This window comes from Saccharopolyspora shandongensis (genome assembly GCF_900106995.1).
In the GTDB taxonomy this organism is placed as follows: Bacteria; Actinomycetota; Actinomycetes; order Mycobacteriales; family Pseudonocardiaceae; genus Saccharopolyspora; species Saccharopolyspora shandongensis.
Window position 1 is genome coordinate 1 of record NZ_FNOK01000034.1, and the last position, 102,319, is coordinate 102,319.

Consider the following 102,319-nt stretch of genomic DNA (forward strand, 5'->3'; position numbering starts at 1 on the left):
TTGGTGCACTCCGACCAGGGATTTCAGTATCAGCATCGTTCCTGGCGGCACCTGCTGGCCGGAGTGGGCGCGACTCAGTCGATGTCCCGCACAGGCAACTGCCACGACAACGCCGTCATCGAGAGCTTCTTCGGCCACCTCAAGGAAGAAGTGTTCCACCACACCCGCTATCTCAGCGTTGAGGCGTTCACGACCGCGCTGGATGACTACATCACGTGGTTCAACACCGACCGGGGCCACACACACTGCGAGGGCCTGAGCCCGGTGCAATACCGGGCCCAGACCCTCGCTGCCTAGACTCTTACTTAACGAGTCCAACTCCCGGGGACCAGTTCAATCGGAGGTGCCCTTCGTCGTCTGGTGAAATCGAGGTCAGCGGAGCTCGGTGCCCTTGGTTTCGGGGAGCGTGCGGATCACGAAGAACGCGATCGCCGAGGCGATTGCGATGTACCAGAAGAACATCGTCGACAGTTCGTAGCGCGCCAGCGCCTGGATCACCAGCGGGGCAGTGCCGCCGAAGATCGCGACGGTGAGGTTGTACCAGGCGCCGATGCCCAGGCCGCGCAGCTCGGTCGGGAACAGCTCCGACATGATCGCCGGAGCGATCGAGGTCATCGCGGTGTACAGCGCGATTCCCACGCAGAACACCACGAGCAGGCCACCCAGCCCGGGTCGGACCAATGTGGACAGCGGCACGATGAGTACTGCGGTCGCCGCCGACCAGACCAGCATCTGCGGCTTGCGTCCGATGCGGTCAGACAGCGCGCCCATCGGGTACTGCAGCGCGATGAACAGCGCGGTCGCGATCGACAGCGCGAGGAACACGTCGGTCGCGTCGGCGTGCCGGGTCTTCACCGCGAACGGCGTCAGCGCGCTGAAGAACGTGTAGTAGCAGAGCGTCGACAGCATGCTGAAGCCCACCAGCTGGCCGACCGCCTTGGGGTGGTGCTTGAGCGTCATCCACAGCGGATTCTTCAGCGCCTTGGCCTTAGCGCGGTTGTCCTCGAACTGCTCGGTCTCCTCGAGCGTGCGGCGCAACCAGATGCCGAGCAGCCCGAGCACGCCACCGATCAGGAACGGGATCCGCCAGCCGAAGTCGGTGAGCTGCTCCTCGGTGAGCAGTGCCGTCAGCGCGTAGCCGAGCAGCGAGGCGACGAGCAGCGCGGAGCCGGTCGAGATGTAGAAGAAAGCCGAGTAGCGGCCGCGCTTGGCGGACGGAGCGATCTCCGCCAGGTAGGCCGATGCGTTGGACACCTCGCCGCCGAGCGAGAGGCCCTGCCCGATGCGCGCCAGGATCAGCAGGATCGCGGCGGCCCAGCCGATCGACTCGAACGTCGGCAGCAGGCCGATGATCAGCGAGCCGCCGGCCATCAGCGAGATGGTCACCAGCATCGCCGTCTTGCGGCCCCGGAGGTCGGCGAACCGCCCGAGCAGCCAGCCGCCGAGCGGGCGGAAGAAGAACGCCAGCGCGAACGTGGCCAGCGTGTTGATCAGCGCGAGTTCACCGGGGAAGAACGCCGTGGCGAAGTAGACGCTGAAGGCGGTGTAGATGGTCCAGTCGTACCACTCGACCGCGTTGCCGATGCTGGCGGCGACCAGGGTTCGGATGGGTAGTCGGGAATCCTCGGTCGTCGTCGCTTCGTGCGCCATCGCATCCTCCGGTGTCGTGGCAGGACGCCCGTGCGCCGGAGATGTGCTGTTGTTCTCCGGGCTTCGTACGGGTGACGACACAGTACGGTCTGGGTCGCCCGTACGGAAGATCCCAATTCACCCAGTGGGAGGAGCTGGACTACAGGGGGCGATCGGTGTACCCGTCAGCTCGTGCGCGAACCGGTTGCACTCCGGGCACGTCGTCCACAGCCAGGCGACGTCGGAGTTGTCCGCGGTGATCTGCTTACCGCACAGTGTCTCGATCTGCGCGTCCACCGGAAAACCGCCGCGGGGACGAGGTTTCCGCGTGGCGTGGCGCTGTCCGTCGCCGGGTTGCCAGCGAAACGGGTGAGGCATGCAAGATCACCGCCTGTTCCAACTCGACTGAGGCGTCCGCCGCTTGTCGCGTCCGGCAGCCGGTTCCGGGAGTACGACGCCGCCGGGAACGCGGTACTGGACACCGAGGACGCGCCGGGTGGCTGCGAGACTAGGCTGGTGCCCTCCTGGTCGGACGTCGTCGCACGTACCATTCTGGTGGTACTGAAACGGATGGCCAATTACCTGAACAGGTAGTAGTTACCAGACCCGAATTCTGTTTCGCTAGGTTTCATGACCCGTACCACTGGCGGCACGCCGAAGGCCCGTGCGCTCGGGGCTGAACTGCGCGAAGCCCGGGAACTGGTCGGCAAGAGCCTCCGCGTGCTGGCACAGGAGCTCGACACCAATCACGTCAAGCTGATGCGGTACGAGACGGGCAAGTCCGTGCCGCCGCCGGAAGTGGTGGCCGCGTTCGTGACGGCGCTGGGAGTTTCGGCTACCGAACGTGATCGACTCGTCGAGATGGCGCGCGACGCCGACGTGCCGAACTGGCTCACCGCGGATCGCGCAGGCGTGCGGCAGGAGCTGACCGCGCTGATCGAGTTCGAGCGCACCGCCACCCGCATCACCAATGTGGCCACCGGGCTGGTTCCCGGGCTGCTGCAGACCTCCGACTACGCGCGCGCCGTGATGCGCGGCAGGCCGGTAGGCGAGGTGGAGAAGCTGGTGCTGATGCGCGTCGGCCGCCGGGAGATCCTCTCCGCGCGCAACGGCCCGCACCTGACTGCGATCATCAGCGAGCACGCGCTGCGGGAACCGATCGGTGGGCACGCCGTGATGGCCGATCAGCTCCGCAAGGTCGCCGAACTGGCGGAATGGTCCAACATCGACGTCCGCGTCGTGGCGAGCGGTTCGACGTCCTGGCATCCCGGTCATGTCGGCCCGTTCGTGTTGTTCGAATTCCCGAAGGCGCAGCCGATCGTCCACTTGGAGCACTACCGGTCCGCCGCCTTTCTGTACAACCCCGGACTAGCGCAGGAATACCTGGACGCGATCACTACCCTGCTCTCGTTCGCGATGGATCACGACGAATCGATCGGGTTCATCGCAAGGTGTGCGAACGAGATGGAGGTCATTGCGTGAGTACGGCACAACCGGTGGGTTGGCGGAAGTCGAGCCGGTCGGCGCAGGTGACGGACTGCGTCGAGGTCGGCCGCTTCGGTGACGGCGCGGCCGTCCGGGATTCGAAGAACAGGGCTGCGGGGTACTTCGCGGTTTCGGGCGATCAATGGAGATCGTTCGTCGCCGGGGTGCGCGCCGGCCGATTCGATTCCTGACGTCGACTCCTGCGGTGCCCTCGGCGTCGGTTCGAGGGCACCGGGCCCGTTTTCCGCATTTCGTTCGCCTTCGCCCCTTTTCGCGACCCGCTTCGGGTGAATTGCGCCTTTGGCCGAATTCATTCTAATGTGTTGCCATGCCGGGCAGACTGGTCCGGTGAACACCGCGCGCGAGCTCGCCGACGAGCTGATCGAGGTCCTGGCGGACGAGGATCCGCTGAACGAACTCCTACAGGGGATACCGGGAATCGACCACCGGCTGGGCGATCTCGACGAGTCCGCGGAGTCCGCGATCCGGGAGCGCGCGCTGCGCATCGCCGCCGCGGCCCGCTCGCTCGATCCGCCGCCCGAGGACCGGATCACCCGCGGCGTCGTGGTGCAACAGGCCGAGGCGGTCGCGACGCGGCTCGGCGCGCGGTTGGTCGAACACACCATGCACGACCTGCTGATCTCGCCGATCGCCAAGCTGCTCGAAATCCTGCCCGCCGTCCGGCCGTCCGGGCCGCAGCAGGAACAGGACTTCCTGACCAGGCTTGCCGCGATCCCCGATTTCCTTGCCAAGGCGGCGGATCGGCACCGCCATGGCGCGGCGACGGGGCGGACGCCGGTCGCGCGCCGGGTCCGGGATGCGGTCGCGCACCTCGACGCCTACCTGTCGGCTCCGGAAAGCGATCCGTTGCGGCAGGCGCCGTTGCGCAGCGCCGACGAGCGGGATCGGCTGCTCGCGGACGTGGTCCGGCCGGCGTTCGCCGCGTACCGCGACGTCCTGCACGCCGAGATCCAGCCGCACGGCCGGCCCGACGACCGGCCGGGGCTGTGCTGGCTGCCAGGCGGGGCGGAGACTTACGCGGCACTGGCCCGGATGCACACCACGGTCGACTGGACTCCGGAGGACCTGCACCGCACCGGACTCGCGGCGATCGAAGGACTTGCCGAGGAATACGCGGAAATCGGGTCGCGGGAATTCGGCCTGCGAACCGCCGCCGAGGTGCAGCAGCGGATGCGCACCGATCCGGCGTTGCGCTGGCAGAACGCCGCGGAGCTGCTCGGGGCGGCCCAGGCGGCGATCAGCCGCGCCGAAGAAGCGGCGCCGGAGTGGTTCGGGCGGCAGCCGGCGCAGCGGTGCCGGGTGGAAGCCGTCCCGGCGGACCGCGAGGCGAATGCGACCGCGGCCTCGTACCTCCCAGCGCCGCTGGACGGCTCCAGGCCGGGGATCTACTACGCCAACACCTACCGCGCCGAGGAGCGCCCCCGCTTCCTGGCCGAGGCCACGGCGTTCCACGAAGCCGTTCCGGGACACCACTTCCAGATCACCCTCGCGCAGGAGCTGACCGGGGTGCCGCTGATCCGGCGGTCTGCGTGGATCAACGCGTTCATGGAGGGCTGGGGCCTGTACGCGGAGCGGTTCGCCGACGAGGCCGGCCTGTACTCGGACGACGTCGCCCGGCTCGGCATGCTCGCGATGGATTCGATGCGCGCGGCGCGGTTGGTGGTGGACACCGGGCTGCACGCCTTCGGCTGGAGTCGCGAGCAAGTGGTGGACTTCCTGCGCGCGAACACGGTGATGCCGGAGGTCGAGATCCAGTCCGAAACCGACCGGTACATCGAGAATCCGGGGCAGGCGCTGTCCTATCTGGTCGGTCGGCTGGAGATCCAGCGGCTGCGCGCCAGGGCCGAAGCGCAGCTGGGCCCGGCATTCGACCTCAGGGCCTTCCACGACGTGGTCATCGGCAACGGCCCGCTGCCGATGCCGGTCCTCGACGAGGTCATCGCGGAGTGGAGTTCGGCCAGGTGAACGCTCGTGAGCACTTCGGATCGCCCCGAAGTGCTCACGAGCCCCGGCTCACGAGGTGGTGGCGAGGGTGAAGGGCAGGACCGCCGGGGCGCCCGCCCGGCGGAGCAGCCGGCTGACGACGGTGACGGTCCAGCCGGTGTCGGCGTAGTCGTCCATCAGCAGCACCGGTCCGTCCAGTGTGGACAGCTTGGCGGCGAGATCCTCGGGCACCTTGAACTGCTGCCACAGCGAAGCCACCCGCTGCGCGCTGTTCGTGGCGCGCCGGGGCGTCGTGTTCGGGTTCGTCAGTACCTCGCCGAGCAGCGGCAGCCGGCCGATCGTGGCGATCCGCTCCGCCAGGCTGCGCACCAGCTGCGGGCGCGTCCGCGAACCGAGCGCGACCACGCCCACCGGACGCTCCGCCCAATCCCACGCGGCCAGCACCTTGATCCCGGCCTGGAACAGGTCGTCCGGCAGTTCCTGGTCGGGCGCGCCGGCGGCGAGCAGTTCGCGCAGCCGGTTGCCCCAGCCGATGTCGGTGAGCCGCCCGATCGCCCGCCCCGTGGTGGCCTGCTCCCCGGCGGGCAGCTTGCCGGATGCCGGGACGCCCAGCGAATCCATGCCGCTCGGCCACATCTTGCGCGGCGAAACCTCCACGCCGGGCCGCCGCAGGCGCTCCCCGGCCTGCTGCACGGCCTGGTCGTCGACGTCCCCGGAATAGCCGGAGCCGGTGCAGTTGTCGCAGCGGCCGCAGGGTTCGGCCGCCGCATCGTCGAGCTGCCGCCGGAGGAACTCCATGCGGCACGAAGACGTGCCGAGGTAGTCGAGCATCGCCTGCTGCTCGGACTTCCGCTCCGCGGCGATGCGGGCGTAGCGCTCGGCGTCGTAGTGCCACGGCTCGCCGGTGGCCTCCCAGCCGCCCTTCACCCGGCGGACGGCCCCGTCGACGTCCAGCACCTTCAGCACCATCTCCAGCCGGGTGCGCCCCAGCTCGACGTGCGGCTCCAGCGCGGCCGTCGACATGCGCTCCTGCTGCGCCAGCGCGTCGAGCACCGCGCGCACCGTCGGCTCCGGCGGGAACGCCAGCGACGCGAAGTAGCTCCAGATGTCGCGGTCCTCCGGCCCGGGCAGCAGCAGCACCTCGGCCCGCTGCACGCCACGCCCGGCGCGGCCGATCTGCTGGTAGTAGGCGATCGGCGAGGACGGCGCGCCCAGGTGGACCACGAAACCGAGGTCGGGTTTGTCGAAACCCATGCCCAGCGCCGAGGTCGCGACCAGCGCCTTGACCCGGTTCGCCAGCAGGTCCGCCTCCGCCTGCTGCCGCTCGGCGGGATCGGTGCGGCCCGAGTAGGACGCCACCTCGTAGCCCTGATCGCGCAGGTAGGCGGCGATCTCATCGGTCGCCGCCACGGTCAGCGTGTAGATGATGCCGGAGCCGGGCAGCTCCTTCAGGTGGCTCGCCAGCCACCCCAGCCGCGCCTCCGCCGAGGGCAACCGGACGACGCCCAGCCGCAGGCTCTCCCGGTCCAGGGTGCCGCGCAGCACCAGCGTTTCCTGCGGGTCGGTGTACTCGCCGCCGACGCCGAGCTGGTCGGCAACGTCTTGCACGACGCGGTCGTTCGCGGTGGCGGTGGTCGCCAGCACCGGGACGCCCTCCGGCAGCTCCGTGAGCAGCGTCCGCAGCCGCCGGTAGTCCGGGCGGAAGTCGTGGCCCCAGTCGGAGATGCAGTGCGCCTCGTCCACCACCAGCAGACCCGCGGTCTGCGTCAGTTCGGGCAAGATCGTGTCGCGGAAGTCGGGGTTGTTCAGCCGCTCCGGGCTGACCAGCAGCACGTCCACCTCACCGGCGGCGACCTGCTCCTCGATGTCGGCCCACTCGTCGGGGTTCGCGGAGTTGATCGTGGCGGCGTGCACCCCGGCCGCCGCGGCCGCGTCGACCTGGTTGCGCATCAGCGCGAGCAGCGGCGAAACGATCACCGTCGGGCCCTCGCCGAGCTCGCGCAGCAGCGCGGTGGCGATGAAGTAGACGGCGGACTTGCCCCACCCGGTGCGCTGCACCACCAGCGCGCGGCGGCGCTCCAGCACCAGGGCGCGGATGGCGCTCCACTGGTCCTCGCGCAGCGCGGCATCGGGGCCGGCCAGCGCGCGGAGTCGGTCGTCGGCGAGTTCGCGCAGCGCGTTTTCGTCCACGCCCCGATTCCTACCCGATGCCCACGACGCAGCACGTCCGGGGTGAAATCCGGTGCCGGGACGATGCCCGAACGGACTAGTCTGGGCGCGTGACCACCACCGAGTCCACGATCACAGGCAAGGTGTCCGGCGACGAGCTGCGGGAGCAGGTCCGCGACGCGGCGCAGCGCGCCAAGCGGGCGGCGGCCGAGCTGGCGCAGGCCACCCGGGGCGACAAGGACGCGCTGCTGCACGCGATGGCCGACGCGCTGGTGCGGCGGACGCCGGAGATCCTCGCCGCCAACGACCGGGACGTCGCCGCGGGCCGCGAGTCCGGGATGCCGGAGAGCCTGATCGACAGGCTGAGCCTGAGCACCGAGCGCGTCGAGGCGATGGCCGACGGGCTGCGCACGGTCGCGGGCCTGCCGGACCCGGTGGGCGAGGTGGTGCGCGGCAGCGTGCTGCCCAACGGGTTGCAGCTGCAGCAGGTCCGGGTGCCGCTCGGCGTGGTCGGGATCGTCTACGAGGGGCGTCCCAATGTCACCGTGGACGCCGCGGGCCTGACGCTGAAGGCGGGCAACGCGGTGCTGCTGAGGGGCTCGTCCTCGGCGGAGCACTCCAACACCGCGCTGGTGTCGATCCTCGCCGACGTGGTCCGCGAGCACGGCCTGCCGGCCGACGCCGTGCAGCTCCTGCCGTGCCACGATCGGGCGTCCGTGCAGCACTTGATCACCGCGCGCGGACTGGTGGACGTGGTGATCCCGCGCGGCGGTGCCGGGCTGATCGCCGCGGTCGTGGAGAACGCCACGGTGCCCGCGATCGAGACCGGTGTCGGCAACTGCCACGTGTACGTCGACGCGACCGCGGACATCGACACCGCGCTGCGGATCCTGCTCAACTCCAAGGCTCGGCGTCCGAGCGTGTGCAACGCGGCGGAAACCGTGCTGGTGCACAAGGACATCGCCGAGGAGTTCCTGCCCCGAGCGCTCGCCGAGCTGCAGGGCGCGGGCGTGACGGTGCACGGCGACGAGCGCGTCGTCGCCGTCGGCGGCTCCAACGTGGTCGCGGCGACCGACGAGGACTGGGACACCGAGTTCCTGTCGCTGGACATCGCGGCGGCGGTGGTGGACTCGCTGCCCGACGCCGTCGACCACATCCGCGCCCACGGCTCCGGGCACACCGAGGCCATCGTGACCAGCGACGTCCGCGCGGCCCGGCAGTTCACCGTCCAGGTGGACGCCGCGGCGGTGATGGTCAACGCCTCCACCGCGTTCACCGACGGCGCCGAGTTCGGGATGGGCGCCGAGATCGGCATCTCCACCCAGAAGCTGCACGCCCGCGGCCCGATGGGCCTGCCGGAGCTGACGTCCACGAAGTGGCTGGCGTTCGGCGACGGGCACGTGCGGCCGGGCTCCGCCCCGTCGAGCACCAGTTCCTGCCCGGGGAGCTGACCTTGACCCAGGCGCCGCGCCGCAAACGTGACTCGGCCGCCACCAAGGACGCGTTGTTGCAGGCCGCGTCGGCGTTGTTCGCCGAGCGCGGCTTCAACGCGACCACGGTGCGCGACGTGGCGGCGCGGGCGGGGGTGAACCAGGCCCTGCTGTTCCGCTACTTCGGTTCGAAGCAGGAGCTTTTCGCGGCGGTGCTCAGCCACAACAGCGCCCGGCTGCTCGAAGCGCAGCCGCCGGAGGAACTGCCGCTGCGGATCCTCGACAACCTCTTGTCCGCGGACCAGCTCAGCGGTCCTGAGCATCCGATCGCGGCGATGCTGCGCTCCTACAGCGACGAGCGCGCCGCGCACGTGCTGCGCGAGGAGCTGGGAGCGCGCTACGCGGCCCGGCTGGCGGAGCTCACGGACGCACCGGACGCTGAGCTGCGCGCGGATCTGGTGCTGGCGTGGTTGTTCGGGATCGGCATGGTCCGTTCGGTGCTGGGCAAATCCCCGTTGGCGGACGCCGATCCCGATGCGGTCGCGCGGCACGTGGCGCGCGGGATTTCCGTTCTGCTGGAACGAACGGATCTTCCGGACGAAAAGTGATCAAGGCGTGCACCTGCACCGCTGCCCGCGTACGGTGGTTATGTAAGCGACTGCTTACATAACGGCCAACGGGAGCTGTGCATGACCACCACGGAGCCGAGGACCTATCCCTTCAGCGCGGCCGACAAGCTGAACCTGGATCCCATCTACGCCCACCTGCGCGAGCAGGAACCGCTGACCCGGATCCAGCTGCCCTACGGCGAGACGGCTTGGCTCGCGACCCGATACGAAGACGCCAAGATCGTGCTGGGCGATCCGCGCTTCAGCCGCGCCGCCGCGCTCGACCACGACGAGCCGAGGCTGCGGCCGAACAACCCGCAAGGCGGGCTGCTCAGCATGGATCCGCCGGACCACACCCGCCTCCGCAAGCTGGTGGCGAAGGCCTTCACCGCGCGCCGCGTGGAACAGTTGCGGCCGCGGACCCAGGAGATCGCCGACGGCCTGGTGGACCGGATGATCGAACAGGGCGGACCCGTCGATCTCGTCGAGGAATTCGCGCTGCCGCTGCCGATCACCGTCATCTGTGAACTGCTCGGCGTGCCCTACGTCGATCGCGGGGACTTCCGGGTGTGGTCGGACGCGTTCCTGTCCACCACGAAGCTCACCCCAGAGCAGGTGACCGACTACATCGACAAGATGTTCGGCTACATCGCCGGGCTGATCGCTCAACGCCGCGAGGAACCGGCCGACGACCTGCTCAGCGCGTTGATCGCGGCCCGCGACGAGCACGACAAGCTGTCCGAGGACGAACTCGTCCGGCTGGCGGCGGGAATCCTGGTGGCCGGTCACGAAACCACCGCGACCCAGATCCCGAACTTCGTCTACGTGCTGCTGACGCACCCGGAGCAACTCGCCGAGCTGCGCGCGGACCTCGACGTGGTGCCGCAGGCCGTCGAGGAGCTGATGCGCTACGTGCCGCTCGGCGTCGGCGCTGGCTTCCCGCGATACGCCACCGAGGACGTGGAGCTGGGCGGCGTGCTCGTGCGGGCCGGCGAGCCGGTCATGGTCAGCTCGTCGGCCGCGAACCGCGACGAGGCGGTGTTCAACGATCCCGAACAGCTCGACCTGACCCGCCGGGAGGCGACGCACCTCGGTTTCGGGCACGGCCCGCACCACTGCCTCGGCGCCCAGCTCGCGCGGCTGGAGCTGCAGGTCGCGCTGCGCACGCTGCTGACCCGGCTGCCGGGGCTGCGGTTCGCGACGTCCGCGGAAGACGTCGAGTGGAAGAGCGGAATGCTCGTCCGCGGCCCCCAGCGGATGGTGCTGACGTGGCAAGGTGTCGAGTGATCTCCCTCATGACTGGAAGAGGTGGGCAATGAGCTGGACGATCGAGGTCGATGCGGACACCTGCATCGGTTCCGGCATGTGCGCCGGTGTCGCGCCTGATCACTTCGAGCTGGTGGACGGGTACGGCTGCGCCAGGAAGGCGGCGGTGGAGCCGGCGGACCAGGTGATCGACGCGGCCGAGTCCTGCCCCGTGGAGGCGATCCTGGTCAAGGACGCCGACACCGGCGACGTAGTAGCCCCGGAAGAGTGACGTAGGACACATTCGTGTCCGCGTCATGGGTGCCCGGGTGCGCCCGTCACACCGGTGCGCGCCTGAGAAACGGCAGCGCCGACGACCCGCGGTGGGCCCCCAGCCGCCGAGGGTCGTGCAGGGCCGTGGGGCCCGGCTCAGGGGGGAGCGTGGGCCGGGCTCCGCGGTCGGCGTGGCGTGAGGCCCGGTTCGCAGGGGAGTGCGAGCCGGGCCCCACAGCCGGCGTGATGCACGACGCACGCCCCGCTGACCAACCCGGGCCGTCGACTTCCTAGGCTTGGCAGCTATGTCTCGTCGCAGGATCGGGGTCATGGGTGGCACCTTCGATCCCATTCATCACGGACACCTGGTCGCGGCCAGCGAGGTGCAGGCCCAGTTCGGTCTGGAACTGGTCGTCTTCGTGCCCACCGGCCAGCCGTGGCAGAAGAGCCACGAGGTGGTCAGTCCCGCCGAGGACCGCTACCTGATGACGGTGATCGCCACCGCGTCCAACCCGCGATTCCTGGTCAGCCGCGTCGACATCGACCGCAGCGGCCCGACCTACACCGCGGACACCCTCATGGATCTGCACGAGCAGTTCCCGGACGCGGAGCTGTACTTCATCACCGGTGCGGACGCGCTGGAGCAGATCCTGTCCTGGCACCGGGTCGAAGAGCTCTTCGACCTGGCGCACTTCATCGGCGTGACCCGGCCCGGCTACTCGCTCAACGGCGCCCACCTGCCCGCGGGGGCGGTGTCGCTGGTGGAGATCCCGGCGATGGCGATCTCGTCGACCGGCTGCCGGGATCGGGTCCGGGCGGGCCTGCCGGTCTGGTACCTGGTCCCGGACGGAATCGTGCAGTACATCACCAAGCGAGGCCTGTACCGGGACGATTCCGGAACGGAGTGGGGGCCCGCGTCGCCGTCCTGACCGGGGGTGCCTGAACCCGCTTGACCAGGTGGGACTTCCGGTGTTCCGGCAGCGACGCGCTTCAGGTGTGGACGTTGCGGCCGATGGCCGTGGAGGCGGGTTCGGCCTGGTGCGGTGCGGGCTGGCTATCCTCTACCCGGCGTGGGTCGCACACCAGACCCACCCGAAAGGAGTGACGTGGCAGCCACCGAGAACGCCCGACGGCTGGCTCTGATCGCGGCGCAGGCCGCGGCGGACAAGAAGGCCACCGACGTGGTCCTGCTCGATGTCTCCGAGCAGCTGGTCATCACCGACTGCTTCCTGATCGCATCCGCGCCCAACGAGCGGCACGTCGAAGCGATCGTCGACGCGGTCGAGGAGAAGCTGCGCGCCGCCGGGTCCAAGCCGGTGCGCCGCGAAGGCGCGCGCGAGGGCCGGTGGGTCCTGCTGGACTTCGTCGACGTCGTGGTGCACGTCCAGCACTCCGACGAGCGCGCCTTCTACCAGCTGGAACGGCTGTGGAAAGACTGCCCGCGGATCGAGTTCGAGGACCAGAACGCGCCCGCCGAGACGGACTCGCCGGACGTCGAATCGTGAGCCTCGACCAGTTGGTGCTCTGGCGGCACGGCGAGACCGACTACAACGCGACGGGCCGCATGCAGGGGCATCTCGACAGCTCGCTGACCGAGACCGGCCAGGAGCAGGCCCGGCGCGCGGCGCCGGCGATCGCCCGGTTCGCCCCGGACGTCGCGCTCAGCTCCGACCTGAACCGGGCCCGCACGACGGCGGCCGCGTTCGCCGAGGTCAGCGGGGCTTCGGTGCGGCTGGACAAGCGGCTGCGCGAGACGCACCTCGGGGAGTGGCAGGGGCTCAGCGTCGCGGAGGTCGAGAAGGACTGGCCCGGTGCCTTGAGCACGTGGCGGGCGGACCCGACGTGGGCGCCGCCGGGCGGCGAGTCCCGCGTCGAGGTGGCCGAGCGCGCGCTGGAGGTCGTCGAGGAACTCGACGGCCCGCCGCGCGGTTCCGCGTTGCTGTGCGCGCACGGCGGGCTGATCACCGCGCTGACCGCCAAGCTGGTCGGCCTGCCGCTGGACCTGTGGCCGGGGCTGGGCGGTATCGGCAACTGCCACTGGGTCGTGCTGAAGCGGCGCAGCGGCGACGACGGACGCTGGCGGCTGGTCGCCTTCAACGCCGGGGTCGAGGGCTGATCGCACCCGGCCCGTGACGTCGTAGGGTTGCGGCGTGCCCATTGCAGTCGTCACCGATTCGACGGCGTACCTACCGGCGGGATACGCCGCGCAGTACGCGGTGCGGACCGTTCCGTTGCACGTCAGCGTTGATGGGGCCGCCGCGGTCGACGAGCCGGATTTCGGTCCCGGCGATCTCGCTCGAGCCTTCGACCGCAAGCACCGGGTCACCACTGCGGGCGCGACGCCGCAGGAACTGGCGCAGGCATATCAGGACGCGTTGGACGGCGGTGCCGACGGCGTGATCGCGGTGCACCTGTCACGGCAGTTGTCGGGCACCTGGGATGCGGCGCGGCTGGCCGCGCGCGAGGTCGATCCCGAGCGGGTCCGGATCGTCGATTCCCGGTCCACCGCCATGGGGCTGGGTTTTTCGGTGCTCGCGGCCGCCGATGCGGCGAAGTCGGGTGCGGCGCTGACCGAGGTGGAGCAGGTCGCGGCTTCGACCGCCGAGCGCACGACGACGTTGTTCTCCGTGCAGACCTTGGAATACCTGCGGCGTGGCGGGCGGATCGGGACCGCCGCAGCGGTGTTGGGCACCGCGTTGGCCATAAAGCCGCTGTTGCACGTGCACGACGGTCGCATCGATGCGTTGGAGAAGGTGCGCACGACCACCCGGGCGATGGCTCGGTTGCTGGAGATCTCGTTGCGCGCGGCGGATTCTCGGGCCGCGATCGCGGTGCACCACCTGGCCGCGCCGGAGCGTGCCGAGCGGCTCGCCGGTCAGATCCGCGCCGAGCTCGGTGATTCGGTGGATTGCGTCGTTTCGGAGGTGGGCGCGGTGATCGGCGCGCACATCGGGCCGGGCGCGGTGGGCGTCGTGGTGCTCCCGAACGGGTGGCGTTCGGACGCCTGAAAACCTTTCGGCGGGCGGATTCCACACCTTCGAGCTGAATCCGCGGTCAATCTGATCCACAGTGGTCTGATCTGCGAAAAATAAAGCTGCGGAACGACTTTCGACTGCTCTACCGTCGACAGCATGTTTGGCATCCGGGATTTTCGTTCCAATGCAGATGAATTCGAAGAACTAGATCCGCGAAGCAGGCTGCAGACCCTGCAGCGGCATGCGTCCCGCGACGATCCGGCGGAGCGCGCCGGGCCGAACTACTCGGCGCCGCCACCGGATACCGGATCCGGCTCGCCTTGGCGGCGGCTGGCCGAGAGATGGCTGCCCGAACCCCTGCTGAGGTCCAGAGCGGACCCCGGCCGGATCGGTGTGCTCGCGCTCGCCCTGGTGGCCTTGGTGGCGCTGGTCTGCATCGTGGCCGGGACGTGGGCGGGTCAGCCCACGGCGGAACCCGCGCCGCCACCGATCGCGCCGCCACCGGCCCCGGTCACGGCGGCGGCGCCGCCGGAGCTCGTCGTCAGCGTCGTCGGCCGGGTTGTCCGCCCGGGCCTGGTCACCGTGCCGCCGGGCGCCCGGGTGGCCGACGCCGTCGCGTCCGCCGGCGGTCCGCTGCCGGACACGGATCTGACGGGTCTCAACCTGGCCCGTCGGCTTGCCGACGGTGAGCAGCTCTACGTCGCCGTGCCGGGAGCGCCGCAGCCCGGACAACCCGGCGGCGACGGAAAGGTCGATCTGAACATCGCGACGGAGGACGAACTCGATGAACTACCAGGCATCGGCGAGGTCACCGCCAAGCGGATCGTGCAGTGGCGGGCCGAACACGGCCGGTTCGACTCGGTGGAGCAGCTGAAGGAGGTCGGCGGCATCGGCGAAACCCGGTTCGACCGGCTGCGGGAGGTGGTGCGGGTGTGATCGCGAGACTCGACCTGCGCCTGGTGCCGGCCGCGCTCGCGGTCTGGGCCGTGACGTTGACCGGATTGCTGGCGGGGTGGGTTCCGGCCGCGGTCGTGGCGCTGCTCGCCCTGCTGGCCGCGCCGCTGGTGTGGAAGGCAGTGAGCGCCCGGCCGGTTGCCAGGGGCGCCCTCGTGGTCCTGCTGCTGGCGGGCGTTGCCGCCACTGGGATCGCGGTTCGCGTCCACGCGGTCGAGCACCATCCGGTGCGGCTGGCCGCCGGACACGGCGAGCGGGCGACGCTGCGAGTCACGTTGACGAGCGCACCAACGCCGTTGCGCGGTGCGTCCTTCGGAGCCCGTCGAGCGGCGGACAGGTCGCTGGTGCGCGCGGAGTTGCAGGCCGGTGAGTTGGCCGGGCAGTTGGCCGGACATCGGGTGCTGGCAGGCGGTGCGGTGGTGCTGTTGGTCCCGACCGCGCAGTGGCGGGACCTCATTGCCGGACAACAGGTGACGGCGACCGGCAAGGTCTCCCCGCCGCGCGCCGGCGAGCTCACGGTCGCAGCCTTCCAGGTGTTCGGCCCACCGGCCGACGTCGCGGCCGCGCCGGGCTGGCAGCGCGTCGCGGAGGACTTGCGGGACGGACTGCGACAGGTCTCGGCCGACGTGCTCGGCCCGGCTGCCGCAGGGCTGCTGCCGGGGCTGGTGGTCGGCGACACGGGGCGGCTACCGCCGGAGGTGGAGCAGAACTTCGAAACCGCCGGGCTGTCCCACCTGACGGCGGTTTCGGGCGCCAACCTCGCGATCGTGTGCGGCGCGGTGCTGGTGCTGCTGCACCTGGTCGGTGCGGGGCCGGTCGTGTCGGCCGTGGGTGCGGGCGCGGCGCTCGTCGGGTTCGTCGTCCTGGCCGGACCGGAACCGAGCGTGTTGCGCGCGGCGGTGATGGGCGCGATCACGTTGCTCGCATTGGTGTTGGGGAGGCAGCGGTCGGCGTTGCCCGCGCTGTCGGCGAGCGTGATCGGTCTGCTGCTGCTCCTGCCCGACATGGCGACCAGCGCGGGATTCGCGCTGTCGGTCGCGGCCACCGCCGGGCTGGTGCTGCTGGCGCCGGTGTGGTCGTCGGCGCTGCGGGCGAGAGGGGTGCCGATCGGGTTGGCGGAAGCGATCGCCGTACCGCTGGCGGCGCACGTCGTCACGGCTCCGCTGATCGCGGCGCTCTCCGGCGAGGTCAGCCTGGTGGCGGTGCCGGCGAACATGCTGGCCGGGCCCGTCGTCGCACCGGCAACGGTGTTCGGCGTGCTGGCCACGGTGGTGGCGCCGGTATCGACCTGGGTGGCCGGCGTGTTCGGCCGGCTGGCGGCGCCGGAGCTGGAGTGGATCATCCTGGTCGCCGAGCGGGCCGCGGCGGTTCCCGGCGCGGCGTTCGACTGGCCGTCGGGCACCGTCGGTGGGCTCGCGCTCGCGGTGATCGCGGCGGTCGGGCTGATCGCCTTGCGTGGCAAGCGGATTCGCCTGGTGCTCGCGGTGGGGCTGCTGCTCGTGGTGCTCGTCGTGGTGCCAGTGCGCACCGTGCTGTCGAGCTGGCCGGTGCCGGGCTGGAGCGTGGTCGCCTGCGACGTCGGCCAGGGCGATGGGCTGGTGCTGGCCACCGGTCGCCCGGACGAGGCCGTGGTGGTCGACACCGGGCCGGATCCGCAACGGGCCGCGGAATGCCTGCGGCGGCTCGGGATTCGCCGGATCTCGCTCGCGGTGCTCACGCACCTGCACGCCGATCACGTGAGCGGGCTCGCCGCGCTGATGGGGAAGATCCCGGTCGACGCGGTCGCGATCGGCCCGCTGCGGGAGCCGGCGTGGGCGATGGACGACGTCGCGAGGGATGCCCGCGCGCACCGGGTTCCGGTCGTGCCGCTGTTGTCCGGACAGCGCGCGGCCTGGCCGGGGCTGGTCCTGGACGTGCTCGGTCCGGATCCGGCGCTGGCCCGCACGCAGTCGGCCGACGACGCCAACGACGCGTCGATCGTGCTGCTGGCGACCACCCCGGCCGGTCGGGTCCTGCTCACCGGCGACGTCGAGCTGCCCGGGCAGGGGCGGCTGGTGTCCTCCGGTGCGGATCTCCGGGCCGATGTGCTCAAGGTCCCGCACCACGGATCCCGTTACACCGCACCGCGCTTCCTGCAAGCAGTACGCCCGAGGCTGGCCGTGATCAGCGTCGGCGCCGGCAACACCTACGGGCACCCCAGCCCGTTCATCGTCGACAACCTCACCCGCGCGGGCACGAAAGTGCTGCGCACCGACCAGGAAGGAGATATCGCGATCCTGCCCGGCCCGCAGGGCCCCCGCTACGTGGCCCGAGGCGACCCGTTGCGCGCAGGCGAGTCGTAGGACGCGGCGACCCGAGCGACCGTGTTCGTCCCTTGTGGACGAAAGCGCGGCGCCACCGCCGTGCGGTGACGCCGCGTCCTCGATTCAGGTAGCCGGGTCGGCTCAGAGGCCGAGCGCCTGGTTGACGGCTTCGGTGGTCGGCGCCACGGTGGCCTTCGGGCCGATCTGGTCCTGCACCGCGTCCAGGGTCTTCAGGCCGTCACCGGTGATCAGCAGCACGGTCTCGGCATCCGGGTCGATCTTGCCCACCTCGATGAGCTTCTTCGCCGTGGCCACAGTGACCCCGCCGGCCGTCTCGGCGAAGATGCCCTCGGTGCGCGCCAGCAGCCGGATGCCGTCGCGGACCTCGTCGTCGCTGACGTCCTCGATGGCGCCGCCGGTCTTGCGCACGATGTCGAGTACGTACGGGCCGTCGGCGGGCGCGCCGATGGCCAGCGACCGGGCGATGGTGTCCGGCCGCACCGGCTGGACCACGTCGTGGCCGTTCTTGTACGCCGTCGACACCGGGGAGCAGCCGGTGGCCTGCGCGCCGAAGATTCGCACCGGGCTCGGCTCCACCAGACCGACCTGGCCGAGTTCGTTGAATCCCTTGTAGACCTTGGTCAGCTGCGAGCCGGAGGCGATCGGCACCACGATCTGCTCGGGGATGCGCCAGCCGAGCTGCTCGGCGACCTCGAAGGCCAGCGTCTTCGAGCCTTCGGAGTAGTAGGGCCGCACGTTGACGTTGACGAACGCCCAGTCCTCGTGCTCGGCGGCGAGTTCGGTGGCCAGCCGGTTCACGTCGTCGTAGTTGCCGTCGACGGCCAGCAGCGAACCGTCGTAGACCGCGCTCATCAGGATCTTGGCGCGCTCCAGGGTCTTGGGCACCAGCACCACCGAGTCCCAGCCGGCGCGGGCCGCGGCGGCGGCCACCGCGTTGGCGAGGTTGCCGGTGGAGGGGCAGGCCAGCACCTTGAAGCCGAATTCGCGGGCGGCGGCCAGTGCCACCGCGACGACGCGGTCCTTGAAGGAGTGGGTGGGGTTGCCGGTGTCGTCCTTGATCCAGATCCGCTTGACGCCCAACGCCTTCGCGAGGTTGTCGGCCCGGATCAGCCGGGTACAGCCCGGGTCGGTGTTCGGGTGCTCCTCGACGTTCGAAGGAACCGGGAGCAGCTGCTTGTAGCGCCAGATGGAACGCGGGCCGGCCTCGATGTCCTCGCGGCGGATCCGGCCGAAGTCGTAGGCGACCTCGAGCGGGGAGAAGTCTTCGAGCGAGACGAATTCCGGGGCCAGCGGCTGCCGGTGACCCTCTTCCTTGGACACCAGTTCGACGGCATTGCCCAGGTCGTAGGTCTTCTTCTGGGTATGGGCAGCAGCGGTCATCGCGAGGTCCTCTCCTCATCTGTCCCGCGGACGGGTCGGAATTGGCACCGCTTTCGTCAGAGACCTCGCGGGTGAAATCACGATTCGCTGACGAACGGTTGCCGGGGCTTCATCGGGCCGTTCCCTCTGCCCCTCTGGATGAGCTATTCGGTTGTGCTGGCAACGCTAGTGGACCGCGCCGGGTTCTGGCCAGCACGATCCAGATGGCGGGACCGTCGCGGGTGCGTGCGACGATGCGTGCATGAGCGCACCGGCCGTGGTCCCCGATCAGCTGCATCTGGTCATCGGCGACGAAGAACTGCTGGTGGAACGCGCGCTTTGGGCGGCCGTCGGAGCGGCCCGTGCCGCGGATCCGGAGGCCGAGCTGCGCCGGGTGAAGGTGAGCGAACTCACCCCTCCGGAGTTGACGGAGCTGCTCAGCCCGTCGTTGTTCGCCGAGGGCCGGGTGCTGGCCGTGGAGTCCGCGCAGGACGCGGGCAAGGAGATCGCCGAAGCGCTGCTGGCGTACGCCCGGCAGCCGGCGGACGGCGTCACGCTCGTCGTCGTGCACACCGGCGGCGGCCGCTCGAAGCACGCCAAGGAACTGCCCAATGCGCTGCGCAAACTCGGCGCGCGCGTCACCGAGTGCAACAAGATCACCAAGCCCGCGGAGCGGGAGGCGTTCGTCCGAGACGAGGTGCGCCGGGCCGGCGGGAAGACCGATGCGGCGGGCGTGGCCGCGCTGATCGAAGCGGTCGGTTCGGACCTGCGCGAGCTGTCGGCCGCGGCGACGCAGCTGGTCGCCGACACCGGCGGCAAGGTCGACGAGACGGCGGTGCGCCGCTACCACCGCGGGCGCGCGGAGGTGACCGGGTTCGCGGTCGCGGAGAAGGCGGTCACCGGTGATCGGGCGGCGGCGCTGGAGGCCTTGCGGTGGGCGGTGCAGCTCGGCGTTCCGCACGTGCTGATCGCCGACGCGCTCGCCGATTCGGTGCGCACCATCGGCCGGGTCGCCGCCGCAGGCGGCCGGAACGATCCGTTCCGGCTGGCTGGTGAGCTCGGCATGCCCGCGTGGAAGGTGAAGAAGGCGCTGGCGCAGTCCCGCGGCTGGAACGCTTCGAGCCTCGCGCAGGCGCTGCAGGCGGTCGCGGAGGTCAACGCCGGGGTCAAGGGCATGGCCGCCGACGCCACCTACGCACTGGAGCGGACCGTCCTCCGTCTCGTGGAGCTCCGCAACCAGCGTTCGTGACCCGCGCCTTCCCGAGAATGCGAACGGCCCCTCCCCGTGGCGGGAAGGGGCCGGAAGCTCGGCCTCAGCTCAGAGCTGGTTGGCGCGCTGCGCCAGCGCGGACTTCTTGTTCGCGGCCTGGTTCTTGTGGATGACGCCCTTGCTGGCGGCCTTGTCCAGCGCGCGGCTGGCAGCCTGCTGCAGCTCGATGGCCTTGTCCTTCTCGCCGGCGTCAGCGGCCTCGCGGAACTTGCGGATGGCGGTCTTGACCGCGGACTTCACGGCCTTGTTCCGCTGCCGAGCCAGCTCGTTGGTCTTGATCCGCTTCATCTGGGACTTGATGTTGGCCACTGTGGCGCCTCTTCTCGTCTGTTGAATCGATCGTGCCGCGCTGTTGTCGGCGCTGCCCCCAGGGCAGATTTCCTCCACGGCGGAATGCCGCACGGCACGGTCGTCCATGCTAACAGCGGCCACCTGCGCCGATGGTGGCGGGCGGGGCCGGGCGACGGCGGTCACATCGGCTCGGATCCGGCGCCTGCGCACCATAGGGTCAACATCCGTGCTCGATGCGTTGAACTGGCCCGGATTCGCCGAACTTTCCCTAGCCGGGCTGTTGTTCCTCTGCTGCGCCGCGTTCCTGGCCGGGGCGGTCGACGCGATCGTGGGCGGCGGCGGCCTGATCCAGCTGCCCGCGATGCTGCTGCTCCTGCCCGGCGGCGAGGTGATCTACTCGCTGGCCACCAACAAGGTGGCGGCGATCGCCGGGACCGCGGCCGCGGCCCGGACGTACGCGAAGCGGACGCCGATCGACTGGCAGGCCGCGCTGTCGATGGCGATCGTCGCCCTGCTCGGGTCGCTGGGCGGCGCCGTCCTGGCCGACGCGCTTCCGTCACAGGTCCTCAACGTCATCGTGCTGGTCGCGTTGGCCGTCGTCGGCATCTACACCTGGCGCAAACCCGAGCTGGGTTCCTCCGATGCGCCGCGCTTCGAGCGGCGCGCTCAGCTTCTCGTGATGCTCGCCGGCGGCGCCCTGATCGGCTTCTGGGACGGCATCGCCGGGCCCGGCACCGGCTCGTTCCTGGTGTTCCTGCTCGTCGGCCTGGTCGGTTTCGCGTTCGTCACGGCATCGGCGACGGCGAAGGTCGTCAACGTCGCCACGAACATCGGCGCGCTCGCGTTCTTCATCCCGGCGGGCAAGGTGCTGTGGGGCTTGGCGCTGGTGATGGCCGCGAGCAACATGGCGGGCAGCGTCCTCGGCGCGATGGTCGCCGCGAAGCGCGGATCCGGTTTCGTGCGGCGGGTTTTCCTCACGGTGGTCGTCGGACTCGTCATCAGCCTCGGCTGGAAGCTCGCTGCGGGCATGTAGACGCGAGGATCGGGCGGAGTAACATCAACGCCTGGTTGTGCCTAGGGTTCCGCTCCCGCTCCGCTGCAGGTCACCACAACTAGGAGCGCGGAGGACCGGTCCGAGCGGCACCGGCGATCGCAGAAGGAGTGCGGTCGCACATCTGACGGGACAAAAGCCTGGAGGAACCCGGATGCCGCGCGCCTGCGTGGCACGGAGGGGGTTCCCATGGGCTTGGCCGCTGTTCTCCTCGTCGTCACCGCCGCGTTCGCGCACGCGGGCTGGAACTTCTTCGCCAAGCGCGCCGGGGCGGCCGGCGCGGGGTTCGTGTGGCTGACCGCGACGTGCAGCGCCGCGCTGTACCTGCCGGTGGCGGCGGCGTCGCTGTTCTGGATCGGGGTGCCCGCGCTGGGCGACTGGATGCAGGGCGTGCTGGTCAGCGCGGTCCTGCACCTGGCCTACTTCCTGCTGCTGCAGCGCGGCTACGCGGTCGGCGACATGTCGGTGGTGTATCCGCTGGCCCGCGGCACGGGCCCGATGCTGGCGATGACCATCGCGGTGTTGGTGCTGGGAGAGCGCCCGGGCTGGCTCGGGGCGCTCGGCGGGCTGCTGGTGGTCGCCGGGGTCTTCGTGATCGGCCTGTCCGACGGGGTGCCGCGTTCCGGCGCGAGCCTGGCGGGCGTCGGTTTCGGCCTGCTGACCGGCTCGCTGATCGCGATCTACACGGTGTGGGACGCGCACGCGGTGACGGGCCTGGCGCTGTCTCCGCTGGTGTTCGACTGGACGAGCAACCTCGCCCGCTCGGTGATGCTCAGCCCGTACGCGGCGACCCGGCGAACCCAGATCGCACGCACGTGGCGGGAGCACCGCCGCGAGGTCCTGGCGGTGGCCCTGTTGTCGCCGCTGGCGTACATCCTCGTCCTGTTCGCGATGCAGCTCGCCCCGGTGAGCCTGGTGGCCCCGGCCCGGGAGCTGAGCATCGTCCTGGCTGGCCTGCTGGCCTGGCGGCTCCTGGGCGAAGCCCAGCCGATCCGCCGGATGACGGGTGCCGTGGTGGTCCTGGCCGGGGTGGTGCTCCTCGGCATCGCCTGACCGCCGCGGAGCACGTGACGACCTCGGCTGCTCGGCGGCCGCCGGTCCGCACGGGTAGAAACGGGGCATGGAGGTCTTGAACAGCCGATTGATCCTCCGGCCGCGGGACAGGCAGCGGTCGTTGCGGTTCTACCGGGACGTGCTCGGGCTGGCCGTCTCGCGGGAGTTCCCCGGTGGCACGGTTTTCTTCCTGGGGCAGGGTTTCCTGGAGATCTCCGGCACGGGCGGGCCGGGCCCGAGCCCGGACCAGGTGCTCTGGTTGCAGGTGCGGGACGTGCGAGCAGAGTTCGAGCGGCTCCGGGGCCGTGGCGTGACGGTCCTGGCGGAGCCGGCGCGGCAGCCGTGGGGTCTCGACGAGGGTTGGGTGGCCGATCCGGACGGGATGCGCATCGTGCTGGTCGAGATCCCGGCCGACCACCCGATCCGGACCGACGTCCGCGATCCTGCCCCGGAGTGATCACCCCGTCGGTGACCCTATTCCGGCCGGATGGCCCGGGTTTGGGCCTGGATGGTGCCGCGGGCCGGTTGCCAGGCCCAGGTCTGAACGTCGGCGAAGCCCGCCTCCTGGACGTCGGTGTGGAGGCCTGCCCGGCCGCCGGGCAGCCAGCGCTCGTGGGCCGACAGCAGCAGGACGCCGCCGGGCCGGAGCACGCGGCGCAGCTCGGCGAGCGCTTCGGCGCGATCCGGCCACAGCTGGACGTTGTTCACGCTCAGCACCACGTCGAACGCGGCGTCCGGCTGCCCGGTCGCTTCGGCGGTGCCGTCCACGACGGAGACGTTGGGCAGCTCCGCGCACCGGCGGCACGATGCCTGCCGCATCGGCGCCGACGGCTCGACCGCGACCACCCGCGCCGCCAGCTCGGCTGCCGCCCGCAACCCCACGCCGGGCCCGGGCCCGATCACCAGGACGTCTTCCGCGCCGGTCAGCTTGGCCAACCGCACCACCTGGTGCTCGGCCGCGGCGTTGCTGCGCGCCATCAGCGCACCGCCCGCGGCACCCAGCAGACCGCGGGGGTGACCGAACGCACGATCCAGGGCGAAACCGGCGAAATGACCCATAGGACCAGCTCAGCAGCCCGAAGCCGGTGCTCGCATCGGGGATGACCCGGAGTTGGACGCCGAGTACCGGGCGTGTCATGGGACGATGGTGTGAACCCCGCACTAGTCGACATCCGCGAGGAACACTGAGTGAGCAGTTTCGCCGACACCACGTTCACGCCCCCGGAGCGAATCCGGAACTTCTGCATCATCGCGCACATCGACCACGGCAAGTCGACGCTGGCCGACCGCATGCTGCAGCTGACCGGTGTGCTGGAGGAGCGCGCGTACCGGGCCCAGTACCTCGACCGGATGGACATCGAGCGGGAGCGCGGCATCACGATCAAGGCGCAGAACGTGCGCCTGCCGTGGACCTCCGACGGCGTCGACCACGTGCTGCACATGATCGACACCCCCGGTCACGTCGACTTCACCTACGAGGTCAGCCGGTCGCTGGCGGCCTGCGAGGGCGCGGTGCTGCTGGTCGATGCCGCACAGGGCATCGAGGCGCAGACGCTCGCGAACCTGTACCTCGCGATGGAGCACGACCTGCAGATCATCCCCGTGCTCAACAAGATCGACCTGCCGGCCGCCGAGCCCGACAAGTACGCCGCCGAGCTGGCGCACATCATCGGCTGCGAGCCGGAGGACGTGCTGCGGGTGTCGGCCAAGACCGGTGAGGGCGTCGGGGAGGTGCTCGACGAGGTCGTCCGGCAGATCCCGGCGCCCCAGGGCGTCACCGACTCGCCGCCGCGCGCGATGATCTTCGACTCGGTCTACGACACCTATCGCGGCGTGGTGACCTACATCCGGGTGGTCGACGGCAAGATCACCCCGCGGCAGCGGATCCGGATGATGTCCACCGGCGCGACCCACGAGCTGCTCGAAGTCGGCATCATCTCGCCGGAACCGAAGGTGTCGGCGGGCCTCGGCGTCGGCGAGGTCGGCTACCTGATCACCGGCGTGAAGGACGTCCGCCAGTCCAAGGTCGGCGACACGATCACCGCCGAGCGCAAGGGCGCGGAGGAGCCGCTCAGCGGCTACCGCGAGCCGAAGCCGATGGTGTACTCGGGGCTCTACCCGGTGGACGGCACGGACTACCCGCTGCTGCGCGAGGCGCTGGACAAGCTGCAGCTCAACGACGCCGCCCTGACCTACGAGCCGGAGACCTCCGGGGCGCTGGGCTTCGGGTTCCGCTGCGGTTTCCTCGGTCTGCTGCACCTGGAGATCACCCGGGACCGGCTGGAGCGCGAGTTCAACCTGAACCTGATCTCCACGGCGCCGAACGTGGTCTACGAGGTGCAGATGGAGGACGAGTCGGAGCTGGTGGTGACCAACCCGTCCGACTGGCCCGAGGGCAAGATCAAGGACGTCCTCGAACCGGTCGCGAGGTGCACGATCATCGCGCCGTCGGAGTTCGTGGGCACGATCATGGAGCTGTGCCAGAGCCGGCGTGGGCAGCTGTCCGGGATGGACTACCTGTCGGAGAGCCGGGTGGAGCTGCGCTACTCGCTGCCGCTCGCGGAGATCGTGTTCGACTTCTTCGACCAGCTGAAGTCGCGGACCCGCGGTTACGCCTCGATGGACTACGAGGAGTCGGGCATGCAGGCGTCGAACCTGGTGAAGGTCGACATCCTGCTGCAGGGCGAGCCGGTGGACGCGTTCAGCGCGATCGTGCACCGCGACGCCGCTTACGCCTACGGCACGAAGATGGCCTCGAAGCTGCGCGAGCTGATCCCGCGGCAGCAGTTCGAGGTGCCGATCCAGGCGGCGATCGGGTCGCGGATCATCGCCCGCGAGACGATCCGCGCGATCCGCAAGGACGTGCTCGCCAAGTGCTACGGCGGTGACATCAGCCGGAAGCGCAAGCTGCTGGAGAAGCAGAAGGAAGGCAAGAAGCGGATGAAGACCATCGGCCGCGTCGAGGTCCCGCAGGAAGCCTTCGTGGCGGCGCTGTCCACCGACGAGGCCAAGGACGACAAGGCCAAGGGCAAGAAGTAGCGCGCGGCCCCGGTGCCGGCGATCGAGTGCCGCCACCGGGGCTCCTGCTACGCCGTCCGCAGGTCGTGTTCGTCCATCCAGGACGCGACTACGGTGGCGATCGCTCCGGGGTGGTCTTCCGGTGTGTGGTGCCCGGCGACGAGTTCGTGGTGGGCGATGTCGAGGTTGGCGATGTTGGTGGCGCACCAGTCGATGAGCTGCGGGGTCATCATCGTTCCCGGCCCGGGTTCGAAGGTGAGCATCAGCTTGGGCACGTCGGCGCTGGTCGTCAGCCACTCGTCGTAGTCGCGGACCCTGGCGGTGACGTCGGCCGGTTCCCCGCCGAGCGGCATCGCGCGCGTCCAGCGCAGCAGCGGCAGGCGGCTGCCGCGGGTGGGGTAGGGCTTGCGGTAGGCATCGAGGGTCTCGGCGTCGAGCCGGGTGGCGACGGTGCCCTGCAGCCCGTCGAAGAGGTCGCCGTCCAGAACCATCTCCTCGCCGACGCCCGGAGCCTTGAACGCACGGAAGAGGTCGCGGCCCGCCGCCGGGAACTCCTGCCAGGACATCGGTTTCACGATCGTCTCGGTGAACGCGACGCCCCGAACCCGGCCGGGATGGCGCGCGGCCCAGTCGAAGGCGAGTGCGCCGCCCCAGTCGTGTCCAATGAGGACGATGGTGTCGAGGTCCAGCGCATCGAACCACGCGTCCAGGTAGCGGGTGTGGTCGTCGAAGGTGTAGTCGATGTCGGGCTTGCCCGAGTCGCCCATGCCGATCAGGTCCGGTGCCAGCCGCCGGCCGGGATCGCCCACGGCCGGTAGGACTCGCCGCCACAGGTGCGACGAGGTGGGGTTTCCGTGCAGGAAGACGATCGGCACGCCGGTGCCGGTCTCCCGGTAGAACATGGTCGAGTCGAGAACGCGTGCGACAGGCAAGGCGGTGTCTCCGTGGAGGTTCAGATCGTGTTGTGCGCGGTCACTCGAAGGCAGCGTTGTTGCTCGCCGCCCACTCGGCGAAGGTGCGGGCCGGTCGGCCGAGGAGCCGCTCGACGTCGGGGCTGACCTGCTGCAAAGAGCCCGGCGTGCCCAGGATGTCGAGGGTGCTGTCGACGACCGGTTCGGGCATGTAGCGGATCATCTGGGCTTTGGCTTCCGCCCGGGTCTGCTCGACGAACCGCACCGGCTCACCCAGGGCCTCGCCGATCGCCGCGGCCTGCTGCCGGGGAGTGATCGGCGCCGGTCCGGTCAGCGCGTAGGAGTGGCCGGCGTGGCGGGCGTCGCGCAGTGCGACGGCGGCGACCTCGGCGATGTCGGCCGGGTGGACGGCGGGCAGCCCGACGTCACCGAACGGTGCGGCGATCGCTCGCTGCGTGCGGACCGTTTCGGCCCACTGGAAGGCGTTGGACGCGAAGTTCCCCGGCCGCAGCAAGGTCCATTCCAGGCCCGACCGCTTGACGGCGTCCTCGAACACCGGCGGGTGGTGTCCCGTGCTGACGCCTTGCGAGGACAGCAGGACGACCCGCCGAACGCCGCCGGCCCGGGCGACTTCCAGGACGGTGTCGAGGCTGCCACCGGTTCCGGCGAAATCGCCGGAGGTCAGCAGGAAGAGGGCGGTGGCCCCATCGACGGCGGCTTTGAGTCCCGCCGGATCCGCCAGGTCGGCCTGCTGGTGGCGCACGCCTGCCGGCACGTCCTGGGCGGCGATCCGGCGGGACACCGCCGTCACTTCTTCGCCCGCCTCGACGAGGGACTGCACCAGCGGTCGCCCGACGTTCCCGGTCGCTCCGGTCACCACGATCATTTCGTGCTCCGTTTCCGAGTTCCTGCGTTGACTCGGCGAAGCTACTATCGATGGGCTAGTAGGTACCTAGAGGAAAGTATTGGGCGAGAGGGGGAAATGTGCGGGAGGACACACACCTGCGCGGTGGCGGAGAGGTCGCTCCGGAGAACGCCTGCCCGATCGCGCCGGTGGTCGACATCGTCTTCAGCCGGTGGACCACGCCGATCCTGTGGGCGCTGCACGAGTACGGCCGCCAGCGGTTCGTGGAACTGGAGCGCCGCATCACCTCGATCACTCCGAAGGTGCTGACCCAGCGGCTCCGCGCCCTGGAGCGGGACGGTCTCGTCGTGCGCAGCTACTACGCCGAGGTCCCGCCGCGGGTCGAGTACGAGATCAGCGACCTCGGGCGCAGCCTGGCGCCGCTGTTCGCCGCGCTCGCGGAATGGTCGGTCAACCTGGACGAGGTCGAGCGGGCCCGCCAGGACTACGACGTCAGGAAGCAGGTCCGCGCGTGATCCGACTGCCTGCTACGCGGGAACGGTGGCAGGGACGTCGGCTTCGCCGAGCGGAATCGGCCTGAGCAGGGCGAGGCGGCTGGCGGTGCGTTCGACGTCGGTGCCGTCCGCCAGCGTTCCGGCGATGCTGTGATCGGCCAGCACGTGCGTGGTGATGTCCTTGTCGCACAACACATCCACGACGTTGGCGAAGCGCTGGCGGGCGTCCGGTCCGCAGTCGGCGAGCCTGGGCACGCCGCTGATCACCCAGGTGTCGAACCGCTCGGCGAGGGCGAGGTAGTCGCGCGTCGAAGTGGGCGTCGCGCATAGCTCGCGGAAGTCGAACCACACCAGCCGGTCCCGAACCGCCAGCGCGCGGAGGCTCCGGCCGTTGATGTGCAGCGTGCTCTGTTCTTCGTTGCCCGGCGGCGGGAATTCGCTCTCCGGCCATTGCCAGGTGCCTTCGGCGAAGCGCCCTTGCCGGTTGGTGGTCCGGTAGTCGGTGGGGCCCGCGAGCGCGACGACGTCCTGGTGCGCCTCGATGAGCTCGATGGCGGGCAGGAACAGGTGGTGGTACAGCGGGTTGGGCAGCAGCCCGGCCGGCGGGTAGTTCGACGTCGTCACGAGCGTGACGCAGCGCGCGTGCAGGGCGCGCAGCAGATGCGTGATCAGCCCCGCATCGCCGGGATCGTGCACGTGGAACTCGTCGAAGCACACCAGCCGGCATCCGTCGAGCAGCTCGGCCACCGCCGCATCCACCGCGCTCGATCCGCTCGACGAGCGGTGCGCGGCGGCGGTGCGGTGCAGCCGGTCGAAGAAGTCGTGGAAGTGCACGCGCAGTTTGCCGCGGACGGGTGCTTCGGCGAAGAACGTGTTCACCAGGAAGCTCTTGCCGCGTCCCACCGGCCCGTGCAGGTAGAGCCCGCGCGGGCGGTGGAAGTGCTTCCGCAGCTCGGCGCCGAGTGCGGCGAGCTTGTCGGCGACCGGTCGTTGCGCGTCGTCGAGCTCGAACCCTTGCTGTGCGGCCGCCAGGTCGAAGCTCGCACGCAGTGTTCCGGGTGCTCGGTGGATCAACTTCCCTCCCCGTGGCTCTACATTCATAGAGGCTCTATGGATGTAGAGTACTGATGGTGTCGGGGAGGTAGGGCGATGTGTGAGCAGGACCGCCGAACGCGCATCGCGGACGCGGCGATCGAGATCGTCGCGGAGCAAGGCGTTCGCGCGTTGACGCACCTGGCCGTCGACTCCCGGCTGGAGCTGCCGCGAGGATCGACGTCGTACTACATGCGGACGAGGCGGGCGCTGCTGGAGGCCGCGGTGGCGCGGTTGGCGGCGCGGGCGAGGGCGGATTTCGACGCGATCGCGGGCCCGCGCTCGGACCGGGTGCCGGATGTTCGCGGCGCGGCCGACGGGATCGCGGTCCAGCTGGATCGGATGCTCGGGCCCCGCCGCCGCGACACGATCGCCCGGTATGCGCTCGTGGCGGAGGTGGCCGCGGCCGCGGAGCTGCACGAACCGCTCGCGCGGGCGGCGTTCTCCCGTCCGCTGGCCGTCGAGCTGCTGATCGCCTTGGGGGCATCCGATCCGGAGTTCGCCGCCGCCGGTCTGGTCAGCCTGTGCGAGGGGCTGGTGTTCGACCGGGTCATCGGCAGCCGGTCGCTGGATGCGCCGGAGCCCGGCAGTGCGGCCAGCATCGACGAGCTTTCCCAGGTGGTGCAGGCATATTTGCGCGGCGTGCTCGGCGGCTGACGCTGGGCGTCCACCACTCGCGGATCAGTGCTCGCCGGCGGCGAGTTGAGCGCTGCACGCCGTCTGGATCTCGAGTTCGAGTTCTCGCGGCGTCCGGCCCCAACCGGCTCCCCACTCGTCCGCGAAGTCGAAGATCTGGCCGAGCGGAAGGGCGATGACGCTGATGGCGTAGCCGGACCGGGAGACGATCTCGCAGACCCTCTTCAGGACCCACCGCTCGGTCGCGCGGCAGTCGGCGTGCACGCGAGCGAGTTCGGTGAACGCCACCCGTGCTGCGGTTTCCTCCGAGCCCGGGATGGTTGCTGCGCAGTCGGCCAGCGCGGCGGGCAGAACGTCGTTGACCTCGCGCGGATCCGCACCGCTGAGACCGGCCAGGGTCCGGAGAGCCTCTCCGTCGTAGCCCTGGGCGAGCCAGTGCGCTGCCCATAGCGGGATCCGGTCGGCCGCGGCGACCTGGAGCGTCGCCCAAGCGGCGACCAGCTCCGGCGTGGGGATCTCGCCCGAATCCGGGGTGGGCCAGTCGTGCACGCCCCATGATGACTGATCAGCCGACGCGGAGGCCGCCGAATTTCGGCCGGCTCTCCGCACATCGACGCCTTGGCCGAGTTTCAGTCCCACACGAGAGAAAGGACGTGGCTGCCTGCGGGAACGGCGGGTTCGTCGCCGGGGTCCGAGATCGCGTAGCCCTCGATGACGCCATCGGCCTGCAGGTACTCCGAGTCGAGCAGTTCCTCGATGTCGTCGGGTTCCCGGTCGGTGCAGATCGCGATGGCTTCGGCGGCGATCTCGTCGACTTCGTGGGTGTCGTCGAGCTGTACCCGTACCCACTCCACGCCGGGTTCCGCCGCGAGCGCGCGCAGCCGTTGCTCGATCTCCGCGAGCGGAGGCCGGTCGTGGCCCCACTGGTTTGGTGCGAGGGATTCCTCGTCGGTGTTGCCGACGAAGAATTCGTCGATGGTGAGCAGCGGGAGGGCGTCGCTTGCGGCCTCGGAGCGGGCGAGAACCTCGGAGTGCGAGATCACGATCGGGAGACTGGACAATCCGGCTGCTCCGCAGGGGAGTCAGCCGTCGAGGGCGTCGATGACGGCCCGGGTGGCGGCTTCGGTCCCGCCCTCGGGGCAGCCGTTGGGGAGCAGCCGGATGCCGCCCCGGCGGTATGCCCGGGCGACGGCGTCCTTGATGCGCGCTGCGGTCGACCGGTCGCCCAGGTGTTCCAGCATGAGAGCGGCGGCGAGGATCTGCGAGGTCGGGTTCGCCTTGTCCTGCCCGGCGATCGCGGGGGCGCTGCCGTGGATGGGTTCGAAGTAGGCGGCGTGATCGCCGATGTTGCCGGACGGGCACATGCCGAGTCCGCCGACGGTCGCCGCGCCGACGTCGCTGAGGATGTCGCCGAGGAAGTTCTCCATCACGAGCACGTCGAAGTGCCCGGGATCGGCGACGAGGTCGTGCCCGGCGGCGTCGGCGTAGCGGTAGTCCCGCTCGATGTCGGGGTATTCGTCGGCGATCTCGTCGAAGACCGCCCGGAAGAAGGCGAAGCTGCGCAGCACGTTGCTCTTGTCCACGCAGGTCACCCGGCGCACCCGGTCGGCGGGCGCGCCGCCTCTCCGGCGCGCGAGCTCGAACGCGAAGCGCACCACGCGTTCGGTGCCTTCCCGGGTCATGAGCAGCTGGTCGGCGACGGCGCGGTCGTTGCCGACGCCGCGCCCGCGTGAGAGGTAGAGCCCCTCGGTGTTCTCGCGCACGATGACGTAGTCGATGCCCGGTTCGGCGCTGCGCAGCGGGGTCGCAGCGCCTGGGAGCAGGGTGATCGGGCGGACGTTGGCGTAGGTGTCGAGCCCGCCGCGCAGGATCCCGCCGAGGACTCCGGCCTCGGTGCCGTCGGGGTGACGGACGTCGGGGAGACCGACCGGGCCTTTGAGGACACCGTCGTAGGTGTTGCGGATCCGCTGCAGCACCTCCGGGCTCAAGGCGGTTCCGGTGCGGCGGAAGGTTCCGGCGCCGCCGTCCTCGGTGGTGAAGTGCAGGTCGGCGGAGGCGGCCCGGAGCACCTCGACGGCGCTTTCGACGAGTTCGGGGCCGATGCCGTCGCCGGGGATCAGGGCGATCGAGAACTGCGGCCGGGTGCCCATGCTCCTCCTTCGGATCGTGCGCCTGGCGCCGCGCGGTCGAGTCGATCTCGCCGCGCGGCAATGTGGCAGGACTGTCCGCATCGGACTCGCGGTGGATCAGCCTTGGTGCGCCTCAACGAACGCGTACACGTCGGCCTCGTCCACACCGGGGAAGGTGTCCGACGGCAGCGCGGCGAGCACGTGCGAGTGCGCCCGCGCCGACGGCCACACCATGCCTTCCCACCGGCTCGCGAGCTCCGCCGGCGGGCGCTGGCAGCATTCGCCGTTCGGGCACTTCGACTTGGAGTGGTTGTTGGTGTCCCGGCCCCGGAACCACCGCGACTCCGTGTAGGGCACGCCGAGGGTGATCGCGAAGTCCCGCCCGCGGTTGGGGTCGACGTGCGCGACGCACCAGTGCGTGGCACCGGGCTTGTCGGTGTACTGGTAGTAGGTCGAGTAGCGGTCCGAGGAGGCGAACACCTGCCGCCCCGCCCAGTACCGGCACATCCGCTGCCCCTCGATGGCACCGGTCGGGTCGCTGGGGAAGACCAGCCCGTCGTTCTCGTACGCCTTGTAGATGATGCCGGTCTCGTCGTTGCGCACGAAGTGGCAGACGAGGTCCAGGTACTGGGTGGCGAGGTTGGTGAACCGGTGCGCGGCCATCTCGTAGGACACCGAGAACACGTCGCGCAGGTCTTCGACGGCGAGGTCGCGCTCGGCCTTCGCGTCCTGCAGGAACGGCACCGCGGTCTGCTCCGGGACCAGGACTGCGGCGGCGAAGTAGTTCGCCTCCACGCGCTGCCGCAGGAAGTCGGCGAAGTCGCGGGGCTGCCGGTGACCGAGGCTGAGGTGGCCGAGGGTCTGCAGCAGGATCGTCCGCGGGCTGTGCATGCCCAGCGATTCGCGGCGCAGGAAGATCCGCCGGTTCTTCAGGTCGGTCACCGAGCGCACCGAGCGGGGCAGGTCGGTGACGAACCGCAGCCCGTAGCCGAGGTGCGTGGCGATCGACTGGATCAGCCCCTCCGACAGCGGGCCGCCGTGGTAGCCGACCTTGTCGAGGATGCCGGCGGCGGTCTTCTCGATCTCGGGGAAGTAGTTGCCGTGCTCGCGCATCATGCCGCGCAGCTCGGCGTTGGCCTTGCGGGCTTCCTCGGGCGTGGCGACCTGCTTGGTCTCGCGGCGCTTGAGCTCTTCGTAGAGCGCGAGGACGTGTTCCAGCGCTTCGGTGGGGACGCGCTTGCCGACCTTCAGGGGCGGCACGCCGAGCCGCTGGTAGAGCGGGTCGAGCTGGGCCTTCTCCACGGCGATCTCCAGCTCGGCGCGCCGGTTCGGCGGCTTCTTCGACAGCAGTTCGTCGACGGAGGTGCCCAGCGCATCGGCCAGCGAGCGCAGCAGCGACAGCTTCGGCTCGCGGTGGCCGTTCTCCAGCAGCGACAGCTGCGACGGCGCACGCCCGACCCGCTCGCCCAGCTCGACGAGGGTGAGCCCGGCCGCGCGCCGCAAGTGCCGCAGCCGCTGACCGAAGACCAGAAGGTCGTGTTCTGTTGAAAAATTACGGTCTTCTTCAGTGGCAAACTCCGTCATGGCGTTGATGTTATCAGAAAAATTTCAAAAATTACCTCGAAATTCTGGTCGTGTTTCGCTGGATCAGGGCCAAGACTGGGATCAACAAGCCGCAGGGGAATCCCGGAAGGGGAACATGATGAGCATCCGCGAGCAGGCGAAGCAGGCAACCGAAGAACTCCAGCGCGACTGGGACACCAACCCGCGGTGGAAGGGCATCGAGCGCACGCACTCGGCCGAAACGGTCATCCGCCTCCGCGGTTCCGTGCGCGAGGAGCACACCCTCGCCCGGCAGGGCAGCGAGCGGCTGTGGAAGCTGCTGAACGAGACCGACTACGTCAACTCGCTCGGCGCGCTGACCGGCAACCAGGCGGTCCAGCAGGTCCGCGCCGGTCTGCAGGCCATCTACCTGTCCGGCTGGCAGGTCGCCGCGGACGCCAACCTGGCCGGCGAGACCTACCCGGACCAGAGCCTGTACCCGGCCAACTCGGTCCCGTCGGTCGTGCGGCGGATCAACAACGCCCTCAAGCGCGCCGACCAGATCAACTGGTCCGAGGCCCTGGACCCGCAGGGCGCCGGCGGCGAGAGCGAGGACATCCACTGGCTGGCGCCGATCGTCGCCGACGCCGAGGCCGGGTTCGGTGGCGTGCTCAACGCCTACGAGCTGATGAAGGGCATGATCGCGGCCGGCGCCGCGGGCGTGCACTGGGAGGACCAGCTGGCCTCCGAGAAGAAGTGCGGCCACCTCGGCGGCAAGGTGCTCATCCCCACCGGTCAGCACGTCAAGACCCTCAACGCCGCGCGCCTGGCGGCCGACGTCGCCGGCGTCCCCAGCCTGGTCATCGCTCGCACCGACGCGCAGGCCGCGACGCTGCTGACCAGCGACATCGACGAGCGCGACCAGCAGTACGTCACCGGGGAGCGCACCCCGGAGGGCTTCTACAAGGTGCGTAACGGCATCGAGCCGTGCATCACCCGCGCCCTGGCCTACGCGCCGCACTCGGACCTGATCTGGATGGAGACCTCCACTCCGGACCTGGAGGTCGCCCGCCGGTTCGCCGAGGCGGTCAAGGACAAGTACCCGGAGCAGATGCTGGCCTACAACTGCTCGCCGTCGTTCAACTGGAAGAAGAACCTGGACGACAGCACCATCGCCAAGTTCCAGCGCGAACTCGGCCACATGGGCTACAAGTTCCAGTTCATCACGCTGGCCGGCTTCCACGCGCTGAACTACAGCATGTTCGACCTGGCCAAGGGCTACGCGGCGGACGGCATGACGTCCTATGTGGAGCTGCAGGAGCGCGAGTTCGACTCGGAGTCCCGCGGCTACACCGCCACCCGCCACCAGCGCGAGGCGGGCACCGGCTACTTCGACCTGATCAGCACCGCGGTGAGCCCGGACTCCTCGACCACCGCGCTGGCCGGTTCGACCGAGGCCGCCCAGTTCCACTGATCTGGCTGACCAATTGAATCCGTGGTCGGCGCGTGAGCAGCGCGCCGACCACGCCCCAGACGCACCAGCGGCCCTGTGGCGGGGTGTCGGAAAATCGCGATGGTGCGAGTGGGCGGGAACCCAGGCGTCGGGTTCCCGCCCACTTTTTTTGCCCGATCCAGTGATCATCGGCCCCAGCTGTATCTGTTCGGGCCCTTCGCTCCTCTTTATTTGCGAGACCCCGAAACCTCGGGGTGCACGAGCGGAGGGAGCACGCGATGTCTATCGACCTTGGCGGGCGGCGGTTCACGGTGCAGGACCTGGAGGCGTTCCCGGAGGACGGTCGCCGGTACGAACTCGTCGACGGCGAGCTGCTGGTGGGCCCGGTGCCGGGCTGGCCGCACCAGGAGGCGCTCGGGGCGCTGTTCGTCCAGCTGCACCGGGCGAGTCCGCCCGAATGCCGGGTGCTGTCCGCGCCGTTCGCGGTGCGCCAGGACCTGTGGACCGAGCTGCGGCCGGACATCCTGGTCGCGCGCTACACCGACCTGACGATGCGGAGCCTGCGGGCCGCGCCGGTGCTGGCGGTGGAGGTCGCATCGCCGAGCAGCCGGTTGAACGACATCAGCCTGCGCAAGGCGGCCCACGCCAGGCTGGGTACCCAGCACTTCTGGTTGGTCGATCCGGATCTCGAGGTGCCGTCGGTGACTGCCTGGGAGCTGGTCGGCGGCAGCGACTACCAGCGGGTGGCGCGGGTGGTCGGCGACGAGCTGTTCGAGCCGGAACGACCATTCCCGGTCCGGTTCGCCCCGGTCGACCTGGTCGCCGGGCTGCGGCCCTGACGGAACGGTGCTCGCGGGTCAGCGGGCCACCGGGCGCCACATTCCGTAGACGGTGAGGCCGCCGGCGACCGGGTACTCGTGGATCACGCGGAACCCGAACCGCTCGAACCGGTCGACCGCGGCGTGCGCTGTGGCTTCCAGGTAGACCGGGGTGTCGTGGGCATCGGCACGCGTCAGCCCGGATTCCAGCAGGGCGCTGCCGAGTCCGCGACCGCGGGCGTCCGGTGTGGTGCCGATGGCGGCCAGGTGCCAGTGCGGTTCGTCGGGCCGGTGGCTGTCGGTGGCGTTGAACGCCTGGATCGCCCGCGCGGTCTCGGGAAGCCGCCAGCGGAACACTGACAGCAGTGCCGGGAGGTGTACGAGGCGTCGGCCGAGCGGGGCGGCTTGGCTGCCCGGCCGGTCCCACACCGCGACGGCGTGCGGGTGCCCGTCCAGCTCGGCGATCTCGGTGCCGTGATCGAGGTGATCTTGGTTCAGCAGAAGGGAGAACAGTGCGCGGAGCTTGGTTTCTCGCTGCGTTTCGAGCGGCAGCAGTGCTGCCATCCGGGGCTCGTCGCGGTATGACGCGCTGAGCAAGTCGGCCAGCGCTGGGGTGTCTGCACTGCTGGCGGCGCGGAGCGCGAGGCCGTCGCGCGTGGTGGTTCGCATGGGGGGTGCCTTTCCGATCAGCTCCTCAACTCCGTTATGCCCAAACGAAAGGAGAAATGCCGTTGAAAGAGTGCCGGATCACGCAAGGTTGAGCCTGCGGCTTCGGATGGCGGTCCGGCGCGGTTGGCGCTGTGGTGTGCGCGATGCTCTGATGCGTTCTTGGTGAGGGCGGGACTACCGTCGAAACATGATCGCAGAGCGACGAATTCCCCTGATCGCCGCGCCGATGGCGGGTGGCGCCTCCACGCCGGAACTGGCCGCAGCCGTGAGCGCCGAGGGCGGCCTCGGTTTCCTGGCCGCGGGGTACCTGTCGGCCGACGCGTTGGCGGCTCAGGTCGCAGCGTTGCGGGCGCTCACGGCGGAGCCGTTCGGGGTGAACCTCTTCGTTCCGGGCGAGCGTCGGGATCGCGATCTCGCCGACTACCCGGCTCGGGTGGCGGCGGCAGCCGAGCGGCACGGCGTCGAGCCGGGCTCGCCGAGCTGGGACGACGACAACTACCCGGCCAAGGTGGAGGTCGTGATCGCCGAGCGCGTCCCCGTCGTGTCGTTCACCTTCGGGTTGCCCGCGAAGTCCATTGTGGAACGTCTGCACGAGGCGGGCTCCGAGGTCGTGGTCACGGTCACGACGCCGCAGGAGGCGCGCGCTGCGGCGGACGTGGGAGCGGACCTGGTGTGCGTGCAGGGCATGGAGGCCGGCGGGCATCGCGCGGTGTTCAACGACGATCCGGCGTTGCCGGGTGGCGGGCAGCTGCTCGGTCTGCTGGCGGCGATCCGGCTGATCCAGGCCGAGGTCGGCCTGCCGATCATCGCGGCGGGTGGCCTGGTGCACGGCGCGGATGTGGCGGCGGTGCTGGCCGCGGGTGCGGTATCGGCGCAGCTGGGGACTGCGTTCCTGGTGTGCGACGAGGCGGGCACGCAGCCGACGCAGCGTGCCGAAATCGCGGCGGGACAACGGGAAACCGCGCTGACGCGGGCGTTCAGCGGCCGCCCGGCACGGGGGCTGGTGAACCGGTTCCTGGCCGACAACGGTGACGCCCCGGCGGCGTACCCGCAGCTGAACAACCTGACGAAGCCGATGAGAGGTGCCGCGGGCAAGGCCGGCGACGCGGAGCTGATGTCGTTGTGGGCGGGCCAAACCTACGCGCAAGCGCGCCCGCTGCCCGCAGCGGAACTGGTGCGCCGCCTGACCGAGGAGGCCCGCCAGGCACTGCAGCAGGCCGGCGCCCGGCTGTAACCACGGCGTTGATCACTGCCGCGCGGCAGCAATGGGGAGGGTGGGGTGGGGGGAGGGGGAGGGCCCAAGGAAGCCGCGCGCAAGTGGTTCGGCGGTGTAGCGGAGGAGCCACGGCGCCGCTCGCCGGGCGGGCTGTCGGCTCTGGGGGCCGTGCCCCCGAGCGACGACTGCCGGGCAGGGCTGCTTCCAGCGGATACTCGCTCGGTTCGCGGGTGGCCGTCCGCGTAGGTTGGGGCCATGGGGATTGTGCAGTCGGTGAACCTCGCGGTGGTGCGGACCGGGGATTGGACCGGGCGCGTGGGGCGCAGCGGTATCGACAAGCACCCGGCCGGTGGGCCGGTGTGGTTCGAGCAGGCCGGCGTGCGCGGCGACACGGTGTGCGACCTGAAGTACCACGGGGCTTGGTACCAGGCGGCCTACGCCTTCGACAGCGAGGAACTCCGGTACTGGTCGCAGGAGTTGGGGCGCGAGCTGGTTCCGGGCAATGCCGGCGAGAACCTCACGTTGGTCGGGTGCGACAGCAGTTCCGCGGTGATCGGTGAGCGGTGGCGGATCGGTGGGGCGGTGCTGCGGGTGACGGGTCCACGCACGCCGTGCCGGGTGTTCGCCGGGTTCTGGGACGTCAAGGGCCTGGTCAAGCGGTTCAGCGAGCACGGCCGGACCGGTGCGTACCTGGCGGTGGAGGAGCCGGGCGAGATCAGCGCGGGCGATGCGGTCGAGGTGCTCTCCCGGCCGGCGCACGGGGTGCAGGTGTCCGAGGTGTTCGCCTTGAAGATGCAGGACCGCGGTGACCTGGCCGAACACGTCACCGGTGGCCTCGCCGATCTGCCGGAGAAGTGGCGCGAGTCGATCGCCGCGAGGGTGCAGCGCTACCGCTCGGGGCGGCATTCGACGATGGCGTAGCCGTTGTCCAGCGGCGTGAAATCCTCGACGGCGAGCCCGGCGGCCTCCGCGACCTGCTGGGTTCGGTCGAGATCGCGCATCCGGCCGCCGACGTAGATCATCATCCGCAGGTCCATCTCGGTGAACAGCGCCATCCGCTCCCGGTCCGGCAGCAGTTCGATGATCAGCAGTCGCCCGCCCGGGGCGATCGCCCGCTTGCAGTTCTCCAGGATCCGGGTGGCGTCCTCGTCGTCCCAGTCGCCGAGGACGTCGCAGACCACCACGGCGTCGGCCTGGATGGGCAGTGGGTCGAAGAAGCTCGCGGTGACCACCTCGGAGCGGTCGCCGACGCCCTGTTCGCGCAGGTAGTCGGCGGCGCTGCGGGCCGGTCCGGTCAGGTCGACCAGGATGCCGCGCGCCTTCGGGTTGGCCCGGAGGATCTCGGCGAGCAGCACGCCCTTGCCGCCGCCGACGTCGGCGATCCGGCCGTATGCGCTCCAGTCGTGCGCGACGGCGATCAGCGGGGCGATCCCGTAGGTCTTGGTCTCCATGAGGGCGTCGAACGAGTCCGACAGTTGCGGGTTGTGCGCCAGGTCTTCCCAGAAGGACCGGCCGAACGCGGCCGGATAGGCGGGGTGGCGGCCGCGGACCTGCTCGATGAGCTCGACGAACGCGAGGTCGGCGCGGCCGACGGCGCCGTCCAGGTCCAGCCAGGGCTGGGGGCCGTCGTCCAGGTCGCTGCGCAGTGCCTCCGAGGCGTCGTTGGGGCCGAAGACGTCGTGCTCGGGTTCGGTGAACATGCCGCGGTGCACCAGGAATCGCAGGACGCGCCCGAGCGGATCGGCCTCGGCCCGGCAGCGGTGCGCGATGTCGGCGAGCGGGAGCGGGCCGTCCTTGACCGCGTCGGGCACCCGGAGGGTGGCCGCCGTGCGGACTGCGAACGGCGTGGCCAGGTCGGCCATAGCCCAGACGTCCGGCGACTCGGGGGGCATGCGTTGCAGGGTAAGCCCGTCCGGCCTGCTCAGCGCGCCGCGAGCAGCCCGCCGGGGCTGAACGCGCTTTCGACCGGGTCCGGCTGTGCTTTGTGGACAGCTCGTCGACGCCACGCTGGGTTCGATGGCGCGGGTGCGAAGTCGTTGTTCCTGAAGGGAAAGCCCGCGTGCGGCCGGCCGCCGAGTGGATCGCGAGCCCCTCGGGCCGAAGCGGCCCGAAGGGCTCGCCGATCCGCTATACGCCGAAGACGCCTTCGCTGATCGCGCTCGGCGCCCCGGGGCTGCCCTGCTTCACGTCCCAGGTCCAGAACTCGACGACGTTGTGGTCCGGGTCGGCCACGTACGCCGAGCGCGCATTGCCCGGACCGAACTCCACCTCGTCGACCTGCGCGCCCTGCGCGCGAACTCGCTCGACGACCGCGTCGTACTCGTCGTCGCTCACCGACAGGGCGTAGTGGACGTGCACGCCGCCCCGGGCGCGGGCTATGCCCAGGGCCGGCTTCCACAAGCCGATCCTGGTGCCGCCGGCCAGCACCCACACCGCTTCGCGGTTGCGCCAGTGCCCGCCTTCCCAGCGTTCGATGACCGGGAATCCGAGCACCTCGGTGTAGAAGCGCTCCGCGGCGTCGAGGTCCGCCACCTCCAGGACCAGTTCGTTCACACCGGACGTCATCGCCATCCTCCTATATAGGTAACTGCCGATTCTCTTTATATAGGAGAGTGGCGATACAATGGGCTGGTGGGCGACGATGATCTGGCACACACCGCTGGCCTGTTCCGGGCGATGGGGCACCCCATCCGGCTCGGCGTCCTCGACCGCCTGCGTCGCGAGGGCGAGATCTGCGCCTGCGACTTCACCGAGTACTTCGGGGTGAGCCAGCCGACGATCTCCGGCCACCTGCGCACGTTGCGCGAGGCCGGGCTGGTGCGAACCCGCCGGGACGGCACCCAGATCTGCTACTCGCTCGACCCGGCGGCGCTGGACGTGGTCCGGCGGATGTCCGTTTCGCTGGTTCCGTCCGCGTAGAGGCGTGCGGGGTGGCGGGGCGTCCCGGTACGGTGGCGAAGAGCCCGGGAGGACGGTCCGCATGCGCCTGGCCGAAATGGCCGATCTGACCCGCCGAGACGCCGCCGACGGCGTGCAGCAGCAGATCGTCGCGGCAGTCATCGATGCCGGTGGGCAAGTCCTGCTGGTGCGTCGCCGCGAGACGGATTCCCGCGGCGGCGAATGGGAATTCCCCGGCGGCAAGGTCGATCCCGGTGAAGACCTGAACACGGCGCTGCGCCGCGAGGTGGTCGAGGAGACCGGCCTCCGCATCGCGGAGATCAACGGCTACCTGGGCGCGTTCGACTACATCACCCGGAGTGGCACGTACAACCGCCAGCACACCTGGTCGGTCACCGTCGCCACGGCCGAAGGCGTGAGGCTGACCGAGCACGACGCGTACGCCTGGGTGTCGGCGGCCGGCGAGATCCCGCTCGGCGCCGATCTCGAAGGCATCCTGGAGAAGTACTTCAAGTCCTGATCGTCCTGAGTGGACGAGTAGGCGTGAAGTCGCTGTGCCGGCGGTGGTGCCGCGCTTCTCGCCAGGATCTCCTGATGGGCGAAATAGGTCGTAGTCCCTGCGTCGTGCGGGGCAGCCCTGGGGCGCCTCGCGGACCGTTCGGGGCGTGAGCGGCGACCGGTCCCGGTCGGGCTGCATTCGATCTCATCAGCATCCGCCGGCGGTTCGGCGTGGGAAGTCGTCCGCGCCCTCCTCGGATCCGTCAGGTCTTCACCGCTACCCGATCGGGCCTGTGATGCAGCGCACCCTGTTGCATTGGCCGCGTTTCTGGGAAAGATTGGAGTACCAAAGGTTTGGTTTCCTAGTAATTACCGACCGGTTCGGCGGAAGGTGCGTTGCGACATGACCAACGAGCTGGAGCACTTCATCGGCGGCAAGCGCGTGGCGGGGACGTCCGGGTCCTTCGGTGACGTGTTCGATCCCAACACCGGGCAGGTGCAGGCCAGGGTGCCGCTGGCCTCGGCGGAGGAGGTCGCGGCGGCGGTCGACAACGCCGCCGAGGCGCAGCCGGCGTGGGCCGCGACGAACCCGCAGAAGCGGGCGCGGGTGCTGATGCGGTTCCTCCAGCTGGTCAACGACGAGATGGACTCGCTGGCCAGGCTGCTCGCCTCGGAGCACGGCAAGACCGTCGCCGACGCCAAGGGCGACATCCAGCGCGGCCTGGAGGTCGTCGAGTTCGCCGTCGGCATCCCGCACCTGCTCAAGGGCGAGTACAGCGAGAACGTCGGCACCAGCATCGACGTGTACTCGATGCGGCAGCCGCTGGGCGTGGTCGCCGGCATCACGCCGTTCAACTTCCCCGCGATGATCCCGCTGTGGAAGGCCGCGCCGGCCATCGCCTGCGGCAACGCCTTCGTGCTCAAGCCCTCCGAACGCGACCCCTCGGTGCCGCTGCGGCTGGCCGAGCTGTTCATCGAGGCCGGGCTGCCGCCGGGGATCTTCAACGTGGTCAACGGCGACAAGACCGCGGTGGACGCCATCCTGACCGAGCCGCGCATCGAGGCCGTCGGGTTCGTCGGCTCGTCGGCGATCGCCGAGTACATCTACTCGACCGCCGCGGCCCACGGGAAGCGCGCGCAGTGCTTCGGCGGCGCCAAGAATCACCTGATCGTGATGCCCGACGCCGACCTGGACCAGGCCGTCGACGCCCTGATCGGCGCCGGTTATGGCTCCGCCGGGGAGCGCTGCATGGCGATCTCGGTCGCGGTCCCGGTCGGCGAGGCCACCGCCGACGCGTTGGTCGAGAAGCTCGTCGAGCGGGTGCAGCGGCTGACGATCGGCACCAGCTTCGACGAGGCCGCCGACTTCGGCCCGCTGGTGACCAAGCAGGCCTGGCAGCGGGTCCGCGACCTGATCGGCGTCGGTGTCGAGGAAGGCGCGAAGCTGCTGGTCGACGGCCGGGACTTCGAGCTCGCCGGGCACGAGGACGGCTTCTTCCTGGGCGCCTCGCTGTTCGACCACGTCACCCCGGACATGCGGATCTACCAGGAGGAGATCTTCGGGCCGGTGCTGTCGGTGGTCCGCGCCGCCGACTACGACGAGGCGGTCCGGCTGCCCAGCGAGAACGAGTACGGCAACGGCGTGGCGATCTTCACCCGCGACGGCGATGCGGCGCGCGAGTTCGTCTCCCGCGTCAACACCGGCATGGTCGGCGTCAACGTGCCGATCCCGGTGCCGATCGCCTACCACACCTTCGGCGGCTGGAAGCGGTCCGGATTCGGCGACCTCAACCAGCACGGGCCGGACTCGATCCGGTTCTACACCAAGACCAAGACGGTCACCTCGCGCTGGCCCTCCGGCCTCAAGGAAGGCGCCAGCTTCACCATTCCGACGATGCACTGAACCGGGCGGGTGCGGCGGCGATCTCGTTGCGAAATCGCCGCCGCACCCGCGCCGGGAGGTGCGAAATCGCTCACGGGGAAGGGAGTGGACGTGTCCGTTGCAGCCGTGGCCGGCCCGGTGTCGCCGTTCGATCTCACCGAGGACCAGCGCGCGATCCAGCAGACCGCGCGGGAGTTCGCCACCGAACAACTCGCCCCGCACGCCATCGAATGGGATCAGGCCAAGCACTTCCCGGTCGAGGCGCTGCGCGCAGCCGGGCAGCTCGGCATCGGCGGCATCTACGTCGACGAGTCGGTCGGCGGCAGCGGGCTGAGCCGGTTCGACTCGGTGCTGATCTTCGAGGCGCTCGCCACCGGCGACCCGTCGATCGCCGCCTACATCTCCATCCACAACATGTGCGCGGGCATGATCGACCGCTTCGGCAACGCCGAGCAGCGCGCCCGCTGGCTGCCTGGGCTGTGCTCGATGGAACGCCTGGCCAGCTACTGCCTCACCGAGCCCGGCGCGGGCTCGGACGCGGCGGCGCTGGAGACCCGCGCGGTTCGCGATGGCGGCGACTACCTGCTGACCGGCGTCAAGCAGTTCATCTCCGGCGGCGGGACCTCGGATGTCTACGTGGTGATGGCCCGCACCGGCGAGCCCGGCGCGAAGGGCATCTCCACCTTCGTCGTCGAGGGCGATTCCGAGGGCCTGTCCTTCGGCGCCAACGAGAAGAAGATGGGCTGGAACGCCCAGCCGACCCGGCAGGTGATCTTCGACGGCGTCCGGGTGCCCGCCGCCCAGCGGCTCGGCGACGAGGGCATCGGCTTCCGGATCGCCATGACCGGTCTGGACGGCGGCCGGCTCAGCATCGCCGCGTGCTCGCTCGGCGGCGCGCAGGCCGCGCTCGACAAGAGCCTCGCCTATGTGCGGGAGCGCAGCGCGTTCGGCGCCAAGCTCAGCGAGTTCCAGGTGCTGCAGTTCAAGCTCGCCGACATGGCCACCGAACTGGAGGCCGCGCGGCTGCTGCTGTGGCGGGCGGCGTGGGCGCTGGACGTCAAGGACCCGGCGGCCACCCGGTTGTGCGCGATGGCCAAGCGGCTGGCCACCGACGCGGGGTTCGCGGTGGCCAACGAGGCACTTCAGATCCACGGTGGTTACGGCTACCTTGCCGAGTACGGCCTGGAGAAGATCGTCCGCGACCTGCGGGTGCATCAGATCCTGGAGGGTACCAACGAAATCATGCGGCTGATCATCTCCCGGGGGCTGCTGGCGGCCTGACCGCCGGCGGCACGGGGCAGCGCATCAGCTGCGCGGATCGGGTGGTGTGGGCGGGCGGCGGCGGCCGGTTCCGCCGCGCGCACCGATCCGCGCACACGGACAGAAACTTGGAGTCGCATCATGACGGAGCCCGAGATCCTGGTTCGCGAACAGGGCTCGCTCGGCCGGATCACGCTCAACCGCCCCAAGGCGCTCAACTCGCTGACGCTGGGGATGGTCCGGGCGATGGCGCAGGCGGTGGAGCAGTGGCGCACCGCTGAGCACATCCGGGCGATCCTGATCGACGGGGCCGGTGAGCGCGGGCTGTGCGCGGGCGGCGACGTCCGCGCCCTGCACGACGCGGCGAAGGCCGGTGACGAGTCGCTGCCCGCCGCGTTCTGGACCGAGGAGTACCAGCTCAACTCGGCCCTGGCGGGTTACCCGAAGCCGGTCGTCGGGATCATGGACGGCATCTGCATGGGCGGCGGCGTCGGCATCTCCGCGCACGGCTCGCACCGCGTGGTCACCGAGCGCTCCAAGGTCGGCATGCCCGAGGTCGGCATCGGCTTCATCCCCGACGTCGGCGGCACCTACCTGCTCTCCCGGGCCCCCGGCGAGCTCGGCACGCACCTGGCGCTGACCGGTGCGCCGGTCGGCGGCGCGGACGCGATCTACTGCGGGGTCGCCGACTACTACGTCAACAGCGCGAACCTGCCGGAACTCGTCGAGGCGCTGGCGGTCGGCGAGGTGGACGAGGTGCTGCAGAAGTTCTCCGAACCCGCACCCGAGGCGCCCCTGGCCGCGCAGCGGGAGTGGATCGACGCCGCGTACTCGGCGGACGACGTCGAGGAGATCCTGCGGCGCCTGCGCGAGCGGCCGGAGGAAGCGGCCCGCGAGACCGCCGAGGTGATCGGGCAGAAGTCGCCGACCTCGCTCAAGGTCACCCGGAAGGCCCTGCGCAGCGACTACGACTCGCTGGAGGACGCCCTCGTCCAGGAATACCGGCTGGCCATGGCGTGCGTGCGCATCGGCGACTTCGTCGAGGGCGTGCGCGCGACGCTGGTCGACAAGGACCGCAACCCGCAGTGGTCGCCGGCACAGCTGTCCGATGTGGACGAGTCTCGGGTGGAGAAGTTCTTCGAACCGGTCGCGGACGAGCCGAAGCTGTTCGGCTGATCCGCGGCGGCCTTGACGGAAGTTCCAGCGCAGAAGGGGAAAATGACAATGGCTGTCATCGGATTCATCGGGCTGGGCCACATGGGCGGCCCGATGTCGGCGAACCTCGTCAAGGCCGGCCACTCGGTGCAGGGGTTCGACCTGATCCCGGCGGCGCTGGAGGTCGCCGACCGGCACGGCGTGACCACCGTCGCATCGGCGGCCGATGCCGCCGCCGGTGCCGACGCGGTGATCACCATGCTGCCCAGCGGCAAGCACGTGCTGGCCTGCTACGACGAGGTGCTCGCCGCGGCCAAGCCCGGCACCCTGCTCATCGACTCCTCCACCGTCGACGTCGCGGACGCCCGCCAGGCGCACGAGCGGGCCGCCGAGGCGGGCTTCGGCTCCATCGACGCCCCGGTCTCGGGCGGCACCGCCGGCGCCGAGGCGGGCACCCTGACGTTCATGGTGGGCGGCTCGGAGGAGGACTTCCACCGCGCCGAACCGCTGCTGGAACCGATGGCGCGCAAGGTCATCCACTGCGGCGGGCCCGGCAACGGCCAGGTCACCAAGATGTGCAACAACCTCATCCTCGGCGCGTCCATGGTCGCGGTGAGCGAGGCGTTCGTGCTGGGGGAGCGGCTGGGGCTGTCGCACCAGGCGCTCTACGACGTGGCGTCCATCTCCACCGGGCAGTGCTGGGCGCTGACCACCAACTGCCCGGTGCCGGACCTGGTGGAGACCAGCCGCGCCAACCACGACTACGAGCCTGGCTTCGCCGCGGCGCTGATGCTCAAGGACCTCCGGTTGGCGACCTCGGCGGCGGAGCAGAGCGGCACCGACGCCGCGATCGGCCGCCTGGCCACCGAGCTCTACCGGCGGTTCAACGAGGAGGGCGGCGGCGACCTGGACTTCGGCGCGATCATCAAGTCCATCCGGGAGCACTCCGAACAGCGCTGACGACCGGCTGCCGGTTTCGCGAGGAATTACCGTTTCCCCCAGGTGGTGGTCGGTTCCTCGTGAAATCGTGCTGTACCGCGGGAAGTGCGCACGCGGGGTGGTCGCGGGCGGGACCCGGGGCGGCGCACGGCGTCATCTGACCGGGCGTACCCTGACGCTCTGTGTTGGAGTGGCTGGTCGAGTGGTACGACGGCGTCGAGCTGTGGCTCGTGCAGCTCGTCTACCCCCTGCAGGTGACCCTGGTGCTGGCGGTGCTGCTGCCGCTGTGCTGGGTGCTAGCCCGCGTGATCGACCGCGGCATCGACCGCCTCGGCGCGAAGCTGACGAGGGTTCGCGACGCGGAACCCCCGGTCGGCCGCCGGGACGGCGAGACCGGGCGGAAGGGGACGGCGGCGTGACGTCGCGCAAGCGCATCTCGGTGGCGTTGGTCGGGCTGATCGCCCTGGTCGTCATCGGCTGGTTCGTCCGGGACTTCGTGGACGTCGATCCCAGCGCGGCGACGCAGCAGCGGGCCGTGCCCGGCGCCGAGTCCGGCCTGCCGGTCAAGGCGCTGTCCACGCTGCCGCCGGAGGCCGGGCAGACCTGGCAGCTGATCATCAAGGGCGGCCCGTTCCCGTATCCGGGCAAGGACGGCTCGGTGTTCGGCAACCGCGAAGGCGTCCTGCCGGAGCAGACGTCGGGTTACTACCACGAGTACACCGTGAAGACGCCGGGCTCCAAAGATCGCGGGGCCCGACGGCTGGTCACCGGCAGCCATTCCGAGCTTTACTACACGAGCGATCATTACGAGTCATTTGTGGTTGTCGACGCCGCGGGTTGAGTGCGATGTTTGCGACGAAGTGGGCCAGCAAGGTGCGGAAGGAGCCGACGGTGAGCGAAGTGGAGCAGCCGTCCGCCGACGTCACTGCGCGCGAGGCCGTGCAGGAAGCCGAACAGCGGGGCGCGGTCGCGCACGTGCTGGACGGCGCCGACCTGATCAGCAAGCGGACCACCCTGGACGGGATCGCCGCGGTGCTGAACTTCCCGGAGTGGACGGGCCGCAACCTGGACGCCCTCTACGACTGCCTGACGGACCTGTCCTGGCTGCCGGAGGGCGAGCACGTGCTGGTCTGGTCGGGCTTCCAGGCGCTGGCGGAGCACGACCCGAAGGCATTCGGCCGGATCAACGCCGTGCTCCGCGACGCCGCCGAGCACCCGATCTGCGGCCGCGAGTTCACGGCGGTGCTGACCAGGTCCTGATCGCCCATTGGTGATCAGGCGCGCCTCGCAATACTGGCTCCCGTGCAGAACAGGAGGCAGTATGTCTGTCGTGAACATGCAGGCGCACGAGCAGCACGTGCCGATGACCGTCGACGACTTGGAGCGGCTACCCGACGACGGGCGCCGCTACGAGCTGGTCGACGGGAGGCTTGACGTGTCTCCTGCGCCAGTCAGCATTCACTCCCTCGTTGAGTCCCGGCTGTGCGGCTACCTGAACTTCGTCGTAGCGCCAGATGGTTACCTCGCGATGCAGGGTGCTGGTATCAACTTCAACGCGAATCGGACGCACCACAGCATCCCGGACGTAGTTGTGCTCAACGAGACTGATTTCGAGCAGCCGTACCTCACCCGGCCACCGTTGCTCGCGATCGAGGTCGTTTCTCCGGAGAGCATCATTCGCGACCATCACACCAAGCGTCGCGAGTACGCCGAATTCGGTATCCAGGCGTACTGGATCGTCACGCCGGACGACGAGAAACCAGGGATCCTCGAGTTTCGGCTGGAGGACGGCGAGTACCGCGAGGTGCAGCAGGTCATCGGCGAGGACATCTTCGCCACCGATTTCCCGTTCCCGGTCAAGCTCGTTCCTTACTGGCTGCTGGCCAAGGGACCGTGGCGCGAGCGGATCGGCGGCGAAGGCGCCTGAGCGTCATTTCAGGGCGTCGGGCACCCATGCGGGCTTGCGCTTCTCCGCGAAGGCCCGCATGCCCTCCTGCCCCTCCTCGCCCGCGAAGTGCTTCGCCGACAGCTCCAGCATCTGGGCGAACGCGTCGTCCATGCTCGACGGACGCCGGCCGATGAGCATCTCCTTCGTCGCCGCCATCGCGTTCGGGGCGCCCAAGGCGAGCATGTCGGTGTAGCGCTTGACCTCCGCGTCCAGCTCGTCGGCGGCGACCGCGGAGTTGAGCAGGCCGATTTCGGCGGCGCGGCGGGCGTCGAAGGTCTCGCCGGTCAGGAACAGCTCGTGCGCCTGCCGGGTGCTGAGGCGCGGCAGCACCGTCACCGAGATCACCGCGGGCACGACACCGATGCGAACCTCGGAGAACGCGAAGGTCGCCGTGTCCACCGCGACCGCGATGTCGCAGGCCGCCGCGATGCCGACGCCGCCCGCGCGGGCCGGGCCGGCGAGCTTGGCCACCACCGGCTTCGGGCTGGTCCAGATCTGCTCCAAGATAGCCGGGAACTCGTTGACGCCCTGCTTCTCGGAGTCCGCCGAGCGCGACTCCTTGAGGTCCATCCCGGCGCAGAACACCTTGCCGGTGTGGTCCAGGACGATCACGCGCACCGCGTCGTCGGCGATCGCCGCGCTCAGGTGATCCCGCAGTTCGCGCCGCAGCTGCGCGGACAGCGCGTTGCGGTTGTGGGGCGAATCCAGCGTGATCGTCGCGATGCCGTCGGCCACGGCGAGGTGCACAAGCTCATCCATGACAGGCACGTTAACCGTCGTTAGCCGCGGCGGGCGAGTGAGCAACGTCGCACTTCGAACCCACCGCCCGCACGGCCATCAGGTCGGGGGATAGCGGTCGGCCCATTCGGGCGGGCGGGGGCCGAACTCCATGACCGCGTCGTGCGCGAGGCGCTCGATCACGTCGTAGAGCTCCAACTCCACCGTCCAGCGCTCCGGGATCCGCTCCGCGCCGGACGCCGCCCCGATCAGGCTGCCGCAGACCGCTCCCGTCGTCGCGCTGTTGCCCGAGTGGTTCACCGCCACCGGCAGCGCCGCGTCGAAGTCCCCGTCGCAGGCCAGCGCCGCGTACAGCCCGATGCCCAGGGCTTCGGCCGCGGTCGAGCCGGTGCCCAGGACGCGTTCGAGATCACCTGGCGGCACGCGGCCGCTGCGGGCCAGCCGGACGGCGGCGGAGATGCGGCGGCTGACGTCCTCGTGCCCGGTGTGCGGGGTGAGCTGCTCCAGCGCCGCATCGACCGCTGCGGCCAGCGGCTCGCCGTTCATCAGCCGCGACACCAGGAACGCCAGCGCGCCCGCGCTCAGCCAGGCCGCCGGATGGCCGTGGGTGAGCGCCGCGGTTCGCATGCCGACGTGGAAGACCTCCGCCGGGTCGTTGCTCCACAGCGCCGCAGGCACCGCCCGCATGATCGCGCTGCTGCCCTGCGAGTCGCTGACCGGGTGGTCCGGGGAACCCATCCGCTGCTGGCCCTTGGCGAACGCGATGAGCGTGCGCATCATGGTGCGGCCCGGGTTGCGGGTCTGGAACAGCGCCCGCTGGCCCACCAGCCAGCCGTCCGGTGCCGGGGTGCCGCCCAGGAACTCGCCGGCCGCGCGCGGCCAGCTCAGGTGCTGGGTGTGCAGCCAGCGCTGGTAGGCGTGCTGGATGTGCCGGGCCGGGTCTTCGGCGCCGGTGGTGCGGCGCGCGACGTTGGCCCGGATCGTGCCCTCCAGCGAGAACAGCAGGAGCTGGGTGTCGCTGCCGAGCCGTCCCGAGGGATGACCGGCCGGGATGTAGTCGGTGAGGCCGTCCGCGCCGTGCCGGGCCCGGATCTCGTCCCAGGTGTCCGCGGCGATGGGCATGCCGAGCGCCTCGCCGATCGCGCAGCCGAGCACCGCGCCGAGGAATCGGTCGCGGGACGCGGCCAGCCGGGGCACCGCGGTCAGCCCGGTGCGGTAGTCCGTTGTGGACGGTGCCTGGGGTTCGGCGGATTCGGTGGTCGGATAGCGGTGCTGCCACCGGTCGGACTCGTCCGGGTAAGGGCCGAATTCCGTTGCCGCGTCGGCGGAAATCTGCTCGACGAGCTCGGTGATCGGCAGTTCTTCCCGCCATCGCGGCGGAATCGCCGTTGGGCCGTGCAGCGCGCCGAGCAGCTGCCCGCACAGCGCGGCCGCGTCGGCGCTGTGCAGGCTCGCCGATTCGACGGCGCCGGCGAAGTCGTCCTCGCAGGCCGTGGCGACCCGGGCGGCGATCGCCAGCGCTTCCAGGCCGCTGCGCCCGGTGGACATCGCGTCCAGGTGGGCCTGCCCGGGCCGGAATCCGGCGGGGCTGAGCCGACCGAGCCGCAGGGCCCGGGTCAGCGTCGTGCGCCCCGTCTGCCAGCCGGAAAGCCCTTGCCGCAGCGAGGTTTGCAGCGAGTTCCCGCGCAGCAACCACAGCATCGCCACGCCGAGCACGCTGGCCGGGCTGTGGCCGTTGGGATGGCCGTGGGTGAGCGCGGCGAGATCGCCGCCGAGCGCGAACACCGTGCCGGGATCGCCCGACCACAGCGCGGCGAGCGCACCGAGCGGCACGGCGGACGCCGTGTCCGAGGAGTTGATCGGCTGCTGCCGGGAACCGGCGGCGTGCCCGGCGGCGACCCGGGCGAGCGCGGTGAGCGTCGCCGGGTCGTCGCCGCCGGTGCCGCGCAGCGCGGGCTCGGCCACCAGCCAGCCGCCCGGCTGGGCGGTGTCGGCTCCGCAGTCGCGCCACGGCACGCCCCGGGTGTGCAGCCAGCGCTGGAGCCCGGCGAGGGCGAAGCCGACCGGGTCGCCGTCGCCCGTCGACCGCGCGTTGGTGTGCGCGCGGATCAGGCCCTCCAGGACGAAGAGCACGGCGGTGGTGCGCTCGCCGACTCGCCCGAGCGCGACGAACTCGCCGACCGCGCCGCCGAGCAGCATGCCGAGCAACCGGCCCGGCGCTTCGGGCAGCGCGCCGTTCCGGTCGGCCAGGCCGGTGGCGGGTGCCGGCGGGATTTCCGCGGCGAGCCGGTGTTGCAGGGCAGTCGCCCACAGCGGCGTGCTGGCGGGGTGCCGCCGCCACTGCCGCCACGTGTCCAGCAGCTGCTGCTCCACCGGGTCGCGACGGCCGGCCGCGCGCGCCTCGCGCCACGCCGCCAGCAGCGCTCGTTCCGTCTCGTCGAGACCTATTTCGTCCACTATGGATTATCCGAGGTAGCGCCCGGCCCAGTCGGGCGCCGGCGCGTCGGTGAAGATCTCCGTCCTGGCGCGGTGCTCGTCGGCGGCCAGCTGAGCGAGGACCTCCCGCAGCTCCAGCTCGCCGACCCAGTCCGCGGGGATCTCCGCGGCGCCGCGGGCCGCGCCGAGCAGGCTGCCGCAGATGGCTGCGGTGGCCGCGGTGTTCCCGGCGTGGGTGGCGGCCAGCGACACGGCGTCGGGGAAGGAGTTCGGGTGCGACAGCGCCGCCGCGACCGCGATGGCCAGGGCCTCCGGCGCGTTCCAGCCCAGGCCCAGCTCGTCGAAGCTGGTGGGCGAGGCCGGTCCGCTGCCGGCGATCTGGACCGCCGCGCGCAATCCCTGCGCGGTGTTCTCGGCGCCTTCCACCTGGTCCAGCTCGGCCAGCACCACGTGCACGGCGTCGACGAGCGTCTGGCCGCTGTTCAGCGCGCACACCAGGCCGGCCAGCGCGCCCGCGGGCAGGAAGCCGTCCGGGTGGCCGTGGGTGATCACGGCGATCTCCGCGCCCAGCGAGATGGCGTGCGGCACGTCGGCGGCGTCGAAGCCGACCACCGCCCCGCGCACCGTGGCGGCCGCGGTCCGGGCGGCGTTCGGCGGGCTGGCCGGGGTGGGGACGTCGCGTCGGTCGGCGAAGCGGGCCAGCGCCGTCAGCGTCGCCTCGTCCGGGAACCGTTGCGCGCGAAGGGCTTCGGTCTCGACGAGCACACCGCCGACTGCCTCGTTCGACACCTGCGCGCCCTGGGTGTGCATCCAGTGCAGCAGGGCCAGTCGCACCATCGACGGCCGGTGCGCGGCGATCCCGCGCAGCGCCGAGCGGATGTGCGAGCTGATCAGCGCGTCCAGCACGAACGCCGTCTGCTGCGTGTACACCGTTGCCGAGCCGCGACGGCCGAAGAACTCGGTGAGCTCCCGGACGCCTTCCGGGTTCTCGCGCAGGATCTTGCGCAGGTCGGTGAACATCCACGGCGCGCCCAGAGCGTCGCCGGCCGCGGAGCCCAGCACGCTGCCTTCGAGCCGCTCGCTCCGGCTGAGCTCCACCTGGGTTTCGACGGCGGGCTCGGCCTCGGCTTCGGACTCGGCCGCGGCCTCGCCGATCAGCTGGGCGGCGCGTTCGGCACCGAAGGCCTCGACGAGCAGCTTCTGCAGGCTCTGCGTGAGCTCGGCGGAACCGCCCTCGCCGTTGTCGCGGAACTTGCGCCACACGCTGAGCAGCTGCTGTTCCTCGTCCGACAGGCCGTCGTCGGCCTCGTCGTCGGGATCGACCGGCGCGTCCGCGACGGCGACTTCCGCAGCCGGGGCTTCGACGGCGGCTTCGACGGCCGGGGCTTCGACGACCGGCACCTCGATGGCGGGAACCTCGGCTACGGGCTCGACGGCGGGAATCTCGGCCGCGAGGGGCTCGACGGCCGGAGGTTCCGGCACTTCCTGCATCGGCTCCTCGACGACCGGATCGGGCTCCGGCTCCGGCGTTTCCGCTGCTGGCGCGGGCTCTTCGACCGCTGCGGCGGTCTCCGCGACCGCCGGCTCGGCGGCGGGCTCGACCTCGCCGATCGGGTAGCGCTCCAGCCACTCCGCGCCCGTCGGCGGAGTCGGGCCGAACTCCTGGATCGCGTCGCCGGCCATCGCCTCGATGACCTCGCGCAGCTCCAGCTTGTCGCGCCAGGTCTGCGGGATCGCGTCCGCCGTGTGCGCCGCGCCCATGATGTTCCCGCAGATCGCCGCGGTGGAGTCGCTGTCGCCGGAGTGGTTGGCGGCCAGGATCACGGCGTCGGCGAACGACTCCGGGTACGTCAGCGCCGCGCACACCGCGATCGCCAGGGCCTGCTCGCCGAACCAGCCCTCGCCGAGGACCTCGTGGATCTGCTCCGGCGTCGGGGTGCCCGCGGTGGCCAGCTCGATGGCCCGGCGCAGCGCGGTGCTGGTCTCCTCGTGACCGTCCCACGTGGACAGTTCGGTGAGCGCGCGGTCCACGGCCTCGGGCAGCGACCGGCCCGCCAGCAGCTGCTGGACGATCACCGCGAGCGCCCCGGCGGGCAGGTAGCCGCTGGGGTGGCCGTGGGTCAGCACCGCGGTCATCGCGCCGACCTGGAACACCTCGGCCGCGTCGGCGGACCACAGCCCGGCTGGGGCGGCCCGCATCACGCCGCCGCAGCCCTTCGAGTCGTTGAGGCGGTTGGTGAACGAGCCCTGCTTGTTGCCGTTGGCGTAGCCGTGCAACGCCTGTATGCAGGTGGTGCCGGGCGCGCGGCGGACGAACAGGCCCTTCTGCTTGATCAGCCAGCCGTCCGGCGGGTTCGCGGCCAGTGGCCCACCGGCCTCCCGCCAGTCGAAGCCCTGCGTGTGCAGCCAGCGCTGGTAGGCGTGCTGCACCTGGGTGGTGGGCTCGTTCTCGCCGAAGAGCCGGCGGCGGATGCTGGCCCGGATGAGACCGTCCAGGGTGAACAGCGTCATCTGGGTCTCGTCGCTGATCGAGCCGCCGGGCCGGTGGGCGTCGACGAAGTCGGTCAGCCCCGCCACGCCGTACTTGCGGCGGATGTCCTGCAGCGAGTCGTCCTCGATCGGGTAGCCGAGCGCGTCACCGGCGGCGCCGCCGAGCAGGAAGCCCAGGATGCGCTGCGGCCGGAGTTCGCTGGGGTCGACGACAGCTTCGACCGGTTCCTCGACCGCCGCGACCGCCGCGGCGACGTCGACGACCGCGGTGACCTCGGCCTCCGGCTGGTCGTCGGTTTCAATTGAAACCGCAGGCACCTCGGGTTCGGCGGGTGCGGTGTCCTCCGCCGGAACCTCGGCCTCCGGTTGGTCCGCAGTTTCAATTGAAACTGCGGGGACGTCCGGTTCGGCTTCGGGTTCGGCCGGTGCTTCGTCGGCGGCCGGCGCCGGTTCCGCTTTCGCGGGCTTGACGGCCGGTTCCGAACCCACCAGCGGGAGGGTGGAGGTGAAGATCAGGTCGGAGATGTCCTTCGCGGCCGGGTACCGCGAGGCCCACGCGTCGCCGGTCGGCGGCGCCGCGCTGAACTCCAGCAGCGCGTCCTTCGCCAGCGTCTCGACGATCTCGCGCTGCTTGAGGTCGCGCAGCCACACCCCGGGCAGGGCCGTCGAACCGTAGCGGGCGCCGACGATGTTCCCGCAGATCGCCGCGGTGGAGTCGCTGTCGCCGGAGTGGTTGACGGCCACCATCAGCGCGGCGGCGACGGTGTCGGTGCTCAACGCCGCGCACACGGCGATGGCCAGCGCCTCGTGCCCGGCCCAGCCGCCGCCCAGCGTGTCCTTGAGCTCCTCCGGGCTCGGCTTGCCCTGCTTGGCGAGCTCCTCGGCGGCCTGCAACGCGCGGTCGGTGTCCTCGTGGCCGTAGTACTGCACTAGCAGTTCGCGGGCCTGCCGCACCGCGTCTTCCAGCGTGTCCTCGTGCAGCAACCGGTGCACCACGACGGCCAGCACACCGGCGGGCAGGTAGCCGTTGGGCTGGGAGTAGGTCAGGGCCGCGGTCGCGGCGGCGAGCTCGAAGACCTGCTTGGGGTCGTCCGACCACAGCGCGACCGGGGCGGCCCGCACGACGCCGCCGCAGTCCTGTGAGTCGTTGATCGGCCGCTCGAAGGTGCCGGGCGCGCCGACCGAGGCGAACTCCCGCAGCGCGGTGATGCAGCTGCTGTTCGGCGAGCGCACGACGAACAGGTCGCGCTGGTCGATCAGCCAGCCGTTGGGCTTGGGGTGGCTCATCGTGAACGGCCCGGCCGCGCGCATCCACGCGTAGCCCTGGGTGTGCAGCCAGCGCTGGTAGGCCAGCTGGATCGCCGACAGCGGGCTGTCCGCGCCGGTCGCGCGCGTCGCGATGTGCCCGCGGATCAGGCCTTCCAGGGTGAACAGGGTCATCTGGGTGTCGTCGGTGAACTCGCCCGGCTGCTCACCGGTGCGGTCGTACTCGGTGACGCCCATCGCGCCGAACCGGCTGCGGATCTGGTCCACCGGGTAGAACTCCACCGGCGCGCCGAGCGCGTCGCCGATCGCGCCGGCCAGCATCGAGCCGATGAACCGGCGGCCGAACTCGGTTTCGGCCGGATCCACCGCGGGCTTCGGGGCCTGCCCGACGGGCGGCGCCGGTGCCGCGGGCGGCTGCGGCGCGGCTCCCGGCGGCGTGATCACCGGCGTTCCGGTGGCGGGGGAGTGCACCGGCACGCCCGGCGCCTTCGGCGGCACGGCGGCCGCGGCCTTGACCAGGTCTTCGGCGGGGAGCCGGGCCTTGACCGGGCTGGTCGGGTTCACCTGCACGTCGATGCCGGTGAGGGTGTGCGTCGCCAGCTGGCGGCCGGTCATCCGCTGCCAGGTCGTCCAGTTCGGCGGCAGGAACCCCTCGGACGTGAACACCTGCAGCTGCCGGCGGCCCGACTCGTGCTCCATCGTGAACAGCCCGTTGCCCTGCGGCTGCGCGAACAGGATCAGCTCGGCGTCCAGCATCGCGGTCAGCAGTGCGTGCCCCTGGGCGTAGCCGGTGGTGGTCAGCTGCAGCGCGCGCTCGACGTCGTTGGTCGGCGCGGGCAGCCGCAGCGCGACCGGGGAGGGCCGGTAGTTCGGATTGGGGGAGAAGTCGTCGGTGATCTCGCCCTGCTCATCGACCCGGTAGCCGCCGATGAAGCCCCACGGCGGCACCTCGGCGTTCGGATCGGTGAAGATCGGGTCGACCACGTACAGCCAGGTGTTCGGCTGCTTCATGGCCTGTTCCCGCATGGTTGGCGTGATGACCGGTCGATTCGGCTGCTGCGTGTTCATCTCGCGCTGTTGTCCCCGACTCCTCGTCCAGCCTTGCATTGATCGCCCCCACCCACCGGCGGTCACTCGATAGCGCGGGCCTGGCGGGTACGACGGACACAGGGAGCGGCCGGTTCCCCGTCCAGACGCTGGCAACCAACTCTCTCATGACCACATGGGGTGAAGCTTAGTGTTCGGAAGAACAACTCAGAGTCAGGTGTTGATTTTCGCTCCCGCCGCTGGTCATGCCACCGGGCGCCTCACGCGGTGGTGTCGGAGAGCACGGCGGCCATCAGGCATTGCAGGCAGGGCATGCCCGCCGGGCCGTCCAGCGCCTCGGCCTCGCCGGGGAGGATGCCGAAACCGCAGTAGGCGTACAGCATCGGCGGCGGCGGGCCGTCGGCAGGCAGCGGGAAGAAGTGGCAGGACTTGTCCTGCTCGCTGCGGGCGAATTCGGCGCGGACCCGCGCCATGAAGTGCGGTTGCGAGCTCATCCGCCGCACCGCCAAGTCGGGTCCGGCAGCGACCTGGGCTGTCGGGGGTGTCCGGGTCGCTGCCGGTTTTCGTGTACCCAGCTGGATGACACGGCCACATCATGCCCGGAAGGTTGCGCCCGCCGACCCACTTGTCGACTTTTGCTCAGACGCGGGTGATCGGCGCGGCCCGGGGCCGGTGCCAACGGCGGTCATGTGGTTCCGCGCGAACCTCGAAACCGCTCGCGGAGAACTTCCTCGGTTTGTTCAGCGAAGTCTGGTTCTGCGGTCTCGAATATCCACTCAAATCGCGCACCGGCTCATCCGTGAGCTCGGTGGGATCGTCGGCCATCCGTCACTTCCCGTAGTGATATCGGCATGCCGCGATTCGTATCTCGTCACCCGCGACCTTGTAAACCAGCCGGTGTTCGTCGGAGATGCGACGTGACCAGTAGCCCTGGAATCCGTGCTTCAAGGGCTCTGGTTTGCCGATTCCCTCGTTCCCGTTGCGGCAGATGTCCTTGATCAGCGCGTTGATCCGCTTGAGGATCTTGCGGTCCTCGGTTTGCCACCAGACGTAGTCGTCCCACGCGAGCTCGTCCCAGACCAGCTTCATTCGGCGAGCTCGTGCTGTTCGCCGCCGCCGGCTTCCAGACGCTCGATTGCGAGGATCAGGCGGCGCGCGTTCTCGGGGCTGCGGAGCAGGTAGGCGGTCTCCTTCAAGGACTGGTAGTCGTCCAACGACACCATCACGACCGGCTCGTGGCCGGCGCGGGTGATCACGACTTCCTCGCGGTCGTTGACCACGGAGTCGAGCGTCTCGGCGTACTTGGCACGAGACTCGGAGTAGCTCATCGTCTTCACCGGTCACCTCCTTGTACAGAATACTGTACGTTTCGTCGGTGAGGTGGGCAAGCCCGGTAATCGACTGAACGCCGGCGTCACAGGGCCGCGGACAGTTGCAGAGGTGCTGCGGTGAGGGTTTCGGCGTAGCGGTGGACGATCAGGTCCGCCACGCCCTCGTCGTCGGCCATCGGGGCCGCGATCAGCGGGTCGGTCGCATGTTCGCGGGCCAGGCCGATGATCCGGTCCGGGAGCAGGCCCGGGGCCAGGAACCAGGAGGCGACCGCGAAGCGGCGCGCGCCACGGGCGCGCAGGGCCTCGATCGCCGCCGGTACGTCCGGTTCGGCGGCCGCCGCGAAGGCCGGGACGACACCCGCCCAGGCGGCCTTCGCCTGCCAGCGGTCGGCGACGTCCGCCACCAGCCGGTTCGCCGCCGCGTGCGACGAGCCCGCGCCCGCCAGGACCACGCCCAGCTCCGGGTCGTCCGGATCGGCGCCCTCGTCCAGCAGCCGGCGCCACGCCGCCCCGTCCAGCCTCGGATCCGGTCCCAGCACGTCGGAAACGTGCACCCGGAAGCGCGGATAGCGTCGTTCCACGTCGGCCACCGCCGCGGGCACGTCGACGCGGGCGTGGAAGGCCCGGCCGAGCAGCAGCGGAACGACGACAGCGGCGGAATGTCCGTCCCCGTGCACCGCGCTGAGCACGTCGCCGACGCGCGGCGCCGAGAGGTCCAGGAACGCCACGCGCACGTCGAGGTCCGGGCGCGCCGCGCGCACCACGTCCAGCAGGGCGTGGATCGTCGCGGCCGAGCGCGGATCACGGCTGCCGTGCGCGACGGCCACCAGCGGAGCGGTCATGAGCGGCTCACTCCGACGCGGCGGCCAGCGGCGCCAGCGGCACGCCGATCAGTCCGGCGGCCAGCGTGGTGCCGTCGGCCTGGTCGATCACCAGGAACGAGCCGGTGCGCCGGCTAGCGGCGTAGTCGTCCACCGGCAGCGGCTCCGAGGTGCGCAGCCGCACCCGGCCGATCTCGTTGAGCTGCAGCGAGTCCGGACCGTCCACACTCGACAGCCGCTGCTCGTCGAAGCGGGCGGACAGCTCGGTGACGATCGCCTGCACCGTGCGGGTGCCGTGCTTGACCAGCACCTTGGCGCCCGGGTTCAGCGGCTTCTCCGCCAGCCAGCAGACCGTGGCGTCGAGCTCGTCGGTCACCCGCGGCGCCGCGTCCGCGGCGGCGATCAGGTCGCCGCGCGAGATGTCCACGTCGTCGGCCAGCAGCAGCGTGACGGAGTGCCCGGCGGCGGCGCGCGGCTTAGCGCCGTCCGGGGTGTCCACCTTGGACACCCGGGTGCGCAGCCCGGCCGGTAGCACGACCACCTCGTCGCCCTCGGCGACGACACCCGCGGCGACCTGGCCCGCGTAGCCCCGGTAGTCCGGGTGCTCCGCGGTGCGCGGCCGGATCACGTACTGCACCGGCATCCGGAACGGCGCATCGTGCGGGTCCGGCGCGACCGGCACGCTTTCCAGGTGCTCCAGCAGCGAAGGCCCGCTGTACCAGGGGGTGTTCGCGGAACGCTCGACCACGTTGTCGCCGAGCAGCGCGGACACCGGGATGGTCACCACGGCGTCGTCCCGGTAGCCCAGGGCCCGGGCGTGCTCGGTGAACTCGGCGGCGATGCGGGTGAACACCGCCTCGTCGAAGTCCACCATGTCGATCTTGTTGACCGCCAGCACCAGCTGCGGCACGCCCAGCAGCGCCAGCACCGCGGCGTGCCGCCGGGTCTGCTCGATGACGCCCTTCCGCGCGTCCACCAGCAGCACGGCCAGCTGCGCGGTCGAGGCGCCGGTGACCGTGTTGCGGGTGTACTGCACGTGCCCCGGGGTGTCGGCGAGCACGAAGGTGCGCTTCGGCGTGGCGAAGTAGCGGTAGGCCACGTCGATCGTGATGCCCTGCTCGCGCTCCGCGCGCAGGCCGTCCACCAGCAGCGACAGGTCCGGGGTGGCCAGGCCGCGGTCGGCGCTGGCCCGGTGCACCGCGTCGAGCTGATCGGCCAGCACCGACTTGGTGTCGTGCAGCAGCCGCCCGACCAGGGTGCTCTTGCCGTCGTCGACGGAGCCGGCGGTGGCCAACCGCAGCAGATCGCTGTGCACCGGCAGGGTCACCTCGGTGCCGCTGTCCGGAGCGGTGCGAGTGGTCGTCTCGGTCATTGAAGAACCCATTCCTGGCTTTGGAGTGCTCGGCTCGGGAAGCTGGAGTCGTGAGCGCAGATCAGCTGATTCGTCTGCTCACAACATCGGACTGCTTCGACTTCGGTTTGATCTTTTTCTTTGAAGCGGCGCAGCCGCTTAGCCCACCTACGCAACTTGCACCGCCGCGGGTTCTCAGACGTCGCCTCGCGAGGACAGCCCCGATGCCGCGTATTGGTCATACGTAAGTCGGGGATCCCACAGCCGAGGCGGCGTCTGAGGTTCCGCTACCTGCACCGCTACGCAACGGGAGTCCATGGACAGCTCTTCTCAGAAGTAGCCCTCGCGCTTGCGGTCTTCCATTGCCGCTTCGGAGAGGCGGTCGTCGGCTCGGGTTGCGCCTCGCTCGGTGAGCCGGCTGGCGGCGACCTCGGCGATCACGTCGTCCACCGTGTACGCCTCGGATTCCACCGCGCCGGTGCAGGAGCCGTCGCCGACCGTGCGGTAGCGCACCATCTTGGAAGCCGGGACCTCGCCCTCGCGCGGGCCGCCCCACGGCCCCGAGGTCAGCCACATTCCGTCGCGCAGGTACACCTCGCGGCGGTGCGCGTAGTAGATCTCCGGCAGCTCGATCTTCTCCCGCTGGATGTAGCGCCAGATGTCCAGCTCGGTCCAGTTCGACAGCGGGAACACCCGGACGTGCTCGCCCGGCCGGTGCTTGCCGTTGTACAGGTTCCACAGCTCGGGGCGCTGGCGGCGCGGGTCCCACTGCCCGAACGCGTTGCGCAGGCTGAAGATGCGCTCCTTGGCGCGCGCCCGCTCCTCGTCGCGCCGGCCGCCGCCGAAGACCGCGTCGAACCGGTTGTCGCTGATGCCGTCCAGCAGCGGCGTGGTCTGCAGCGGGTTGCGGGTGCCGTCGGGCCGCTCCTGCAGCCGGCCGTCGTCGATGTAGTCCTGCACCGACGCCACCACCAGCCGCAGGTCGTGTCGCTCCGCCAGCTCGTCGCGGAACGCCAGCACCTCCGGGAAGTTGTGCCCGGTGTCGACGTGCAGCAGCGGGAACGGCACCGGCGCGGGCCAGAACGCCTTCAGCGCCAGGTGCACCAGCACCGTGGAGTCCTTGCCGCCGGAGAACAGGATCACCGGCCGGTCGAACTCCCCGGCCACCTCGCGGAAGATGTGGATCGCCTCGGACTCCAGCGCGTCCAGGTTGTCCACCTGCGGCGGCGCTTCGGCCGGATCGCTCGGCAACTCGACTGTCGTCATGTCTCCTCCGGAGTTCCTCAGCCGTGCAGTCCGCACTCGGTCTTGCCGCTGCCCGCCCAGCGCCCGCTGCGCGGGTCGGCACCCGGTGCGGGCTTGGCGGTGCAGGGCTGGCACCCGATCGACGGGTAGCCGGCCGCCACCAGCGGGTTGACCAGCACGCCGTGCTCGTCGATGTAGTGCTGCATGTCGTCGTCGGACCACGCCGCCAGCGGGTTGATCTTGACCAGGCCGTTGCGCTCGTCCCAGGTCACGATCGGCGTGTTCGCGCGGGTCGGGGCCTCCACCCGGCGCACGCCGGTCACCCACGCCTCGTAGCGGGCCAGGGTGTTGCGCAGTGGGACGACCTTGCGCAGGAAGCAGCAGCGGTTCGGGTCCCGCTCGAACAGCCGAGGGCCCTCGGCCGCGTCCTGCTCGGCGACGGTCTGCGCGGGAACGGCGTTGACGATGCTGACGTCGTGGACCTGCGCCACGGCGTCGCGGGTGCCGATGGTCTCGGCGAAGTGGTAGCCGGTCTCCAGGAACAGCACGTCCACGCCCGGCTTGGCCTTCGCCGCCAGGTCGACCAGCACCGCGTCCTGCATGTTCGACGCGACGATCAGGCCGTCGCCGAAGGTGTCGACGGCCCAGCGCAGCGCTTCGTCCGCGCCGGCCTCGGCCAGCCGCGGTGCGGCTTCCTCGACCAGTGCGCGGAGCTCCTCGTCGCTGCGCCGCGCGCCGATTTTCGTGGTGGTGTCGGCAGTCATCGGTCTCCGTTTCCTCCAGCCGGGTCGCCCAGCGACAACCCCACGAGCCGAACGGTGAACACCCGCAGGCACGAGCCGCACTGCCACGCGCCCGCGGGCTCGGCCTCGGGCGTGAGGTCCTCGTCCCCGCAGTACGGGCAGTAGAACGGTGTCGCCCGGCTCACTTGAGGTCGTCTTCCTCGGCCCGCGCCACCCACTGCGCGAAGCGCTCGCCGGTGCCGCGCTGCGCCAGGTAGTTGCGGACCAGGCGTTCCACGTAGTCGCCGAGCTCCGCGGAGGTGACCTTGTGGCCGCGGATCTTGCGGCCGAACCCGGCGTCCTGGCCGAGGCCGCCGCCGAGGTGCACCTGGAAGCCCTCGACCTGGTTGCCGTTGCCGTCCGGCACCATCTGGCCCTTCAGGCCGATGTCGGCGACCTGGGTGCGGGCGCAGGCGTTCGGGCAGCCGTTGAGGTTGATCGTCACCGGGTCGGTCACGTCGCCCTGGATGTCGGCCAGCCGCTGCTCCAACTCGTCGACCAGCGCGATCGCCCGCTCCTTGGTCTCGACGATGGCCAGCTTGCAGAACTCGATGCCGGTGCAGGCCAGCACGTTCCGCCGCCACGGCGACGGGTCGGCCTGCAGGCCCAGCGCGCCCAGGTCCGCGACCAGGCCGTCCACTTCGGACTGCGGCACGTCGAGGACGAGCAGGTTCTGCTCGACGGTGGTGCGGATGCGCCGCGAACCGACGCGCTCGGCGGCCTTGGCGACCTCCACCAGCGTGGAGCCGCTGACCCGGCCCGCCGCGGACTTCGCGCCGACGTAGAAGTTGCCGTCCACCTGCGGATGCACGCCGACGTGGTCGCGGTGTCCGGTCGGCGTCTCCGGCGCGGGGCCGTCGACCAGCTTCCGGCCCAGGTACTCGTCCTCCAGCACCTGCCGGAACTTCTCCGGGCCCCAGTCGGCGAGCAGGAACTTCAACCGGGCGCGGTGCCGCAGCCGCCGGTAGCCATAGTCGCGGAAGATCTGCACCACCGCCTGCCACACCTCGGCGACCTCGCCCAGCGGCACCCAGGCGCCCAGCCGCACGGCCAGCTTCGGGTTCGTGGACAGGCCGCCGCCGACCCACAGGTCGAAGCCGGGCCCGTGCTCCGGGTGCACGACGCCGACCAGCGAGATGTCGTTGATCTCCGGCACGGTGTCCCAGCGCGGCGAGCCGCTGATCGCGCTCTTGAACTTCCGCGGCAGGTTCGACAGCGACCTGTCGCCGATGAACCGCTCGGCGATCTCCGCGATCGCCGGGGTGGCGTCGATGATTTCGTCCGCGGCGATGCCCGCCACCGGCGAGCCCAGCACGACGCGGGGGCAGTCGCCGCAGGCCTCGGTGGTGGACAGCCCGACGCCCTCCAGCTTCTGCCAGATCGTCGGCATGTCCTCCACCCGCACCCAGTGCAGCTGGATGTTCTGCCGGTCGGTGATGTCGGCGGTGTCGCGCGCGTAGGTCTGCGAGATCTCACCGATGGTGCGCAGCTGCTCGGTGGTCAGCGCGCCGCCGTCGATGCGGACCCGCAGCATGAAGTAGCAGTCGTCGAGCTCCTCGGGCTCGATCGTGCCGGTGCGCGCGCCGGGAATGCCCGGTGCGCGCTGGGTGTACAGACCCCACCAGCGGAAACGACCCCGCAGATCGGCCGGGTCGATCGAGTCGAAGCCGCCGTGGGCGTAGATCGTCTCGATGCGCTGCCGGACGTTCAGCGGGTTGTCGTCCTTCTTGGACCGCTCGTTGGCGTTGAGCGGTTCGCGGTAACCGAGCGCCCACTGACCCTCGCCGCGAGTCTTGCGCTTGCGGGCGGGGCGAGCAGGGGCTTCCGTCGGGGGGACCATGTCCGACCTCCGGGATTCGGGCGCGGCAGCGCCGCGTGGAATTCCCGTCGTCGGTGACGGTTCTCACTGCTCGGCGCTCCCGGCGCCGACTGGACAAAGCAGAACGCGGCAGCGGGAATCAACCCATGGCGCGGCACAGCGCGCTGGACACGCGCCGCAGGTCCACGTAGCGGCGTGTGACCAGCAAGAGCCTCGGCAAGGTCGCACCCATGGGGGCAGCGTGCCACGCGCTCACCGGGCGGTCCATCCCCATCCGCATGGTGAGACAGTGGTGGAGTGCCTGCTCAACTGCCTGTCGGCGAACCCGCCCCGGCCGACGGAACGCTCCCGCCCGAAGCCCTGACCGGACTGGGTTCGCGGCCGTTCGGGGTGTACGTGCACGTGCCGTTCTGCGCCACCCGCTGCGGCTACTGCGACTTCAACACCTACACCGCCGACGAGCTGGGCTCAGCAGCGGGTTTCGGCAGCTGGCTGGACGGTCTGCGCGCGGAGCTGGAGCTGGGCGCGGGGGTGCTCGCGGCGGGCGGGCAGGCGGTGCCCGAGGCGGAGACGGTGTTCGTCGGCGGCGGCACGCCCTCCTTGCTCGGCGCGCAACGGCTGGGCGAGGTGCTGACCGCGATCCGCGAGTCGTTCGGGCTCGCCGATGAGGCGGAAGTCACCACCGAGTCCAATCCCGAATCGACCTCGCCGGAGTTCTTCGCCGGCATCCGCGAGGCCGGCTACAACCGGGTGTCGCTGGGCATGCAGTCCGCCGCCGAGCACGTGCTGCGGGTGCTGGAGCGGCGGCACACGCCGGGCCGCGCGGTCGCGGCGGTCGGCGAGGCGCGCGCGGCCGGTTTCGAGCACGTCAACCTGGACCTGATCTACGGCACGCCGGGGGAGACCGACGACGACCTGCGGGCCTCGCTGGACGCGGTGCTGTCCACCGGGGTCGACCACGTCTCGGCGTACGCGCTGATCGTGGAGGACGGCACGGCGATGGCCCGCAAGGTCCGCCGCGGCGAGCTGCCGATGCCCGACGACGACGTGCTCGCCGACCGCTACGAGCTGATCGACGGCGTCCTCGGCGAGGCGGGCCTGGGCTGGTACGAGGTGTCGAACTGGGCCCGCGACGACGCGGCGCGCTGCCGTCACAACCTCGGCTACTGGCAGGGCGGCGACTGGTGGGGCGCCGGGCCGGGCGCGCACAGCCACGTCGGCGGCGTCCGCTGGTGGAACGTCAAGCACCCGGCCCGCTACGCGGCGGTGCTGGCGGAGGGCGCCTCGCCGGCGGCGGGCCGGGAGCGCCTCGACGCCGAAGACCGGCGCATCGAGCGGATCATGCTGGAACTCCGCCTGGCCACGGGCCTCCCGGTGGCGGCGCTGGACGAGCAGGGCCGGGTGGCGGCGAAGCAAGCGGCGGCGGACGGCCTCCTGGATCGCGAAGACCTGACGGCGGGCCGCTGCGTCCTGACGGACCGAGGCCGCCTCCTCGCGGACGGGGTGGTCCAACGCCTGATCACGTGATCGGGCCACACCCGAACCGCGTTTGACGCTTCGCCGCAATTTCCAATCGGTTCTTCGATTTCCATTGAGGGTTTTTCATCCTGGTCGGGTACCGCAGCCGCGGTGCCTGATCTGCGCCTGAGTGCGTGCCGTCGCCAAGCGCCGTCAGGCGCTTTCAGGCCCACCCTCGCAACTGGCACCGCCGCGGGTTCTCAGCGTTCGCCTGGCGAGGACGGCCTTGACGCCGTGTATTGGGCATACATAAGTCAGGGCACCCACAGCCAGGCGGGCGCTGAGGTTCCGCTACCCGCACTGCCACGCAAATTGAGGTTGGAAAAACCTCATTGAGCCGGACATACATCAGGTTGGGCACCCGCAGTCCAGGTGGGCGCTGAGGTTCCGCCACTCGCACCGCCACGCAAAACGAGGATGAAAAAACCTCATTGAAATTGCGGCGGCTCAGCGGAGGGCGTCGAGGTCGAAGACCCGGGCGTGCAGGACCGTGCGCTGGTGGAGGGCCGATCGCAGCGCCCGGTGCAGGCCGTCCTCCAGGTAGAGCTCGCCGCGCCAGCGGACCACGTGCGGGAACAGGTCGCCGAAGAACGTCGAGTCCGGGCTCAGCAGCCGGTCCAGGTGCAGCACCTTCGTCGTGGTGACCAGCTCTTCCATCCGCACCGGGCGCGGCGGCACGTTCGCCCAGTCCCGCAGCGACAGCCCGTGGTCGGGGTACGGCTGCCCCTCCCGGACGTCCTTGAAGATCACGGCACCTCCTGGCGAACGGCCGATTCCGGTGCCCACCGAGGTTGGTCCACCTGCGGGTACCCCCGCCGCGGCGGGAGTGCTCCGCCCGATCCGGCGGCGCGAACCGGCGCCCGTCGTCGTGGCCGCAGGCTACCGCCGCCCGCCCGCGGCTCTCGGCTCCGGTGCACGAACACCGTAAACTCGATGGTGGTACCCGGGCGGCGCCCGGGTACCGGACGTGGGCGCTGAGCAAGTGCGCTGCGGTCTTGGCAGCTGCCGAGGGGCGGAGGAGGTGGCGCGGTGAACTCGGATGAACGCCGGTTCGAGGTGCTGCGGGCGATCGTGGCCGACTACGTGTCGACCAAGGAACCGGTCGGTTCGAAGGCCCTCGTCGACCGCCACAACCTCGGTGTGTCCAGCGCCACGGTCCGCAACGACATGGCCGCGCTCGAAGAGGACGGCTTCATCGTCCAGCCGCACACCAGCGCCGGCCGGGTGCCCACCGACAAGGGCTACCGGCTGTTCGTGGACCGGCTGCACGAGGTCAAGCCGCTGACGGAGGCCGAGCGCCGGGCCATCCACAAGTTCCTCGAAGGCGCGCTGGACCTCGACGACGTGATGCGCCGCAGCGTGCGGCTGCTGGCCCAGCTCACCCAGCAGGTCGCCGTGGTGCAGTACCCCACGCTGACCCGGTCGACCGTCCGGCACGTCGAGGTCGTCACCATCACGCCGGCCCGGCTGATGCTGGTGCTGATCACCAACACCGGGCGCGTCGACCAGCGGATGGTCGACCTCGGCGACGTGATCACCGACGACGACGTGGCCCGGCTGCGCAACGTGCTCAACTCGGCGATGGCCGAGAAGCGGCTCGCCGACGCCTCCGCCGCGGTGGCCGAGCTGCCCGACCAGGCGCCGTCGGAGCTGCGCGACGCGCTGATCCGGGTGTGCAGCGTGCTCATCGAATCGCTGGTCGAGCACCCCGAGGAGCGCATGCTGCTCGGTGGCACGCCCAACCTGACCCGCAACGTCGCGGACTTCCCCAACTCGCTGCGCCAGGTTCTGGAGGCGCTCGAAGAGCAGGTCGTGGTGCTCAAGCTGCTCGCCGCGGCCCGCGACTCGGGCACCGTGCGGGTCAGCATCGGGATGGAGAATGAGGCCAAGGAGATGCAGACGACCTCGGTGATTTCGACCGGATACGGTTCGGATGGCATGGTGCTGGGAGGCCTGGGGGTGGTCGGACCGACGCGGATGGACTATCCGGGGACCATGGCGGCCGTGCGGGCCGTCGCCGCTTACGTGGGTGAGATCCTGGTCGGTCGGTGACGGTTCACCGACGCCTGACCGGCGAGAACTCGTTGATCGAGCAGAGGAAGTACGGAGAAGGTGGCCAGGGACTACTACGCGACCCTCGGGGTGGCCAGGGACGCGACACCCGAGCAGATCAAGCGGGCTTACCGCAAGCTCGCGCGGGAACTGCACCCAGACGTCAACCCCGATGAGGCCGCGCAGGAGCGGTTCCGGGAGGTGACGACCGCCTACGAGGTGCTTTCCGACCCCAAGAAGCGGCAGGTGGTCGACCTCGGCGGGGATCCGCTGGGCAACGGCGGCGGGGCCGGCGGCGGCATGGGCGATCCCTTCGCCGGGTTCGGCGGTCTGGGCGACATCATGGACGCCTTCTTCGGCGGTGGCGCCGGTGGCGGCGGCCGCGGCCCGCGCAGCAGGGTCCAGCCCGGCTCGGACGCGTTGCTGCGGCTGGAGCTGACGCTGGAGGAGTGCGCCAGCGGCGTGAACCGCGACATCACCGTGGACACGGCGGTGCTCTGCGACTCCTGCGACGGCGGCGGCTCGCGGGCCGGTAGCGCCCCGTCGACCTGCGACACCTGTGGTGGTCGCGGCGAGGTGCAGTCCGTGCAGCGGTCGTTCCTGGGGCAGGTCATGACGTCCCGGCCGTGCCCGGTGTGCCGCGGTTTCGGCGAGGTCATCACCGACCCGTGCCAGCAGTGCGGCGGCGACGGCCGGGTCCGCGCGCGGCGCACCATCACCGTCAAGATCCCGGCCGGGGTCGGCGACGGGATGCGGGTGCGGCTGGCCGGCGAGGGCGAGGTCGGGCCCGGCGGCGGGCCGGCCGGTGACCTGTTCGTCGAGGTCGAGGAGCTGCCGCACGAGCGGTTCACCCGCGACGGCGCGGACCTGCACTGCACCGTCGAGCTGCCGATGACGGCGGCCGCGCTGGGCACCGTGCTCACCCTGGAGACGCTCGACGGCGGCCAGGAGGAGCTCACGATCGAGCCCGGCACGCAGCCCGGCACCGAGCACGTGCTCACCGGCCGGGGCCTGCCCAAGCTGCGGTCCAACGGCAAGGTCAGCGGGCACGGCGACCTGCACGTGCACCTCGACGTCGTGGTGCCGATGCGGCTCGACGACGCGCAGTCCGACCTGCTGCGCCAGCTCGCCGCGCTGCGCGGCGAGGAGCAGCCGGAGCCGACGGTGACCGCCAACGGCAACGGCAGCCGGCACGGGCTGTTCTCCCGCTTCCGCTCGTTCGGCCACCGCTGACCGAGTGGATTCGCACGCGGTTCGCCGCGACGACGAGAGCTGAGGCCGGAAGTGTCGGAATCCTCGCTGCCGGTGTTCTCCGTCGACCGGCTGCCCGCCGTCGGCGCGACCACGCTGGAGGGCCCGGAGGGCAAGCACGCGGCCACCGTGCGCCGCCTGCGCGTCGGTGAGCAGCTGCTGCTCTCGGACGGGCAGGGCGGCATGGCGCGCTGCGAAGTGCTGGCCGTGGCGAAGGACTCGCTGCAGCTCGCGGCGTCCGAGACCTGGCAGGTTCCGCAGCCGGGCCTGCGGGTCCGGCTGGCGCAGGCGCTGGTCAAGGGCGATCGCGGAGAACTCGCGGTGGAGCTGGCCACCGAGGCGGGCGTGGACGCGGTGGTGCCGTGGCGCGCCGCCCGGTGCGTGGCGAAGTGGGACGACGGCCCGCGCGGCGCGAAGGCGCTGGCGCGGTGGCGCAGCACGGCCGCGCAGGCGGCGAAGCAGGCGCGGCGGGCGTGGACGCCGCCGGTCGACGAGCCGGTGAGCACCAAGCAACTCGCGGCGCTGGTGCGCGGGGCCGACGCGGCCCTGGTGCTGCACGAGTCGGCGACCGCGCCGCTGGCGTCCGTCGAGCTGCCCGAGTCCGGCGAACTCGTCCTGGTCGTCGGCCCGGAAGGCGGCGTGACCGGCGACGAGCTCGCGGCGCTGACCGATGCCGGCGCGCACGTCGTCCGCCTCGGCCCGACGGTCCTGCGCGCCTCCACGGCCGCGGCGGTGGCCCTCGGCGCCCTCGGCGTCCGCACCGACCGCTGGTCCTGATTGCGGGGTGCAATTTCGCGGGAAATCCACACTCACTCGGGTGAAGGTCAATTTCCCGCGAAATTGCCATCCAGGAGATCGGCGGTCACGTACCGCTAAGAAGATCAAAAACTTTGGGTTATCCGTAGCGCGAACGGTTGACTCAGCGATACGCTTCGTGCGCGAAAGATCGCGGTGAGGTTTTGCCGCGGCCGGTGCCGCACGGGGCATCGGACCCCAGCACTCGTCGGACACCTCCCCCCTCGGTCCGGCGAGAGCTGCGCCGCAAACGGGACAACCCCCAGACCCGGTTGCGGCGCAGCGTGCCGGGGATGTGACGGGAACCGGCCCCGCGATGATCGAACCGCGCCGGACTGCTCGGCTAATCTTCCGGGCATGAGCGACATGGACTCCCTCTTCCTGCGGATCATCGCCCGCGAGATCCCGGCGGAGGTCGTGCGGGAGAACGACCGCGTCATCGCGATCCGCGACATCAACCCGCAGGCCCCCACGCACGTGCTCGTCGTGCCGAAGAAGCGCTACCGCAACGCCGCCGAGCTCGCCGCCGCCGACCCGGAGCTGCTGGCCGAGCTGATCACCGTCGCCCGCGACATCGCCGAGCAGGAGGGCATCGCGGAATCCGGCTACCGGCTGCTGTTCAACACCAACGCCGACGCGGGCCAGACGATCTTCCACGTGCACCTGCACCTCCTCGGCGGCGAACCGCTCGGCGGGCTCACCGGCGGGCCGCTCAGGGGCTGATCCCGCCGCGTCGAGGTGGCGATGACGGCGGCAATCCGATTGCCGGGTGGACTACCATCGACGCCAGGGAGAACTGACCGAACGACCCGCGCGAACGCGCAGAAAGCGGGCCCGAAAACACGTGGCCGGTATTGCAGCGGGTGGAGCCGCCGCCCAGTCCGGAGAGCACCCCCAGACCGCCGCCCAAGAGGCGACAGCGCAGTCGAAGGTGACCGTTCCCGACAACGTCGTGCTGACGCTGGTCGGATCCAGGGACGAGAACCTTCGGGTCGTGGAGGACCTGCTCACCGCCGATGTCCATGTCCGGGGCAACGAGGTGACGCTGTCCGGGGATCCCGCGGAGGTCGCGTTCGCCGAACGGGTGTTCGCCGAGCTGATCGCGCTGATCGCCAAGGGCAGCCAACTCACGCCGGACATCGTCCGCCGCAGCGTCGCGATGCTCTCGGCCGACCACGGCGAGTCGCCGGCCGATGTGCTCAGCCTGGACATCGTGTCCCGGCGCGGCCGGACGATCCGCCCCAAGACGCTCAACCAGAAGCGCTACGTCGACGCCATCGACCACCACACCGTGGTGTTCGGCATCGGGCCCGCCGGTACCGGCAAGACGTACCTGGCGATGGCCAAGGCCGTGCAGGCGCTGCAGGCGAAGCAGGTCAACCGGATCATCCTCACCCGCCCCGCCGTCGAGGCGGGCGAGCGGCTCGGGTTCCTGCCGGGCACCCTCTACGAGAAGATCGACCCGTACCTGCGGCCGCTGTACGACGCGCTGCACGACATGGTCGACCCGGAGTCGGTGCCGCGGCTGACGCAGGCCGGCACCATCGAGATCGCGCCGCTGGCCTACATGCGCGGCCGCACCCTCAACGACGCGTTCATCATCTTGGACGAGGCGCAGAACACCACGCCCGAGCAGATGAAGATGTTCCTGACCCGGCTGGGCTTCGGCTCCAAGATCGTGGTCACCGGGGACGTCACGCAGATCGACTTGCCCGGCGGCCAGCGCAGCGGCCTGAAGATCGTGCAGGAAATCCTGGGCGGCGTCGACGACGTGCACTTCGCTCAGCTGGACAGCCACGACGTGGTGCGGCACCGGCTGGTCACCGACATCGTCAACGCGTACGACCGCTGGCACGCCCTGGAAGACGCCGACGACCACAACCGGTCGGGGCGGCGCAACGGGCAACGACGAGGACGAGCATGAGCATCGAGATCGCCAACGAATCCGGCGTCGCAGTGCCCGAGGCGACCATCGTCTCGGTCGCCCGGTTCGCCCTCGACAAGATGAGCGTCAGCCAGCTCGCCGAGCTGTCCATCGTGCTGGTGGAGCTCGACGTGATGGCCGACCTGCACGAGCGGTGGATGGACCTGCCCGGTCCCACCGACGTGATGTCGTTCCCGATGGACGAGTACGACTCGGCCCGCCGCCCGGACTCCGCGGGCTCCGGCCCGGCGCTGCTGGGCGACATCGTGCTCTGCCCGGCGTTCGCCAAGGACCAGGCCCGCAAGGCCGGGCACAGCCTGCTGGACGAGCTGCACCTGCTCACCGTGCACGGGGTGCTGCACCTGCTCGGCTACGACCACGCCGAGCCGGAGGAGGAGCGGGAGATGTTCGGCCTGCAGAACCGCATCCTCGCCGAGTACCGCGAGGCCCGCGATGAGGCCGAGCGGGCTGCGGCGCAGCGCAGCGCGGACGCCCGGGTGCTGGGCGCCGTCGGGCTGGACGAGCCGGAGTCGCCGCAGGGCGGCCCGGCCGACGCCAACTAGGGGAGCCGGCGGTGGACTTGACCGGTTCCACTGCGTTCTTGATCATCGCAGTGCTGCTGGTGCTGGCGGCCGGGGTCTTCGCGGCCTCCGAATCCGCCATCACGGTGGCCTCCCAGGCGCGCGTCGACGAACTCGTCCGCGAGGCCCGGGGCGGCGCCAAGCAGCTCGCGCAGCTGCTCGCCGACCGGCCGCGGCACGTCAACCTGCTGCTGTTGCTGCGGCTGGCGTGCGAAATGGGCGCGACGGTGCTGGTCACCGTGGTGGCCCTGCGGCTGGCCGGTTCCGAGGCGTGGGCGGTGGTGATCGCCGGGCTGATCATGCTGGTGGCGTCCTACGTGCTGGTCGGTGTCGGCCCGCGCACCCTCGGCCGGCAGCACCCGTACGGCATCGGGCTCAAGGTGGCCGCGCCGGTGCGGGTGCTGGCCAGATTGCTCAACCCGCTGACCAGGCTGCTGATCCTGATCGGCAACATGATCACCCCGGGCAAGGGCTTCCGCGAAGGCCCGTTCTCCACCGAGGTGGAGCTGCGCGAGCTGGTCGACCTCGCCGGCGAACGCGGCGTGGTGGCCGCGGGCGAGCGGGAGATGATCCATTCGGTCTTCGAGCTCGGCGACACCCTCGCCCGCGAGGTGATGGTGCCGCGCACCGAGATCATCTGGATCGAGCAGACCAAGTCCGCCCGGCAGGCGGTGGCGCTGTGCCTGCGCTCCGGCTTCTCCCGCGTGCCGGTGATCGGCGAGAGCATCGACGACATCGTCGGCGTGGTCACCCTCAAGGACCTGACCAGCGCCGTGCTGGACGGCCGCGACCAGACCGGGACGACGGTGGCGGAGCTGATGCGCCCGGCCAGCTTCGTGCCGGACACCAAGCGGCTCGACGAGCTGCTCGGCGAGATGCAGATCTCCCGCAGCCACCTCGCGATCGCCGTCGACGAGTACGGCGGCACCGCGGGCCTGCTGACGATCGAGGACATCATCGAGGAGATCGTCGGCGAGATCACCGACGAGTCGGACCTGGAGGAGCACCGCCCGATCGAGCGGCTCGACGACGGCACCGTCCGGGTCAGCTCGCGGCTGCCGGTCGAGGATCTCGGCGAGCTGTTCGGCGTGGAGCTCGACGACTCCGACGTGGAGACCGTCGGCGGGCTGCTGGCGCAGCGGCTCGGCCGCGTGCCGCTGCCCGGCGCGGAGACCGAGATCGCCGGCCTGCGGCTGCGCGCCGAGGGCGGCAAGGACCACCGCGGGCGGATTCGCATCAACGCGCTGCTCGTCCGCCCGGTGAACGCAGATCAAGCACCGCTGCGCGGTGCCGACCAGGAGGGAAGCAACGCCCGTGGCTGAGCACGTCGAAGCGGCGGCCCCGCAGGAGATCGACCCGGAGGACGCCAAGATCGTCACGCTCGCGCGGTCGTCCCGAGCCCGCACCGGAGCGACCGAGGGAGCGGCGGTGCGCGACACCGACGGCCGCACCTACGCGGCGTGCACGGTCGCGCTCCCGTCCCTGCGGCTGACCGCCCTGCAGGCGGCCGTGGCGGCGGCCGTCGCCAGCGGCGCGGAGGGCATCGAGGCGGCTGCGGTCGTCACCGACGCCGACGCGGTCGACGCCGACTCGGTTGCGGCGGTCCACGACCTCACCCGCACTGCGCCGATCCTCCGCGCGGACGCCACCGGCACCGTCGCAGGCGTTCTCCAGGCGTAATCCGGCCGGTAGCCGGGTTGGACATACATCAGGTTGGGCACCCGCAGTCCAGGCGGGCGCTGAGGTTCCGCCACCCGCACCGCCACGCACAACGAGGATGAATTTGCGTCCCCCGGGCTTCGGGTGCCGGGGTCGGGCGCCCACTGTGCTGCGGCCGGGGCGGGCCGGTCACAATGGTTCGGTGACCAGCTCCGCAGATGTGCACCGCTCCGGATTCGCCTGCTTCGTCGGCCGGCCCAACGCCGGGAAGTCGACGCTGACGAACAGCCTGGTCGGCTCGAAGGTGGCGATCACCTCCAGCAAGCCGCAGACCACCCGGCACGCCATCCGCGGCATCGTGCACCGGCCCGACGCGCAGCTGATCATCGTCGACACCCCCGGCCTGCACCGGCCGCGCACCCTGCTCGGGCGGCGCCTCAACGACCTGGTCTACGAGACGTGGTCCGAAGTGGACGTGGTCGGGTTCTGCGTGCCCGCCGACCAGAAGGTCGGCCCGGGCGACCGGTTCATCGCCGAGCAGCTGAAGAAGGTGGCCCGCCGCACCCCCGTGCTGGGCATCGTCACCAAGACCGACCTGGTCAGCAAGGAGCAGGTCGCGCAGCAGCTGCTGGACCTGCAGCAGGTGATGGACTTCGCCGACCTGGTGCCGGTGTCCGCAGTGGATTCCTTCCAGGTCGACGTGCTGGCCGATCTGCTGGTCGCGCAGATGCCGGAGGGCCCGCAGCTGTACCCGGACGGCGAGCTCACCGACGAGCCGGAGACGACGCTCATCGCGGAGCTGATCCGGGAGGCGGCGCTGGAGGGCGTGCGCGACGAACTGCCGCACTCGCTGGCCGTCACCATCGAGGAGATGATCCCCCGCGAGGGCCGCAAGGACCTGATCGACGTGCACGCGGTGCTCTACATCGAGCGCTCCAGCCAGAAGTCGATCGTCATCGGCCGCGGCGGGGAGCGCTTGCGCGCCGTCGGCACCCAGGCGCGCAAGCACATCCAGGCGCTGCTGGGCTCCAAGATCTACCTGGATCTGCACGTGAAGGTCGCCAAGGACTGGCAGCGCGACCCGAAGCAGCTGCGCAAGCTGGGGTTCTGATCACAACTTCGGCGCGGAATCCGTGGAACCTGCCATGACCTGAGCGCGTCTCAGGTACGTTGCTGGCCGGACTCTTTGCGTACGGGCAAGGACACCTGGCTTTTGTTCGACAATTAAAGGATCAATCGTGACTAATCCCTATGGCGGCCCGCCTTCGGGGCCCAACCCGCAGCAGCCGTACGGTCAGCAGCCGGGCGGATACGGTCCGCCGTCTGGGCCGATGCCTCAGCAGCCGTACGGCCAGCCCGACCCCTACGGGCAGCCGAACCCCTACGGCCAGCCGAACCCCTACGGGCAGCAGCCCGGCGGCGCCCCGCCGAGCAACAACATCGGCTGGGGCATCGGTTCGATCTTCCTGTGCTGGCCGTTCGCGATCCCGTCGCTGATCAAGGCCACCTCGGTGCAGAACCTGTGGGCCCAGGGCCAGTACCAGCAGGCCCAGGCCGCGGCCGACGACGCCAAGAAGTGGGGCAAGATCGGCATCATCGCCGGCGCCGCTTGGTGGGTCCTGATCATCCTGATCTACGTGGTCTTCTTCGTGATCATCGCCGCCTCGGTGAGCTCCTCTTACTGATTCGAGTCGTGCCGTTGCGGCCGGCGTGAGCGCCGGCCGCAACGACGCGCGTCAACCTCTCCGGGGGAACAATGACGGAACCGTCCGACCCGACCGGTGTTCCGCAGCAGCCGGCCGAGCAGCCGGCGGTTCAGCAGCCTGCTGACCAGCCGATCGCGCAGCAGCCCGTCGAACCGCAGGTTCAGCAGCAGTTCGACCAGCAGGCCCAGCAGCAGTTCGCGCAGCCGGTCCAGCAGCCGATGGCTCAGCAGCCTGTCCACCACCCGGTGCCGATGGCGCCGTATCCCTCCTACTCGGCGCAGTTCGGCGTCGCTCCCGTGCCCATGAACAACAACCTGGGCTGGGCCATCGCCGGCATCCTGGTGTGCTGGCCCTTCGGGATCCCGTCGCTGATCAAGGCGCTGCAGGTCAACTCGCTCTGGTACCAGGGCCTGCCGGACCAGGCGCAGCTCTCCGCCAACGAGGCCAAGAAGTGGGGCAAGGTCGCCGTCATCGTCGGCGCCAGCCTGCTCGGCCTCTACATCTTGGCGATCGTGGCCTACTTCGTGATCATGATCGCGCTGTTCGGCTTCGCCGCCACCCAAGTGGACTGATGGTCGCCGCGCGCCTTCGAACGATGGCTCTCCCGGCCGCGACCGCGCTGCTCGGCTGCGCGGCGGCCGGGATCGTGCTCGCCGCCGACCCCACCTCCGACGCCGGGTTTCCGCTGCCGCCCTGCCCGGTGAAGTGGCTGACCGGGCTCGACTGCCCCGGCTGCGGCGCGACGCGGATGTTCTACAGCCTGCTGCACGGTGACGTGCAGCAGGCGCTGCACTTCAACGCGGCGGCGGTCGCGTTCATCCCGTTCTTCCTGTGGACCTGGGGCGCCTGGGTGCTGGGCCGCTGGCGCGGCCGGCGGATCCCGACCTGGGAGCAGTGGCGCTGGTCCCCGCTGGTGGCGCTGGTCCTGATCGCCGTCTGGTCGGTGATCAGGAACCTGCCGTTCCCGCCCTTCGACGCGCTCTACGTCTAGTCGTTGAACGAGCTCTGGATGCCGGTGCCGAGGACACCCGTGGCGGCCAGGATCATGAACGTCATGAACAGCAACCAGAGGGCGGGCACGACCCACCCGACGATGATGCCCGTCAGCGCCATGCTGCGGTTGGTGTAGGCCCTCGGGTTCCGGTTGATCTCGCGCAGCGAGACGTGCCCCAGGATCGCGCCGACCGGTCCGATGAGGATGGCGCCGTAGCAGGTGAAGATCGCGGCCAGCGAGACGCACATCGAGGCGATCGCCATGCCGTTGTTCCGCGGCAGCATCGGATAACCCGGCCCGTACGGCATCGGCGCCTGCTGGTAGGGGTTCTGGTCGTAGGGGTAGGTCATGACGTCCTTTCGGCGCGGAATCCCAGGTGATTCTTCCGCGCGGCTTCGATGCCGTCGCCCACGGGTGTGATGATGGGTGGGTGAGCCTCTACCGCGATACCGCAGTCGTACTGCGGGTGCAGAAGCTGGGTGAGGCAGACCGGATCATAACCTTGCTGACCCGCCGCTACGGGAAAGTGCGGGCAGTTGCCAAGGGAGTGCGCCGCACGACGTCGCGGTTCGGCGCTCGGGTCGAGCCGTTCTGCCACGTCGACGTGCAGCTCTACACCGGACGCACGCTCGACGTGATCACCCAGGTGCAGACCGTGGACGCCTTCGGCGCGCACATCGTCGACGACTACCAGCGCTACACCGCGGCCTGCGCGGTGCTGGAGACCGTCGACCGGCTGGCCGCGGAGGAGGGCGAGCCGGTGCTGCGGCTCTACCTGCTGGCCATTGGTGCGCTGCGCGCGCTAGCGGGGCGGGAGCGCGATTCCTCGCAGGTGCTGGACGCTTTCCTGCTCCGCGCGATGTCCTTCGCGGGCTGGGCGCCGGCGCTCACCGAATGCGCGCGCTGCGGCGAGGCGGGGCCGCATGCCGCCTTCAACGTGCAGGCGGGCGGTGCGGTGTGCGTCCAGTGCAGGCCCGCCGGTTCGGTGCGGCCTTCGGTGCACACGTTGCCGTTGATGGAATCGTTGCTGCACGGCGACTGGTCCTCCGCCGAAGTGGCTGCGAACCCGGTCCGCCGCGAGGCCAGCGGCCTCATCGCGGCGCACCTGCAGTGGTACATGGAACGGCAGTTGCGGTCGTTGCCGCTGGTGGAGCGGACGGTGCCGGAGCTCATCCGGGAGCGCGCCGCCGAGGCCGCGCTGGTCGCCGCCGCCGAGGACGGGCGCTGAGCCCCTGATCGACCTGGGCGAGGACAATGAAACCCTCACGCCCACGTTCTAAGGAGAATCCAGTTATGTTGCGACGCCGTGGGCGGGGCAAGGACGACCCGACCGTGCGGACGCCGGAACCGCACGCCTCCGGCGAGAAGCCGCCGGCGTTGCCGCCGGAGTTCGTGCCCAAGCACGTCGCCATCGTGATGGACGGCAACGGCCGCTGGGCAAACGAGCGCGGGCTGCCGCGCATCGAGGGGCACAAGCGCGGCGAGGCGGTCGTGCTGGAGCTGGCCCGCGGCGCGATCGAGCTCGGCGTCAAGTGGCTGTCGCTGTACGCCTTCTCCACGGAGAACTGGAAGCGCAGCCCCGACGAGGTGCGATTCCTGATGGGCTTCAACCGCGACGTGATCCGGCGCCGCGTCGACGAGCTCGACGGGATGGGCGTGCGGGTGCGCTGGGCGGGCCGGAAGCCGCGGCTGTGGCGCAGCGTGGTGAACGAGCTGCAGTCCGCGGAGGTCCGCACGCAGAACAACGAGGTCATGAACCTGACCATGTGCGTCAACTACGGCGGCCGGGCCGAGATCGGCGACTCCGCGCGCGAGATCGCGCGGCTGGTGGCGGCCGGGAAGATCAACCCGGAGCGGGTGGACGAGCGCACCATCGCCCGCTACCTGTACCAGCCGGACATGCCGGACGTGGACCTGTTCATCCGGCCGTCCGGTGAGCAGCGGACCTCGAACTTCATGCTCTGGCAGTCCGCCTACGCCGAACTCGTCTTCCAGGACACCCTGTTCCCCGACGTGGATCGCCGGCACCTGTGGCGCGCGTGCGAGCAGTACGCGCGCCGGGACCGGCGGTTCGGCGGGGCCATCGATCGGGCGGCGGCCGATGCGTCCGCCGAAACCGCCCAGGAGGGCATTTGATGACCCAGGAGGCCGCAACCACCGCGCGGTTGCTGACCGCGGCGAAGGAAGCGCTGGAGAACTACCACGACGTGCACGTCGACGACGACGGCGCACTCACGTTCCGGCACGCCGATGTCCCGTGCGCGGTGCAGGCGATGCAGCTCGCGGACGGGCTGACGGTGCTGAGCCTGACCTGCGTGGTCGCCTGGGACCTGCCGCCGACCGACGAGCTCGCGCAGTCGGTCGCCGAGCGCGCGGGGCAGGGCCTGTTCGGCACGCTCGGGGTGGTCCGCACCGAGCGCGGCATGGACGTGACCTTGCGCTACGCGTTCCCCGCGGAGGGGATGGCGGCGGCGCCGCTGGGAACCCTGCTGATGCTGGTGGTGGCGACGGCGTCCCAGCTGCGCACCGAACTCCTCGCCGAGCCCGAGGGCACCACCAACTAGCTCCGGACCGGAGGACGCGTCGGTGTGTCGGTCCGGGCCTGCGGTCCGGCGGGCGGCACCCTGCTTGAGCAGGGGTGATGGGATCGGTGCGGGGAGGCGCGGGCTCGGTGCCACCCCCTAGTGCGAACGATTATCAGTTCGAACTGGCACGATGATCCGGTGACCGAGATCGCCGACCCGCCGCGCGCGCGGCGCCCCGTCATCACCTCGTTGGAGGTGCTCTGCGGCCTGCTTGTCGTGGCAGCGGTGTTCCAGGGGCAGCTGAGCGCGCTGCTGGACGTCCCCGCGCTGCGCACCGGCTCGACGGTGTTCGTCGCCGTCTGCGTCCAGGCCATGCCGTTCCTGGTGCTCGGCGTGCTGGTCAGCGGCCTGATCGCGGCGTTCGTCCCGCCGGGAGCGCTGCGCCGCTGGCTGCCCGCCAACCCCGCCGTCGCGGTGCCGGTGGCCGGTGTCGCCGGCGTGGCGCTGCCCGGCTGCGAGTGCGCCTCGGTGCCGGTGGCGCGGCGGCTGATGCAGCAGGGCGTCGCGCCGGCCGCGGCGCTCGCGTTCCTGCTGGCCGCGCCGGCGGTGAACCCGATCGTCCTGGTGTCCACGGTGGTCGCGTTCCCGGACGAGCCGCTGATGGTGCTGGCCAGGTTCCTCGGCTCGCTGCTGACGGCCTGCGTGATGGGCTGGCTCTGGGCCCGGCTGGGCAAGGCGGAATGGCTCGCCGAACGCGCGCTGCGCCGGGTCGAGGCGCACCACGGCTCCGGTAGCCGGTGGGTGGTCTTCGCCGAGTCGGCCCGGCACGACCTGGTCGAGGCGGGCGGGTTCCTGGTGCTCGGCGGTCTGACGTCCGCGGTGTTCAACGTCGTCGTGCCCGCGTCCTGGCTGGAGTCGCTCGGCGGTCAGTTGCTGCTGGGCGTGCTGGTGATGGCGGTGCTCGCGGTGGTCCTCGCGCTGTGCAGCGAGGCCGACGCCTTCGTGGTCGCGTCGATGCCGGGCCTGCCGCTGATCCCGAAGCTGGTGTTCCTCGTCGTCGGCCCGGCCGTCGACCTCAAGCTGATCGCGCTGCAGTCCGGCGCCTTCGGCCGCCGCTTCGCCGCCCGGTTCGCGCCCGCCACGTTCGTGGTGGCGATCGGCTGCGCGGTCGGTGTCGGCGCCCTGCTGCTGGGAGGTTCGTGATGCGTCGGGAAACCCAGAACCTGCTGTTGCTGCTGCTGGGCGGCGCCCTGCTCAAGATCGCGCTGGGCGGCAGCTACCTCCGCTACGTCAAGCCCGCGCTGTTCCCGTGGCTGGTGGTCGCCGGGGCGGTCATGATCGGGCTGTCGATCTTCGCGATCGTCCGCGACATCCGGGCCGGCGGCGCCGGGCAGCACGAGCACAACTCGCGCAGCCCGTGGATGCTCCTGCTGCCGGTGTTCGCGATCTTCCTGATCGCGCCGCCGGCCCTCGGCTCGGACTCGGTGACCCGCGACCGGATGGCGGCGCCGGCGGCCCCGAGGGAATCCCTGTTCCCGGACCTGCCGCCGGAGCAGGCGCCGCTGCTGAGCGTGTCGGAGTTCGTCACCCGCGCCATCTGGGACGGAAGCGGTGCCCTCAACGGCCGGCCGGTGCGCCTGCAGGGCTTCGTCGTGCACCTGACGCCGGGGACGACGCAGCTCGCCAGGATGCGGATCAGCTGCTGCGCGGCGGACGCGGCGCCGGTGAAGGTCGAGCTCGCGGCCCCGCCGCAGGCGGCGGAGCTCCCGGCGGACACCTGGATCGAGGTGACCGGCAGGCTGCGGCCGGGCTCGGCCACCGAAGCCAACGACTACGTCCCGACGCTCGACACGACCCTGATCCGCCCGATCCCGGCCCCGCAGGACACCTACGAGTACTGAACCGGATCAGCCGATGTGGCTCACGATGTCGGGGATCCAGCGGAGAAGGCGCCTGCGGTTGCGCACCGCCGTGCAAGACGAGTCTGGAATTCCAAAGACGTCAGAGGCCGCGGGCGGTGCAGTCGGGGCAGGTGCCGATGATCTCGACCGTGTGGCTGACGTCGGAGAAGCCGTGCTCCTGGCCGATCCGCTCGGCCCAGTTCTCCACCGGCGGGTCGGCCACCTCGACGGTCCGCCCGCAGTGCCGGCACACCAGGTGATGGTGGTGGTGGCTGGAGCAACGCCGGTAGACCGCCTCGCCGGTGGGCGTGCGCAGCACGTCGACCTCGCCCGCGTCGGCCAGGGTTTGCAGCGTGCGGTAGACCGTGGTCAGGCCGATGCCCTCGCCCTGCCGCCGCAGCTCCTCGTGCAGTTCCTGAGCGGAGCGGAAGTCGTCGACCTGGTCCAGCAGGTTCGAAACCGCCGCTCGCTGCTTGGTGGCCCGCAGTCCCGGTACGCCGACCGTGGGACCATCGCCGGTGGTCACGCTGTCTCCGTCTCCTGTCGGGAGTTGGGTGCGATGGAACGTGGCGCCGAACCGCGCGACCGCGCGCCGGAGATCTCCTCCGCGTGCGCGGCGGCGTCCACCACGATGTGCGCCAGGTGTTCGTCCACGAGGCGGTAGACGACCTCGCGGCCGTGCCGCTCGCCGTGCACGACACCGGCGGACTTCAGCACCCGGAGGTGCTGGCTGATCAGCGGCTGGGCGACGCCGAGCGCGTCGACCAGCTCGTGCACGCAGCGTTCCGACTCCCGCAGCTGCAGGACGATCGCGATGCGCACCGGGGCGGCCAGCGCCCGCAGCAGCTCGCCGGCCTCGACCAGGATCCGCTGGTCCCGCATCGGGACCGGGTGCGCGTCCCGCTCCGGGGAGTGCACGTGGTCGTCGAGGCCGTCCAAGCCCGCGGTCGACCGGGCCGGCTCGGATTCCGGGCTGACGGCGGGCATCGCTTCCTTTCCGGCGATGCCTCCACGCGGCGTCGCCTGCCTGCGGTGGCGTCGGTCGGGCAGGCCACCCGAACGGTGGCCTGCGCGCGGGGACGCTTCGCGCCCTCCATCCTACGGGTACGCCCGGCCTGACCTGTCACATCAATACCGCGTGCCCCGTCGGCGCCGCCGGGTCGCCCGGCTGGCCAGCCCGGGCGAACGTCACCCGGTCCGGGATCGGTACGCTGGGAAACTCCAGCCCGACCAGCTGGTTCGATGCAGTCCAGCGAATATTCCGGAGTGAACGTGCCCGCCGACCAGATCGACACGATCGTCAATCTCTGCAAGCGCCGTGGTTTCGTCTACCCGTCCGGCGAGATCTACGGCGGTACGCGGTCGGCCTGGGACTACGGTCCGCTCGGCGTCGAGCTCAAGGACAACATCAAGCGCCAGTGGTGGAAGTCGATGGTGCAGGGCCGCGACGACGTCGTCGGCCTGGACTCGTCGGTGATCCTGCCCCGCCCGGTCTGGGAGGCGTCCGGCCACGTCACCGCCTTCCACGATCCGCTGGTGGAGTGCACCTCCTGCCACCACCGCTTCCGCGCCGACCAGCTCGCCGAGGAGTATTCCGAGCGCACCGGCAAGGAGATCGCCGAGGACGACCTCTCCGACGTCCCGTGCCCGAACTGCGGTACCCGCGGCCAGTACACCGAGCCGCGCGAGTTCAACATGATGCTCAAGACCTTCCTCGGCCCGGTGGAGAGCGAGGAGGGGATGCACTACCTGCGGCCGGAGACGGCGCAGGGCATCTTCGTCAACTTCGCCAACGTGATGACCACCGCGCGGAAGAAGCCGCCGTTCGGCATCGGCCAGATCGGCAAGTCGTTCCGCAACGAGATCACGCCCGGCAACTTCATCTTCCGGACCCGCGAGTTCGAGCAGATGGAGATGGAGTTCTTCGTCGAGCCCGGCGAGGACGAGCAGTGGCACCAGTACTGGATCGACCAGCGCATGAACTGGTACGCCGACCTGGGCATCAACCGGGACAACCTGCGGGAGTTCGAGCACCCGAAGGAGAAGCTCTCGCACTACGCGAAGCGCACCGTCGACATCGAGTACCGGTTCCGGTTCGGCGGTCAGGAGTGGGGCGAGCTCGAGGGCATCGCCAACCGCACCGACTTCGACCTCACCACGCACTCGAACCACTCGGGCATCGACCTTTCGTACTTCGACCAGGCCAGCAACTCCCGGTACCGGCCGTACGTGATCGAGCCGGCCGCGGGTGTCGGCCGGCCGATGATGGCGTTCCTGATCGACGCCTACCACGAGGACGAGGCGCCGAACGCCAAGGGCGGCGTGGACAAGCGCGTTGTGCTGAAGCTGGACCGCCGACTGGCGCCGGTGAAGGTGGCCGTGCTGCCGCTGTCGCGCAACGCCGAGCTGTCGCCGAAGGCCCGCGACATCTCCGCTCAGCTGCGCCGCAACTGGAACGTCGACTTCGACGACGCCGGTGCGATCGGCCGCCGCTACCGCCGGCAGGACGAGGTCGGCACGCCGTTCTGCGTGACCGTCGACTTCGACTCGCTGTCCGACCACGCCGTCACCGTCCGCGAGCGCGACACGATGTCGCAGGAGCGGGTGGCGATGGACAAGCTGGAGGAGTACTTGGCGGTTCGCCTCCTCGGTTGCTGAGCCGGGCTCGGGCCGGCGGTGTTCTCGGGCACCGCCGGCCCGTTTTTCCGAAAGCGGTTGAGCGGGTTGGACTTCCCGCGCCCCGGCCGCCGCCGGGCCTGCACCGGCGGCCCCGAAGATCTGCGAGGATGCCAACGTGAGCCCCCATCGAGCCGCCCATCGGCGCCGACCCGCAGGCCAGGTGTTCGGACGCGTCCTGGTCGGCGCCTTGCTGGTGGTGCTGCTGGTGATCGGCGGCACCGCGTTCCGGGTGTGGCAGGTGGCTCGCGCCGATGACCGGCGGCCGGTGGACATCGTGGTCGTGCTCGGCGCCGCCCAGTACCACGGCAAGCCCTCGGACGTGCTCGCCGCGCGGCTCGAACAGGCCCTGGATCTCTACCAGGACGGCCTGACCAAGTACATCGTCACGGTCGGCGGCCGGCTGCCCGGTGACGCCTTCACCGAGGCACAGGCCAGCAAGAAGTGGCTGACCGGCAACGGGGTGCCCGCCGAGAAGATCATCGACGTCGACGTCGGCAGCGACACCCTGGGCAGCCTGGAGGCGGTCGCCGACATCTCCCGCCAGCGGGGCTGGACGAGCGCGCTCATCGTCAGCGACCCCTGGCACTCGCTGCGGGCGCGGACGATGGCCAACGACTTCGGGCTCAAGGCGTGGGCGTCCCCGGCCCGGTCCGGGCCCGTGGTGCAGACCCGCGAGGTCCAGTTCAAGTACATCGTCCGGGAAACCGGCGCGCTGCTGTACTACCGGCTCACCCACGCCCCGGCGGAGACGATCGGCGACGGCCTGGGCTGACGCTCGGGCGGGTCGACACCGCGGCACCGCCGCCGGAATGCGGTGGTCTGTCGGGTTCGCGCCGTAATCTGAGCGGGATGAGCTCCGGAGATCCCACGGGCGCCATGCCCGGCTACGACGCGCACGACCTGCGGCGGCTGCTGCCCGAGCCGTCGAAGTCCGCCGTGCCCGCCGAGGCCCGGTCGGACGACCGAAGCCCGTTCGCGCGGGACCGGGCGCGGGTCCTGCACTCGGCGGCGCTGCGCCGCCTGGCGGGGAAGACGCAGGTCGTGGGCCCGGAAGAGGGCGACGTGCCGCGCACCCGGCTGACCCACTCGCTGGAGGTGGCGCAGATCGGGCGGGGCATCGCCACCGCGCTGGGCGCCGATCCGGACCTGGTGGACACCGCCGGGCTCGCGCACGACATCGGGCATCCGCCGTTCGGGCACAACGGCGAGCGGGCGCTGAACGACCTGGCCGACGGCTGCGGCGGCTTCGAGGGCAACGCGCAAACCCTGCGCATCCTCACCCGGCTGGAGCCGAAGCTGGCTGACTCGGACGACGTCGGCCGCGGCCTGAACCTGACGCGCGCGTGCCTGGACGCGGCGACGAAGTACCCGTGGCCGAAGCGTCCGGGCGAGGCGAAGTTCGGCGCCTACCCGGACGACCTGGCGGTGTTCGAGTGGCTGCGCGACGGCGCGCCGGAGGGCCGCCGGTGCCTGGAGGCCCAGGTGATGGACTGGTCCGACGACGTGGCCTACTCGGTGCACGACGTCGAGGACGGGGTGCTGTCGGGGCGGATCTCGCTGCGTTCGCTGACCAGCGGCGAGGAGCGGGCGGAGATCGTCCGGATGGCCGCGAAGCACTTCTGGGGCGACGGCGCGGGCGGCACCGCGGGGCTGCTCGACCACGCGGCGGCGGAGCTGGTGCGGTGGCCGGTGGTGGACGCGGTGCTGGACTACGACGGCACGTTCCGCGCGCAGGTCGCGCTGAAGCGGCTCACCAGCGAGCTGGTCGGGCGGTTCGTGGCCGCGGCGGTGACCGGGACGGTGGAGCGCTTCGGGCCCGGGCCGTTGACCCGTTACCGCGCGGAGCTGGTGGTGCCGGAGCCGGTGGTGGCGGAGGTCGCGGTGCTCAAGGCCGTCGCGCTGCGGTACGTGATGAGCGACCCGCAGCGGTTGCGCATGCAGGAGCGGCAGCGGGCGCTGCTGACCGAGTTGGTGTGGGCGCTGGCCGAGCGGGCCCCGGAGTCGCTGGATCCGGCGATGGCCCCGGCCTGGCACCGGGCGGGCGACGACCGGGCCCGGCTGCGGGTGGTGCTGGACCAGGTTTCGTCGCTGACGGACGCGCAGGCGATCACCTGGCATCGAAAGCATGTACGGAACGTGTCCAAATCGATGTGACGTTAATCCGAAAGGGGAGAGTTGATCTGGGTTTCGCCCCCAGACTTCTTACTCAGAGTGTTGCTCGGCGGGCCCCGAACGCCGACGGCACCGCCCCCGATCCCCGTCCGGCTGCTCCGAGCACCGTTCGGCGCAGCCCGCGGCCCGGCCCCGAACCCCGGGTCGCAAGGAGACCCCGATGCGCAACCGGCATTACATCCAGAAGCTCGTCGTCGGCGGCGAGCCGTACGTGAACACCGACAACCTGGCCGACTGGGTCCGGGACCTGCGCTGGCAGGATCCGGCGGCCCAGCGCGCGGCCCACTACATCGCCCAGGAACTCCGCCTGATGGGCCTGTCCGACATCGAGGAATCCATCCGCTAGGGGAGTGGCGGGCGAGAACCCGCCAATCGCTCGCGCCCACCGTCGGCCGTTCGGCTGGCAGACTCGGGATCAGCCCCGAGTCAGCCGACGCGGAAACGGAGCCAGCGGCCGTGAGCGAACACCTCGACTTCAGCCTGTCCCTGCACCGGCGGCTCGCTCCGCCGGTGGACACCCCGTTCTGCTGGTCGCCGTACTCGGTGGCCAGCGCACTCGGCCTGGCCGCGACCGCGACCGGCGGCCGGACCAGGGATGAACTGGTCACCGCGCTGCGCGACGACCCGGCGGGGCTGCTGAAGCTGCTCGGCGGCGCCGCCGAGCTCTCCGGCGGCCCGTCCGCCGAGCCGCCCGTGCTGGCGGTGGCCAACACCCTGTGGGCGCACGCGGATCTCCCGGTCCACCAGTCCTACCTGGCCGTGCTGGAGGACTGGCCGGGCAGCGCGGTGCGCAACGCGCCCTTCCGGACCGCCCCGGAGGAAGCCCGGCAGCTCATCAACGCCGACGTCGCGGAGACGACGCGCGAGCTGATCCCCGAGCTGCTGAGCCCGGGTTCGGTGGTCGCGGACACCGTCGCGGCCCTGGTCAACGCGCTCTACCTGAAGGTTTCCTGGCGGGAGGCGTTCGACGAGAAGGCCACCGGCCGGCGCCCGTTCCACGCCCCGGCGGGCGACCGCGACGTGCCGACCATGCACGCCACCCGTCGCCTCGGCTACGCCGCCGCCGAAGGCTGGCAGGTCGTCAGCCTGCCCGCGGCCGGCGGCGTCGAGGCCGTGGTGCTGCTGCCGGACGCCGACCTGGCGACGGCGGAGCCGGGACTCGACGCCGCGCAGCTGCGCCGGCTCCTTGCGGCCGTCGAGCAGCAGCGGGTGGAGCTGTTCCTGCCCAAGTTCGACGTCACCGGCGACGCCGAGCTGACCAGGTCGCTCGGCGCGCTCGGCGTGCAGGAGCTCTTCACCCCCGACGCGGACTTCTCGCCGCTGACCGATCAGCCGCTGCGGGTCTCGACGGTCGTGCACCAGGCGGTGCTCGAAGTCGACGAGAGCGGCCTCGAAGGCGCCGCCGCGACGGCCGTGATGATGCGGCTGACCGCGATCGTCCGGGAACCGGAGCCGATCCGGGTCGAGGTCGACCGGCCGTTCCTGTTCCTGGTGCGCCACCAGGCCACGGGCGCCCTCTACTTCCTGGCCCGCGTCACCGACCCGAGCTGAGCCGGCCGTTTCCGCTGGTGGCCGGGGCAGCCGGTCACCAGGGGACGCGGGTGAGCTTGTCCGGGTTGACGATGTCGAAGATCGCCGCCGTGCGGCCGTCCCGCACCGCCAGGGTGAACACCCGCGGGGCGGCGGTCTCGTCGTCGTTGCCCGTGAACACCACGCCGAGGTCGCCGTTCACCAGCACCGGCCGGATGTTCTCGACCAGGCCGTCGCCGTACTTCTCCATGAGCCCCACGATGAACCGCGCGACCTTCTCGACACCCACCACCGGGCGCCGGGCGGTGCGGGCCTTGCCGCCGCTGTCGCCGTAAACCGTCGCCGTCGGGTGCAGCACCCGGGTGATCGCCTGGAGGTCCTTCGACGCCACCGCGGCGAGGAAATCCTCCAGCATCTGCTGCTGCTCGGGCATCGGCACCCGCTCCGGCGGATCGGCGTCGGCCATCGCCCGCCGCGCCCGCGACGCGTGCTGCCGCGCGGCCGCCGCGCTGCACCCGAGAACCTCGGCGATCTCGGCGAAAGGTACGTCGAAGCCGTCGTGCAGCACGAACGCCAGCCGCTGGTCCGGCGGCAGCTCGTGCAGCACCCGCATCGCCGCCATCCGCAGGTCGTCCTGGGCCGCCACGATGTCGCCCGGATCCTCGTCGAGCGAGGTCACCAGCGGTTCCGGCAGCCACGGCCCGACGTACTGCTCGCGCCGGACGGCGGCCGAGCGCATCCGGTCCAGGCACAGCCTGCTGACCACGGTGGTCAGCCAGCCGGTCAGGTCGCGGATCGTCTCGCGGTCGGTCGACGCCAGCCGCAGCCACGCGTCCTGGACCGCGTCCTCGGCGTCGGCGATCCGGCCCGTGAGCCGGTAGCCGATGCCGATCAGCCGGCTCCGGTGCTGGTCGAATTCCGCGGCCACGGCGGTGTTCGTTGCGGGCACAGCCGAGATTCTGCCGCACCGGCAAGCCACCTCGAACGTGACGATCACAATGCCCCTAGACTGGGTGCGTGGCAGGCAGGATCCGGGAAAGCGACATCGCCGAAGTGCGCGATCGCAACCGGATCGACGATGTGGTCGGGGAATACGTCGCCCTCCGCAACGCCGGCGGCGGCGCGCAGAAGGGCCTGTGCCCGTTCCACGACGAGAAGACCCCGTCGTTCAACGTCCGGCCCAGCCACGGCACGTTCCACTGCTTCGGCTGCGGCGAGGGCGGCGACGTCATCGCCTTCGTGATGAAGATCGAGCACCTCGGCTTCGTCGAGTCCGTCGAGCGGCTGGCCGACCGGGTGGGCCTGCAGCTGCAGTACGAGGGCGGCACGCCGGGCCCGAAGCGGGATCGCGGCACGCGCGCCCGGATGGTCGAGGCGCACCGCATCGCCGCCGAGTTCTACGCGGAGCAGCTCCGCTCGCCGGAGGCGCTGAAGGCGCGGGAGTACCTGGCGCAGCGCGGTTTCGACGAGGCGGCGGCCGCGCGCTTCGGTTGCGGTTTCGCCCCGGCGGGCTGGGACAAGCTCACCAAGATCCTGCTGATGAAGGGCTTCGAGCTCGACGAGCTGATCAAGGGCGGCCTGTCCAAGGAGGGCCGCCGCGGCCCGATCGACCGGTTCCACCGGCGCCTGCTGTGGCCGCTGAAGGACCTCAGCGGCGACGTGGTCGGCTTCGGCGCGCGGCGGATCTTCGACGACGATCCGATCGAGGCCAAGTACGTCAACACCTCGGCGACCCCGATCTTCAACAAGTCGCAGGTGCTCTTCGGTATCGACCTGGCCAAGCGGGAGATCGCCAAGCGCCGCCAGGCGGTGGTGGTCGAGGGCTACACCGACGTGATGGCGATGCACCTGGCCGGTGTACCGACGGCGGTGGCGTCCTGCGGCACGGCGTTCGGCGACGACCACATCTCGGTGCTGCGCCGGCTGATGATGGACGACGACGCGTTCCGCGGCGAGGTCATCTTCACCTTCGACGGCGACGATGCCGGGCAGAAGGCCGCGTTGAAGGCCTTCGACGGCGAGCAGCAGTTCGCCAGCCAGACCTACGTGGCGATCACCCCGGACGGCATGGACCCGTGCGAGCTGCGGGAGGCCAAGGGCGACGCGGCGGTGCGCGACCTGGTCGCCCGCCGGCGGCCGCTGTTCGAGTTCGCCATCCGCAGTCTGCTCACCGAGTACGACCTGGACTCCGTCGACGGCCGGGTCGCGGCGCTGAAGCGCACGGTCCCGCTGGTCGCGCAGATCAAGGACCCGGCCCGCCGCGACGGTTACGCCGCGAAGCTGGCCTGGTGGGCCGGCTGGAACGACGAGAACCAGGTGGTGCGCCGGGTGCGGCAGAGCTCCGGTGCCCCGGTGCGGCAGACGCGGCGCCGTCCTCGGCAGGACGAGGCGCAGCAGTCGCTGGGCATGGACGTCGACCTCCCGAAGCGCCCGCCCCGGCACGACCCGCGGTTCCTGCAGCGGGAGGCGCTGAAGGCGGCGCTTCAAGTACCCGCGCTGGCGGGCCCGCTGTACGACGCTCTGCCGGAGGAAGCGTTCACCGAGTCGGCCTACGCCGAGCTGCACCGGGCGTTGCTCGCCGCGGGTGGCACGGTGTCCGGGCTCTCCGGCCCGGCGTTCGTGGACGCTGTGTCGCAGCAGTGCGAGAACGAGGCCACGCGCAGCCTGCTCACCCAGCTCTCGGTGGAGAAGCTGGAGAACCAGTCGGAGGAGGATCCGCGCTACGTCGCGGCCTTGATCGCCCGGTTGCAGGAACGGCTGGTCAGCAGGCAGATCGCGGACATCAAGTCGAAGGTGCAGCGGATGTCGCCGCTGGAGGACGCCGAGGAGTACAACGCGCTGTTCGGTGACATGGTCGCGCTGGAGGGCTACCGCAAGGCGCTGCTGGACCAGGCCATGGGGACGCTGTGATCGACTGGCTGCGGCAGCTGGTCGCGCGGTTGAGCGGCACCGCCGACGTGCCGGCGGACTTCCCCGGCTCGCTCGACGCCGAGGAGCAGGTCCTCGCGGTGGCGAAGACGGCCGAGGGCGCGCTGGTCGCCACGCACCTGGGGCTGTGGCTGCCGGACGGCCGCCGCCTCGGTTGGCACCTGCTCAGCAAGGCGACCTGGAACAACGGCGTGCTCACCGTGATCGAGGCGGAGGAAGCCGGTGCCGCAGGCGACGCGGTGCTGCTGCGCGACCTGCCGGGTCGCCGCCTCGAACTGACCGGATCGAGCCGGTTGCCCGACGTCGTGCACGAACGCGTCAACCAGTCCATCCGCTCCCGCCACCACCGGGACCTGCCCGGCGGGGGAGCGTGGTTCGTGCAGCGCAAGGTGCCCGGCCGGGACGGGATCGTGTTGCAGGTCCGGCCCGATCGGGGCGCAGACGAGGCGGCGGTGACCGAGTTCGCCGCGACCGTCGCGGAGCGGCTCCAGCAGGCGAAAGGCCCCGAGCGGGACTGATTTTCGCTCGACACCGGCCACACCCCGGATATACAGTACGGACGTACTGTTTACGGAGGTGTGGACGTGTGGGATCCGCAGAAGTACCTGTCGTTCAGTGACCACCGCAATCGTCCGGCCCACGACCTGATGGCCAGGGTCGGCGCGTCCCGGGCGCGCCGGGTGGTGGATCTCGGTTGCGGCGCGGGAAACCTGACCTCGCTGCTGACCGACCGGTGGCCGGAAGCGGCGGTCGAGGCAACGGACGCATCGCCGGAGATGGTCGCGGCGGCCCAAGGCCGCGGCGTGGCCGCGAGGCAGGAGGACGTGCGGGACTGGAAACCGTTGCCGGACACGGATGTCGTGCTCTGCAACGCGGTCCTGCAATGGGTGCCGGAGCACGTGGAGTTGCTGCAGCGCTGGCTGCCCCAGCTGCCGGCCGGAGCCTGGTTCGCCTTCCAGGTGCCGGGCAACTTCGAATCGCCGTCGCACGTGACGATCCGCGAGCTGGTCGCGGAGCCGCGCTGGCGCGACCGAGTGGGCGGCGTGCTGCGCCCGGACGCGGTGCTGCCGCCGACCGGCTATGCGGACGTGCTCACCGATCTCGACGTGGAGGTCGACGCCTGGGAGACGACGTACGTCCACGCGTTGACCGGAGCGGACCCGGTGCTGGAGTGGGTCACGGGCACGGCCCTGCGGCCGGTCCGGACGGCATTGGACGACGCGGAGTGGACGGAATTCCGAGCGGAGCTGGCGCCGCGCCTGGCGGCGGCGTACCCGAGGCGGGCCGACGGCACGACCTGGTTCCCGTTCCGTCGCATCTTCGTCGTGGCGCACCGCCGCTGACCTGCGGTTTCGCTGGAAGGATCAATAAGAGGGGGGTCCGGTGAAGCGCCCTGGAAGCATGGGCTAAAGTAGTCATGTCAGCGCGACAAGGGCTGACAACAACGAAACATTCCTCCGTAGCTCAATTGGCAGAGCATTCGGCTGTTAACCGAAGGGTTACTGGTTCGAGTCCAGTCGGAGGAGCAAAAGCCCAGGTCAAAGACCTGGGCTTCTTCTTTTTATGCCCGATTTGTCCCCCGAGGGTGCAGAAAAGGTGCAGAATCGCGGCACCGCGTCGCTATGGCCGTAGGCGGGGCGGTGGCGGTTCGTTGAGCGTTGTGCACATCTGCGCAGGTCATCGTTGCATTCGGCTGCTGCTGTGGAGCGGTCAAGTGTGGGCGTCTGTCGGTGTTCGTTGGGACGTCCTGGGGTTGGCATTCGATCTCAGTCGTTTTCGTTGTGCGGACGATTGGGGGCTGATCCGTCTCCAGGGGTATGTGGATGAGTGGGAGCGAGCCCGATACGGGCGATCTTCTGCTTGTCGGAGGTGATCTGCTGCGGGTGGCCGATTGGCCATGATGCGGCGCTCTGTTCGGGAACGGAACTCCCTTCAAAGGTGGCCACGATGTCTTCCTGAGGCACACCGCGCGTCCGATCGGGCACCTGGTGATAAAAAATTAAGTGATCGTGCTACCTTGATCTTGTTCATGTAAGCGATGCATGCGTGGAGGGTGCATGGGCAAGAGTCAGGGTGTGCCGGATTGGGCTGCTAGGCATTTCGGAGATCAGGCCGAGGAGGTGTCTCGGCGGGTCGTGGCCGCCATGGTGAAGGCTCAGAAGGCGTCCTTCGAGGTGCAGGCATTCGCGAGTGGCGAGGGGGCGACCAATCGGCGGCCGTACGGCAGCATGTGGGAATCCCGGTACACCTTCCTCGAGGACGAGATGAAAGGGTTGGACGGTTACGAGACATTTCATCCGCCCGGTGCGTCCTTCCGGTTGGTGCGGCTGAATGGGTGCCTGCTGCTGCCGATCCGGCACGCCAGCTCGCTCAGCAAGCCCCTCTCGCAGGTGCACATTCCCGACGGCATCCCACTTCAGGTAGCACAGATGCGCGGAGTGCGTCCGCCGGCGACCTTGTTCGACGGGCTCAGCGACGCACTTGCCCTTGGCGGCGTCGCTGCCGCAGGCGAGGAGGCCGACCTGGTAGAGGAGGGCCCGGTCATTTGCATCGCCGTCGTGGTCAACGCCGAGACCCAGCAGCCGTTGGGCCTGTGGTGGGGCGAGGTGGAGTCGATGGACAACGACGGCCTGATCGAGTGGACCCCGCGTGTGCTTTCTCAAGAGCTCGCGCAGCATTCGGTCTCGGACGCGACCGATGTGCGCAGGCTTAACGTGGTGGAACAGCCCAAGGTGGCGGGTTTCAGCGATGGTGCCGAGCCGCCGCTTGCGGTCAACCCTCGCCAGGGGGTCAACTACAACCCTCAGGCTGAGGCAGAACCGCCGGCAGACCACGCAAACATCGAAGATGAGTGATGACTGACACGCTCCACCCCCGTCTGTTCACCCCTTCTGGCACCGCCGCGATCTCACCCGCGGCGGTGCAGGAGGCTTTCGACCCGGCCCGCCTGACCCAGGCCCGCAACCTTGCCGGGATGACCAAAAAACGCCTCGCCGAGTTGATCGGGGTCACGCCGGCAGCGATGAGCCAGTACGAGATGGGCACGAATCGTCCACGGCCGGACATGGTGCCCCGGCTCGCCGAGGCCCTGGATGTACCAATGTCGTTCTTCGTGGCAGGGCGCCCGAACGGACGCCTGGACTCCTCCTCCGCGCATTTCCGTAGCCTGCGCACGACCCGCTCCTACCAGCGCGCGAAGGCGGTCGCCTACACCGAGCAGGCGTGGGAGCTGACCTACGCCCTGGAAAAACGTGTCCAGCTACCTCTGGTTGACCTGCCCGGCTTTTCTGGCGGTGAGGTCAGCCCGGGCGAGGTATTGCCTGCCGAGCCGGCTGCGGCAGCACGTGCGTTGCGCGAGTACTGGGACCTGGGTACTGGCCCGGTGAGCCATCTCGTGCGGCGTATAGAAGCCCGTGGGATCGTCGTGCTCACCCCGCAACCCGATCCAGATCTGGAAACGGTCGACGCCTTTTCGACCAGCCGCCTGCCACGACCGATAGTGGTGCTGACTCCCAATCGCGCCGACGATGTCTACCGCCACCGCTTCAGCGCCGCCCACGAACTCGGCCATCTGGTCCTGCACGGGGACAGTGCCCCGGGGGATCTAACTCAGGAACGCGAAGCCGACGCCTTCGCTGCTGAGTTTCTCACTCCTCGCGACAGCATCCTGCCTACACTCCCACGTCGGGTAGACCTACGTGCCCTGTCCGAGCTGCGCCAGATCTGGGGCGTATCGGTGGACTCGCTGCTGTACCGCTGCCGCGAACTCGGCCTGGTCTCCGACTCTTCGGCCAGCCGCGCCTATCAACGGCTCGCCGCACTGCGTTCCGAACCCGGCTTCGCCCCGGATCCGCTCTCGGGCTATCCCGGCGAGCAACCCGCCCTTCTTTCCCAAGCCTTCTCGCTTTCGGGCCTGAACATCACCGCGCTGGCCCGCGAATTGGCCTGGACCGTGCCACACGTACGCAACATGCTCGGCATCGACCAAGGACGCCCCGTACTCACACTCCTGAAATGACCACCACCCCCAGCGTCGCCCGAGCTGCTGCCCACTGGCTGGTCACCTACGCACGGTATCCACTGGAGACGAACGCGTGCGTGACCTGCTCCTATGCGATGATCCGCAACCGGCGATCGAGGCACTCGGTACGGCGGTGCCCATGCAGTTCCGCAACTACACCCCGCCGGGCCATTTGTGAAGCCAGGACTGCTCCTGGCCATCGTCTGACGGGGCTGAGGGCCAGAGATGCAGTCGACAACGGATGCGCCCGGTGCATCAGGCACGCACCAAGACGTGTCCGAACCCGGCAAGTACCGTTGAACCGAATCGATCTTCGTGTTGATCGCCATGGCGATGGATCTGATGGAAAGCACCATCGTCGTCGCGCTTCCCGCCATCGAGGACTGCCTGAGCGCAAGCCCGGCCCAGCTGCAATGGATCTCGCCGTGTCTACACGCTGACGTTCGCGACGGTCGGCTGAACCGGCGACATCGTGGGTCGCAAGCGGACGGTGCTGCTCGGGATCGGCGAAGTTTGTGGTCGCCTCGGCCGCGTACAGCTTCGTGCCAACGATCGAAGTGATGCTGGGCGGTCGGGTCCTGCGGGGCTGGCCGGAGCTTTAATCCTCAGCAGACACGCAACTTGCGCCAGGCAGACTGAATACGATCTCAAGGGAGATCATCGCGAGGTTGCAGCTGAAGCTCGGGTTCGTGAGGGCGCGGGCTCAAAGGCCATAGTGGTGGAGGGTTATCTGTGTTGCGGGTTCCGCCGCCGGACTTCGGAGTCCCGTACTCCGCCCTTGCGTTCCCACCGGGCACGGTGCCGCGCAGCGGCGTGTTGACGTTCTCGGTTGACGACCTCGCGCACGCGCTGATCGTCACTGGCCGAGCTCCGGGGGATCGACTGTCGCACGGTGCCGCATCGGTGTGGGAATGGCTGCATCGGGCCTCGCTGATCCCGGCTTACCTCCGACGCACCTACCGTGCGGAACTCGTTCGGTCCGATCTCGCGCTTAGCCTGGATCGTTCGGAGTCGGCGGCCCTTTCCTACACGCTGGGACAAGCGATCACCGGGATCTTCTGCCAAAAGCTGCTATCGGTGACGCACCTGATGCACATCGATCGGTACGCGAGCGAATATCGTGTCGGTTTCGGGAACACTCGCAAGCGTTCGGACTTGTTCGGTTTGGCGCCGGCCGGGTGGGTGGTGGCTGAGGCGAAAGGCCGTGCCGGCGCCATGGATCTCAAACTCCGGCGTCGACTGGAGGCGCAGAAGCGCTCCGTGGTCTCGATCGACGGCGAGAAGCCGTGGGTCGCGTTGGGCTGTGTCGCTTCCTTCCCAGTCCGCGGCGAAGGCATGCGGATCGACGCTGTTGACCCGGAGGAGGAAGAAATCGAACCCATTTCGCTCGACGCGGTCACGCGGGATCGGTTCGCTCTCGCCTACTACCTGCCGGTCCTACGCGCGCTGGATTTCGGGGGCGCGGTGGACGCTGACCTGTCGGTGAACGACTTCAACGAGACGTTTGTCGCCACAGACTTCGCCAACTTCGGCCTGCGTCTAGCGTTGCCTCGGGCATTGGTAGCGCGGCTGCGGGGTGCTCTCGATGGGGAACTCGCCGGACTCCACGACAGCGTGCACGCCATCCTGGACGACGTGCACAGTCGGGAACTTCAGGTGCTTCCGGATGGCGCTCGAGTGGAGACCGACTGGTCAAGCGCCTTGGCGGTGGGGGAGTTCTAACGGCTCTTTGAGAAACAGCTGAGACCTCACCTCGGCTGGAGCGGTCCGCTCCCCTCGGCGAGAGTCCAACGCGGCTCAGGTCCGGCCAAATCTCGATCCCGTGTCTCTTCCAAGTTCGATGAGACGTCGATCGCATTTCTGGCGTGCTGGGAGTTCAGAAGTCTCGGTGCCGTGCCGAGAAAACAGATGTGCAGGGCTTGCATGAACGGCGCTCCGTGGTGGCGACCGCGGCATTGCGCGCGGCGGTCGCGTGGTCACGCAGGAAGAGTGAGCCGCGTGCGTGGCGGGAGGTCGCGCGCATGACCGGAGTGATCATGCAGGCTTATCCTCCTGGTTGTGGGCCGTCGACGCCTGCGGAGCTGGTGGCGTTGCTGCGCCGGCCGTTGGGCGAGCTTCTGCCAGGGACGCGAAAGGCCTCTGCACTGGACGCCGTCGTGTTGCTGGATCCAGAGGACGCGCTCAGTGATGACGCGATGGAGATCGTGTGTGACTACACGCAGGCGCTGTTCGATAGTGAAGATCCAGCGACCGCGTGGCTTCCACGGTGGGCCTGGCAGCGTGCCGAGCAGATCGAGCAGGAGCTGTTTCAGACCCTGATCCAAGCCGGTGATGCTGCCGTTTACACAGCATCACGTCGATTTCTCATCGAGCACCCAGCTGGGGATACGCGCGAGCTGGCCGAGGCCCGTGGGCGCTCAGGCGCCCGTCAGGTCGCGCGCTACATCGAGATCCCGCCGGATCGGGTCTTCCGATTCGCGCCTGGTGCGGATGGGCAGTGCTGGTGGTCGTGTCCGGTGTGCAAGTGGCCCATGCAGGTGCGGGGGCGGCGTGTGGAGTGCACCTACCGCCCGCACACAGCGCGGTTTCTCGTCGGCGATACCGGGGTTGGTTCGTTGACCGCGCCGAGTTTGGTGAAGGTGTCGGCGACCCGGCTGCGTCTCCTGGAATCGCACCCGGTGGTCTCTGCGGTCTGCGTCGACCCGGCGGTGTGGCGATTTGTCGTCGTGCCCGGGGTGCCGGAGCTGGATCTGGAGAGGCTGTTGCATTCGCACATACCGGAGGTCGGCGTAGCGCTGTATCCGATCAAGGACACCTTCGATCTGCTCGTCACAGCTCCCGATGGGCGCACCTGGAGTGTCGATGTGAAGGATCACGCTGATCCGCAGCGCGTGATTGACGATCCGCCCTCGGCGGACCACGTCGTGGTGCCTACCTATCGCAAGGGGCAACTTCACCAGCTGAAACGGGCATTGTCGGGGAAGTCGGTGTGGACCATCCGACAGTTCCTCAACGAGGTCAGTGACCACGTTGCGCGGGGTGGGAGCGCGTGAATCGACGGCGACGACAGCCCAGCGGCCCCAACTACCAGGAAGTGGCTCTGGCCATGCGGGGTGCGCTGGCGCTGGCTGCGCATTACTTCCCTCGCGCCACGGACGAGGGCACACGGTGCGTGCGGATCGCGGACGCGCTGTTCTTCCTCTCGGGGCAGGTGGGCAAGTGGGCCCACTGGACAAGCCTGCCCTTGTCAGAGAAGGCGCGGATCGCGCAGCTGTTGCGGTGGCGCCCGGTGGGGATCGCCAACCGCACGGTATTCGCCGACCTTCTCCCTGAGCTGATCCCCTCCTTGATTCCGGATTTCCGGGTCCTGGACGAGAAGTTGGTCGTGGTCGAGATTGGTGGCTCACCGTTGCCGGTAGTCGACGAATGTGTGCGGCTGCTGTGGCTAGAACGGGAACTGAAGAAACGCCATCCGATGACCATCGCCAACTACGGCGAGTACGTCACCTTGATCCGTGGTAGCGCTGTAGGCGCCCCGATCAGCGAAGTAACTTACTTGATGCACCGCGATCCGCCTGTGCAACCTGAGACGCCGATCGCGCTGGGCGATGCCGCACAGGCCGAGGAGATCGAGATCCCGGTGGAGGACCTGGCCGCGATCGCCTCCCGGTTGGACGCGACCTTCGGCGAGCAACACCGGACGGATTCTGTCAAGCGAATCTTCACCCACCTACAGTCGACTCCAGACAACCGGATCAACGGGAAGTGGGTGCTGCGGGCTGGTCCGACTCGGGTGTTGAACGCCCCGACCGGGGTCGGCAAAAACGTCCTGGCTGAACTGGTGGCCTGTTGGTGCACTGAACGCGGCATGGTGACCTCGTTTCTGGTACCCAAGAACGCCGTGGTGGTTCAGGAAGCGCACGCGATTGAGGCAAGCCTGGCGGCGCTGGGCATCGACGGTGACGTGGTTCCCCTGATGTCGCCAAGTGCGCTCCAGAACGTCGCAGAGACCACAGCTAGCCGGGCCGACAACACCAACACGATCGGGGAGTGGGCTTACCAGCGACTGTCGTACGCCTGCGCACAGCCGGCAGCAGCACACACCGACCACGTGGTCGATGCATGGCAGCCGGGGCGAGAATCATGCACGACGCTGCGCAAGGTCAAGGACGACGGGACGGTCAGCAGCGGGCACTCCATGTGTCCGTGGAAGCCGACCTGCGGGAAGTTCCGTCTGGCCCGGCGAGCATGTCGCGCCAGCGTGATCGTGACCTCGCACAGCAACTTCGTTTCGGGCCGACTGCACGTGCCGGTGCAGATCAGCGGCCGGGTAGAGGAGAACCTCACCGTCGAGGAACTGCTGATCCATCGAAGCCACCTGATCCTCATCGATGAGATCGATGCCTTCCAAGCCAGCCTGATTGGAAACAGCGCCAAGGGATTGGAGCTGGCCAAGCGACGGGGAGAGGTGCCGGCGCCTCTTGTTCGGTTGGATCGGGAACTTCACGACGTGCTCGGTCGCGTGGATGCCAAGGTCGAAGGACGCACCCGTGCTGCCGTCAGCTTGGCCCGCTACCTTGCAGAAAGCTATACCCAGCACTTGGCGTCGGGACACTTCCGTCGTCCGCGTACGGACCGCACGGCCGGGCATCCGTTGTTCGGGCGCTGGTTGCTGCCGCGCCGATGGGATTCTTGGCTGGCGGCGACACTGTTCAATCTGCCCGCTGACGAGCCTCCACACTCCGACCACTTTGCGGCGTTGCACGCGCTGTTTCCCGGCGAGAACACCGGTTTGGTCGTGCCCGAGTGGTTGGTGCCTGTGTCGTTTGCGCTGCGGCAGATCACCAGTCCTGACTCCGGCGATGACGTCTTCGACGACGCTTGGCTGCTCATCTTCAAGGCCCTCGCCGACAATCCGTACGGCGACAGTCGACTCACCGACGACGAGGTGCGCGCCACCGCCACTGATCGACTCATTCGGCGGGCGTTTCTGGAGCGGCTGCGGCTGCTGTTGTTCAGTTTCGTCTACACCGCTCCCCAGCTGCACGCTTCAGGTGTTCGCGCGGCCAACGAGGTTGCTGATGCCCTCGGCCAATATGCCGTGTGGCGAGCGACCCCGTACGGCTCGATGGGCCGCGTTCTGTTCGCCTTCACCGAAACCTACGACGACTCCCGCCCCCTCGACACCACGCTGACGGTCAGCGCCTTCGGCGGCGACCCCCATACCTACGTGGCCGCCCTGGGCGAATTGACCGCGCTAGCCCACACCGGATGTCCGCGCATCGTGCTCGGCCTGTCCGCGACCGCCTACTTTCCCGGAGCCCCGCATCACCACGTCTACGTGCCGCCCACCTGGTGGGTACCGGATGACCACACAGGCGGCATCACCGTGCACGCGTCCCCGATCTCGGACGAAGAGCGCGCGTTCCTCCGAATCTCGGGCACCTACGGCACCGAGCGCAGCGCAGTGCTGAGTCAGCTCGGCCGGCTGTTGTGGACCAAGCGGCTGCACCCAGCGCTACGTGACCTTGCCGCCGATCCTGACTCTGCACATCGGGCCCGACTGCTGCTGGCCACCACCTCCTACCAAGGCGCGCGGGACCTGGCCGAGGGCCTCTCCGCTGCCGGTGTCCCACGGGAACAGATCGTGCTCGCCATCCGCCCTGACGACGCCGACGGCAGCGGAGCACGCACGACCGCACGGTGGACCGAACTGCCCGCCAACCAGATCGAGGAGTTCGGCCGCACGGTGGGCACCGAGGCGGGATCGGTGCTTATCGCACCCCTGGCTCGCGCAGAACGAGGACTCAACATCGTCGACCGTCACGGCCGGTCCCTGATCGGATCCGTGTGGCTGGTCGTCCGACCAATCCCCATCCTCGACGAACCACCGCAACTGCTAGCGCACACCAACGCCCGTGCGCACGCCGAAGCCACTCCGACCAACGACCCCGCCGCCGTGCTCGACCTCCTCCGCACGACCGCCGCCAAGCACTACGACGAGCTGTTCACCAGCCTGCCGTACTTCCGGTCACTGCCAAACGAAACCCAGCTGGCCATCGCCCGAGAAACTCTGGTCGGTCTGATCCAACTCGCCGGCCGTGCTCGGCGAGGCGGCGGCATCGGCGAGATCCACCTCGTCGACTACGCCTTCCACGATCCCGACGGCCACTCCGATCTCCCCAGCTTGATCCGCAAGATCCGTACCGAGTGGGAACGCGACGGGCACCTGGAGCTGATGCAGTCGCTGTACGGGCGCACCCTGCAGGCCATCTTCGACTTCGCCGACGAACGAAAGTCCGAAACATGAACACCAACCCCGACGTGGGACTGCACACCTTGTGCTACCGCATCGACCTCGACCAGATCGGCGATCTCGTTGTCTACCCATTGACCGACGAGTTCCTCGTCGCCTGGGAACACCTCAAGCAGGTGGTTAGAGCACGCATCGGGCGAGACGAGGTCCAGCCCTCCTACAGCGCCCTAGCCACCGCGTTGTCAGCCGCGAGTAATCAGCCGGTTCGCCTGTTCCCCCGCTGGGACCTCTCAAAACGCGACACCGACCGCGGCGTCATCGCGTTGCTGATAACCACCGGCGAGTTCGATCCGTGGATTCTCAAGACCACCGTCGAAACCTTCGAGCACCAGTCCACAGGAGACCAGGATGCGAACGCCTTGGCTCCCTTGATCACCAGCATCGAGCCGAAAGCCCGACCACTGACCGAGTTCATCGACATCGATGACGCCACGGACTCCGTCGCCGCCCCAGGGTGGATCTACGACGCGGCACGCTGGAACCTCGCCTCCCGCATCGCCGAGACACCGGTATGCATTGACGACCACCTGCCGATCAGATTTCGACTCGACACCGACGCTAACCTTGTGGCCTGGGAGCATCCGCTGTCGCGCGCGTCGAAGAACAACACCGGGCACGCTATGGTCCAGATCTCGACCAGGATCATCACAGTGCCGGGTGCCAAGCACTTGTACCTGCGGCTGGATGGTCACGTCTCCCGGCAGCCATATTCCTGGAACTTCGTGCGCAATACGTGGCTCGACCGCGGGGATCCGAACCTGCCGATCACCAAACTTCCCGTGCTGCCCCCGTATCCCAAGAAAGGGCGCCTCAACCCGGAATTCAGAGGATTCACTGCTGAGGTCATCGAGTCGTGTGGCCTCGACCCCATCACCTTGCCCCCAGAGCTACCCGTGCTCCCTGGGCAGGTGCGCCCAATTGGCAAGCCCCGCAAGCACTTCATCGGCAAAGGCCCCGGCGTACGCTTCCTCTACCAACTGGGTAAGCACGCCACGAAAATCCTCGGCACGCCACCCCTGCGCTACCAGCCCACTGCGATCCGAGTGCAAGAACAGATCGCGGGCCCGATCCCACCCGAGAAGCTCGATGCCGCGATTGCTGCCTCACAAGCCCACGAGCTGCGAATCGTCTGCCTGTACGCCACACCCGCGGTCCGCCGCCGCATGAGCGACGCCCTCGCACCGTACGCCGCATCAGGCAAGCACCTGCTTGTTGGCGCCAGCGACGAAAACCCCGTACCACTTACCGAGCGACTCACCGTGGTCTTCCACCAGAATCCAGACCTGCTCGACCACGGCACCCAAGACCGCACCGCGAACGGGATCGCATGGCTGGAACCCAAACCCGATACGGCCATCGCCGTCCTCGCGGAAACAGACTGGGATCCCGACAACCCACCAGAGAACGACGCGAAACATCCACTGCGCCGCACGTTGGGTGAGCACGGCGTCGTCGCTCAGTTCATCAACAGCAACTGGACGCCGCCCAAACCACGCACCCGCACCCGTAACGGCGTCACCCGCGTCGTCACCCCACGGGATGAGCCCGCCATCGCTGCGGTCCGGGACTTGTTCCGCCATGTCGGCGTCATCGACAACCGACTCGCTCTGGCCACCGTCGGTCAACACCTGAAAGGGGCACTCGACCGGGACACCATCCTGATCGGCGTCCACATCCGCCAGCACACACCGCGCCGGCGAGGCAAAGCCAAGCCCGCCAAGCGCCTGGTTATCAGGCTCGTGGCCATCCACGCCACGGCTAATGCCGACACATCCTGGTACACCGAGACTTACAGCGACGCTGACGGAACCTGGGTGCCCTACCGAGTCGGCACGGCCGCGTACCACGCCACCGACGTCGGCACCACTGCCGTCGGCCGCGCACGCAAGCACTACCAGGACATTCGCGACTACGTCGACCAAGCTCTCGCCGCCTTCAGCCGCTCTCGCCCGCTGGTGGTCTTCGTTGACGCAGAAAGTTGCCGCGGCATCTGGCCAGGACTGAATAACGACTCCTTCGGGCACGGCCCGCTTCCCGGATCTGGACTTGGATACCAGGACCTCGCCGTGATCCGGTGCGCCACGGGCGCCCGCGTACCACGCCCGACTCACCGCAGCCACGGTGCACAACCCAAGGACAAGCACCAACCAGCACTGCCCGGATCCACCCTGTACGAGCACGAGGAAGGCGGCGTCCGCAGCTGGCTGCTCGCACAGAAGTCCCGCGTCTTCCGATCCCAGGAAATCGGCGCCCGCGCCGGGGCCCTCTACACCCGATGGACCATCCCTGAAAACCGGATCAAATACATGGGCAAGGACTGGCACGGTCTGACCGCCATCGAAATCGCCGTCGCCCGAGCCGGACAATGGGACGCCCAACAACTCGCGGCGCTCACTGCACGGCTATGCCACCAGGCAGCATCTTGGGATGACCGCACTCAACAGCCCACACCACTTCACCTCGCCGAGCGACCTGACCTCGATCACCCGCAGCGAGACGAGCAGCCCAACGACAACGACGCCCCGGAGTAATGACCGCTACCGATCCTTCAACTGCCGAAGATCACGCCTGACATCCATCGCGAAGGGAGTGGCGCATCACTTACTAATGATCTTTTGGTATTTGGGTGATCTTGGTTCATAGGCGGAGTCCGGTGTGGTCGAGAAAGGAGAAGCACAGTTGGTAGCTGTTGCCTATGCGGTCCAGGCCGGTGCCCGCGGCGGTATGTGCTTCGTCGATGTGCTCGGGGCAGAGGTTGGCCAGCTCGGTTGTTTTGATGTTGCCCCAGACTTGTTCGACTGGGTTGAGCTCGGGTGCGTAGGCGGGCAGCCGCTCGACGCGCAGCCAGTGTCGTTGGGTGGCCAGCCAGGCTTTCATGTCTTTCGAACGGTGGGCGGACAGTCCATCCCAGATCAAGGTTGCCGGATCTCCACCCAG

General features: G+C 70.0%; 103 protein-coding genes, 1 tRNA gene and 1 riboswitch. Of the genes, 68 read left to right on the plus strand and 36 right to left on the minus strand.

Annotated features, from left to right (window positions below; genetic code table 11):
* On the plus strand, positions 1–297 hold a 297-nt coding region (locus BLW84_RS28995; protein ID WP_218157506.1), incomplete at its 5' end, for an IS3 family transposase.
* A gap of 75 nt (positions 298–372) precedes the next feature.
* Here BLW84_RS28995 and BLW84_RS29000 read toward each other — a convergent pair.
* Together BLW84_RS29000 and BLW84_RS46560 are read right to left on the minus strand one after the other, a co-directional pair.
* The gene (locus BLW84_RS29000) at positions 373–1,650 is read right to left on the minus strand and encodes an MFS transporter (protein ID WP_093271581.1); all 1,278 of its coding nucleotides are present in this window, start codon (positions 1,648–1,650) and stop codon (positions 373–375) included.
* A gap of 117 nt (positions 1,651–1,767) precedes the next feature.
* Complete coding sequence (locus BLW84_RS46560) at positions 1,768–2,007, minus strand: HC3 family zinc finger protein (protein WP_143061139.1); 240 nt, start codon at positions 2,005–2,007, stop codon at positions 1,768–1,770.
* 252 nt (positions 2,008–2,259) lie between these two features.
* On the opposite strand from BLW84_RS46560, the gene BLW84_RS29005 reads away from it, so the two are divergent.
* From BLW84_RS29005 to BLW84_RS29015, 3 genes are all read left to right on the plus strand, one after another.
* The gene (locus BLW84_RS29005; RefSeq protein ID WP_093271584.1) at positions 2,260–3,111 is read left to right on the plus strand and encodes a helix-turn-helix domain-containing protein; all 852 of its coding nucleotides are present in this window, start codon (positions 2,260–2,262) and stop codon (positions 3,109–3,111) included.
* On the plus strand, positions 3,108–3,305 hold the full coding sequence (locus BLW84_RS29010; RefSeq protein ID WP_093271587.1) for a DUF397 domain-containing protein: 198 nt from the start codon (positions 3,108–3,110) through the stop codon (positions 3,303–3,305). The genes BLW84_RS29005 and BLW84_RS29010 overlap by 4 nt, the downstream gene beginning before the upstream one ends.
* 157 nt (positions 3,306–3,462) lie before the next feature.
* Positions 3,463–5,100: a DUF885 domain-containing protein gene (locus BLW84_RS29015; RefSeq protein ID WP_245761454.1), complete on the plus strand. Its 1,638-nt coding sequence runs from the start codon at positions 3,463–3,465 to the stop codon at positions 5,098–5,100.
* A 48-nt stretch (positions 5,101–5,148) separates the two neighbouring features.
* On the opposite strand, the gene BLW84_RS29020 is transcribed toward BLW84_RS29015, so the two are convergent.
* Positions 5,149–7,269, minus strand: coding sequence for a RecQ family ATP-dependent DNA helicase (locus tag BLW84_RS29020; RefSeq protein WP_093271593.1), 2,121 nt, complete (start codon positions 7,267–7,269; stop codon positions 5,149–5,151).
* An 89-nt stretch (positions 7,270–7,358) separates the two neighbouring features.
* Between BLW84_RS29020 and BLW84_RS29025 the strand changes: the two genes are divergently transcribed.
* From BLW84_RS29025 to BLW84_RS29070, 10 genes are all read left to right on the plus strand, one after another.
* Positions 7,359–8,699 carry a glutamate-5-semialdehyde dehydrogenase gene (locus BLW84_RS29025; RefSeq protein WP_093271597.1) on the plus strand — a complete coding sequence of 447 codons (1,341 nt, stop codon included), beginning with the start codon at positions 7,359–7,361 and terminating at the stop codon, positions 8,697–8,699.
* A 2-nt stretch (positions 8,700–8,701) separates the two neighbouring features.
* Positions 8,702–9,286 (plus strand): TetR/AcrR family transcriptional regulator, encoded by a 585-nt coding sequence (locus BLW84_RS29030; protein ID WP_093271600.1) that lies wholly within the window; start codon positions 8,702–8,704, stop codon positions 9,284–9,286.
* A gap of 81 nt (positions 9,287–9,367) precedes the next feature.
* The gene (locus BLW84_RS29035) at positions 9,368–10,573 is read left to right on the plus strand and encodes a cytochrome P450 (RefSeq protein WP_093271603.1); all 1,206 of its coding nucleotides are present in this window, start codon (positions 9,368–9,370) and stop codon (positions 10,571–10,573) included.
* A 28-nt stretch (positions 10,574–10,601) separates the two neighbouring features.
* Positions 10,602–10,823, plus strand: coding sequence for a ferredoxin (locus BLW84_RS29040; protein WP_093271606.1), 222 nt, complete (start codon positions 10,602–10,604; stop codon positions 10,821–10,823).
* 286 nt (positions 10,824–11,109) lie between these two features.
* Complete coding sequence (gene nadD / locus BLW84_RS29045) at positions 11,110–11,733, plus strand: nicotinate-nucleotide adenylyltransferase (RefSeq protein ID WP_093271608.1); 624 nt, start codon at positions 11,110–11,112, stop codon at positions 11,731–11,733.
* A gap of 177 nt (positions 11,734–11,910) precedes the next feature.
* Positions 11,911–12,309, plus strand: coding sequence for a ribosome silencing factor (gene rsfS / locus BLW84_RS29050; RefSeq protein WP_093271611.1), 399 nt, complete (start codon positions 11,911–11,913; stop codon positions 12,307–12,309).
* Complete coding sequence (locus BLW84_RS29055) at positions 12,306–12,920, plus strand: histidine phosphatase family protein (protein WP_093271613.1); 615 nt, start codon at positions 12,306–12,308, stop codon at positions 12,918–12,920. Before rsfS ends, BLW84_RS29055 begins: the two co-directional genes overlap by 4 nt.
* A 34-nt stretch (positions 12,921–12,954) precedes the next feature.
* Positions 12,955–13,812: a DegV family protein gene (locus BLW84_RS29060; RefSeq protein WP_093271616.1), complete on the plus strand. Its 858-nt coding sequence runs from the start codon at positions 12,955–12,957 to the stop codon at positions 13,810–13,812.
* A gap of 123 nt (positions 13,813–13,935) precedes the next feature.
* Positions 13,936–14,715: a ComEA family DNA-binding protein gene (locus tag BLW84_RS29065; RefSeq protein WP_425441769.1), complete on the plus strand. Its 780-nt coding sequence runs from the start codon at positions 13,936–13,938 to the stop codon at positions 14,713–14,715.
* Positions 14,712–17,075 (plus strand): DNA internalization-related competence protein ComEC/Rec2, encoded by a 2,364-nt coding sequence (locus BLW84_RS29070; RefSeq protein WP_177226749.1) that lies wholly within the window; start codon positions 14,712–14,714, stop codon positions 17,073–17,075. Before BLW84_RS29065 ends, BLW84_RS29070 begins: the two co-directional genes overlap by 4 nt.
* 102 nt (positions 17,076–17,177) lie before the next feature.
* On the opposite strand, the gene thrC is transcribed toward BLW84_RS29070, so the two are convergent.
* Complete coding sequence (gene thrC, locus BLW84_RS29075) at positions 17,178–18,437, minus strand: threonine synthase (protein ID WP_093271617.1); 1,260 nt, start codon at positions 18,435–18,437, stop codon at positions 17,178–17,180.
* A 12-nt stretch (positions 18,438–18,449) separates the two neighbouring features.
* Positions 18,450–18,582, minus strand: a riboswitch (SAM riboswitch).
* A gap of 96 nt (positions 18,583–18,678) precedes the next feature.
* On the opposite strand from thrC, the gene holA reads away from it, so the two are divergent.
* The gene (gene holA, locus BLW84_RS29080) at positions 18,679–19,665 is read left to right on the plus strand and encodes a DNA polymerase III subunit delta (RefSeq protein WP_093271620.1); all 987 of its coding nucleotides are present in this window, start codon (positions 18,679–18,681) and stop codon (positions 19,663–19,665) included.
* Positions 19,666–19,734: 69 nt separating this feature from the next.
* Here the strand turns inward: holA and rpsT are convergent, their stop codons facing one another.
* A complete protein-coding gene (gene rpsT / locus BLW84_RS29085) occupies positions 19,735–19,995 on the minus strand; it encodes a 30S ribosomal protein S20 (protein WP_093271622.1) in 261 nt (86 codons plus the stop codon).
* A 208-nt stretch (positions 19,996–20,203) separates the two neighbouring features.
* Between rpsT and BLW84_RS29090 the strand changes: the two genes are divergently transcribed.
* The 3 genes from BLW84_RS29090 (at position 20,204) to BLW84_RS29100 (ending at position 22,538) form a co-directional block, all read left to right on the plus strand.
* Positions 20,204–21,010, plus strand: a complete 807-nt coding sequence (locus BLW84_RS29090) for a TSUP family transporter (protein WP_093271625.1) — start codon at positions 20,204–20,206, stop codon at positions 21,008–21,010.
* Positions 21,011–21,217: 207 nt separating this feature from the next.
* Positions 21,218–22,081: an EamA family transporter gene (locus tag BLW84_RS29095; RefSeq protein ID WP_093271627.1), complete on the plus strand. Its 864-nt coding sequence runs from the start codon at positions 21,218–21,220 to the stop codon at positions 22,079–22,081.
* Positions 22,082–22,148: 67 nt separating this feature from the next.
* Positions 22,149–22,538: a VOC family protein gene (locus tag BLW84_RS29100; RefSeq protein ID WP_093271630.1), complete on the plus strand. Its 390-nt coding sequence runs from the start codon at positions 22,149–22,151 to the stop codon at positions 22,536–22,538.
* A gap of 17 nt (positions 22,539–22,555) precedes the next feature.
* On the opposite strand, the gene BLW84_RS29105 is transcribed toward BLW84_RS29100, so the two are convergent.
* Complete coding sequence (locus tag BLW84_RS29105; protein ID WP_093271632.1) at positions 22,556–23,140, minus strand: class I SAM-dependent methyltransferase; 585 nt, start codon at positions 23,138–23,140, stop codon at positions 22,556–22,558.
* A 129-nt stretch (positions 23,141–23,269) separates the two neighbouring features.
* Here BLW84_RS29105 and lepA point away from each other — a divergent pair, with 129 nt between their 5' ends.
* Positions 23,270–25,120, plus strand: coding sequence for a translation elongation factor 4 (lepA, locus tag BLW84_RS29110; protein WP_093271633.1), 1,851 nt, complete (start codon positions 23,270–23,272; stop codon positions 25,118–25,120).
* 47 nt (positions 25,121–25,167) lie between these two features.
* Here the strand turns inward: lepA and BLW84_RS29115 are convergent, their stop codons facing one another.
* The gene (locus tag BLW84_RS29115) at positions 25,168–26,031 is read right to left on the minus strand and encodes a haloalkane dehalogenase (RefSeq protein ID WP_093271636.1); all 864 of its coding nucleotides are present in this window, start codon (positions 26,029–26,031) and stop codon (positions 25,168–25,170) included.
* 40 nt (positions 26,032–26,071) lie between these two features.
* Positions 26,072–26,896, minus strand: coding sequence for an NAD(P)H-binding protein (locus tag BLW84_RS29120; RefSeq protein WP_093271638.1), 825 nt, complete (start codon positions 26,894–26,896; stop codon positions 26,072–26,074).
* A gap of 98 nt (positions 26,897–26,994) precedes the next feature.
* On the opposite strand from BLW84_RS29120, the gene BLW84_RS29125 reads away from it, so the two are divergent.
* Positions 26,995–27,390, plus strand: a complete 396-nt coding sequence (locus BLW84_RS29125; RefSeq protein ID WP_245761455.1) for a winged helix-turn-helix transcriptional regulator — start codon at positions 26,995–26,997, stop codon at positions 27,388–27,390.
* A gap of 12 nt (positions 27,391–27,402) precedes the next feature.
* On the opposite strand, the gene zapE is transcribed toward BLW84_RS29125, so the two are convergent.
* A complete protein-coding gene (gene zapE / locus BLW84_RS29130; protein ID WP_245761456.1) occupies positions 27,403–28,443 on the minus strand; it encodes a cell division protein ZapE in 1,041 nt (346 codons plus the stop codon).
* A 75-nt stretch (positions 28,444–28,518) separates the two neighbouring features.
* Here zapE and BLW84_RS29135 point away from each other — a divergent pair, with 75 nt between their 5' ends.
* On the plus strand, positions 28,519–29,118 hold the full coding sequence (locus BLW84_RS29135) for a TetR/AcrR family transcriptional regulator (protein ID WP_093271643.1): 600 nt from the start codon (positions 28,519–28,521) through the stop codon (positions 29,116–29,118).
* 24 nt (positions 29,119–29,142) lie between these two features.
* Here BLW84_RS29135 and BLW84_RS29140 read toward each other — a convergent pair whose 3' ends face one another.
* The 4 genes from BLW84_RS29140 to BLW84_RS29155 all read right to left on the minus strand — a co-directional run bounded on the left by BLW84_RS29140 (position 29,143) and on the right by BLW84_RS29155 (position 32,810).
* The gene (locus tag BLW84_RS29140) at positions 29,143–29,646 is read right to left on the minus strand and encodes a hypothetical protein (protein WP_093271646.1); all 504 of its coding nucleotides are present in this window, start codon (positions 29,644–29,646) and stop codon (positions 29,143–29,145) included.
* Positions 29,647–29,726: 80 nt separating this feature from the next.
* Entirely contained in the window at positions 29,727–30,140 is a 414-nt protein-coding gene (locus tag BLW84_RS29145; protein WP_143061140.1) for a hypothetical protein, read from the minus strand.
* 39 nt (positions 30,141–30,179) lie between these two features.
* A complete protein-coding gene (locus BLW84_RS29150; RefSeq protein WP_093271650.1) occupies positions 30,180–31,247 on the minus strand; it encodes an isocitrate/isopropylmalate dehydrogenase family protein in 1,068 nt (355 codons plus the stop codon).
* Between the two features lie 96 nt (positions 31,248–31,343).
* Positions 31,344–32,810 carry a helix-turn-helix transcriptional regulator gene (locus tag BLW84_RS29155; RefSeq protein ID WP_093271653.1) on the minus strand — a complete coding sequence of 489 codons (1,467 nt, stop codon included), beginning with the start codon at positions 32,808–32,810 and terminating at the stop codon, positions 31,344–31,346.
* 115 nt (positions 32,811–32,925) lie between these two features.
* Here BLW84_RS29155 and aceA point away from each other — a divergent pair, with 115 nt between their 5' ends.
* Both aceA and BLW84_RS29165 read left to right on the plus strand, forming a co-directional pair.
* Positions 32,926–34,242, plus strand: coding sequence for an isocitrate lyase (gene aceA, locus BLW84_RS29160; protein ID WP_218157507.1), 1,317 nt, complete (start codon positions 32,926–32,928; stop codon positions 34,240–34,242).
* Positions 34,243–34,499: 257 nt separating this feature from the next.
* Positions 34,500–35,060: a Uma2 family endonuclease gene (locus tag BLW84_RS29165; protein ID WP_093271655.1), complete on the plus strand. Its 561-nt coding sequence runs from the start codon at positions 34,500–34,502 to the stop codon at positions 35,058–35,060.
* Between the two features lie 18 nt (positions 35,061–35,078).
* On the opposite strand, the gene BLW84_RS29170 is transcribed toward BLW84_RS29165, so the two are convergent.
* The gene (locus BLW84_RS29170; protein WP_093271657.1) at positions 35,079–35,708 is read right to left on the minus strand and encodes a GNAT family N-acetyltransferase; all 630 of its coding nucleotides are present in this window, start codon (positions 35,706–35,708) and stop codon (positions 35,079–35,081) included.
* A gap of 187 nt (positions 35,709–35,895) precedes the next feature.
* On the opposite strand from BLW84_RS29170, the gene BLW84_RS29175 reads away from it, so the two are divergent.
* Together BLW84_RS29175 and BLW84_RS29180 are read left to right on the plus strand one after the other, a co-directional pair.
* Positions 35,896–36,942 (plus strand): NAD(P)H-dependent flavin oxidoreductase, encoded by a 1,047-nt coding sequence (locus BLW84_RS29175; RefSeq protein ID WP_093271660.1) that lies wholly within the window; start codon positions 35,896–35,898, stop codon positions 36,940–36,942.
* A gap of 237 nt (positions 36,943–37,179) precedes the next feature.
* Positions 37,180–37,845, plus strand: a complete 666-nt coding sequence (locus tag BLW84_RS29180) for an MOSC domain-containing protein (protein WP_093271662.1) — start codon at positions 37,180–37,182, stop codon at positions 37,843–37,845.
* Here the strand turns inward: BLW84_RS29180 and BLW84_RS29185 are convergent.
* Positions 37,812–38,816: a methyltransferase gene (locus BLW84_RS29185; protein ID WP_245761457.1), complete on the minus strand. Its 1,005-nt coding sequence runs from the start codon at positions 38,814–38,816 to the stop codon at positions 37,812–37,814. The two genes, BLW84_RS29180 and BLW84_RS29185, sit on opposite strands and share 34 nt — an antisense overlap.
* Positions 38,817–39,051: 235 nt before the next feature.
* Entirely contained in the window at positions 39,052–39,489 is a 438-nt protein-coding gene (locus BLW84_RS29190; protein WP_245761458.1) for a VOC family protein, read from the minus strand.
* A 66-nt stretch (positions 39,490–39,555) separates the two neighbouring features.
* On the opposite strand from BLW84_RS29190, the gene BLW84_RS29195 reads away from it, so the two are divergent.
* The 10 genes from BLW84_RS29195 to BLW84_RS29240 all read left to right on the plus strand — a co-directional run bounded on the left by BLW84_RS29195 (position 39,556) and on the right by BLW84_RS29240 (position 47,483).
* A complete protein-coding gene (locus BLW84_RS29195; RefSeq protein WP_143061141.1) occupies positions 39,556–39,843 on the plus strand; it encodes an ArsR/SmtB family transcription factor in 288 nt (95 codons plus the stop codon).
* Positions 39,844–39,904: 61 nt separating this feature from the next.
* Complete coding sequence (locus BLW84_RS29200; RefSeq protein ID WP_093271669.1) at positions 39,905–40,342, plus strand: NUDIX domain-containing protein; 438 nt, start codon at positions 39,905–39,907, stop codon at positions 40,340–40,342.
* Between the two features lie 381 nt (positions 40,343–40,723).
* On the plus strand, positions 40,724–42,223 hold the full coding sequence (locus BLW84_RS29205) for a CoA-acylating methylmalonate-semialdehyde dehydrogenase (protein WP_093271671.1): 1,500 nt from the start codon (positions 40,724–40,726) through the stop codon (positions 42,221–42,223).
* A 90-nt stretch (positions 42,224–42,313) separates the two neighbouring features.
* On the plus strand, positions 42,314–43,483 hold the full coding sequence (locus tag BLW84_RS29210; RefSeq protein ID WP_093271805.1) for an isobutyryl-CoA dehydrogenase: 1,170 nt from the start codon (positions 42,314–42,316) through the stop codon (positions 43,481–43,483).
* 120 nt (positions 43,484–43,603) lie between these two features.
* Complete coding sequence (locus BLW84_RS29215) at positions 43,604–44,638, plus strand: enoyl-CoA hydratase/isomerase family protein (RefSeq protein ID WP_177226750.1); 1,035 nt, start codon at positions 43,604–43,606, stop codon at positions 44,636–44,638.
* A gap of 48 nt (positions 44,639–44,686) precedes the next feature.
* Complete coding sequence (gene mmsB / locus BLW84_RS29220; protein WP_093271675.1) at positions 44,687–45,577, plus strand: 3-hydroxyisobutyrate dehydrogenase; 891 nt, start codon at positions 44,687–44,689, stop codon at positions 45,575–45,577.
* A gap of 161 nt (positions 45,578–45,738) precedes the next feature.
* Positions 45,739–45,975 carry a hypothetical protein gene (locus BLW84_RS29225; protein ID WP_093271677.1) on the plus strand — a complete coding sequence of 79 codons (237 nt, stop codon included), beginning with the start codon at positions 45,739–45,741 and terminating at the stop codon, positions 45,973–45,975.
* Positions 45,972–46,397, plus strand: a complete 426-nt coding sequence (locus BLW84_RS29230) for a guanyl-specific ribonuclease (protein WP_093271680.1) — start codon at positions 45,972–45,974, stop codon at positions 46,395–46,397. Before BLW84_RS29225 ends, BLW84_RS29230 begins: the two co-directional genes overlap by 4 nt.
* A 50-nt stretch (positions 46,398–46,447) precedes the next feature.
* Positions 46,448–46,816, plus strand: a complete 369-nt coding sequence (locus BLW84_RS29235; protein ID WP_245761459.1) for a barstar family protein — start codon at positions 46,448–46,450, stop codon at positions 46,814–46,816.
* Positions 46,817–46,892: 76 nt separating this feature from the next.
* Positions 46,893–47,483, plus strand: coding sequence for a Uma2 family endonuclease (locus tag BLW84_RS29240; protein WP_245761465.1), 591 nt, complete (start codon positions 46,893–46,895; stop codon positions 47,481–47,483).
* Between the two features lie 3 nt (positions 47,484–47,486).
* Here the strand turns inward: BLW84_RS29240 and BLW84_RS29245 are convergent, their stop codons facing one another.
* The 14 genes from BLW84_RS29245 to BLW84_RS50175 all read right to left on the minus strand — a co-directional run bounded on the left by BLW84_RS29245 (position 47,487) and on the right by BLW84_RS50175 (position 63,062).
* Entirely contained in the window at positions 47,487–48,263 is a 777-nt protein-coding gene (locus tag BLW84_RS29245) for an enoyl-CoA hydratase-related protein (RefSeq protein WP_093271685.1), read from the minus strand.
* Positions 48,264–48,341: 78 nt separating this feature from the next.
* Entirely contained in the window at positions 48,342–50,699 is a 2,358-nt protein-coding gene (locus BLW84_RS29250) for an ADP-ribosylglycohydrolase family protein (RefSeq protein WP_093271687.1), read from the minus strand.
* Between the two features lie 6 nt (positions 50,700–50,705).
* Positions 50,706–55,445, minus strand: coding sequence for a type VII secretion system-associated protein (locus BLW84_RS29255; RefSeq protein ID WP_245761460.1), 4,740 nt, complete (start codon positions 55,443–55,445; stop codon positions 50,706–50,708).
* 296 nt (positions 55,446–55,741) lie between these two features.
* Positions 55,742–55,975 (minus strand): hypothetical protein, encoded by a 234-nt coding sequence (locus tag BLW84_RS29260; RefSeq protein WP_093271692.1) that lies wholly within the window; start codon positions 55,973–55,975, stop codon positions 55,742–55,744.
* A gap of 145 nt (positions 55,976–56,120) precedes the next feature.
* Entirely contained in the window at positions 56,121–56,306 is a 186-nt protein-coding gene (locus BLW84_RS46565; protein WP_143061142.1) for a hypothetical protein, read from the minus strand.
* Between the two features lie 3 nt (positions 56,307–56,309).
* Positions 56,310–56,570, minus strand: a complete 261-nt coding sequence (locus BLW84_RS29265) for a Txe/YoeB family addiction module toxin (RefSeq protein WP_093271694.1) — start codon at positions 56,568–56,570, stop codon at positions 56,310–56,312.
* Positions 56,567–56,809, minus strand: a complete 243-nt coding sequence (locus tag BLW84_RS29270) for a type II toxin-antitoxin system Phd/YefM family antitoxin (RefSeq protein WP_245761466.1) — start codon at positions 56,807–56,809, stop codon at positions 56,567–56,569. The genes BLW84_RS29265 and BLW84_RS29270 overlap by 4 nt, the downstream gene beginning before the upstream one ends.
* Positions 56,810–56,895: 86 nt before the next feature.
* Positions 56,896–57,654 (minus strand): sirohydrochlorin chelatase, encoded by a 759-nt coding sequence (locus tag BLW84_RS29275; RefSeq protein WP_093271700.1) that lies wholly within the window; start codon positions 57,652–57,654, stop codon positions 56,896–56,898.
* Positions 57,655–57,661: 7 nt separating this feature from the next.
* On the minus strand, positions 57,662–59,005 hold the full coding sequence (locus tag BLW84_RS29280; RefSeq protein ID WP_177226752.1) for a sulfate adenylyltransferase subunit 1: 1,344 nt from the start codon (positions 59,003–59,005) through the stop codon (positions 57,662–57,664).
* Between the two features lie 309 nt (positions 59,006–59,314).
* Positions 59,315–60,250: a sulfate adenylyltransferase subunit CysD gene (gene cysD, locus BLW84_RS29285; protein ID WP_093271702.1), complete on the minus strand. Its 936-nt coding sequence runs from the start codon at positions 60,248–60,250 to the stop codon at positions 59,315–59,317.
* 17 nt (positions 60,251–60,267) lie between these two features.
* Entirely contained in the window at positions 60,268–60,993 is a 726-nt protein-coding gene (locus BLW84_RS29290) for a phosphoadenylyl-sulfate reductase (RefSeq protein WP_093271705.1), read from the minus strand.
* On the minus strand, positions 60,990–61,157 hold the full coding sequence (locus tag BLW84_RS47790; protein WP_177226753.1) for a hypothetical protein: 168 nt from the start codon (positions 61,155–61,157) through the stop codon (positions 60,990–60,992). The genes BLW84_RS29290 and BLW84_RS47790 overlap by 4 nt, the downstream gene beginning before the upstream one ends.
* Positions 61,154–62,851, minus strand: coding sequence for a nitrite/sulfite reductase (locus BLW84_RS29295; protein WP_093271708.1), 1,698 nt, complete (start codon positions 62,849–62,851; stop codon positions 61,154–61,156). The genes BLW84_RS47790 and BLW84_RS29295 overlap by 4 nt, the downstream gene beginning before the upstream one ends.
* Positions 62,852–62,969: 118 nt before the next feature.
* On the minus strand, positions 62,970–63,062 hold the full coding sequence (locus tag BLW84_RS50175) for a putative leader peptide (RefSeq protein WP_328592488.1): 93 nt from the start codon (positions 63,060–63,062) through the stop codon (positions 62,970–62,972).
* Between the two features lie 65 nt (positions 63,063–63,127).
* On the opposite strand from BLW84_RS50175, the gene hemW reads away from it, so the two are divergent.
* Entirely contained in the window at positions 63,128–64,357 is a 1,230-nt protein-coding gene (gene hemW, locus BLW84_RS29300) for a radical SAM family heme chaperone HemW (RefSeq protein WP_093271711.1), read from the plus strand.
* Between the two features lie 438 nt (positions 64,358–64,795).
* Here the strand turns inward: hemW and BLW84_RS29305 are convergent, their stop codons facing one another.
* On the minus strand, positions 64,796–65,098 hold the full coding sequence (locus BLW84_RS29305; RefSeq protein WP_093271714.1) for a type II toxin-antitoxin system VapB family antitoxin: 303 nt from the start codon (positions 65,096–65,098) through the stop codon (positions 64,796–64,798).
* 279 nt (positions 65,099–65,377) lie between these two features.
* Here BLW84_RS29305 and hrcA point away from each other — a divergent pair, with 279 nt between their 5' ends.
* From hrcA to BLW84_RS29365, 12 genes are all read left to right on the plus strand, one after another.
* Positions 65,378–66,400, plus strand: coding sequence for a heat-inducible transcriptional repressor HrcA (hrcA, locus tag BLW84_RS29310; protein WP_093271717.1), 1,023 nt, complete (start codon positions 65,378–65,380; stop codon positions 66,398–66,400).
* A gap of 60 nt (positions 66,401–66,460) precedes the next feature.
* Positions 66,461–67,633, plus strand: a complete 1,173-nt coding sequence (gene dnaJ, locus BLW84_RS29315; RefSeq protein WP_093271719.1) for a molecular chaperone DnaJ — start codon at positions 66,461–66,463, stop codon at positions 67,631–67,633.
* Positions 67,634–67,684: 51 nt separating this feature from the next.
* Positions 67,685–68,428 (plus strand): 16S rRNA (uracil(1498)-N(3))-methyltransferase, encoded by a 744-nt coding sequence (locus BLW84_RS29320; protein WP_093271722.1) that lies wholly within the window; start codon positions 67,685–67,687, stop codon positions 68,426–68,428.
* 375 nt (positions 68,429–68,803) lie between these two features.
* Complete coding sequence (locus tag BLW84_RS29325; protein ID WP_093271723.1) at positions 68,804–69,169, plus strand: histidine triad nucleotide-binding protein; 366 nt, start codon at positions 68,804–68,806, stop codon at positions 69,167–69,169.
* 121 nt (positions 69,170–69,290) lie between these two features.
* A complete protein-coding gene (locus tag BLW84_RS29330) occupies positions 69,291–70,370 on the plus strand; it encodes a PhoH family protein (RefSeq protein ID WP_093271725.1) in 1,080 nt (359 codons plus the stop codon).
* Entirely contained in the window at positions 70,367–70,933 is a 567-nt protein-coding gene (ybeY, locus tag BLW84_RS29335) for an rRNA maturation RNase YbeY (protein ID WP_093271728.1), read from the plus strand. Before BLW84_RS29330 ends, ybeY begins: the two co-directional genes overlap by 4 nt.
* A gap of 17 nt (positions 70,934–70,950) precedes the next feature.
* Entirely contained in the window at positions 70,951–72,273 is a 1,323-nt protein-coding gene (locus BLW84_RS29340; RefSeq protein WP_093271810.1) for a hemolysin family protein, read from the plus strand.
* Entirely contained in the window at positions 72,266–72,631 is a 366-nt protein-coding gene (locus tag BLW84_RS29345; RefSeq protein ID WP_093271731.1) for a cytidine deaminase, read from the plus strand. The genes BLW84_RS29340 and BLW84_RS29345 overlap by 8 nt, the downstream gene beginning before the upstream one ends.
* Positions 72,632–72,812: 181 nt before the next feature.
* Positions 72,813–73,721 (plus strand): GTPase Era, encoded by a 909-nt coding sequence (gene era, locus BLW84_RS29350; RefSeq protein WP_177226754.1) that lies wholly within the window; start codon positions 72,813–72,815, stop codon positions 73,719–73,721.
* A gap of 127 nt (positions 73,722–73,848) precedes the next feature.
* Positions 73,849–74,295 carry a CD225/dispanin family protein gene (locus tag BLW84_RS29355; RefSeq protein WP_093271736.1) on the plus strand — a complete coding sequence of 149 codons (447 nt, stop codon included), beginning with the start codon at positions 73,849–73,851 and terminating at the stop codon, positions 74,293–74,295.
* A 71-nt stretch (positions 74,296–74,366) separates the two neighbouring features.
* Complete coding sequence (locus BLW84_RS29360) at positions 74,367–74,888, plus strand: CD225/dispanin family protein (protein ID WP_245761461.1); 522 nt, start codon at positions 74,367–74,369, stop codon at positions 74,886–74,888.
* Between the two features lie 23 nt (positions 74,889–74,911).
* Positions 74,912–75,307, plus strand: a complete 396-nt coding sequence (locus BLW84_RS29365; protein ID WP_245761462.1) for a DUF2752 domain-containing protein — start codon at positions 74,912–74,914, stop codon at positions 75,305–75,307.
* Here the strand turns inward: BLW84_RS29365 and BLW84_RS29370 are convergent.
* On the minus strand, positions 75,304–75,660 hold the full coding sequence (locus BLW84_RS29370; RefSeq protein WP_093271742.1) for a DUF4190 domain-containing protein: 357 nt from the start codon (positions 75,658–75,660) through the stop codon (positions 75,304–75,306). The two genes, BLW84_RS29365 and BLW84_RS29370, sit on opposite strands and share 4 nt — an antisense overlap.
* A gap of 80 nt (positions 75,661–75,740) precedes the next feature.
* On the opposite strand from BLW84_RS29370, the gene recO reads away from it, so the two are divergent.
* The 5 genes from recO (at position 75,741) to BLW84_RS29395 (ending at position 79,736) form a co-directional block, all read left to right on the plus strand.
* Positions 75,741–76,538, plus strand: a complete 798-nt coding sequence (gene recO / locus BLW84_RS29375) for a DNA repair protein RecO (protein ID WP_093271746.1) — start codon at positions 75,741–75,743, stop codon at positions 76,536–76,538.
* A gap of 65 nt (positions 76,539–76,603) precedes the next feature.
* Positions 76,604–77,446, plus strand: coding sequence for an isoprenyl transferase (locus BLW84_RS29380; protein ID WP_093271748.1), 843 nt, complete (start codon positions 76,604–76,606; stop codon positions 77,444–77,446).
* Positions 77,446–77,874, plus strand: a complete 429-nt coding sequence (locus BLW84_RS29385; protein WP_093271751.1) for a hypothetical protein — start codon at positions 77,446–77,448, stop codon at positions 77,872–77,874. The genes BLW84_RS29380 and BLW84_RS29385 overlap by 1 nt, the downstream gene beginning before the upstream one ends.
* 159 nt (positions 77,875–78,033) lie before the next feature.
* Positions 78,034–79,038 carry a permease gene (locus BLW84_RS29390; protein ID WP_093271752.1) on the plus strand — a complete coding sequence of 335 codons (1,005 nt, stop codon included), beginning with the start codon at positions 78,034–78,036 and terminating at the stop codon, positions 79,036–79,038.
* Positions 79,038–79,736 (plus strand): TIGR03943 family putative permease subunit, encoded by a 699-nt coding sequence (locus tag BLW84_RS29395; RefSeq protein WP_093271755.1) that lies wholly within the window; start codon positions 79,038–79,040, stop codon positions 79,734–79,736. Before BLW84_RS29390 ends, BLW84_RS29395 begins: the two co-directional genes overlap by 1 nt.
* A gap of 100 nt (positions 79,737–79,836) precedes the next feature.
* Here BLW84_RS29395 and BLW84_RS29400 read toward each other — a convergent pair whose 3' ends face one another.
* Positions 79,837–80,262, minus strand: a complete 426-nt coding sequence (locus BLW84_RS29400) for a Fur family transcriptional regulator (RefSeq protein ID WP_093271758.1) — start codon at positions 80,260–80,262, stop codon at positions 79,837–79,839.
* A complete protein-coding gene (locus tag BLW84_RS29405) occupies positions 80,259–80,723 on the minus strand; it encodes an ArsR/SmtB family transcription factor (protein WP_093271760.1) in 465 nt (154 codons plus the stop codon). Before BLW84_RS29405 ends, BLW84_RS29400 begins: the two co-directional genes overlap by 4 nt.
* A 285-nt stretch (positions 80,724–81,008) precedes the next feature.
* Here BLW84_RS29405 and BLW84_RS29410 point away from each other — a divergent pair, with 285 nt between their 5' ends.
* The 5 genes from BLW84_RS29410 to BLW84_RS29430 all read left to right on the plus strand — a co-directional run bounded on the left by BLW84_RS29410 (position 81,009) and on the right by BLW84_RS29430 (position 86,138).
* The gene (locus BLW84_RS29410; RefSeq protein ID WP_093271815.1) at positions 81,009–82,394 is read left to right on the plus strand and encodes a glycine--tRNA ligase; all 1,386 of its coding nucleotides are present in this window, start codon (positions 81,009–81,011) and stop codon (positions 82,392–82,394) included.
* Positions 82,395–82,530: 136 nt separating this feature from the next.
* On the plus strand, positions 82,531–83,187 hold the full coding sequence (locus BLW84_RS29415) for a YdcF family protein (RefSeq protein ID WP_177226755.1): 657 nt from the start codon (positions 82,531–82,533) through the stop codon (positions 83,185–83,187).
* Positions 83,188–83,264: 77 nt separating this feature from the next.
* Positions 83,265–84,569, plus strand: a complete 1,305-nt coding sequence (locus BLW84_RS29420) for a deoxyguanosinetriphosphate triphosphohydrolase (protein ID WP_245761463.1) — start codon at positions 83,265–83,267, stop codon at positions 84,567–84,569.
* A gap of 178 nt (positions 84,570–84,747) precedes the next feature.
* Complete coding sequence (locus tag BLW84_RS29425) at positions 84,748–84,933, plus strand: hypothetical protein (RefSeq protein ID WP_093271768.1); 186 nt, start codon at positions 84,748–84,750, stop codon at positions 84,931–84,933.
* 110 nt (positions 84,934–85,043) lie between these two features.
* On the plus strand, positions 85,044–86,138 hold the full coding sequence (locus BLW84_RS29430) for a serpin family protein (RefSeq protein ID WP_093271769.1): 1,095 nt from the start codon (positions 85,044–85,046) through the stop codon (positions 86,136–86,138).
* 34 nt (positions 86,139–86,172) lie between these two features.
* On the opposite strand, the gene BLW84_RS29435 is transcribed toward BLW84_RS29430, so the two are convergent.
* Positions 86,173–87,066: a sigma-70 family RNA polymerase sigma factor gene (locus tag BLW84_RS29435; RefSeq protein WP_093271817.1), complete on the minus strand. Its 894-nt coding sequence runs from the start codon at positions 87,064–87,066 to the stop codon at positions 86,173–86,175.
* 68 nt (positions 87,067–87,134) lie between these two features.
* Between BLW84_RS29435 and dnaG the strand changes: the two genes are divergently transcribed.
* The 10 genes from dnaG to BLW84_RS29485 all read left to right on the plus strand — a co-directional run bounded on the left by dnaG (position 87,135) and on the right by BLW84_RS29485 (position 101,913).
* Positions 87,135–89,027, plus strand: coding sequence for a DNA primase (gene dnaG, locus BLW84_RS29440; RefSeq protein WP_093271772.1), 1,893 nt, complete (start codon positions 87,135–87,137; stop codon positions 89,025–89,027).
* Positions 89,024–89,563 (plus strand): hypothetical protein, encoded by a 540-nt coding sequence (locus BLW84_RS29445; protein WP_093271774.1) that lies wholly within the window; start codon positions 89,024–89,026, stop codon positions 89,561–89,563. The genes dnaG and BLW84_RS29445 overlap by 4 nt, the downstream gene beginning before the upstream one ends.
* A 66-nt stretch (positions 89,564–89,629) precedes the next feature.
* Complete coding sequence (locus BLW84_RS29450) at positions 89,630–90,388, plus strand: trans-aconitate 2-methyltransferase (RefSeq protein WP_093271819.1); 759 nt, start codon at positions 89,630–89,632, stop codon at positions 90,386–90,388.
* A gap of 110 nt (positions 90,389–90,498) precedes the next feature.
* Positions 90,499–90,571: transfer RNA gene (locus BLW84_RS29455), tRNA-Asn, on the plus strand.
* A gap of 531 nt (positions 90,572–91,102) precedes the next feature.
* Complete coding sequence (locus BLW84_RS29460) at positions 91,103–91,900, plus strand: hypothetical protein (RefSeq protein WP_093271778.1); 798 nt, start codon at positions 91,103–91,105, stop codon at positions 91,898–91,900.
* Positions 91,900–93,063: a helix-turn-helix domain-containing protein gene (locus BLW84_RS29465; protein WP_177226757.1), complete on the plus strand. Its 1,164-nt coding sequence runs from the start codon at positions 91,900–91,902 to the stop codon at positions 93,061–93,063. Before BLW84_RS29460 ends, BLW84_RS29465 begins: the two co-directional genes overlap by 1 nt.
* Before the next feature lie 735 nt (positions 93,064–93,798).
* Positions 93,799–94,788 (plus strand): hypothetical protein, encoded by a 990-nt coding sequence (locus tag BLW84_RS29470; RefSeq protein ID WP_093271782.1) that lies wholly within the window; start codon positions 93,799–93,801, stop codon positions 94,786–94,788.
* A gap of 218 nt (positions 94,789–95,006) precedes the next feature.
* Positions 95,007–96,119: a pPIWI_RE_Y domain-containing protein gene (locus tag BLW84_RS29475; protein ID WP_177226759.1), complete on the plus strand. Its 1,113-nt coding sequence runs from the start codon at positions 95,007–95,009 to the stop codon at positions 96,117–96,119.
* On the plus strand, positions 96,116–99,376 hold the full coding sequence (locus tag BLW84_RS29480; protein WP_245761464.1) for a hypothetical protein: 3,261 nt from the start codon (positions 96,116–96,118) through the stop codon (positions 99,374–99,376). The genes BLW84_RS29475 and BLW84_RS29480 overlap by 4 nt, the downstream gene beginning before the upstream one ends.
* On the plus strand, positions 99,373–101,913 hold the full coding sequence (locus BLW84_RS29485; protein WP_093271788.1) for an RNaseH domain-containing protein: 2,541 nt from the start codon (positions 99,373–99,375) through the stop codon (positions 101,911–101,913). The genes BLW84_RS29480 and BLW84_RS29485 overlap by 4 nt, the downstream gene beginning before the upstream one ends.
* Positions 101,914–102,019: 106 nt before the next feature.
* On the opposite strand, the gene BLW84_RS29490 is transcribed toward BLW84_RS29485, so the two are convergent.
* Positions 102,020–102,319: transposase (locus BLW84_RS29490; RefSeq protein WP_143061143.1), on the minus strand; the 300-nt coding region annotated here is incomplete at its 5' end.

Excerpts from the sequence above, each read along its gene's own strand:
- BLW84_RS29205 (WP_093271671.1), top strand. The coding sequence starts at position 40,724 with ATGACCAACGAGCTGGAGCACTTCATCGGCGGCAAGCGCGTGGCGGGG.
- BLW84_RS29005 (WP_093271584.1), top strand. The coding sequence starts at position 2,260 with ATGACCCGTACCACTGGCGGCACGCCGAAGGCCCGTGCGCTCGGGGCT.
- BLW84_RS29200 (WP_093271669.1), top strand. The coding sequence starts at position 39,905 with ATGCGCCTGGCCGAAATGGCCGATCTGACCCGCCGAGACGCCGCCGAC.
- nadD (WP_093271608.1), top strand. The coding sequence starts at position 11,110 with ATGTCTCGTCGCAGGATCGGGGTCATGGGTGGCACCTTCGATCCCATT.
- BLW84_RS29385 (WP_093271751.1), top strand. The coding sequence starts at position 77,446 with ATGACCCAGGAGGCCGCAACCACCGCGCGGTTGCTGACCGCGGCGAAG.
- BLW84_RS29000 (WP_093271581.1), bottom strand. The coding sequence starts at position 1,650 with ATGGCGCACGAAGCGACGACGACCGAGGATTCCCGACTACCCATCCGA.
- BLW84_RS29215 (WP_177226750.1), top strand. The coding sequence starts at position 43,604 with ATGACGGAGCCCGAGATCCTGGTTCGCGAACAGGGCTCGCTCGGCCGG.
- BLW84_RS29135 (WP_093271643.1), top strand. The coding sequence starts at position 28,519 with ATGTGTGAGCAGGACCGCCGAACGCGCATCGCGGACGCGGCGATCGAG.
- BLW84_RS29420 (WP_245761463.1), top strand. The coding sequence starts at position 83,265 with ATGAGCTCCGGAGATCCCACGGGCGCCATGCCCGGCTACGACGCGCAC.
- BLW84_RS29095 (WP_093271627.1), top strand. The coding sequence starts at position 21,218 with ATGGGCTTGGCCGCTGTTCTCCTCGTCGTCACCGCCGCGTTCGCGCAC.
- BLW84_RS29240 (WP_245761465.1), top strand. The coding sequence starts at position 46,893 with ATGCAGGCGCACGAGCAGCACGTGCCGATGACCGTCGACGACTTGGAG.
- BLW84_RS29290 (WP_093271705.1), bottom strand. The coding sequence starts at position 60,993 with ATGACTGCCGACACCACCACGAAAATCGGCGCGCGGCGCAGCGACGAG.
- holA (WP_093271620.1), top strand. The coding sequence starts at position 18,679 with ATGAGCGCACCGGCCGTGGTCCCCGATCAGCTGCATCTGGTCATCGGC.
- BLW84_RS29465 (WP_177226757.1), top strand. The coding sequence starts at position 91,900 with ATGACTGACACGCTCCACCCCCGTCTGTTCACCCCTTCTGGCACCGCC.
- BLW84_RS29255 (WP_245761460.1), bottom strand. The coding sequence starts at position 55,445 with ATGAAGCAGCCGAACACCTGGCTGTACGTGGTCGACCCGATCTTCACC.
- BLW84_RS50175 (WP_328592488.1), bottom strand. The coding sequence starts at position 63,062 with ATGGGTGCGACCTTGCCGAGGCTCTTGCTGGTCACACGCCGCTACGTG.
- BLW84_RS29040 (WP_093271606.1), top strand. The coding sequence starts at position 10,602 with ATGAGCTGGACGATCGAGGTCGATGCGGACACCTGCATCGGTTCCGGC.
- BLW84_RS29100 (WP_093271630.1), top strand. The coding sequence starts at position 22,149 with ATGGAGGTCTTGAACAGCCGATTGATCCTCCGGCCGCGGGACAGGCAG.
- BLW84_RS29165 (WP_093271655.1), top strand. The coding sequence starts at position 34,500 with ATGTCTATCGACCTTGGCGGGCGGCGGTTCACGGTGCAGGACCTGGAG.
- BLW84_RS29365 (WP_245761462.1), top strand. The coding sequence starts at position 74,912 with ATGGCTCTCCCGGCCGCGACCGCGCTGCTCGGCTGCGCGGCGGCCGGG.
- mmsB (WP_093271675.1), top strand. The coding sequence starts at position 44,687 with ATGGCTGTCATCGGATTCATCGGGCTGGGCCACATGGGCGGCCCGATG.
- BLW84_RS29265 (WP_093271694.1), bottom strand. The coding sequence starts at position 56,570 with ATGAAGCTGGTCTGGGACGAGCTCGCGTGGGACGACTACGTCTGGTGG.
- BLW84_RS29280 (WP_177226752.1), bottom strand. The coding sequence starts at position 59,005 with ATGACCGAGACGACCACTCGCACCGCTCCGGACAGCGGCACCGAGGTG.
- BLW84_RS29460 (WP_093271778.1), top strand. The coding sequence starts at position 91,103 with ATGGGCAAGAGTCAGGGTGTGCCGGATTGGGCTGCTAGGCATTTCGGA.
- BLW84_RS29170 (WP_093271657.1), bottom strand. The coding sequence starts at position 35,708 with ATGCGAACCACCACGCGCGACGGCCTCGCGCTCCGCGCCGCCAGCAGT.
- ybeY (WP_093271728.1), top strand. The coding sequence starts at position 70,367 with ATGAGCATCGAGATCGCCAACGAATCCGGCGTCGCAGTGCCCGAGGCG.
- thrC (WP_093271617.1), bottom strand. The coding sequence starts at position 18,437 with ATGACCGCTGCTGCCCATACCCAGAAGAAGACCTACGACCTGGGCAAT.
- BLW84_RS29180 (WP_093271662.1), top strand. The coding sequence starts at position 37,180 with ATGGGGATTGTGCAGTCGGTGAACCTCGCGGTGGTGCGGACCGGGGAT.
- BLW84_RS29425 (WP_093271768.1), top strand. The coding sequence starts at position 84,748 with ATGCGCAACCGGCATTACATCCAGAAGCTCGTCGTCGGCGGCGAGCCG.
- BLW84_RS29370 (WP_093271742.1), bottom strand. The coding sequence starts at position 75,660 with ATGACCTACCCCTACGACCAGAACCCCTACCAGCAGGCGCCGATGCCG.
- BLW84_RS29380 (WP_093271748.1), top strand. The coding sequence starts at position 76,604 with ATGTTGCGACGCCGTGGGCGGGGCAAGGACGACCCGACCGTGCGGACG.
- BLW84_RS29150 (WP_093271650.1), bottom strand. The coding sequence starts at position 31,247 with ATGGGCACCCGGCCGCAGTTCTCGATCGCCCTGATCCCCGGCGACGGC.
- BLW84_RS29120 (WP_093271638.1), bottom strand. The coding sequence starts at position 26,896 with ATGATCGTGGTGACCGGAGCGACCGGGAACGTCGGGCGACCGCTGGTG.
- BLW84_RS29360 (WP_245761461.1), top strand. The coding sequence starts at position 74,367 with ATGACGGAACCGTCCGACCCGACCGGTGTTCCGCAGCAGCCGGCCGAG.
- BLW84_RS29065 (WP_425441769.1), top strand. The coding sequence starts at position 13,936 with ATGTTTGGCATCCGGGATTTTCGTTCCAATGCAGATGAATTCGAAGAA.
- BLW84_RS29275 (WP_093271700.1), bottom strand. The coding sequence starts at position 57,654 with ATGACCGCTCCGCTGGTGGCCGTCGCGCACGGCAGCCGTGATCCGCGC.
- BLW84_RS29295 (WP_093271708.1), bottom strand. The coding sequence starts at position 62,851 with ATGGTCCCCCCGACGGAAGCCCCTGCTCGCCCCGCCCGCAAGCGCAAG.
- BLW84_RS29405 (WP_093271760.1), bottom strand. The coding sequence starts at position 80,723 with ATGCCCGCCGTCAGCCCGGAATCCGAGCCGGCCCGGTCGACCGCGGGC.
- cysD (WP_093271702.1), bottom strand. The coding sequence starts at position 60,250 with ATGACGACAGTCGAGTTGCCGAGCGATCCGGCCGAAGCGCCGCCGCAG.
- BLW84_RS29245 (WP_093271685.1), bottom strand. The coding sequence starts at position 48,263 with ATGGATGAGCTTGTGCACCTCGCCGTGGCCGACGGCATCGCGACGATC.
- BLW84_RS29155 (WP_093271653.1), bottom strand. The coding sequence starts at position 32,810 with ATGACGGAGTTTGCCACTGAAGAAGACCGTAATTTTTCAACAGAACAC.
- BLW84_RS29190 (WP_245761458.1), bottom strand. The coding sequence starts at position 39,489 with ATGACGTCCGGTGTGAACGAACTGGTCCTGGAGGTGGCGGACCTCGAC.
- BLW84_RS46565 (WP_143061142.1), bottom strand. The coding sequence starts at position 56,306 with ATGGCCGACGATCCCACCGAGCTCACGGATGAGCCGGTGCGCGATTTG.
- BLW84_RS29185 (WP_245761457.1), bottom strand. The coding sequence starts at position 38,816 with ATGCCCCCCGAGTCGCCGGACGTCTGGGCTATGGCCGACCTGGCCACG.
- BLW84_RS29175 (WP_093271660.1), top strand. The coding sequence starts at position 35,896 with ATGATCGCAGAGCGACGAATTCCCCTGATCGCCGCGCCGATGGCGGGT.
- BLW84_RS29395 (WP_093271755.1), top strand. The coding sequence starts at position 79,038 with ATGCGTCGGGAAACCCAGAACCTGCTGTTGCTGCTGCTGGGCGGCGCC.
- BLW84_RS29325 (WP_093271723.1), top strand. The coding sequence starts at position 68,804 with ATGAGCGACATGGACTCCCTCTTCCTGCGGATCATCGCCCGCGAGATC.
- BLW84_RS29035 (WP_093271603.1), top strand. The coding sequence starts at position 9,368 with ATGACCACCACGGAGCCGAGGACCTATCCCTTCAGCGCGGCCGACAAG.
- aceA (WP_218157507.1), top strand. The coding sequence starts at position 32,926 with ATGATGAGCATCCGCGAGCAGGCGAAGCAGGCAACCGAAGAACTCCAG.
- BLW84_RS29260 (WP_093271692.1), bottom strand. The coding sequence starts at position 55,975 with ATGAGCTCGCAACCGCACTTCATGGCGCGGGTCCGCGCCGAATTCGCC.
- BLW84_RS29485 (WP_093271788.1), top strand. The coding sequence starts at position 99,373 with ATGAACACCAACCCCGACGTGGGACTGCACACCTTGTGCTACCGCATC.
- BLW84_RS46560 (WP_143061139.1), bottom strand. The coding sequence starts at position 2,007 with ATGCCTCACCCGTTTCGCTGGCAACCCGGCGACGGACAGCGCCACGCC.
- BLW84_RS29270 (WP_245761466.1), bottom strand. The coding sequence starts at position 56,809 with ATGAGCTACTCCGAGTCTCGTGCCAAGTACGCCGAGACGCTCGACTCC.
- BLW84_RS29105 (WP_093271632.1), bottom strand. The coding sequence starts at position 23,140 with ATGGGTCATTTCGCCGGTTTCGCCCTGGATCGTGCGTTCGGTCACCCC.